We start from the raw sequence: 115343 nt of genomic DNA on the forward strand, positions 1-115343 counted from the left end.
CTTTTTTGTATATGGCGGACCGGACGGGACTCGAACCCGCGACCTCCGGCGTGACAGGCCGGCATTCTAACCAACTGAACTACCGGTCCGCATTCTTCCTCACTTCCAGCTAACCTGCCGGGCAGGTAGGGGAGTGGTGGGTGGTACAGGGGTCGAACCTGTGACCTACGGCTTGTAAGGCCGTCGCTCTCCCAACTGAGCTAACCACCCTGTGAAGGGCTGCGTATATTACTGGCAAAATTTCCCGAGTCAATGGCCCGGGAAAAATTTGTGGGTACGGGTCCTAACGGGTCCTACATGTGGCGTACTGGCAGGGTCAGCAACAAATAATGCATCCGGCTGATCTTCATGAACCTGTTGCGATAGGAAGCAGGAAACCTGTCACTTACGATCCGGGCCGGCTGAGGTAGTATCGTGTGATTTGCGCTCAAGGAGAATCAGTATGAGGCAACGATGGGTGTCGCTAGCACTGGTGGGGTTGCTGGCGTTGGCCGGCTGCCAGAGCATGGAAGCGGTGTCTCCGTGGATCGACGTGGGTAATCAGGTGGCCAGAAATGCTGGCTACGATACTGACTCCAAACTTGCCCGCGGTATCAAGGAGACACTGTATACCAGCACAGACCGTGCTAGTGCGGGCTTGTCGCAGGTGGGTGCATTTGATTTGCCGCTTCCATCCGCTGCCCGCCCTGTGGCTGACGGCTTGCGTCAATTCGGGCTGGGAAGCTACGTGGATGAGGTGCAGGATGCGATGAATCGAGGGGCAGAGCAGGCTGCAGCGGAGGCCGCTCCGGTATTCAAGCAGGCTATTCGCGGGATGAGCGTCAACGATGCACTGGGGATTATTCGCGGTAATGACACCGCAGCGACAGACTATTTCCGCAGCGAGACAGAGGGCGCGCTGCGTGTGCGCTACCAACCGGTTGTGCAGCAGAGTCTTCGTCGCACCGGTTTTTACGAGCAATATGAGAGTTTGCTGGCCGCCTATAGCAAGCTGCCAGTTGCCGGTAAGCCTGATATGGACCTGGAGCGTTACGTGATCGACCAGAGTATGGCGGCACTCTTCAACCGCATTGGCGAGGAGGAGGCCCTGATTCGCAAAGATCCGGTTGCGCGGGGAAGTTTGCTGATCGGGCAGGTGTTTGGTGCGGGGGAGGGGTAGCGTCTTTTCCCCCGGACTTGCTTTTGTGCGGTCTGAGGGGCATCTGCGGGACTGATAGAGATGGGCGGCTTCGCTATGCTGACGCGCCCAGAATTGCTTCAGGCCATTTTGTCGAACCAGTGGCCCGACTCGGGTCGTCCTGGCCCTTACCCTGCGGGCGCCGACGCACTGCTCTGGTGTCCAAAGCTGTTCAAGGCAGTTTTGTCGTGCGCCGATCCAACAGATGCAAGAAAGGCCCACACTTTCGTGTGAGCGAGTCTGGTGAAGCAGTGGGGTCGGGACGGGACTGATGGGTGCTGTGCCGGCTGCGCGACGGGACTGACTCGGGCCATCCATGCCCCGAGCCCTTCGGGCGCCTTCGGCGTCCAAAATTGCTCCTGGCAAGTTTGTCGAACGGGGTTCTTGTACGCCGATCCAACAGATACAAAAAGGCCCACACTTTCGTGTGAGCGAGTCTGGTGTAGCAGTGGGGTCGGGACGGGACTTCGGGACGGGACTGATGGGTGCTGTGCCGGCTGCGCGACGGGACTGACTCGGGCCATCCATGGCCCGAGCCCTTCGGGCGCCTTCGCTTCGCTGCGGCGTCCAAAATTACTCCTGGCAATTTTGTCGAACGGGGGTTCTCGTACGCCGATCCAACAGATACAAAAAAGGCCCACACTTTCTTGTGAGCGAGTCTGGTGTAGCAGTGGGTTCGGGACGGGATTGATGGGTGCTGTGCCGGCTGCGCGACGGGACTGATGGGCGCCATCCTTGGCGCCCACCCTTCGGGCGCCTTCGGCGTCCAAAATTGCTCCTGGCAATTTTGTCGAACGGGGGTTCTCGTACGCCGATCCAACATATACAAAAAAGGCCCACACTTTCGTGTGGGCCTTTTTTGTATATGGCGGACCGGACGGGACTCGAACCCGCGACCTCCGGCGTGACAGGCCGGCATTCTAACCAACTGAACTACCGGTCCGCATTCCTTGCTTCCCCTGTTTTGACCCGCCAGGCAGGTAGGGGGAAGTGGTGGGTGGTACAGGGGTCGAACCTGTGACCTACGGCTTGTAAGGCCGTCGCTCTCCCAACTGAGCTAACCACCCCGCGTCAGGAGCTGCGTATAGTAATGATATTTTTCGGCGCGTCAACGCTTTGGGTGAAAAAATTTTTGTCTTTCAATGGCTTGCGCGGATCCCGGGTTTGCACGCAGGCATGGGACGGTCGCGGCCGCACTGCTATAATCGCGCAAATTTCCACCGCAACCCTGTGAGGGAGGCTCCCTTGAGACCGATCCGCTGGTCAGCCCTGTTCTTCGCTGCGCTCTGTGCGCTGTGCCTGTCCCTGCCTGCGGCTGCCGCCGTGGACGCGGAACCCCTGTCCACGCCGGAACTCGAGGCCCGCTACAAGGTGTTGATCGAGGAGATGCGCTGCCCCAAGTGCCAGAACCAGAACCTGGCCGGCTCGGACTCCCCGGTAGCCAACGATTTGCGGCGGGAGATCCGTCGCCTGCTGGAGGAGGGCTTCAGCGATGCGGAGATCACGGAGTACATGGTGGCCCGCTACGGTGATTTCGTGCTCTATCGCCCCCCGTTGCAGCGCAACACCGTCGCCCTGTGGTTGGCGCCGGGCGTCTTTGCCGCCCTGGGCCTGCTGGCGCTGGTGGTGATTGTCGTGCGCTCCCGCAGTGGCCGGGGAGCGGCCCAGGAGAATGCGGACCCGGGGCTGACCGATGATGAGCGCCGGCGCCTGCAGCAGCTGCTTGGCGCGGATGCGGAAGAGATTAACGTAAGTGGAAAAGATCGAGATGACTGAACTCTGGCTCGGACTGGCCCTGTTGGCGTTGCCACTGGCATTTGTGATTTTGTGGCCCGCGCTTCGCGGGGCGGGTGTCGCCCGGGCCGGCAACAAGCGCCAGGCGCTGGCAACGCTCTACCGGGAGCAGCGGGCAGAGCTGCAGGCCTCACTTGAGGCTGGTGCCATTGACAGCGACCAGTTCGCGGAGCTCGAAGCGGAGATGGCCCGCAATCTGTTGTCTGCGGAGGCCGGCGTGGATAAAGGTGTCGGTGGACGCAGTGGCCGCGCACTGTTGATCGGCCTTGCGGTCATACTGCCGCTGGCGGCTGCCTTGCTGTACCTGCAATCCGGTCACTACCAGGGCCTGCAGCTGCACCGCAGTCTGCTGGCCAGCCAGCAGGGGGCGGCGGATCCTGCCCGGGAGCGGGAATTGACCGAACAGCTGAAAGCCTGGACCAGCGCCAATCCGGATGACCTGACCAGCCGCTTTGTGCTGGCCCAGCGCCTGATGGCGGCGGGGGATCTGCCCGGCGCGGTTGCCGCCTACCGCTATGTGGCGGAGCGGGAGCCGCAGGCCGGGGACGTGAAGGCTGAGTTGGCGCAGGCCCTGTTTTTTGCTGCGGGGTCGAAGGTCACCGACGAGGTGCGGCGCTTGGTGGATGAGTCCCTGGCGTTACAGCCGCGCAATGGCACGGCGCTGGGCCTGGCAGGGATTGCCGCATTCGAAGACCGTGACTACGCTGCCGCCCGTGTGCACTGGCAGCGCGCGCTGGCGCAGCTGAGTCCGGATTCCATGGCGGCCCAAGCCCTCGCGGCCGGAGTCGCCCGTGCGGAGCGCGCCCTGGCGCAGGCTGGAGAGGAAGGTGATACAGAGGTCGCCGCTGCCAGCGCCATCGGGGAAGCTCCGAACGGCGCGGCGATCACGGTGAACGTCAGCCTTGCCGAGGGAGTAGCGGCTGCGCCGGACACGCCGGTGTTCGTATACGCCCGCGGTGCAGACAGCCCGATGCCTCTGGCTATCGTGCGTCTGCAGGCGGGGCAGTTGCCGGCAGAGGTGGTGCTGGACGAGTCCCGGGCCATGATGCCCGGTCGCTCGCTGGGCACGGTGGAGTCCGTGCAGCTGGTGGCTCGCCTGGCGGTGCACGGGGATGCGCGACCGGCGCCCGGCGACTGGCAGGGTATGATCGAGTCGCTGCCAGAGGCGCGCTGGGGAGAGCCTCAGGCCATTCGTATCGATCGCGAGCTCTGACGTTCGGGCGGCGGTAAATTAGCGCTGAAACCGCCGGCGCCCCCATGTACAATCAGCCTTTGGTGTGGCCACAGCTCGCCGGCATAAAACAAATACCGAGTTACAGAATACATGCGTCTGAAGTGCATCAAGCTTGCGGGTTTCAAATCCTTCGTTGACCCGACTACCGTCTATTTCCCTTCGAACCTGAGTGCCGTCGTGGGCCCGAACGGCTGTGGCAAGTCGAATACCATCGATGCTGTGCGCTGGGTGATGGGTGAGTCCTCGGCAAAGAACCTGCGCGGCGACTCAATGACCGACGTAATCTTCAATGGCTCCAGCGGCCGCAAACCCGTCGGTCAGGCATCCATCGAGCTGGTGTTTGACAACTCCGAAGGCAAGCTGACCGGTTCCTACGCGAGCTTCTCTGAGATTTCCGTCAAGCGGCGTGTGACCCGCGATGGCCAGAACAACTATTTTCTCAACGGCGAGAAGTGCCGTCGGCGTGACGTGACCGACCTGTTCCTGGGTACCGGTCTCGGTCCCCGCAGTTACGCCATTATCGAGCAGGGCATGATCTCCAAGCTGATCGAAGCCAAGCCCGAAGAGCTGCGTGTTTATATCGAAGAGGCCGCCGGTATCTCCAAGTACAAGGAGCGCCGCCGCGACACTGAAAACCGCATGCGCCGCACCAAGGAAAACCTGGAGCGCCTGACAGATATCCGCGACGAGCTCGATCGGCAGCTGGCGCGCCTGGAACGTCAGGCGGCCGCGGCAGAGAAGTACAGTCGGTTCAAAGAAGAAGAGCGTTCCCACAAGGCGCATTTGCAGGCCCTCAAGTACCGCGACCTCAACGAACAGGCCAAGTCTAAAGAGCAGCAGATCGGTGAGCTGGAGCTGACCGTGGAAGAACTGGTGACCCGCCAGGTGAGCTGCGATACCGACATCGAGCAGAAGCGCGTGGGCTACCACGAGCTGTCTGACAGCTTCAATGAAGTGCAGGGTCGCTTCTATGCGGTCGGTGCAGATATCGCCCGCATCGAGCAGAGCATCGCCCATGCCCGCGAACGCAACAGCCGCCTGCAGTCTGACCTGCAGCAGACAGAGCAGGAGTTCCGCGAGGCCGAGACGGGCCTGGAATCGGATCGTGAGAAGGCCGAGCAGTTCGATGCAGAGCTTGAGGTGATCCTGCCGGACCTGGAGATGGTCCAGGCCGCGGAGGAGGAGTCCGCCGAGAGCCTGCTGGCTGCCGAAGAGCAGATGCGCGAGTGGCAGAACGAGTGGGACCAGTTCAACCAGGGCGCGTCCGGTTCCCGCCAGAAGGCGGAGGTGCAGCAGTCCCGGATCCAGCACCTTGAGACCTCGCGCCAGCGCCTCCAGGAGCGCATTAACAAGCTGCAGGCGGAACAGTCCGGCCTGCAGGACAGTGGCGACGACAGTGAGTCCGAGCAGCTCAGCGAGCAGCTCGCGGAGCTGGAACTGCAGGCGCTGGAGTGCCGCGAGTCCGTTGCCGAGAAGAATGACAAGCTGGGTGAGCTGCGCTCTCGCGACCGTGAGCTGGGTGGCGAGCTGGACCAGTTGCGGCTGCAGCTGCAGACCTCCCGCGGTCGCCAAGCGTCCCTTGAGGCGCTGCAGCAGGCAGCGCTGGGGCAGGGCAAAGCCGTTGAGAACTGGCTGCAGGAGCAGGCGATGGCGGACAAGCCACGCCTGGCGGACCAGATCAGTGCCCGCGCGGGCTGGGAAAAGGCGGTGGAAACCGTACTCGGTGCCCAGCTGCAGGCCATCTGTGTCGACCAGCTCGAGAGCCTCTCGCAAAGTCTCGCCGACCTCGAAAGCGGTCAGGCGGTATTTATCGACAATGCCGCCGTCAACCGGTCAGAAACCGGTGCCTTGCCGAAGCTGGCAGAGGTGGTTGATGGACCGGAATCCCTGGCAGGCCTGCTCTCCGGCATCTACACCGCGGACGACCTGAATGCGGCGCTGTCTGTGCGCAGCCAGCTGAAGGCCCACGAATCCATCGTGACCCGCGACGGGCTGTGGCTCGGCCCCAACTGGTTGCGGGTCAGCCGTGCCAGCGATGCGGAGTCCGGGGTACTGGCCCGCAAACAGGAGCTCGAGGAGCTGGAGCAGTCCATCGCCGGCTGTGAAGAGCAGATCGAGAAGCTCGCTGCCGAGCGTGAAGAAGTTCGCGGCAAGCTGGCGGAGCTGGATGAGGCCATCGAGCAGGCGCGCAATGAAGTGGAGCAGTTCAGCCGTCGCGAGACAGAACTGCGCAGCCAGCTGTCTGCCCGACGCGCCCGCGCCGAGCAGATGAGTGAGCGCCGCTCCCGCGTCGAGCAGGAACTCTCGGAGGTGCGGGAGCAGCTCGAACTGGAAGCGGAATCCCTGTCTGAAGCGCGCCTGATGCTGCAGGAAGCGGTCGAGGCCATGAGTGAGGATACGGATCGCCGCGAGACCCTGCTGGCTCGCCGCGACGAGTTGCGCGAGGCACTGGACGCGGCCCGTCAGCGCGCCCGCGAGGACAAGGATCGCGCCCATGAACTGGCGATGCGCGAACAGTCAGTCCGTACCCAGAAAATTTCCCTGGAGCGCACCCTGCAGGTGATGCGCGAGCAGGTCGAGCGTCTGCGCAGCCGCCGCGAGCTGCTGCAGGAGCAGATGGCCGAGGCCCAGGATCCCTCCCAGGATTACCAGGCCGAGCTGGAGGAAAAACTGGCCAGCCGCCTCGATGTCGAGACAGAACTGGCCGACGCGCGCAAGAAACTGGAAGAAGTGGAGAGCGGCCTGCGCGAGCAGGAGCAGGAGCGCCACAAGGTGGAGTCTGCGCTACAGGGGGTTCGCGCCCAGCTGGAGCAGGAGCGACTGTCCGCCCAGACACTCGAGGTGCAGCGCAATGGCCTGGTGGAACAGCTGCAGGAGAGTGACCACGACGTGGTTCGTGTGCTCGAGGAGCTGCCCGAGGACCTGACAATCGCCCAGGTGCAGGAAAGCCTGGAGCTGGTGGCGGCCCGTATCTCTCGCCTGGGTGCCATCAACCTGGCTGCTATCGACGAGTACAAGCAGGAGTCCGAACGCAAGCACTACCTGGACCGCCAGTACGACGACCTGATCGACGCGCTGGAAACCCTGGAGAATGCGATCAAGCGCATCGACCGCGAGACCCGCACCCGCTTCAAGGAGACTTTCGATCAGGTGAATACCGGCCTGCAGGAGCTGTTCCCGAAGGTCTTCGGGGGTGGTCACGCCTACCTGGAGCTGACCGGCGAGGACCTGCTGGATACCGGTATCGCCATCATGGCGCGCCCGCCCGGCAAACGGAACAGCACCATCCACCTGCTGTCCGGTGGTGAAAAGGCGCTGACAGCGATTGCACTGGTATTTTCCATTTTCCGCCTGAATCCGGCGCCGTTCTGTATGCTGGACGAAGTGGATGCACCACTGGATGATGCCAACGTGGGCCGCTATGCCCGCATGGTGCAGGAGATGTCCCAGCACGTTCAGTTTATTTACATCACTCACAACAAGATCGCCATGGAGATGGCGGATCAGCTGTTGGGTGTCACCATGCATGAGCCGGGCGTATCCCGACTGGTATCTGTGAATGTGGAAGAGGCCGCCGAGCTGGCTTCGGCTTGAGGACGCGTAAGGGAGAGGCGCGATCATGGGCAACTGGCTGATCACTATTCTGGCTCTGATTCTGCTGCTGGCTGTGCTGGACGGCGTGCGCAGGGCCTTTTTGCGCCACCGGGCGTCGCTGCGGGAATCCGAGAATCTGTCCCGGGCCATGCGCCGCGATACTTACCGCGATGAAGTTAAGGAGTCTTCAACCCCTGACATTTTGTCTCCAGCCCCGGATGTGGTGTCTTCACCGCGGGATGTCCTGCCTGCGGCGCGAAAAGTCGAGGTGGACGAGGATGATTTCATCGACCCGGAAGAAGAGGCGAAGCGTCGACAGATTGCGGCGGAGCTGCCCGGCAGTGTACGAGTGGTTCAGCGTCGCGCCCTGGAAGAGGCGTTCAATGTGAATCGCCAGGTGCAGGAGAGCTTCCAGTCCTCCCGCAAGCCTCTCGCAGGCAGCCGCCCGCAACGGGAGGCGCCGGAACAGGGGTCTCTCAACCTGGATGACCAGGTGCCGACCCTGATGGACTCGGTGCCTGTCGAAGACAGCCGCCGGGAGCCACAGCTGGACGAGTCCGCCAGCCTGGGCGCCCTGGAGGAAAAGCCGCTGGCCGCAGAGCCGGAGGCGAATGCAGAGATTACAGCCGGGGAGGCGCCTTTATCGGAGGAGCCGGAAGAAGTGCTCCACACCCGCCGCGAGCCCGAGCCGGCGGCTGTCGAAGCGCCGGCTTCACCGGAACGGCGTGCCCCGGCCAAGCCGCGAGCCAAACCGAAAACCACCCGTCGCGAGCGCAGTCACGTGGAAGAAGTGCTGATCATCAACATCATGGCCCCCGAGGGAGATTACTTCGAGGGCAATGACCTGCTCCGGGTGCTGCTTTCTTCCGGCTTGCGCTTCGGTGAAATGAATATTTTCCATTACCACGAAAATGGCGGCGACGATGGCCCGGTGGTTTTCAGTCTCGCCAATATGGTGGTCCCGGGCGTATTCGATCTGGGCCAGATGGAAGAGTTTACGACCCCGGGTATCAGCCTGTTCCTGGCCCTGCCAGTGGAAATGGAGGCAATCCAGGCCTTTGAGTTGATGCTGTCGGTATCCCGCGAAATCGCCACCCAGCTCGGTGGCGAACTCAAGGATGAAAATCGCAGTGTCTTTACTGCCCAGACTGCCGAGCATTACCGCCAGCGCGTGGTGGAGTTCCGCCGTCGCAAGGCCCTCGCCCGGGCGCTTGCCTGAAGCGCTGATTGCACGCTGTTACGATCGGCCCCGCATCCTCGCAGGGCGGGCATCCCCCGCCCGAGAATATCCTTTTCGCTGAGACACGATGACCAGTAATAAAGTCCCCGTAGAGAAACGTCAGCGCGCGCAGGAACTGCATGAAATCCTGCAGCGGGCCAACTACCAGTATTACGTTCTCGATGCACCGGAGCTTCCGGATGCGGAGTATGACCGCCGGATGCGCGAGTTACAGGATCTTGAGGCGGAGTACCCGGAGCTTGTCTCTGCGGACTCACCTACCCAGCGTGTCGGTGCGGCGCCATTGACGGAGTTTGCCGAGGTACGTCACCAGATTCCCATGCTCTCGCTGGACAATGCCTTCGATGACGATGAGCTGCGGGAGTTCGACCGGCGAGTGCGAGACCGGCTCAACAACCCGGATGCGGTTGAATACGCTTGCGAGCCCAAACTCGACGGGATCGCCATCAGCCTGCTGTACCGCGATGGCGTGCTGGAGCGGGCTGCAACGCGGGGCGACGGTACCACGGGTGAGGATATCACCCAGAATGTGCGCACGATTGGGTCTGTGCCCTTGCGACTGCGTGAGCAGAATGTGCCGGCGGTGCTGGAAGTGCGTGGCGAGATCTACATGCCCAAGGCGGGCTTCGCCGAATTGAATGAAAAGGCCCGTGAGGCTGGCGAGAAGATATTCGTCAATCCACGCAATGCTGCGGCCGGCAGTCTGCGTCAGCTGGACTCCCGCGTTACCGCCCGGCGCCCCCTGGAGCTTTGTGCTTACGGTGTGGGGCAGGTAGAGGGGGCGGAGCTGCCGGAACAACACACTGCAATTCTCGAGCAGTTGAATCGCTGGGGCTTTCGGATCAATAAGGAAATGCTGGTCGCAAATGATATCGATGCGTGCATCGAGTATCACCAGCGGTTAGGCGAAAAGCGTGAAGGCCTGCCCTACGATATCGACGGTATCGTGTTCAAGGTAAACAGTATTCCGCTGCAGCGGCGACTCGGCTTCGTCGCTCGTGCGCCGCGCTGGGCAATGGCCTATAAGTTCCCCGCCCAGGAAGAGATGACGGAACTGCTGGATGTGGAGTTCCAGGTGGGGCGCACTGGTGCGGTGACGCCGGTTGCGCGACTGAAGCCAGTGTTTGTCGGTGGCGTCACCGTCTCCAATGCAACGCTACACAACCGTGACGAAATCAACCGCCTTGGGGTCAAGATCGGCGATAGCGTCGTGGTCCGCAGGGCGGGCGACGTGATTCCCCAGGTGGTTTCGGTGGTGGAAAGCAAGCGGCCGCAAAATGCCCGCGAGATTGTCTTTCCGGATCACTGTCCCGTCTGTGGTTCTCCGGTCGAGTCAACACCGGGTGAGGCGGTCGCGCGCTGCTCCGGAGGCCTGATCTGTAGCGCTCAGCGCAAACAGGCCATCAAGCACTTCGCCTCCCGCAAGGCCATGGATATCGATGGGCTCGGAGACAAACTGGTGGACCAACTGGTGGATGAGGGGCTGCTGCACTCGGTTTCCGGGCTCTACCATCTGACCAGGGAAGAGGTGGCCGGGCTCGAGCGGATGGGGGAGAAGTCCGCGCAGAACCTGCTGGATGCGCTGCAGCGCAGCAAGGACACTACCCTGCCAAAATTTCTCTATGCGCTGGGCATACGTGAGGTAGGGGAGGCCACGGCCCGTAATCTGGCGCGTCACTTCGGTGACCTGGAGCCGCTGATGCAGGCCAGTGAAGAGGCTCTGCAGGAAGTAGAAGATGTGGGTCCGGTGGTGGCACACTTCGTGGCCGAGTTTTTCCAGCAGACCCACGCCCAGGAGGAAATCGAGGCGCTGTGCCAGGCCGGCGTCCACTGGGAGCCGGAAGAGACCGGGGGGGAGTCGCAGCCACTGGCCGGCCAGACCTGGGTGCTGACCGGCAAGCTGGAGACCCTGTCGCGCAGTGAGGGCAAGGAATATCTACAGCGACTCGGGGCCAAAGTGGCGGGCAGTGTTTCCGCAAAGACGGATGCGGTTGTCGCGGGACCCGGAGCCGGTTCAAAGCTGAACAAGGCGCGGGACCTGGAGATCCCGGTGATCGATGAGGAGCAATTCCTGGAACAGCTGCGCGATCACGGTATCGAAATCTGATCGCTGCCGAGCGGCAGGGGCTGCCAATTGCGGCGGCTTCGGCCGGTGTTTTTTACACCGTGCGAAACCGGTTGTGGCTTTATTGGCGCGTCGCCGTTAAAGTGGATGATCCTGAGAATTTTGGCTGGGCACTTTTTGTCCGGCCGTGCGGTGCTGAGGAAGGAACAGGTGGGCGATCAGGAATCCATTGTCTACGGCTGTATCAAAGACAGTAACAGCCTCGCTGGCGGTGCCGACCGCCGGCGCGTCAACCGTGAGGCCGTGCTTTCACTGCCCGGTGCCGATGAGTGGCCCTTTCTGTGCCGCGATATGTTTTCCATTCCCACGATTAAAGTGAAGCAGTCCCAGTACCAGACTGATGTGATTCATTTTGGTGCTTCCTACCGTGCGGTTGAGTACGAGTGGCGCCACTGGATCGAGAAGTTCGAGGAGCTGCTACACAAAATGTACTGGGTGTCGGCCACGGTGCACCTGGAGACAGAGCTCTCCGGTATCCATTCTTTTACCTGGGAGGCGCCGGGCCTCTATCATGAGCCGGGCAGTGGGGACATGCAGGTCCGCTGTGAATGGACCCAGGAAGGACGGGTAAGTATCTAACCCCCATCAATTTCTCATTTTACTGCCCAGTTCATCCCGCTGAGCCTTGTCGAGAGCTTCCGAGACGGGTACCGCCAGCACCCGATTGGCGCTTTTTTCCACCTGCTATGCTTTAGCTATCTCCGGCTGCCAGCCGTCCTCTCCCTCTTCCGGTAGCTTGAGGAGCAGAATCGCTTGGACTCAGCCTCCGCTTTAGACGCCAGCGCCGACACTTACGTCGCGCTCTATACCCATATCCGGGTGATCCTCGGGATCGTGGTGGGCCTCAGCTTGACGCATCTGCTGCGCAACCTGGCGCGTATCGTTGAGGAGCCGAGAGATGACAGGGTCTACTGGCTCCATCTGGGCTGGGTCGGTTTTGTTCTTCTCTACCTGCTGCAGTTCTGGTGGTGGGAGTTCCGGTTTACGAAGACTGGTGAGATTGGCCTGGGCACCTATCTGTACCTGATCAGCTATGCCCTGTTGCTTTACCTGCTCTGTGCCTTTCTTTTCCCTGAGAAGAATTCGGACCCGAAAAACTACTATGAACTGTTTTACCTGCGGCGGCAGTGGTTCTTTGCAGTACTGGCACTGGTTTTTGTAATTGATTTCGGCGATACGTTACTCAAGGGTGGCCAGTACCTGATCGCTTTGGGAAGCTGGTACGTATGCCGTAATCTGTTCTTTATTGCCGGTAGCCTGATTGCAATCGCCAGCGAAAGCCGCGTGTACCACGCAGGCTATTTCGTGATTGGCTTTTGTTTTCAGCTCTTTTATTTCTTCTATCAATACGGTTCACTGGAGATATGAGCGAAAAATTTCGAACAGAAAAGGACAGCTTGGGCGAAATCCATGTGCCCGAGTCGGCCCTCTATGGCGCGCAGACTCAGCGGGCGGTGGACAATTTCCCGGTCAGCGGGCAGGGTCTGCCGGTGGAGTTTATTCGCGCAGTGGTGTTGATCAAGAAATCCGCCGCACAGGCCAACCGCGAGCTCGGGTTGCTGTCAGAGGAGATGGCGGCAGCCATCGTCGATGCCTGCGGGAGCCTCTCGGAAGAGGATTACCTGCGACAATTTCCGGTCGATATCTACCAGACCGGTTCCGGCACCAGCACCAATATGAATGTCAACGAAGTGCTGGCCCATATTGCCCGGCACGAAAGTGGCCTGGAAATCAGTCCCAATGACCACGTAAACATGGGGCAGAGCAGTAACGACGTGATTCCCACTGCAATTCACGTCTCGGCACTGCTGGCAGTGCGTGATGCGCTATTGCCCGCCCTGCGTCACTTGCAGGGCGCGCTGCATGAGAAGGCAAAATCGGTCGATGGCGTGGTCAAGACCGGGCGCACGCATCTGATGGATGCATTGCCTCTCACTCTGTCACAGGAAATAGAGGCATGGGCTGCGCAGGTGGAGCTGTGTCGGGAGCGTCTCCGCAGTGCGCTGCCCCGGCTCGCACAACTCGCCCAGGGGGGGACTGCGATTGGTACGGGGCTCAATGCTCACAGCAATTTTGCCGAGCTGTTCGCACAGAAACTCAGTGCCAACAGTACACATCAGTTCACCCCGGCCAGTAATCATTTTGCGGCTATCGCGAGTCAGGACACGGCGGTAGAGCTCTCCGGTCAGTTGAGGGTTCTAGCGGTCACATTGATGAAAATCGCCAATGACCTGCGCTGGATGAATAGTGGGCCCCTGGCCGGACTCGGAGAGATCGAACTGCAGGCGTTGCAACCGGGCAGCAGTATCATGCCGGGCAAGGTTAACCCGGTGATTGCCGAAGCCGTGGCCATGGTTTCGGCGCGGGTGATGGGTAACGACACCACGATTGGCGTTGCGGGGCAGAGCGGCAATTTCCAGCTCAATGTGATGCTGCCGGTGATTGCCCACACCCTTCTTGAAAGCATCCAGTTACTGACCAACAGCGCCGGATTGCTGGCTGACAAAGCGATCACCAGCTTTACCGTCAACAAAGACAATATCGAGCAGGCGCTGGCCCGGAATCCGATCCTGGTGACATCCCTGAATCCGGTGATTGGTTACGCCAGGGCGGCTGAGATTGCCAAGGAGGCTTATCGCAGTGGCAGGCCCGTGTATGAGGTGGCCAGGGAAATGACAGATCTTGATGATGAGCAGCTTAAAAGCTTGTTGGACCCCGCCCGTCTGGCATCGGGCGGACTGGTCGGGGATGATGGTTAGGGCAGGTGTGGCGGGGACCTGGACTGTGTACCGCCCTCAGGTCAGCAACAGCAGGCCGACGATAATAGTGCCGATGACAGCAGCGAGCACCTCAAGGACACGAAAGAGCCGACGCAGGGCGACCCGGTCTTCGCTTCGGTACAGGAGCCGCTTGGCCATGGTGACCTCCTTCGGCGTTGACAGTGATTGTCCGATGCATCACGATGCCGCGCCGCACGGGTATCTTCCTCGATACCTCAAGCCTAGTGTCGCGACCAATTTGCGACCAAATGTTCATAGTTAATCCAGTTTGAGGCGAGGCCATGGGAAAGAAAATCCGACGTTCGTTTGTGACCAGCGTGCTCGCCTGTGTTGCTTTTGTAGCCGCGGCGATCTGGAGTTGGGATCTGCCAGTGAGCGATGTGCTCTCCTATCTCGTGCTCTTGCTGGTGTTTCTCGCGGTCATTATTGCCGCGGCATTTGGCTTTGGTGCACTCCTGAATTGGCTGCGCGGACGCAAGAAGTAAATGACCGAGCCGGATAAGGATATTCGCATTCCAATCGCCTATCTCGAGCGTCTGCTCGACGAGGCGGCACGACACGGCTGTCGGCGGGAGGAGTTACTCGCGGCGGTGGACATCAGCGAAGATGAGCTGGTGGGTACGGCAGCCTTTTCCGCCCTGAAGTACGGGCGGCTTTACCAGCGTGTGATGTGGCAGGTGCAGGACGAGTGGTTCGGCATGCTCAGTGGCGGCCGGGTACGGTCCGGCTCTTTCCGCCTGCTCTGCCTGACGGTGGTCAACTGTGCGACGGTTCGCCAGGCGATAACCCTCAGTGCGGAATTCATGGAAATCTGCCGCGGCTTCAAGGTGAAACCGGCACTGGAGCCCGCGGGCGAAGGGCGGGAGCGGGTGGCGATTCGAGGCATCAGTTCCCTGCAGGACGGTGAGTACGAGCGCCTGATTGCCGAGACCAGCCCGGGGGTGATCCGCACCACACTGGCAGTCTGGCATCGCTTTTACTGCTGGCTGGTCGGTCGGGAAATCCCCCTCGCGCGCCTGCACTTTTCCTTTCCCTGCCCGGAAGAGTTCCAGACCCTCGCCCAGAGCGAAGCCGGTGAGCTGTTGTTCGAGCAGCCCTGTAATGCGCTCGAGTATGACAGCCGCTACCTGGATTATCCGGTGGTACAGAACCCGCAGACGGTCGAGGACTTTATTCGCACGGCGCCCTATCACCTGGTGATCAGTGACGGCAGCGCCAACAGCATCAAGACCAAGGTCAAGACGATCCTCAATCGCGATGTGAGCGAGTCCATGCCGGCGGCGGAGGTGGTGGCAGAGCGGCTCAACATGTCGGTCACGACCCTGCGCCGTCGCCTGCAGCAGGAGGGTACTTCGTACCAGAAATTGAAGGACGAGTGCCGGATGGAAGCGGCCTTTCACTACCTGAGCTGTCCGGACCTCTCCAATGCCCAGATCGCGGAAATGCTCGGCTTTGATGAAGCCAGTGCCTTTTTTCGTGCGTTCAAGAAATGGACCGGGATCACCCCCGGGGAGTACCGCAGTCGCAAGGCGGGCTGAACGTCTTGGTTGGCGGCGCTGTCTACAGAATTGGCGCCCACTAAACCGCTATTGATCAGGGGTTGTTCAACCCCGCCCACACGCCCTCATTTGTCATCGCTTTGGACGGATTTCGCCATAGAGCGAATTTGGCCGTTCCTACTATGATGAACAAAACCTAGATACTAGTCACGAAACTGACCGGGCGGTTTTGGCCGGGTTGGTAAGAAACAGCGAACTGAGGGTAGCAGGATGACCGATATCAAGATTCCACTGCGCGACATGCGTTTTGCCATGCGCGAGCTGTTGGACTGGGACCAGCATTACGCCTCCCTGGGATACGACGAAGCCTCTCCGGACCTGGTGGACGCCATTCTGGAAGAGGGCGCCAAGTTCTGTGAAAACGTCCTGGCGCCGCTCAATGCCGTTGGCGACCAGCAGGGCTGTACCTGGAAAGATGGCGAAGTGACCACGCCGGAAGGCTTCAAAGCGGCTTACCAGCAATTCGTCGAGGCGGGCTGGCCGTCTCTCGCCCACGACCCGCAGCACGGTGGCCAGGGCCTGCCGCCGTCCCTCGGCACCATCATGAGCGAGATGGTGGGCACTGCCAACTGGTCCTGGGGCATGTACCCGGGCCTGTCCCACGGTGCCATGAACACCCTGGAGGAACACGGCACTGACGAGCAGAAGGCCACCTACCTGACCAAGCTGGTAGAGGGTACCTGGACCGGCACCATGTGTCTGACCGAGCCGCACTGTGGTACCGATCTGGGCATTCTGCGCACCAAGGCCGAGCCCAACGCGGACGGTTCCTATTCCCTGACCGGCACCAAGATCTTTATCTCCGCCGGTGAGCACGATATGGCGGAAAACATCGTCCATATCGTTCTGGCGCGCCTGCCGGACGCCCCGGCCGGCACCAAGGGTATCTCCCTGTTTATCGTGCCCAAGTTCCTGCCGAACGAGGACGGCTCCGTCGGTGAGCGCAACGGTGTGGTCTGTGGCTCTCTCGAGCACAAGATGGGCATTCACGGCAACGCCACCGCGGTGCTGAACTTTGATGGTGCCAAGGGCTACCTGATCGGCCCGCCCAACAAGGGCCTGAACTGCATGTTCACCTTTATGAACACCGCGCGCCTGGGTACTGCCCTGCAGGGTCTGGCGCACGCGGAAGCGGGTTTCCAGAAGTCCCTGGCTTACGCCAAGGATCGTCTGCAGATGCGTTCCCTGTCCGGCCCCAAGAATCCGGAAGGCAGTGCCGACCCGATCATCGTGCACCCGGATGTGCGCCGTATGCTGCTGAGCCAGAAAGCGTTCGCCGAGGGCGGCCGTATGCTGGTCATGCTGTGTGCACAGCAGGTGGACCGCACCCACAAGGGCTCCGATGAGGAAAAGAAGGAGGCCGAGGACCTGCTGGCGTTCCTGACCCCGATTGCCAAGGCATTCCTCACTGAGACCGGTTTTGAGTCTGCCAACCTGGGTCTGCAGTGTTTCGGTGGACACGGTTACATCGCCGAGTGGGGTATGGAGCAGAATGTACGTGACGCCCGTATTGCCACCATTTACGAAGGCACCACCGGTATTCAGGCACTGGACCTGCTGGGCCGCAAAGTATTGATGAGCCAGGGTGAACTGCTGCGTAAATTCACCAAGCAGGTGCACAAGTTCTGTCAGGCGGAGATCGACACAGAGGCGCTGGCGCCGTTCGTGACCAAGCTTCAGGAGCTCAACAAAGAGTGGGGCGACGTCACCATGCATGTTGGCGCCAAGGCGATGGAAAATCCGGATGAAGTGGGTGCGGCCTCTGTCGACTACCTGATGTATTCCGGCTACGTCACCCTGGGCTTCCTGTGGGCTCGTGCTGCCAAGGTTGCCAATGAGAAACTGGCGGCGGGCGAGGGCGACGTGGAGTTCTACCGCGCCAAGCTGGCCACCGCACGCTTCTACTTCGACCGTATTCTGCCGCGCACAGCGACTCACGCTGCAGCCATGAAGAGCGGTGCGGAGAACCTGATGGAGCTGGACGCAGAGCACTTTGCCTTCTGAGCCTGAGCTCTACCGAGAACCGCCGGCAGTGCCGGCGGTTTTTTTATGCCGGGCCCCGCGCTTTCCAGGGTGGTGCCCCTCAGCCCTCGCCATGGTAGTAGGACCGCAGTATGCAGTTGCCGGCCCCCATCATAGAGCGCCTGCTTAGGCTCTCTTGTTTGCACCCACTCACTCGGGTACAGTTCCGGCTGCCGGATGCCAGCGATTTCTACGTGATATTGCCGCCTTCCGGGCAAGACGAAATGGTGATTTCGCGATTTGGGCAGGCAGAGGATCCTCGTCTGGTTCTGGAAATGTCCGAGCGCACCCTTGATGCCATATTGAGCGGTACCCTGAGCGCACGGCATGCGTTTCTGCTCGGGGATCTGCGCTATACCGGGGACCGGGATCTGGCCGCAGCGCTGGCAGACCTGTTTCCGGCGGCCTGACGGGCCAAACCTTGCCGCAAAGGCGGTACACAGGCTTCAAATGCCTCGGGTAATCCATAATCAGTTAAACGCCCGGGCACGTATCAACAATAATTAACGGATCCGTATAGCCGGGATTCGGCTATAAACAAACGGACTGAGAGAAAACAACAACAGGATTGGGAGAAGAAAGTTGGACCTCGACCGCAGCATCATCGACGTATTTTCAGAGGCCTGCGCCAAATTCGGTGACAGGCCAGCATTCACTTGTCTCGGGCACACGCTGTCCATCTCCGATATCGACAAGCTGAGTGGGCAATTTGCCTCCTACCTACAAAATCACACTGATCTGAAGCCCGGTGACCGGATCGCGGTGCAGCTGCCTAATGTACTGCAGTACCCGGTGGTGGTTTTCGGGGCGATGCGCGCCGGTCTGGTTGTGGTGAACACCAACCCGCTGTACACCCGTCGCGAACTGAAGCACCAGCTGAACGATTCCGGTGCAAAGGCGCTGGTGGTGCTGGCGAATATTGCCGATACCGCCTCCCAGGTGATTGAAGAAACCAGCGTGGGGAAGGTGATTGTCAGTGAGATTGCCGACCTGCACAGCCCGCTGAAGCGCACGCTGATCAACAGCGTCGCCAAGTACGTGAAGAAGATGGTGCCGGAGTTTTCTTTCCGCAACCAGGTCAGCTTCCGCGACGCCATGAGCCAGGGTGCCAAGCAGCCCTATAAGGAAGTGAAGCGCGCCCCGGAAGATGTCGCCGTATTGCAGTACACCGGCGGTACCACCGGTGTTGCCAAAGGGGCGATGCTGACCAATCGCAACCTGGTTGCCAATATGGATCAGGTGCGTGAAGCCCTGGGGGATTCCATCAAGGAAGGCGAAGAGATCTATATCGCGCCCTTGCCGCTCTACCATATCTATGCCTTTACCATTCACTGCATGTCGCTGTTTGCCACCGGCAATCATTCGATCCTGATCCCGAACCCGCGGGATATTCCGGCGTTTGTGAAGACGCTCAAGGGGCTCCGTTTCACTGGTTTCGTTGGCCTGAACACCCTGTTCAATGGTCTGATGCGCAACCCCGATTTCGCCGAGCTGGATTTCAGCAAGTTGCACACCACTGCTTCCGGCGGCATGGCTTTGACTCGCGATACCGCCAAGCGCTGGGAAGAGATGACCGGCTGTGTGGTGACCGAGGGCTACGGGCTGACCGAGACCTCGCCTGTGGTGTCCTTCAACCCGGCGGACGCCGTGCAGTTGGGCACTGTGGGCAAGCCGGTGCCGGCCACTGAGGTCAAGGTCACCGACGAGAACGGCAATGACCTGCCGAACAACACCCCCGGCGAGCTGTGCGTGCGCGGCCCGCAGGTGATGAAGGGGTACTGGCAGCGTGAAGAAGCCACGGCCGAGAGCATTGACAGTGACGGCTGGTTTCGCACCGGGGATATGGCGGTGATTCAGGATGACGGTTATATCAAGATTGTCGACCGCAAGAAAGACATGATCATTGTGTCCGGTTTCAACGTCTACCCGAACGAGATCGAGGACGTGGTGAGCGCCCACGACAAGGTGACCGAAGCTGCGGCCATCGGTATACCGGACGAAAAGAGCGGCGAGATCGTGAAGCTGTTCGTAGTGAAAGCCGACGAATCCCTGACCGAAGAAGAGGTGATCGCGCACTGCCGTGACAACATGACCGCTTACAAGGTGCCGAAGCAAGTGGAGTTCCGCGAAGAGCTTCCGAAGACCAATGTCGGCAAGATTCTGCGCCGTGAACTGCGTGATGAGGAAATGAAAAAAATCGAGGCGCTGGAAAACGCCTGATCCTCAAACGCGCAAGCTTCAATAGCTCCGACGTGAATAAAAAGCCCCGCTGGAAACAGCGGGGCTTTTTTGTGCTTGTCTGTGTCTGGTTGCCAGTTCGCAAGGCGCCCGTGAAAATCGGGCCCGTCGCAGGATAGCTATCCCTGTGGCAGCGTTCGCGGTGCCCGTTGGTCTATAACTGTCTGGCACGATGACGGACCTGGAGAACCGCATGGGAGACGCCGACGAACAGAGTCAGCTGGTGCATGAGGAGCTGCCAAAAGAGCATGAGGATCCGCTGATCCGCATCCTGCACGGCGTGATTCGCAATTCCGTCAGGTTGCTGGCGGTGCTGATGGTACTGGTGATCCTGTGGTCGGTAGCGGACGTGGTGTATGTGATCTACGAGCGGCTTGCGGTGGAGCCGCTGTGGTTGCTGGACCCCAATGACCTATTCGATGTGTTCGGCGCTTTTATGCTGGTGCTGATCGCCATCGAAATCTTTATCAATATCCGCCTTTATCTTGGCTCCAATGTGATACCGATACAGCTGGTGCTTGCCACTGCATTGATGGCTATTGCGCGGAAAGTCATCGTGCTCGATCTCGCAGATACCGAAGCGCTGTACATATTCGCGATTGCCGCTGCGGTGCTTGCACTGGGGGTGGCTTACTGGATGGTGGCCAAGAGAGTCTGATGAGACGGGACACCAGAGAGGAAAAAAAGCCCGGCAATGCCGGGCTTTTTCGTGCTTGATGTCACCGCTTACTGGCGGGCGTCGGCACTGGCGTCGCGGGCAGCGCGGAACTCGTTGCCCTCATACCAGTTGGGCCAGTCGCGGCTGTTGGCCAGTTTCAGGCCCAGCTCCAGACCCAGCTGCAGATCCATGGCTGTGCCTTCGAGGTTCCAGTTCGGATCGTACTCATCGGCCGGCTTGTGGTAGGCGTGGGTGAGGTATTCCTGACCCTGTGCCTGGGCCCACTCGCGGCCGTGCTCGATGGAGTCTGTGCCGGACTTGAAGTAGAGCATCGGCACACCCTTCTTCGCCAGACTGAAGTGATCTGAGCGGTAGAAGTAACCGCGCTCAGGGTGTTCTTCCGGCGCCAGATAGCGCTCCTGCCCCTTGGCGGCCGTCTCCAGCAGCTCTTCCAGCTCACTGTTGCCGTAGCCCACGACAACCACGTCGCGCATCGGTCCCAGCACGCCCAGTGCGTCGAAGTTGATCCCGGCCACAGTCTTCTCCAGCGGAACCACCGGATTGGCGGCATAGTACTTGGAGCCCAGCAGGCCGGATTCCTCAGCGGTGACGGCCACGAACACGAGGGAACGGTCGGGGCGCTCTCCCATTGCCACAGCCTGGCGCGCCATGGCGATCAGGCCGGCGGTGCCGGTGGCATTGTCGATGGCGCCGTTAAAGATGTGGTCTTCCCCCTGGCCGTTCTCATTGACGCCCAGATGGTCCCAGTGCGCGGTGTAGATGATGGCCTCTTCCGGGAACTTCTTGCCGGGCAGCTTGGCGACCACGTTGCGGGAGTTGGAGGTGCGCAGGCTGTTTTCCAGTGCCACGCTGGCAGTGAGCCCCAGGGGCTTGGCCTTGAAGCCGCGCTGGTGGGCCGCGGTGACCTCGCTGTCCAGATCCAGGCCGGCCGCTTCAAACAGGGTGCGGGCTGCGTCCTGGGTGATCCAGGATTCGATCGCTACCCGGTCGGCATTGTTGTCTTCTGCGGCCAGGCTGATTTGAGCACCGGACCAGCTGCCGCTGACCACTTCCCACGGATAGCCGGCAGCACCGGTTTCGTGGATGATGATGGCGCCGTCCGCGCCCTGGCGGGCAGCCTCTTCGAACTTGTAGCTCCAGCGGCCGTAGTAGGTCATGGCATTGCCGTTGAACAGGGTCTCGTCCTGGGTGGCGTAGCCGGGGTCGTTGACCAGGATTACGGCGGTCTTGCCGGTCATGTCGAGGCCGGCGTAGTCGTTCCAGTCGTTTTCCGGGGCCACGATACCGTAGCCCACGAAGACCAGCTCGCTGTCCTCGATGGCGGAGGACTCGGTCTGGCGCTGGGTGAAGGCCACCATATCGTTGATCGGCTGCAGCTCCTGCTCAAAGCCCTCACCGGAAATACTCATCGGCGTGGATTGAATCTGCATCTCAACCACCGGCACCTGCTGGAACCAGCTGGGCTCACCGTGATCATCCCTGGCTCCCGGCTCCAGCCCGACGGCTGCGAACTGTTCTGCCAGATAGTTGACGGTCAGCTCCTCACCGGCTGTGGCGGGAGCCCGGCCCTGGAATTTGTCAGAGGCCAGAATGGCGACGTGCTGGTGCAGCTCTTCGGCCATGACTTTGATCGGGCTTTCGCTTTGGGTGGTGTCGGCGGGCGCAGAGGCGTCCTTTCCGCAGGCGGTAACACCTGCGATGGCGGCAGTCAGGCCGAGACCGCGCCAGAAGGTGGAAATTTGCATGGATTGCTACCTGTCATGTTCTTATCGGCGCCTAAGTTAACAAAAACGGCGCCGCTGGCCGAATGATTCTGTGCTGAATATCCGGCCGCGGGCAGAGAATTTTGTGTTTTGCGCGGCAGCGGTGGTTTCTGCCGCGCACAGGATCACAGGATCTTGAGGGTTTCCCGGATCGGGAAGAGGATGTCCCGGGCGAGTTGCTGGCTGCGGGCCGGCGACCAGCCCTCGATGGGATCGGGCAGGTTTTCGTTGTCCTTGAAGGGCATTTCCAGGGTAAGGGCCAGGGTGCGGAACTGGTGGCCGCACCAGTTGGTGCCCACAGTCATATTCGCCTCGCCTGGCTTGTCGAGCTCGTAGCCGCGCTCGATCTGGAAGTCAGGGTTGGCGGCGACAAACGCCTGCTTGAAGGTGTCCTCGAGCTTGGCGTGGCGCTCATCGTAACCCGGGATGCCTTCGCAGCCCGCCACGAAGTTGAAGGGCAGGGCCTCGTCGCCGTGGATATCCAGGAACATATCGCCACCCAGCTCCAGCATCTTCTGCCGCACCAGGTACACCTCGGGACTGCGCTCCATGCTGGGTTCTAGCCACTCCCGGTTCAGGTTGGCGCCGACGGCGTTGGTGCGCAGGTGGCCGCGCACGCTGCCGTCCGGGTTCATGTTCGGCACAACGTGGAAGACGGTGTCCTCCAGCAGGGTGCGGGCAGTGGGGTTGGCCTCGTCCAGCAGCGCGTCGAGAAAGCCCTCGACGAACCATTCCGCCATGGTCTCGCCCGGGTGCTGTCGAGCGATCATCCACACGCGGCGCTTGGCTGTGTCGGCGTCGCCGATGGTTAGCAGGGACATGTCGCGTCCGTCGAGGGTCTGTCCCAGGGTTTCTACTTGCACGAGATCGCTGCCCTGCGCCCAGGCGACCAAGTCCAGATGACGCTCCCAGGAGAAGGGGGCGAAATAGGCGAGATAGATGCTCGGCTGATCCAGCTCAACGGTGAAATCCAGCACCTTGCCATCGTATTCAGCGCCGATGCGGAACCAGTTGTGTCGGTCGTAAGAAGCGCAGACACGGTAGTTTTCCCAGCCTTCCGGATACGCTGCCTTGCCTGCATTGGTGATGCGCATTGGGTACTGTTTGCCGGGGTCGCCTTCAAGGCGGAAATGGAACCACTGGTAGAAGTCGGAATTATTGTCGCGCCGGATGGCGAGTTCCATGGGGTTGCTGTCGGCGTTGACGACCTCGATGTTACCGCTGTCAAAAGCGCAAGTGATATGCATTGAGAGGACTCCCGTTCGATGAATCGGGCAAGCATACAGGCAAGTGCGGGTTTTTTGCAGGTGGGTTGTCTGCGGCCAATACGGTGCGGGGGGCAGGGGGCAAATAAAAAGCACGGTACCGCGGACGATACCGTGCCTTAGCCATTCCCTGGCGGCACCTGCCACGACTACTGCTCCATCGAATTTCCGCTGTAGATACCCTGGCGACTGCTGACTGCCTTGGTCAGACCACAAGTGCGCGATCCCGCACTTTCAGAAATCGGTTACTGCTCCCTGACATTCCGCAGCAGGTGCTGTTTAAAGTTTAGGCAGTGTGAGCGATGTGCGCGCCGCAGGTTCCGGGATTGGCGCTGGATTGGTTGAGTTTTGTTCGATTGCGTCGCGCAGCCGCCCGCTGTACTGGAATTGCGTGCGGGGGCTGCCGGCGCTCGGCTGTGCCCCCGGTCGACTTCAGTTTAGCTCGTTGTCCTTCCAGAACTTGGTGCCTTTCAGGGTCGCCTGGAGGGCGATGCCGCTCTCGGTTAGTTGGTAGACCCGCATGCCGTCCGCCACGACTTCGCCACCGATTGCCGCGCCCTTGTCCTGGGCCTTGGCCGCCGCATCGGCATGACCACCAAAGGACCAGCCGCGGTTCACGAAGCGATCCATGACTTCCGGGGAGTCGAACAGGAACAGTGCGCGGAAATCCTTGACGCCAAAGCCCAGGCCAACCCCCAGCTCGCCCATCTTCATGTAGGTACGCTGGCGGGTCTGGTTGTCCACGGCCACGCCATAACCGGTAGACGCGCTGGCCAGCAGCAGGTTGACGTTCACATTACTGAATACGGCATAGCCCGGGGCCCGGGCCAGGTCGTTACGCAGATCGGGCTTGAGTTGGAACAGCTCGGTCAATACCGCCTGCTCGGTGCGGTCGATATGCTGGCGCTGGTCCTGGCGGGTCTGACCGGGTGCGGCGCAGGCAGTGACGAATATCGCGGTGATCAGTAGCGCGGCCAGGGTGGCCACAGTGGATTTTGGGCTTGCGAATGCCTGCATGGCGTTCTCCTTTTTTCGTTATGGTCTGATTTAACCAGAGGCGCGCGCTTCCCTCGACTGTTTCGTCACTGCTTTGCGACCTGTGCCTCACGCCATGTGCCTGGCGCTACTTTCCGCCTGGCCGACCTTTCGGTAAGCTTGGCGACTTTCACCCGGGACGGGGGCAGAGAGAAAGTCGCGCAATCGCGGTTGCCGCCCGCCCCATATCCCCAGAACAATCGAGAGAAGAGAGATGCAAAAGACTGTGAAACGCGGCATTGCCGCCAGCTGCCTGCTCGCATTCGCTGTCAACCTGACAGCTTGTGGATACTTCCTGTATCCCGAGCGCAAGGGCCAGACCGGGGGGCGTGTGGATCCCGTGGTGGTGGTTCTCGATGGTGCGGCACTGCTGTTCGGTATTCTGCCGGGCATCGTGGCGTTTGCGGTCGACTTCACCAATGGCACTATCTACCTGCCGGCCGGTGGTACCTCTGCCATTGATCGCCACCTGAGCGCGACCGACGAGGAGGATGTGCGCACCGTAGTCGACCAGGAAGGTCAGGTATGGGTTGAAATGCCTCTCGAGGAAGGCATTGCCAAGGCTGAACAGCTGCGTCAGCTGAGCAATACCCTGTCCGGAGCGACCGGCCAGCGAGTGGCACCGGCCGATATCGTCTGGGTCGAGGATCTTGCCGCCCTGCGCGCTGCCTCTGCCCGGGCCACTGCTGCACTCTGATTCGGTTATGAACCCCCGCGGTGCGGCTCTGCCGCACCCAGCTGGTGACACAGACAGGCGCTTTGCACAGCCCGAACCTCTCCTGCTGCCCTTTATGCGGCATCGGGAGATGGTGCACATGGGGTTGCAGCGCCTGGCTCCCGCCTCCTGGATACAGCCCTGTTATGGTCTGCACCACTATCACCACAACAAATTGACAGCCCGGCGTCGCCTTGGCGAGCGCGTGTTCGCGGCTCTGCCCCGGTCTTTGGAGGCGCAGGAGGAGTTGCGGGCATTATTGCTCCGCCATCTTTGTCGGGATCACTACCCGCACTACAGCCTTGCCGGGAATCTGCTGAAATGGCGACGGGGCGGTGCGGCACTCCACTGGCCCCTGGCCGACAGCGCGGCACCGCTGTGGGCAGCCAGTCTGTGGGTGGCGGATGACCTCTGCATCCTGCAGCCCGGTGCCCACGGCTACGAACTGACCGCTGCTTCTCTGGCGGCCCCCAGTTACTGGCGCCTCGAGGACAAGATTGGCCGCCCCCTGGACCTGATTCACAAACCGGTGCCCGGTTTTGCCGACAGGCTCTCTGCCCAGGTTGCACGCTTCTTCGATCACCTTCTGGCGGACTACCCCGTCTGGCGCAGTAACTGGTCGGTGGTGAGCTCTCCGGAGCTCCTGCAGCGCGGCGGCTCTGCGGGTGAGGGGGGGCAGTTGTATCTGCGGGTGGAGCGCCAGTCCCTGCGCCGGCTGCCGCAGTCAGGTGCGGTGGTCTTTACCATTCGTGTGACGCTGAACCCTCTCCAGGACCTGTGCCGCGTGCCGGGGGCAGTGGCGAGCCTGGCCGAAGCGGTGGCCTGCCTGTCTCCGGATGAATCCCGCTACAAGTCCCTTGCGCCCCTGTTGCCGCGGCTGGAGGCGTTCCTCGCAGCGGCTCAGTCCGAAGTGTTCTGACTGCGGTAGCCCTTGGGTGAGAGGCCTGTCCAGCGTCGGAACGCCTTGCCAAAAGCGCTCTCGTCGCAATAGCCCAGGGCTGCCGCAATTTCCGCGTTGTTGCGGTCTTTCTGGCGCAGCCACTGGCACGCGTAGTGGCTCCTGACTTCATCCTGTATCGAGCGAAAGCTGGCATTTTCCTCCTGCAGCTTGCGGCCCAGGTGCCGCGGGCTGATGCACAGCCGGCTGGCTACCTGTTCACGGGTCAGCTGTGGTTCCTGCTGTAGCAGGTGGGCCACGCGCAGCTGCAGGCTCTTGTGGGTGAGGGACTTGAGCAGGGCATCTGCCTCGGGTTTGAGGCGCGCCATTACCTGCTGGTCCGCCGCCACGAGCGGGATTTCCAGGTCCTGCGGCCGCAACCGTATGGCGGACACCGGGGCATTGAACTGCACCGGCGTCTGCAGCAGGTTCTGGTACTGTTGCTGTATTGCCAGGGACGGGGCGGGATAGGCCAGAAGCAGGCCCTGGGCTTTGAACTGATTGCCGGTCATGCTCCGGGTCTGGGCCAGGCAGGCAGAGAGCACGGTTTCGACCCGCAGCCGGGCGCAGCGGAGATAGTTGGGCTGGTAGCAGAGATCTGCGTGGTGAGCGCCGCGACGGAGCTCAAACTGGCCGCCTTCGCCCACTAGGGGGTGGTAAGTCAGCAGCTGATTGATGGCCTCCCCGAGAGTGCGCTGGGTCATCAACAGGTAGCCCACCAGTCCCATCTGGGTAGTCTGCATGGCCTGGCCGATCCTGATGCCCAGCAACGGGTCGGGGTGGGTGTCGGCAAGGGCGGTCCAGAACTGTTCCTGAACCTCCATGGGGACCCTGTCATTTTCGTCTATCCCGGACAAAAGAGGCTCGGCAGCTCTGGGGGAGTCCAGTCCCAGACTACCTAATGCCGCCAGAATGGCCCGGGAATAACTGAGGGTGACGGTTCTACTGTCTACCGGTTTCACAACTGCTGTCCGGAATTAACCAATGGTTGCCCGATTATGACGACATGCAGTGGGGTTGTCACGGTATATTGCCGGGCACTAAAGCAGTGCCAGTGGGAGAATAACAATGAAACCTTATGCGGTGATTGGCGCGGGCCCCATGGGCCTCTGCACAGTGCGCAACCTGAATAAACACGGTATCCCCTGCGTGGGATTCGAGATTCACAGTGACGTGGGCGGGCTATGGGATATCGACAGTCCCACCAGCACCATGTACGAATCGGCTCACCTGATCTCTTCCAAGAAGATGACAGAGTTTGCCGAGTTCCCGATGAAGGACTCGGTGGCCCAGTTTCCTCACCACGAGGAGCTGAAGGAATATTTCCATGATTACGCTCGGGAGTTTGGCCTTTACGACCTGTACGAGTTCAATACCGAAGTCGTCCGCTGTGAGCGCGACGGCACCGATTGGAAAATCACCACCCGTTGTAATGGTGAGGAGCAGACCCGCATCTTCGGTGGCCTGCTGATCGCCAACGGCACCCTCCACCACCCGAATATGCCCCAGCTGCCCGGTGAATTTGCCGGTGAGTTGCTGCACTCGAAGGACTACCGCGATCCCGCCATGTTCGAGGGCAAGCGGGTGCTGCTGGTGGGCTGTGGCAACAGTGGCGCCGACATTGCCGTGGACGCCGTGCACCGGGCCAAGAGCGTGGATATCAGCCTCCGCCGGGGATATTACTTCCTGCCCAAGTTTATCGGTGGCAAGCCGACCGATGCCGTCGGCGGCAAGATCAAGCTGCCCCGCTGGCTGCAGCAGCGCATCAGTGCGGCCCTGAGCAAGCTGATGCTGGGCCGCCCCAGCCAGTACGGACTGCCGGAGCCGGACTACAAGATGTTCGAGTCCCACCCGGTGATCAACTCGCTGATCCTGCACCATATCGGCCACGGGGATATCCAACCGCGCAAGGACATCGCCGCGATTGAGGGTCACACCGTTACCTTCAAGGATGGCTCCAGCGCAGACTACGACATGATCCTGCTGGCCACCGGCTACAAGCTCCACTACCCATTCATCGATGCCGAGCACCTGAACTGGCAGGGTTTCGCCCCGCGACTCTACCTGAATGTCTTCCACCCGGAGTACGACAACCTGTTCCTCATGGGCATGGTGGAAGCCGCCGGCCTCGGCTGGGAAGGGCGCAACGAGCAGGCTGAACTGGTGGCTCTCTACATCCGCCAGCTGTCCTACGGCGCCAGCTCTGCCGAAGCGCTACGCAAGGTTAAGCACGAGAAAGCCCTGATGCGCGAGGACGGGGGTATGAACTACCTGGATCTGGAGCGCATGGCCTATTACGTGCACAAAGACAGCTACCTCAAGGCACTGCGTAGTCACACCGCAGACTTGAAGAAGGATCTGCCGGCGCGGGATACTGAGCAATTGGTAACCAGCGCGGGAGCGGCATAGTGGACGATACCCTGTCGGCGGTCAGCAGTTTCCAGATGTCGCCGGCGGCACTGTTGCTGCTGAACGCGGTTCTGGCTTTCATGATGTTTGGCGTGTCCCTCGGGCTGCGCCCGGCGGACTTTGCCGCTGTGTTGCGTCGTCCGGTGGCACCGGTGACCGGCCTGATTGCCCAGTTTCTGCTGTTGCCGGCACTGACCTGCCTGGCCACCTACCTGCTGGATGTGAGGCCGGGCCTGGCGCTGGGCATGATTCTGGTGTCCTGCTGCCCCGGCGGCACCTTCTCCAATGTGATGACCTGGATCGGTCGGGCCAATGTGGCCACTTCCGTCAGCATGACGGCCGTGTCCAGCGTTGCGGCGGTGGTGATGACACCGCTCAACTTTGCCCTCTACGGCAGCCTGAACCCCGATACCCGCGCACTGTTGCAGGAGATCGCCCTGCCGGCAGAGAGCATGATTACTCTGGTGCTGCTGGTGCTGGCCCTGCCGATGGTGGTGGGTATGGTGGTCGGCGCGCGCTTCCCGAAATTCGTGCAGGCCAGTGAACGCTATTTCCGCTCGGCGTCCCTGCTGGTGTTCCTGCTGTTCGTGGTGATTTCCTTCTCCAAACACTGGCAGACCGCTCTTGAGGTGGCTGGCGCAGTGCTGCTGCTGGTGGTGGCGCATAACGCCTTTGCGTTCTGGATTGGCGATTGCAGTGGCCGTGTCATGCGCCTGCCAGTAGCAGACCGTCGCGCGGTGACGATGGAGGTGGGTATCCAGAACTCCGGCCTCGCCCTGGCCATCCTCTTCACCTTTTACCCGGCTGCCGGTGAAATGCTGGTGGTGGCCGGTTTCTGGGGTGTGTGGCACCTGGTCGCGGGACTGGCGCTGGCAGGTATCTGGAAACACGGGGACAGGAACAAAAGCGGCCCGCAGTCCGTCGCCGCCCCGGCCGGAGCACCGGAATTTCAAAACCGATAAGAAAAAGAAGTTTTTATGAGTGAGAAGAAAGTGCTGATTACCGGCGCAGCCGGTTACGTTGGCCTGCAGCTTGGTGAGTTGCTGGCAAAGGAAATGTCTGTAGTGGGGGTGGATATCCGTTCACGCCCGGCCAAATTCCCCATTTTCACCCTCGATATCTGCGACCCCGCTCTCGGGGAGTTGATGCGAGCGGAGTCCATTACCCATGTGGTGCACCTGGCATCAGTGATGTCGGCAGGTCGCGATCGGGAAAAGGAATACCGGATCGATGTGGAGGGCACCGAGAATGTGCTCAAGGCCTGCGTCTACGCCGGTGTACAGCACATCACCGTGACCAGTAGCGGCGCGGCTTATGGTTACTACGCGGACAACCCCGAGTGGCTCGAGGAACACCATCGCCTGCGAGGTAATCGCGAGTTCGGTTACTCCGATCACAAGCGGCTGGTGGAGGAAATGCTGGCTGCCTACCGGGAGCGCTTCCCCAAGCTGAAGCAGCTGGTGTTCCGGCCCTGCTCGATCGTTGGATCCGGCACGAGCAACAAAATTGCCAAGCTGTTCTCCGGCAGCGCGATCGTCGATCCGGGTGGTCACAACTCTCCTTTCGTTTTCATCTGGGATCAGGACGTCATCCGCGCCATCGAATTTGGTGTCAGCCGCGATGCAGCGGGGGCCTATAACCTGGCGGGTGACGGGGCCCTGACGCCGGAAGAGATCGCCCGACAGCTGGGCAAGCCGCTGCGCCGTCCGCCAGTTTGGCTGGTCAAGTTTTTGCTGGGGATTGGTTATGCCCTGCATCTCACCGATAACCAACCGGGGCAGGTGGTGTTCCTGCAGTACCGCCCGGTGCTGTTGAACCGCAAGCTCAAAGAGGAGCTGGGTTTCGTCCCGCAGAAGACGTCTGCGGAGGCGTTTGCGTATTTCGCCCGGGAAGCGCTTGGTATTGAAGTGTCCGAGACGGCCGGCCAGGTGGCGGAGGGCGCTGCGTGAGCGAAGAAAAAGTCTTTGTGGTCACCGGTGCTGCCGGTGGACTGGGGTGGGCCACGGTGAACGCCCTGGCGGAGCGTCATCGCGCCCGCTTTGCCCTGATTGATATCGAGCAGGAGTCACTGGACCAGCGCGTGCAGGAGTTGCGCCAGCGGGGAATCGAGGGCCAGGCCTTTGTCGCCGACCTCTCCGATGAGTCTGCGGTTGCCAGACTGGTTGAAGAGCTGCGAAGACAGTTTGAGCGGGTGGATCTACTGGTCAACAACGCCGGTATCACCCATCGCAGCCTGTCCACAGTCACCAGCAACCGGGTGATTCGCCGGGTGATGGCGGTGGACTACCACGCTCCGGTGGAGCTGGCCCAGGGATTGCTGGATCCGCTCCGTCGTGCAGGAGGCTGTGTGGTGAATATCAGCTCGATGGCCGGCTGGATGCCGGTGCTGGGACGCGCGGGTTACTGTGCGGCCAAGGGAGCTTTGCACCAGTATTTCGAGACCTTCCGCGAAGAGGTGCGGGAAGAGGGCGTTCGGGTGCTGATGGTCTACCCGAGCTTCGTCGCCACCAACATCGAGAACAACGCCCTCTCCGGAGACGGCGGCCGCGCAAAGCACAAACAGAGCACCATAGGGCAGGTGCGGACGCCGCAATGGATGGCCAAGCGTATTGTCGCCGCTCTGGAGCAGGGTAAAGAGCGTCTCTTCCCGTTCGACAAATCACTGCTGGGGGCCTACCTGTATAAACTGGCCCCGCGCCTGTTCCTCAAGCAAATGGTCAAGAACTTTCGCGTGGAACTGGAAGTGGGCCGGGCCGAGCGGGCCGCTCAGTCAAAAAATCAGCCCTCGGCTCTGGAGGGCTGAACGGGCTTTGGTCTAGCAGGGCTTTTCCTCTTCCGGGTCACTGGGCCCAGGAGAGCGTCAGCGGTTTGATTCCCTCGCTCTCATCGACTTTGACCCAGGCGCCCTGTTTGTGACCGTGATGCTCGGCCTCTATGCGATAGCGGCCCGTGGGCAGGTCCAGAAGAAGCAGGGGGCCGCGGGTGCGCGTGGCGAGCAACTGCTGGCCACTCTGGTCGAAGACCCGCACGGTCGTGTTGGCTAGAAAGGCCCCGGAAGCCGATGCGAGCTGGACCTTCAGGTCGAAAGCCCCGGCCGCGCTCTCAAGCTCGCGACGCTCTGCCTCGCCAACGCCCCCGGACACATAGCGGACGTTGCCTGTCGCCTTCACTCCGTCAATCGCTGCGGAGCCGGGGGTACTGAACATGGCAAGGGTGAATGCCGCGGCGAGCGTTTTCCAGAACTGCATGAATACCTCCTGTTTTTGTCGGCGTTCACTGGGTTGGCGTAAGGCGGCAACCCGGCCCGGGTAGCCGCAGTGGAGAAAGTCACTCTGTTCCATCGCAGGGTGTCATCAGGCTGGTGTGGCAATATCAATCCTCTTGCCTTTCTGTTTCTCCTCGAGAATTCTGGGCAGGCGAACCTCCAGCAAGCCGTTGCTAAAGTTCGCTTCGATCCCTTCCAGGTCCGCGTCAGCCGGCACCGACAGGATGCGCTGGAATGTGCCAAAACTCCGCTCTACCCGATAAAAATGGGCCTCGTCACCTTCCTGATGTGATCGTCTTTTCTCGCCGCTGATCGTCAGGGTGGAGCCCAGCAATTCCAGCTGGATATCTTTTTCCTGCACTCCCGGGGCCTCGACAGAGATGGTATAGGCGTGCTCGGTTGCCGCGATATCGACCTTCGGCTTCAGTAGCAGGGTTTCGGCCCGGATACCGGAGGGGTTGTCATGTTTCCCGGCCGCGCCGTGGAACAGCTCATCAAACATCTGGTCGAGACGGTCGTACATTCTGGCCATGGCCGAGGCATGTCGCTGCGGCTCAGAAGTGCCGTCGAGGCCAGCGGGTGAAGACACCTGCTCTTCCTTCAGCCAGTTCCATGGTGCGAGTTTTTTCATATCCATATCAGCCTCCTCAATGTGAGTGAATGGCTTGAGTGGGGCATCTTGCCCCGCCTGCACCAACAACCCTTGGGATGGGGTGGAGAGGATTCAAGGGTGGGTAGGGCAGGATGCGTGGAAACACCTGCCCCGGGCGGGGGCCAGACAGAGTCGCGACAACAGTCGGTGAAGCAGCTAGTCGAGCGCCATGGGGATCACGCTGCCAACCAGCAGTAGGCCCATGGCGATGTTGAAACGCCGGAGGTGGGCTGGCTCGCGCAGGAGACGCTGCATACCCACACCGAACAGCATCCAGATGGTGATGCACGGGCCGCCGACGAAAATGAAGGCCAGGGCAATCTGGCCCGCATCCAGCCAGGCGCTGCCCCCGGGGGTGGAAAAAGCAGCCAGCGCGCCCACCGCCATGACCCACCCCTTGGGGTTGACCCACTGGAAGGCTGCCGCCTGCCAGAAAGTGAATGGCGAATGGCTTTCCTTGCGGTCCACCGAACGGGTGCCTGCGATGACCCAGGCCAGGTAGAGCAGGTAGGTAATACCCGCCCAGCGAACGATCTGGTGCAGCAGCGGGTATTGCTCGAACAGTGTACCCAGCCCCAGGCCGATGGCCATGATCATGGCCGGGAAACCCAGGCAAATGCCCAGAAAGTGCGGCAGCGATCGCAGCACGCCGTGGTTCAGGCCAGAGGCCATAATCATCATATTATTGGGGCCGGGGGTGATACTGGTGGAAAACACAAACAGAATCAGTGGCAATAAAGCTTCAATCAAAATGGCACTCCGCTAAACCAGGGCGGCATTCTACCGTGACTGATGTCGCGGGTCTGCCGGGCAGTGCCAGGTGTTAAACTGCGGGGAACAACCGGACCGAAAGCGGGTTTGATTTGGAACTGATCGATAGCCACTGCCATTTTGATTTTGATGCCTTCGCTGATGACCGGGATGCCGTCTGGGCAAGCTGCCGCGCCCGTGGGGTGGCCGGGTTGGTGATTCCGGGAGTGAGTGTGGCGCAGTGGGAAACCCTGTTTGCACTGGTTGAAGGGCAGCCCGGCTGGTATGGCGCAGCGGGGCTGCACCCCTGGTGGGTTGAAGAGCTGGCACTGGAGCCAGATGAGCTGAAAAGGCGGCTGCTGTCCCGGGGCGCACTTTCAAGCTGCATTGCGGTTGGAGAGTGCGGACTCGACAAGGAAATCAGCGTGCCCCTGGACAGGCAGGAGCTGATTTTCCGGCTTCAGTTGTCTGCCGCCTGTGACCTGGATCTGCCAGTAATCGTGCACGTGCACAAATATCATGCGGAGGCGCTGCGCATTCTCAAGGATTTGCGGCCGCCGAGAGGGGGTGTGATTCACGCATTCAGTGGCAGCGAGGAAATTGCCAGGGAATACTGGCAGCTTGGGTTTCACCTCGGAGTTGGCGGCACCATTACCTACGAGCGGGCGGCCAAGACCCGTCGCGCTGTTGCCGCCGCGCCAATGGAATCCCTGCTGCTGGAAAGTGACGCTCCCGATATGCCACTGTGCGGACGCCAGGGGCAACGCAACAGTCCCGAGTTTCTTCCGGATATCGCCGCTGTACTGGCGGAACTGCGCTCGATCTCTGTTGAGGAGGTTGCACTGCAGACCCGGCAGAATACCGAACGGTTGTTTTCCATCTAACGGTTTTCTCTATGAGTCGATCCACTTACTCCCCGGAAGAATTCCGCCGCTGCTTCCCCCTTTTCCAGCAGGCGGAAAACCGCGGTCTGGTGTACCTGGATAACGCCGCCACCACGCAGCGACCAGCTGCGGTCATCGATGCCATTGCCGACTTTTATCGTCGCAACAACGCCAACACCCATCGCTCCAGTCATCGTCTTGCACGACGGGCGACGGAAATGGTGGAGCAAACCCGGGCGCAGGCGGCAGCGTTTCTCAATGCGCATTCCAGCCGGGAGTTGGTTTTCTGTCGCGGAGCCACAGAAGCGCTCAACCTGCTTGCCAACAGCCTCTGCGTCGGCCTGCGCCCCGGTGACGAAATCGTGCTATCGACCATCGAGCACCATGCGAACCTTGTGCCGTGGCAGATGATGGCAGAGCGATACCGTCTCAAGCTGCGCTATGTGCCGCACACCGCCGGCGTGCCCCAGTTTGACCGGCTCGGCGAGGTCTTGAATGAGCGCACCCGCATCGTTTCGCTCACCGGAGGTTCCAATGCTCTGGGCCTGCGCCCGGATCTCTCTGCGGTGGCCGCGCAGCTTCGCGACAGGTCGCTTCACTGGATTGTGGACGGGTCCCAGCTCGCAGCGCACGAGGTGGTGGATGTGCAGGCGATCGGTTGCGATTTTTTCGTCTGCTCTGCGCACAAGTTTTACGGCCCCACAGGCGTGGGCCTGCTGTACGGTCGTGAGGCCTTGCTCGCTGAAATGCCACCCTGGCAGGGCGGTGGCGAGATGATCGCGGAGGTTGGGCTTTACCACAGCGAGTACGCGGACCTGCCGCACAAGTTCGAGGCCGGCACCTCACCCCTGGGAGCCCTGGCGGGGCTCAATGCGGCATTTGCCTTTTTACAGGGGCAGGACAGGAACGCGATGGCGGCCCATGAACAGGAGCTGGTGCAGAGACTGCACCGGGAGCTGACCCAGCTCCCGCATCTGCGCTTGCTGAGCCAGCCCCAGCACAATCTTGGCATTGTCGCTTTCGCACCGGTCGACGCGGCACCGGCGGATCTGGCGCACTGGCTCGATGGCCGGGATATTGCGGTAAGGGTGGGGCATCACTGCGCCCAGCCCCTGATCCAGGCCGCGGGCGAGGGCGCCACCGTGCGCGCATCGGTGGCCGGGTACACCACCTGGCAGGACTGTGAGGCGTTTCTGGATGCCGTGCGGGAATTCCAGCGCATCGATGCAAGCAAGCAACCAGTCGGTTCGGATTCAGGCGACTGGCAGGGTGATGACCTCTCCGCGTTGCGTGTGGAGCGGCTGGCTGCGCAGCGAGGCTGGCAGGACCGCTACCGGGAATTGATGCGCTGGAGCAAGTCGATCGCGCCGAAGGCCGCGATCCGGCAGCCGCAGAATCTGGTGCGGGGCTGTGAGTCGGAGGCCTGGTTGGTGCATCGGCGGGAGGACGGCAACCACTTCTTTGCCGTGGATAGTGACAGCCGGGTGGTCAAGGGGCTGGCGGCGCTGCTGCTGTCGCAGGTCGATGGTCGCAGCACTGCAGAGATCGCCAGTCTCGATCTCGAGGGGCTATTCGCCGATCTCGGCCTTCGCCAGCATTTGAGTCAGTCGCGCAGCAACGGCTTTTACGCATTGCTGGCCCAGGTGCTTCGTTTTGTAGAGACGGAACAGTGAGTACCAGCCAGCGGGAAAGGAAGGGGTTTTCCGCTTATTCCGCCGGCAGCCCTGTTGTTTTTCTCTTTACCTTTTCTGGAGCAGTCGCTCGATGCCGCGGCTTGCGGCGGCAAAGCCAAAGCTTCCGGTCACCATGGTCGCCGCGCCAAACCCTCCGCTGCAGTCCAGCTTGACGCCGTTCTGCATGGTCGATTTTTGTTGGCAGACCTGGCCGTCGGGCTGGGGATAGACCATGGGTTCGGTGGAATAAATGGCGTCGACGCCGAACTGGCGCTTGCGGGATTTCTGAAAGTTGTGGAACCGGTACAGGTGCTGGCGCACCTTCGCCAGCATCGGGTCATTGGTCGTCCGCCCCAGGTCCGCACTGGTGATCTGGCCCGGGTCTCTCTTGCCGCCAGCGGAACCGACCGTGATCAGGCGCATCTTGCGGGCTTTGCAGTAGGCCACCAGCGCCGCCTTGACGCGGGCGGCATCGATGGCATCGATGACGATATCGATGGGTCGTGCAGTGGGGTCCAGCAGTTCTGCCAGATTGTCCGAGCCGGCAAAATCCTCAATGGTCTCGATGTGGATCTCCGGGTTGATCTGACGCATGCGGTCGGCGGTCACATCGACCTTGATCTGGCCGATAGTGTTTTGCAGTGCGTGGCTCTGGCGGTTGGTATTGGTAATACAGACATCGTCCAGGTCGATCAGTGTGAGGTTGCCCACACCGGAGCGGGCGAGAGCCTCGGCAGTCCAGCTGCCAACGCCACCGATGCCGATGACTACGAAATGCGCCGCATTCAGTATTTCCAGTGCGGTTTCACCGTATAGCCGGGCGATACCGCCGAACCGTTGTCGATATTGCTCAGTCAGCTTCATTCTCATCAAGTTCTTCAAGAAATCTTGGCTTTTCTGCCGCTGTGGGGAGGCGGCATTCCTCCAGGCGTCCAAACAGCCGGTAGCGATTGCGCGCTACTTTGTCATACAGCCAGTCGCGGACGCTCCGGGGCACGATACGAAAGAGTGCCAGCGCACCCCATGGTGCAGGCAGTTGCCCGATCACCCTGAGGGCGGCAGTGCTCTTTTCGTGCACCCGCAGACGGCCAGCGTCGTCCTGCTCCAGATAGAGCACTGTGTCAAAGGTGTCCAGGGGGCGACCCAATTCCGCCAGTAGCTGCTGGCCGGCGGGGGATTGTACACGGCACAGGGTAAAGAGTGCGTGCCGGTCATGCTTGAGCACGAGGCGAGCCCAGCCATTGCACAGGTTACAGACGCTATCAAACAGGATGATTTTCCGGGGCCGGGAGCGAGGCATTCAGGATCCGTGGCGGTATGACCTGTGAATGGTAGCGATGCAACGCAGTGGCGGCAAAGTCAGGGACTATATGGGGAGGGGGATAGCGTGGGCAGGAAGGGGGTTGCGGCGGCCGTGGCCGCCGCTGGGAGATCAGTGCACGTGGCCGTGGTCGATCTCTTCCGGAGTGGCTTCACGTACAGCGACGACTTCAATTTCGAAGTGCAGCTCGACACCAGCCAGCGGGTGGTTGCCGTTGATGGTGACGTTGTCGCCGTCGATGTCGATGATTTCGACTTCGATCGGTTGGCCCTCAGTGCTCTGGGCGCGGAAAGCCATGCCCACTTTCAATTCCTCAACGCCGCCGAAAGCGCTGCGGGGCAGGGTCTGGATCAGCTCGGGGTTTTGCGGGCCGTAGGCCTCTTCCGGCTGGATCACAGCAGTAAACTTGTCGCCGGCGCTCTTGTCGAGCATCTCGCGCTCCAGTCCGGGGATGATGTTGCCGACACCCTGCAGGTACTTGAGCGGCTCTCCGCCGGAGGAGGAGTCGATGACAGTGCCTTCAGCATCTTTCAGGGTGTAGTGCATCTCCACTACGGAGTGGTTGGCAATCTTCATGGGGAAATCTCTGAGAATGAAGTGTGAATGGAGTAGCGCTTACCGAATGCAGGAAGGCAGACGGGGAATAAAGGCTGCGAAGCGCCATTGTATTGAGCGCTCCGCCATGTCGCAACCGCGCGGGTCAGCAGGCGATCGCCATCTCCGGATCACAGTCGCTGTAAAGGGTGCTGGCGCTTTCCACCAGGGCGCTGCTCAGTTGGCAGGAGAAACCCAGTTCGGTGAGGCGGGCCTCAAGGAACTCCAGCAGGGCTTCGAACAGTGTCGGATTGACGCCCCGGGCGAGAAAGCTGGCGCGGCTTGAGCGCACCGGTTCCGGCGTCTCGGACAGGGCGTGACTGAGAAACTGAGCCTGCCGGCTCTGCTGTTTGCGATGGTCGGCTGTATCCACATCGCAGAAGTGTTGGGCGACGGCGCCGTAAAATTCCGCCACCGTGTCGTTTACAAATCGGCTGCCGCCGACCTGGTCCAAAAGCGTAGCCATCTATTGAATCCCCCAGTAGGTTCGAGAGCGGATTCTTGTCGAAATCGTCCCAGCCATCTTTCCCTGTGGCCTCGCGATCCAACCCGCTGCTGATACGTAACCTGTCCCTGAATGCAATCGATTACCGCGAAATCATCAAATACCGCATCTGGCGCTTTGCTGCCGCCTGTGGGTCCCCTCCGCTATCCCTTCCGCTGTCACTTCCAGCTTCCGCTGCTCTGGGCCCGAGAGTGATCTGGCGACTGCGCTCTCTCGATTGGCAGGCAGACTAGGACAACCGCCGGTAGCTGCCAATGGCTTGTCAGAAAATTGTCACTTGCTTCCTCGGGTTGGCGCTCCACAGGGCGTGTCTGGACGGTCAGTGATCAGTTGCCGTGGCAATTTCCTCGCAGGCATGGAAAGTGCCGGTTAGCGGAGTCAAACAGCAGCTGCGTAAGCCGGGGAAGCTGGTAGACTCTGTGGTCTGATTAATACCGGTGCGCGGCTCTGGCAGCGCCGGGATCACTTTGCACACGGATTCGAGGAGAACCAATCACCATGGCGAGCGTGTTTACCCAGATCATGAATGGCGACCTGCCAGGACACTTTATCTGGCGGGATGACAAGGTGGTGGCGATCATGACCATTTCCCCCATCAAGCCCGGCCACTGTCTGGTGATCCCCGTGGAGGAGATCAATCACTGGGATGAGGTGCCTGAGGATCTGTCCGCGCACCTGATGCACGTCGCCCAGCGAGTGGCCAAAGGCCTGAAGACGGTGTACAACCCGAAGCGGGTGGGGGTGATGGTGGCTGGCCTGGAGGTGCCGCACACCCACATTCACCTGATTCCGGTCGAGGAGCTGAGTGATTTCGATTTCTCCAAGCAGCGGCCTGCCGAGGCCGAGGAGCTTGCCAGAGAGGCCGCCAGGGTCCGTGCGGCTCTGGTGGATGCGGGCTACCGCGAGGCCGATTGCGGCTGATTTTAAAGAATCCGGCTCCGCCTGCATCCAAATCGGCCACTGGCTGCGTCTTGTGTGTATCTAGGAACTGTAATGAGAGATAAACCCATGGCCCTTCTGACCCGTTTCAATGCCGCCCTGGCGGCCCTGACCCTAGTGCTGTGCGCCCTGGGGTCCTCCGCCCTGGCGCAGGACAAGATAGAGCAGGTGTTTGAGCTGTCCGGCTTTACCCGTATTGACCTGCAGGGGAGTTCTTCACTGGAGATCGTGCAGGGAGACAGCTTCTCTGTGGTCGCTTCTGGCGCCCCTGAAGCGGTGGCCCTGGCACGGGCGGAAGTGAGAGGCGACACCCTCAAGCTGTGGGTGGAGCCCACTCACAAGCGCTTTTTTGGCGTGGTCACGGTCAGCGACGGACAGTCGGTAGATTACCGGGTGTCGCTGCCGGAGATTGAGGCGGTCGAGGTTACCGGTTCCGGTGAGGCCACTGCGGAAACCCTGGAGAGTGAGAACCTGGTGCTGAAAGTCACCGGATCCGGTGATCTGGTGGTGAAAAAGGTCGCGGCGGAGTCCCTGGTTGCCGCGGTAACCGGTTCCGGTGACCTAGCCCTGGGCACGGTACTCGCCGTACGCTCGGAGGCCTCCATCCGTGGGTCCGGCGACCTGGCATTTGACAGTTTTGCCGGGGAGGACCTGGAGACCGACATCAAAGGTTCCGGCGACATGGTCATCAATGGTCGGGTGGGTACTGTTCGCATCAACATCATGGGCTCGGGAGACTTCGTCGGCCGCAACCTGCAGGCTGACCGGGCTGAGGGCGCAGTGATGGGTTCCGGTGATGTCGTTCTGCGTCGCCCCGGTTCCGACTCCTTTTCGGTGATGGGGTCCGGGGATATCGCGCTGGTGGATTGACCTGGACCTGGCGCGCTTCTGCGCCAGATGAGTGCGGCGGCCGTGTGGCCGCCGCACTGCGTTTCAAACGCTGCGGCCTGAGGCGTAAAGGGTGTGGGCAAGATGATTGTGGCGGGATGCTGGGATGCTGGGATGCCCCTTTAGCTGTTATTCTCAGTTCCTGCAGGCGGTGACAGGCACCGCCAGATCCAGATGGAATGGCCTATGGCAGAGAGTGCGCCGGGAGCCGGCAAGACCGGCTCCGACGGAGGAGGCAAACTCAAGGAAAAATGGCGGCGTTTACGTCGTGGTGCCCGGGAGAAATCCCACTGGGCCGCTGAGCGGTTACTGGACCGACGTGTCTGTATCGGCATCACCGGCCTCAGTGGGGCGGGCAAGTCCACTCTTCTCACCAGTCTTATCTACCAGCTGAGCCATCCGCAGAAAGCCCAGCTGCCGGGGTTCGGTCCGGCGCTGAACGGTGATCTGCTGGGAGCCGAACTGAAGCCTGCGCTGGATACCGACCTGCCAATGTTTGACTATCAGGAGTGTCTGCAGGCCCTCCTCGATCAGCCGCCTCGCTGGCCCCAGAGCACCCGGGATGTCTCCGCAATGGAGCTCCATATTCATTTGCGCACCCGCCGCTTCGGTCGCTCGGGTCGCCGGACCGTCGTAATAGAGTTGCGGGACTATCCCGGTGAATGGCTCATGGACCTGCCGCTACTGGGCATGAGCTATGCCGACTGGTGCCGTCACCAGCACCATATTATCGATGGTGATGCCCGGGCGGGGCTGGCGCCCCGGCTGATGTCCGAGTTGGCGGCATTGTCTCCGTCGGCCACGGCAGAACCCGAGCGGCTGGAATCCCTCTGGGGGGAGTACCGGGACTTTCTTGTCCAGTGCCGCTCGGACCGTCGGCTCAGCTACCTGCAGCCGGGGCGCGCATTGCTCGACCGGGAAAACTACCTTGTTCTGCCACTACTGGACTTGCGCGGTCATAGCAACGAAGCCCTGCAAGCGCTGCCGGAAGATAGCACTTACCAATACCTCTGCCGCCGTTACCGCCGCTATGTGGACGACCTGGTGGCACCCTTTGTCGAAAGTCATTTCCGTCACCTGGATCGCCAGCTCGTTTTGGTGGATATGATCGGCACACTCTACGCAGGAGAGCAGGCCCTCGACGATATGCGGCTGGCCTTCGGGCACATTGCCGATACCTTCCGTTACGGGGGATCGAACCTTCTGCGCAAGTTGTGGCGGCCGCGTATTGACCGCCTGATATTTGCCGCCACCAAGGTGGACCAGGTACTGGCAGCCGATCACGATGCGCTGCGCCAGCTGCTGGGTAGCCAGCTGCAGCAGGCCTTTACCGGTGCCCGCCATCAGGGGCTGCCTCTGTTCTGTGAGGCTATTTCCGCAGTGCGCTGCTCCAATGAGACCCTGCGCGATGGGCGGCGCATGTTAGTGGGGCATGGCCTTGATGGACGCTACCTGGGGTTTGAAAACGCCGAGATCTTTTCCCAGCTCCCGGGCGAGGGGGACGGCTGGCAGCATTACGATGGCGCCGCACCACCGCAATTGCGACCTCCCGCGGGTATGGCGGCCGGTGAATGCATTCCCCATATTCGCGTGGATGCGTTACTCAACCTCCTGCTCGGAGACAAAGTTTGATGAATAGCGAAAACCGGGCCGACCGTCGCCAGACCCGGATCGAGAGCCTCGATGAGCCCGAAGTGAAGCGCGGCGAGCGGGGTGCGACCCGGGTGGAAACACTGGCGGACGAACCCGAGAACCTTCCCCGCTCGATCACCACCGGGGAATCTCTGCCGGACCGGGTGGCGTTTTCTGAACTCCGTTTGCCTGCTTTCCGCCTGCGATTGTGGAAGCCGGCATTTTTTGCCGCCCTCGGCCTCGCCGGTGGCGCAGTGGCCTGGGAGCTTCACCAGTTTTTTACCTGGGCTATGGATCGACACTGGACCCTCGGGGTGTTGGCCGGCACCGTCATTGGTGCCCTGGTGATCACCATTGTCAGTGCCGTGTGGGAATACTTCCGGGCCGGACGCCCGCTGCGCAAGCTCGAGGACACTAGGCAGTTGGCCGAGGAATTGCGTGACTGCCGTTCGATGGAATCGGTGGCGCCGTTTCGACGGGAACTCGCCGAGCATTTCCAAGGCAAGCCCCAGGGCGCACTGCTCAGCCGTGTGCTGGATGAAGCCCCGGACTACTACGACGGCAGCGAATTGCTGAATCATGTCGAGCTCACTTTCCTCGAGGCTCTCGACCAGGAGGCTCTGCGCCGGGTCGTGCGGCAGGCCAGTGCCACCGGTGCGCTGGTGGGGCTCAGTCCGTTTGCCACCCTGGATATTCTGGTGGCCCTGAGGCAATCCATGCGCATGATTGATGATGTTGCGCAGATCTATGGCGTGCGTCCATCCGTTGTCGTGCGCTGGCGGCTGTTCAAAAAAGTCCTCACCCTTGTCGCCTACAGTGGCGCCAGTGAGTACGCGGTGAGCGAGCTCTGGCCAGAATTGGTTGGAGACAGCATGCTCAGCACTGTCTCGGCCAGACTCGGACAGGGGATGGGGGCCAGCCTGTTTATGGCCCGGATCGGGCTCGCCACGATGCATAGCTGTCGCCCGGTACCTTTTTCGGAGAAGCAGCGTCCCCGCCTGAGTGCCGTGACCAAACGGGTTGCCAGTAGCCTCAAGGAGCGGTTATTGGGGCGTGACCCGAATCGTGCTGCGGAATTGCGGATGGCGATGAAGCAGGGCGAGGAAATGGGTGCGAGCCAGGACAAGCGCTGAGCGTTTCAGCGCGACAAAGGAGATGGTTATGGGGTTCTCTCAAGGATGCCGCGCTCTCGCGACCGCCGGGGCGCTGGCGCTCACGTCCCCCGGCGAAGGCTATGCCGAGGTCATACAGCAGGCCGACTCCTCTTTCACTATCCGTTTTGAGGAGAGCGTGGCGGCGGATAATGCGGCAGTTTACCGGGCCCTGGGGCAGCTCCCCGAGTGGTGGAGTGCGGACCACACCTATTCGGGTGCGGCTGAGAACCTGAGCATGGAGTTACGGGCCGGGGGTTGCTTCTGCGAGCGCTGGGAGGATTCCTCGGTGGAGCACTTGCGGGTGATTTTTGCGCGCGAGGATCGGGAGGTGCGACTGGCCGGGGGCTTGGGGCCGCTGCAGAGCCTGCCGGTGAACGGCCTGATGCACTGGCGTATTACGCCGGCGGAATCCGGGGCTGTACTGACGTGGGAATATCAGGTCTGGGGGGCTCCGGGGCTCAATCTGGCACCGCTGGCTGGCCCCGTGGAGCAGGTTCTCGGTCAGCAGCTACAGGGTCTGAAAGCGTTCCTGGACAAACAGTGAGCGCCGGGGCGATACGGCGGGCCTGCGCCAGCCGTATCGGGGACCCACTCACTGAAACTGCTTTTTCATCAACATCCGGGTGTGGTGCTGATCCACCAGTTCCGCCAGCTCGACGTAACGCTCCTTGATGAATGGAGCCGGATTATTGGCCCCAGTGTCATCGGGATATTCCACTCCCTGACGTACGTGCTGCAACTCCCGCGAGAGGGCCTGGATAGCCGCAAAGATATCCCGGGTGAGCTTTTCGCTATAAAAGACCGTACTCTTGTTTGTGTCGAGCAGATAGTCGTTGCATTCATTCAACCATTCGATGCGCTGATCCAGGAAATGGATCGTGTTGCGAATGCCACCCCGGTACTCCGGGTTGAAATGCTCGTTTACATAGGTGCCGAGACTGCGCATCCCCGAGTCTACAAACTGCTCCACAAGGCCATCGCAATAGGCTGGCGTGAGGTAGGAGGGGTGAGTCTTGGCGTTGCTGTTACCGCAGATAAACAGCAGGCAGAGGAAACACAGGGCTCGCTGAAGAGGGAGAGAATGAGAGTTCATTGCTATGTGCCTATGTTTGTTGTTGTCGCTAGCAGGCAACTTTTTGTGATAAACATCACATGAATAACGAAACGCCAAAAGAGTGTCAATCGGGTTTTTGTGATGAAAGTCACATATGTGCCAATTGCCTGATATGGGTACTCTTTTTTTACGCTTTTTGATGAATTCTCGACTTTATGAGTGAGTTTTTTACACTGTCCATCAGCCCATCACGGGAATTGACCGAAGGATTTAGGAGTGAGCCTTGGCAGATTTTGAGTACGATTTATTTGTGATTGGCGCCGGTTCCGGCGGCGTGCGGGCTTCGCGGATGGCCGCTGCCTCGGGCATGCGGGTGGCAGTGGCCGAGGACCGCTATATGGGCGGTACCTGCGTCAACGTCGGCTGTGTGCCGAAGAAGCTTTTCGTCTATGCCAGTGGCTACGGTGAGACATTCGAAGATGCCAGGGCCTATGGCTGGCAGAATGAGGGCGCGACCTTTGACTGGCCCACTCTGAGAGACAACAACGCTGCTGAAATCACGCGGCTCAATGGTATTTACCGCAACTTGCTGGCGAATGCTGGTGTCACTGTCTTCGATGGCCGGGCGCGAATCGAAGATCGCCACACTGTCGTGATCGGCGATCTGCGAATTACCACCGAGCGGATACTGGTCGCAACCGGAAGCTGGCCCTTTATACCGGATATTCCCGGCCGCGAGCATGTCCTGAGTTCCAACGAGATCTTCTCCATTGATGATTTCCCGAGTCGGGTGCTCGTGGTTGGCGGGGGCTACATTGCGGTAGAGTTTGCCGGTATTTTTGCTGGGCTGGGGGCAGAAACCCATCTCTCTTATCGGCGCGATCTTTTCCTGCGTGGCTTCGACCGTGACATCCGCACCTTTGTGCGGGATGAAATGGGCAAGAAGGGAGTCCACCTGCATTTCAATCAGCAGGTTGAGGCCATTGAGAAGCAGGATGACGGCTCCCTGCTGGTCCACTCCGCGGAGGGATCACCGTTGGCGGTGGATGCGGTGCTGTACGCGACCGGGCGTGTCGCCAATACCCGCGGCCTGGGGCTGGAACACCTGGGTGTCGTCATGCACCGGGATGGCACTATCTCTGTCGATGATAATTTCCGCACCAACGTTCACTCGATCTATGCCCTCGGGGATGTGACGGGCGAGCCCCAGCTGACACCAGTGGCGCTCGCGGAGGCAATGGCCCTTGTGAAGCACTGGCAGACAGGGGAGACGGCCGAGATCGATTACAACAACATCCCCACAGCGGTTTTCTGCCAGCCGAATATCGGCACCGTGGGGCTCTCGGAAGAAGAGGCGCGGGATTCGGGTGTCCCCGTGACGATATACAAATCCGAGTTTCGTCCCATGCGCAACACAGTGAGCGGTCGCGAGGAGCGCACCCTGATGAAGCTGGTGGTGGATACGCGCAGCGACAAGGTGATCGGTGCACATATGGTGGGCTCGGAGGCCGGCGAGATCATCCAGGGCATTGCAATTGCGATCAAGGCAGGTGCCACCAAGGAGACTTTTGATCAGACCATCGGTATCCACCCGACAGCTGCAGAGGAGTTTGTCACAATGCGTACTCCCGCCAGTTAGGCAAAACACTAGCTGCCCAAAAAACAGAAGAGGGCGATGCAGTTGCATCGCCCTCGCTGGTATTTGTTGGGCATTATCTGCTCACCACGTGAACGGCAACCCGGCGTTGCACAATGATCGAGCAGCTTGGAATTTATTCGGTTTCGGGGACAGCCACGCTCTGGTAGCGCATCGCCTTGCGGCGATCGCCGCGCTCTTTCAGGCAGCGCTCGGCGGAGGCAAAGGCGGCATTGACCGCGCGATGAATGGACTCATCCTCGTTGCTGATGGTCAGGGGACTGCCGCTAAGCGCCAGCTCTACAGAGGCCTTGAACTGTTTGCCTTTGTGTTTGTGTTGGTGCGGGGCCTCGAGAACCACCCGACTACTGATGATGTCGCCACAATAACGTTCCAGCTTGTCGAGTTTTTTTGAGACGGTATCAGCCAGGGCAGCTGATTTGTCGATGTCGCGGAACACGATGTTATCGTAAGGCGCAGATTTCATGGGCATTACCTCCGGTTAATAGAAACCTTGCAGGCCGCTATCGCGGTTTGCTGTAAAAGGTAGGGCGCCCTTTAGGGAAGATGCCAACTGCTTGTAAAGCCCGGAACACTGAGGTCGCAACGAATACTGGCTGACTGAACAGCAATGGGTGTTTTACGCCCGGTCCGGTCTTCTACCGAGTTCGGCAGATCTATCCCTGTTACCCATAATGCTTTCGCGCAAGAAAAAATCAAGCGTTGCGATCGCAAAAATGTCACAATTTTTTCGGTCGATTGACTGCAGCCCGCGACCGCGGACCAACTGGCGACTATGGGCACATAAATCTGTGAACTTCGTTGTCCTTTTGGGTCATTGCCCGCCTGTCGGTGTCTGCGTAAAATCGCATGCACAATACGGATGAGGCCATCAGCGCTTAAAAAACAGGCTGGGCACTTCTGTTCTATGGAACTCAATGAATCCAGGTAATAGGTTCTTTCATATGGCGGTATCGCGGTACTGCTCGCTGATTCTGGCGGGCCTTTTGGTGGCGGGAGCGCAGTCGGTAGTGGGGCAATCCCAGGCTTCACTGACGGCGGAGAAAAACAGGCTGGCCCGCATGGAGCAGTCTCAGGAGAACCGTCAGGTTGAAATCGAGGACATCGAGAACGAACTCCTGTCTTACGATTACAAGCTGGAGCGTGCCCAGGAATCCCTGGAGAAGGCCCGTCGCAAGTACGAGGTCAGTCGACGCGAACTTCAGCAGGCCAAGCGCGATCATCAGCTCAATACGAGTAGCGATACCGAGCGCCAGCTGCGCAAAGCCGAGCACGGCTTCGCCATGGCTGAACGGGGGGTAGACAGTCGCACTCGTCGAGTGGAGTTTATCCAGTCCAATTACGATGAACTCAATGGCCAGCTGCAGGAGATTCGCGAGGCCATTACTGCCAGCAATCGTCTCATCGAGCAGCAGAAAGAGAAAATCGAAAACCTGGTCGCCGCTCTGCTGGCGAAGGCGGAGAAAGAGCGGCGTGAGGCCGCAGTGGCCAGGGCAGCACCGCCTGTCAGCAAACCAGAGGTCCCGGCCCCCTCGGTGGCCCAAGCCGGCGCAGGTGAGGCGGGTGTCGACAGTGAGAGCGAGGCGCTGGCCGAGCCGAAGCGAGAGGTGGATCCTGAGCTTCTCGACTATGTCCGCCGGGAGCGGCAGCGACTGCAGAAACTGCTGGCGGATGGCGACGAGGGCAAGCATACCTTCCGCTATCTGGAGCTGGAGCCCACTCGCGGTGAGTCCGTGCCGTTTGAATTCCTGGGCCATAACCAGTACCGCCTGGTGGCGCCGGTGGAGGCCGGTCGTCAGACCTACGAGATCAATACCTGGAAGTTCCGTCGCACGATCCCGGCAGATGATGCCGGCGTGCCCTATGTCTTTATCTTCGATGCGCGGCGCCTGTCCCGGCCGCGCCTGGTCATGTACCCACAGTACGCCCTGGAGGCGCTGGAGAGCACCGAGCCCTGATTACCAATATTCTCGTGGTCAGGTGCAATCAAGGCCCGCTCCGGCGGGCTTTTTTGTGTGCGGCTTTTGGGGTGGAGTTGGCTGGCTAGGGTGTGTTGGTGTTGTGATCCGATGCAGTGCCTGACAGCTCGGCCTCGAGCAGGGGGTGGTACTGGCTGCCGCCCGGCGCCAGGCGGCTCTCGTAGAGCGCGATGTTGTTCAGTTCCACGACCCGGTCGAGCACCAGCGGCTCGAATCGCGAGAAGCCCCGGCGGTTTCGCCCCAGGGTAAAGTGCGGGCGATAGGCTGCGCCTTCCGGCTCCAGGCCGAGGCGGAACATCAGCTCCCGACACAGCTGGTGCAGTCGGTCCAGCTGGGGATTCGGAAGCAGTTCCGCGGCCAGCAATTTTGATCGGCTGCGGGGGAAGGGCTGAAGAGCGACAGCCCGAGCCTGGCAGGGGCGGGCCCGGTCTGCGATCTCCAGGATTCCGGCCTCGATGGCTGGCACCAGCTGGAGCGGGGTTTCGCCGAGGAACGCCAGGGTCAAATGTCGGTTGGCCTCACTGGTCCAGCGCACCCCGCGCTCGGCGCTCTGTCCCAGCTGCTGTCGGCAGTGGCTGACAAGGCTGTCAAGAAAGACCTGGGTGTCGGCAGTGGGGCGGATACCGATAAACAGTCGCGGCCCCGCATCTGCTTCACCCTGCCAGTGCTTCGCCATATGTAATCCTTTTTCTTTCCCCAAGGCCCTTGAAAACCTCCCCGCGACCCCTATCTAGATTGTACGGGAGGCAGGCTCTGAAGAGGTGCCTCCCCATCGGGCCCGGTCTTCGGACGGGCAAATTATGAATATTGCTCTGAATTGAGGATATGACAATGCGTAACTTTGATTTTTCTCCCCTGTACCGTTCCGCCATCGGCTTTGACCGTATGGCCAGCTTGCTGGATACCATGACCAGCAGTGAACAGAATCAACCGGCGTATCCGCCCTACAATATTGAGCTGACCGGTGAGGACAGCTACCGCATCACCATGGCAGTGGCAGGGTTCGAACAGTCTGAACTCGATATTCAGGTTGAGCAAAACCGCTTGACCGTCGCGGGTAAAAAGCCTGAGGAAACCGAGCAGCGCAATTTCCTCCACCGTGGAATTGCTGCCCGCAATTTCGAGCGGCGTTTCCAGCTGGCAGATCACGTAAAAGTAACGGATGCCCAGCTCGCGAACGGCCTGCTACACATTGAGCTGGTCCGCGAAATCCCGGAAGCGATGAAGCCGCGCAAAATCGAAATCAGCGAGGGCAACCTGCTGCAACACGGTAAGTCGGAGGAGGCAAAATCCGCGGCTGGTTCCGAATCTGAAGCAGCCTGATTTGTCTGTGCTCTGTCCGCTGTGCCGCCACCCGGCGGCACAGCCCTATCACCACGACCAATCCCGTGATTATCTCCAGTGCGCTCACTGCGCGCTGGTTTTCGTTCCTGCACAGTTTCACCTCTCTGCCGAGCAGGAGCGGGCTTTTTACGACCTGCACGAGAACGATCTTGCCGATAGTGGTTATCGCCGCTTCCTGAATCGCTGTGCCGAGCCGCTGTTGCAACGGCTGCCAGCGGTCTCCGAGGGGCTCGACTTTGGCTGTGGCCCCGCGCCACTTCTGGCGCAGATGCTGGAAGATGCTGGCCACAGGGTGTGGCTTTACGACCCATTTTACGCGGCAGAAAAATCGGCCCTGCGGCGCGACTACGACTTTATCGTGACAACGGAAGTGGTGGAGCACCTGGCCGCGCCAGGAGTTGAGCTGGAGGCTCTCTGGGCGTTACTGCGTCCGGGCGGGCTGCTGGCGGTGATGACCAAGCGGGTGATGTCTCCGGAGCGCTTTGCCGGCTGGCACTATATTCGCGATCCCACGCATATCTGCTTTTTCAGTGATGATACTTTTCGCTGGCTCGCGAAACACCTCGGGGCCAGGCTGGAACTGGCCGGGCCCGATTTGGTATTTCTGCAAAAGTCAGGTGTTGACGCGAAATAACTTGGCGCGCACGGTCGTGCGATACTCGCTAGGCGTTGTTGAGAGAAACTTTTTAAACAGGGCTGTGAAGTGGCCCATATCCTGGTAACCCACCTTTTCAGCAATCTCGTTCACGGACAGGTTACTGGACTGCAACAGCTCCCGCGCCATATCCACTCGCACATTCTGCAGGTACTGCAGGGGTGTCTGGCCGGTGGCCAGCTTGAAGCGCCGATTGAACGAGCGCACGCTCATCTCAAATTGTTTGGCCACTTCGCTCAGGCGCACTTCCTCGGCACAGTGCTCCCGCAGCCAAGTCTGTGCCTCGACGATTTCTTCGTCGGGGTGCAGGTGCACGGCGCCCTCTGAATAGGCGATTTCCTCGAAGGGACGGCGGATTTCGTGGGAAAAGTTACGCTCGACAAGGCTGGCCACTGAGGCGCCGTAGAGCTGGCGGATCAGGTAAACAGTGACGTCTGCCAGTGAATTGACGCTGGCGGCACAGAACAGCTTGTCCGCCTGGGTGATAAAGTACTGCCGCTTCAGCTTCACCTGGGGATAGTCGCGACTGAATCGCTCGAAATAGTGCCAGTGGGTGGTGGCAGGCTTGCCGTCCAGCAGGCCGGCCTCCGCCAGAAAGCAGACGCCGGTCCCCACGGCGCTGATGGCCGCTCCCTTTTCCGCCTGCTGCCGCAGCCATTGCAGCAGTGCACCGCTCTTCCGCAGGGCGGGGCGCGGGTTTCGCCATAAAGCGGGCAGGTAGATGATGTCGCTGTCCGGTGCCTCGCTGAGGGGCACGTCCGGCTGCAGGGGAAAGCCGGAGCGGGTCGAAACGGCCTTGCCATCCAGGCTCGCGGTCACGAGCCGCAGGGGCTCTTTTTGTCCCTCTACCCGCGCGCGGCTCTCGGCGCCGCGCAGCATCTCCAGGGGAAGCACAGTGCCCGTGGTCAGCATCTCGTCGATCAGGAAAAAGGTGACTGTGCGCATGACTTCTCCACACCTCGGGGCCCGAATGGCCAGAAAATCAATTTTGCTGGCCAGTATGTCCATAACCCGGCCGAATCGCCACCCCCTAAACTGACTTCTGCTCAAATTTGGTCGATTTTTTATCAGCTTATGCTGGAGGACAGGATGCAGCGCCTTCCCGTTATCACCGCTTTTGGCGGCTTCAATCCCGCCGGACGCAGCTCTTTTCACCGCGGATACAAGCGCCTGGTGCTGGACAAGCTCGGCAGTGCGGAGCGGGGCGATGTCCTGGCGGATCTGGCATCCCTCATGGGGCTGCGCGGCGCTGCCGAAGTGGATGCGCCAATGGATGAAGCGATGGAGCGCAAGGTGCTGGACTCCACTCTGGTGCGGGAGCTCGAAAAGCGTTTCTACGATTACCGCAAATGTCACTTCCACCAGCCCGCTGATCTGAGCAATACCGGCGGCATGACCTTTGAAATGGCCGTGCGTCAGCTGCCCGATCCTCTGCCCGAGGGTTGGGATGTGGAGTCGCTGGGAGAAGGGCGTGTGCGGGTGCGTTGCACCGAGCTGTCGGTGATGCTCGATAGTTATCGGGAGATTGCCGTCGCGTCCGCCGCCCAGCTGCCCACCGGATTTGAGCCCGGTGATCATTACAACTCCCGCTTCCATCCCCGCGGCCTGCAGCTGGCCATTCTCGGCGCCTCGGACGCAGTGCAGTCACTGGGGCTGGATTGGGATGCGGTCGTCTCGGCCGCGGGGCCGGACAATATTTCTGTTTACGCCAGTTCGGCCATGAGCCAGCTCGACCCCTATGGCAACGGTGGCTTACTGCAGTCGCGCTTGCGGGGAAACCGGGTCAGCTCCAAGCAGCTCGCCCTGGGCCTGACCAGCATGCCGGCGGACTTCGTCAACGCCTATGTGCTCGGCAGTGTGGGCACTACCGGTGCAGTGGCGGGTGCCTGCGCCACCTATCTGTATAACCTGCGCGCGGCGGTCGAGGATATCCGCTGCGGCCGCGCTCGGGTTGCGGTCGTGGGCGCAGCCGAGGCCCCGCTCGTTCCCGAAGTGGTGGACGGCTACACCACGATGGGTGCGCTGGCCAACATTGACGGGCTGCGCAAACTGTTCCCGGGAGAAATTGACTTCCGGCGGGCCAGTCGGCCCTTTGGGGAAAACTGCGGATTTACCCTCGGTGAGGGTACCCAGTGGGCGATCCTGATGGACGATGCGCTGGCGCTGGAGCTGGGTGCCAGCATTCACGGCGCTGTTGCCAATGTTTTCGTGAATGCGGACGGCACCAAGAAATCAATTTCCGCACCGGGTCCGGGCAATTACCTTACGGTTGCCCGGGCGATGTCGGAGACCCGGGCGATCCTGGGTGAAGAGAGCCTGCGCCAGAGAAGTTTTGTGCAGGCGCACGGGTCCAGTACACCACAGAACCGGGTGACAGAATCCGCGATTTTCGATCGGCTAGCCGGTGCCTTCGGCATCGAAAACTGGCCGATTTGTGCGGTGAAGGCATATCTGGGCCACACCGTAGCTGCGGCCAGTGGCGATCAGCTGATCACCAGCCTGGGAATTTTCGATCGCGGTATTCTGCCGGGCATTACCACCGTTGATCGCATTGCTGAGGATGTGCGTCACGAGTACCTGGATATTGCCCTGGAGCATCGCGAGCGGGATCCGGAATCCCTGGATGTAGCATTCCTCAATTCCAAGGGCTTTGGTGGCAACAACGCCACCGCCAGCGTGTTCTCCCCTCATGTCGTGCGCCGCATGCTGGCCAAGCGTCACGGTGAGCGCGCTCTGAGTGCCCATGCTTCGCTGAACGAAAAAGTTCGCGAGCGTGCCCTCGGCTACGATGCCCAGGTCAAGCGCGGTGACCTAAATGCCATCTACCGCTTCGGCGAGGGCCTGGTCAACGAGGAAGAGATTGAGCTGTCGGATCAGCAGGTAGCGCTGCCCGGATACCCCCAGGTAAATCTGCCCTCGGACAACCCCTTCGACGATATGGTCTGATCGCAGCGCCCGGGCACGTTCCCTGGCCCGGGCGCTTCGCGTAGACTGTACGCTTCTCAGGATTGGGGAGGCACAATGGCAGGCAAGGATTCGGTGCCGCGGCCACCAGAGCAAAACTCCGACGACCGGAAGGTTGGCAACGACGTCGGCGAGCGGCTCAGAGCTTTGCGCAAATGGCATGGCTGGTCCCAGCGTCAGCTCGCCCAGCGGGCGGATGTCACCCATGCCACTATCTCCCTGATCGAGCAGGGGCGAGTCAGCCCCTCCGTCGGTTCGCTGAAAAAAGTGCTCGACGGCATCCCCATGTCTCTCGCCGAATTCTTCAACCTGAAATTCGATACCAGTCCGCAGGTGTTCTTCCGCGCAGATGAGCTGCCCGAGGCGGGCTGTGGCAATGTTGAATGTCGGCTACTGGGCGCACCGGAAGCCAGCCAGGGGTTGTCGATTCGGTACACGGTATATCCCCCCGGAGAATGCAGCGGTCCCGAGCTCCAGTCCGGTGACGGGGAGGAGGGCGGCATCATAGTCTCCGGCCACCTGGAGGTCACAGTTGGTGGTGAAGTGTCGCTTCTTGGCCCCGGGGACGCTTATTTTTTCAGCAGTCGTCGGCCCCACCGTTTCCGCAATCCCGGAGAGGTGGACTGCGTGCTCGTGAGCGCCAGTGCGCCAGTGACGGTTTGATCGTTGGCCTACCTCCGGGCAATTAAGGCAATGGGCGCGCCAGGCCTGTGATGCCTGCTGCCGTCAGCGTATAGACTGTTGCGGTCGCGTGCCCCTTCCTATCCCATTGCGATCAATAATTGAGCGCTGGTGCGCGCGCCGCCATCCGATTTGTAAGAAATGGTATTCAAACAGACGTTTGAATCTGGCTATACTAGGGAATTGCTGACCGCCTGAGGTGGTTTCGTCACCCCGAAACCGGGTGGTGGGGCCCGGCGGGCCGAAGCGGTTTATTCGCCGGGAGCGAATGGGGCCGGTGATGCCGGCCAGAAGCAGCACCACCAGGCGGGGCCTGCCAAGGCAGCATCCGCATCTTCGCCGGGATCAGGTGAGGTCAGTGGTGAAAACAACTCCGACCCCGGGCATTTCTGCCCAGAGAAAAAGAGGTCATTCAATGTTATTTAGTGGCAAAGCGCTAACGGTGCAGATGCTGGACAACGGCATCGCCGAACTCAATTTCGACCTGAAGGATGAGTCCGTTAACAAGTTTAACCGACTTACCGTTTCCGAATTTTCCGAGGCGCTGGATGCGATCGAGGCCGCGGACGGTGTCAAGGGTGTGCTGCTCACCAGTGGCAAGGACGTCTTCATTGTCGGCGCCGACATCACCGAATTCGGCGACGCTTTCTCCGCCGGTGCCGAGGGTGTGGCGGACCTGATGAACAAAAACAACGAAAATATCAATCGCCTCGAGGACCTTCCTGTCCCCAGTGTCGTCGCCATCAATGGTTATGCACTCGGCGGTGGCTTTGAAGTCTGCCTCGGTTGTGATTACCGGGTGATGGGCGAAAAGGCCAAGGTCGGTCTGCCGGAAGTGAAGCTCGGCCTGATTCCGGGTTGGGGCGGCACCGTGCGACTGCCGCGCATCGTTGGTGTTGATGTGGCGGCGGAGTGGATCGCCGCGGGCAAAGAGCAGAAAGCTGACAGCGCCCTCACCAATCACGCCGTGGACGCGGTTGTACCCAATGACAACCTGAAGGATGCGGCACTGAGCCTGCTGCAGCGCGCCATCGACGGCGAGCTGGATTACAAGGCACGTCGCGACATCAAGAAGTCCCCGATTCCGCTCAACGATACCGAAGCGCTGATGGCCTTCTTTACCACCAAGGCGTTTGTCGGTGCACAGGCGGGTAAACACTACCCATCACCGATTGCCGCTGTTACCTCCATGGAGCAAGGGTATAAGGTCGGGCGCGATGAGGCGCTGAAAATCGAACAGCAGCAGTTTATCGAGTGCGCGCAGACTGACACAGCCAAGTCACTGGTTGGCCTGTTCCTGAACGACCAGAAGATTGGCAAGGTAGCCAAGTCCTGGGAAAAGAAAGCGGACAAGAAGATCGAGCGAGCCGCGGTGCTTGGTGCCGGCATTATGGGTGGCGGTATCGCCTACCAGTCGGCCTATAAGGGCACGCCGATCAAGATGAAGGATATCGACCAGAAGGGCATCGACCTGGGCCTGAAGGAAGCGAACAAGCTGCTGGCCAAACTGGTGAATCGTGGCCGTATGACGCCGGAGAAAATGGGGGAAACCCTGAACCGGATCGATCCGACGCTGAGCTATGAAGGTTTCGGTGATATCGACGTCGTCGTCGAAGCCGTGGTCGAGAACAAGAAGGTCAAGCACTCTGTGCTGACCGAAGTGGAAGACAAGGTGAGCGAGGATACGATAATCGCCTCCAACACCTCGACCATTTCCATTGACACCCTGGCGGAGCCACTCAAGCGCCCGGAAAACTTCCTCGGCATGCACTTCTTCAACCCGGTGCACAAGATGCCGCTGGTGGAGGTGATTCGAGGCGAGAAGACTTCCGATAACGCGGTAGCCCGTGTAGTCGCTTACGCAAACAAAATGGGCAAGAAGCCCATCGTCGTGCGCGACTGCCCCGGGTTCCTGGTGAACCGTGTATTGTTCCCGTATTTCGCCGGCTTTTCCATGCTGGTCCGCGACGGTGCGGACTTCCAGGAAGTGGACAAGGTCATGGAGCGCTGGGGCTGGCCAATGGGTCCGGCTTACCTGATGGATGTGGTCGGTATCGATACCGGTGTGCACGCTGAGAAAGTGATGGCCGAAGGTTTCCCGGAGCGAATGGGTAAATCCTTCAAGGCGGCTTCCGATGTGATGTACGAGGCAGAGCGCTACGGCCAGAAAAACGGCAAGGGCTTCTACAACTACGAGGAAGACAAGAAGGGGCGGCCGAAAAAAGCTGCCACTGAGGAAGCTTACGAGCTGCTCAAGCCTCACGTGGCCGAGCGCCGCGAGTTTGAGAAGGACGAGATTATCGAGCGCATGATGGTGCCGATGGCGACCGAGCTGGCCCGCTGCCTTGAAGAGGGGATCGTCGACTCGCCGGCTGAGGCGGACATGGCTCTGGTCTACGGTATCGGCTTCCCGCCGTTCCGCGGCGGTATCTTCGCCTGGCTGGACAAGGTCGGTATGGACCAGTTTGTGAAGATGGCAGACAAGTACGCGGAACTGGGTGAGCTGTACAAGCCCACCGAGCAGATGCGCAAGATGGCTGCCGAGGGCAAAACCTACTATTAACCGAGTCCTCGCCTCCGACCGGCCCGCTGGTGGGTCACCGGGGGCGAAAATATGCGGGGAGGGCGGTGCCTGACCCGCTCCCGCGGCTGCGGCCGCGCTGACACATTCTGTGTCGGGCCAGCCTGATAAGCAGAGGGCTGGCGGCGACTATCAAGGAGAATTTCGATGAGTTTGAATCCCAGAGACGCCGTAATTGTCGACTACGCCCGCACGGCCATGGGGCGCTCCAAAAATGGTGTTTACCGCCACGTGCGCGCTGATGACATGTCGGCAGAGCTGCTGAAAAAATTCCTTCAGCGCAACGATAAGCTTGATCCGGCCGAGATCGACGACCTGATTTGGGGCTGTGTGATGCAGCGTGATGAGCAAGGCTTCAATGTGGCTCGCTTTATCGTGTTGCGCGCAGGCCTGCCCCACACCATTCCCGCCCAGACCGTGAACCGCCTGTGCGGCTCCTCCATGTCCTCCCTGCACACTGCAGCGGCGAATATTCGTGCCGGTGTCGGTGATGTGTACGTGGTGGGTGGCGTTGAGCACATGGGCCATCTCAACATGATGGAGCATGTGAGCCCCAACCCGATGCTGGGTCGCCATATGGCCAAGGCTGCGGGTTCCATGGGTATGACTGCTGAATACCTCGCGATGATGCACGGTATCCAGCGCCAGCAAATGGATGAGTTCGGTGCTCGCTCGCACCAGCATGCGGCCGCAGCGACCAAGGAGGGCAAGTTCAACAAGGAAATCATCGCCATCGAGGGGCACGACGACAAGGGTGTGCCTTTCCTGGTTGAGACTGACCAGACCATCCGTCCCGACACCACTGTCGAGGGCCTGGCGCAGTTGAAGCCGGCTTTCGATCCGAAGCATGGCCAGGTGACAGCTGGTACTTCCTCCCAGATTACCGATGGCGCCTCTGTGATGCTGGTAATGTCAGCAGAGCGGGCCAAGGCCCTGGGCCTGGAGCCGATTGCCAAGGTGCGTGAGATGGCATTGGCGGGCGTGGATCCGTCGATCATGGGATACGGCCCGGTGCCCTCTACCCAGAAGGCGCTCAAGAATGCGGGTCTCACCATCGAAGATATCGATAAGGTTGAGCTCAATGAGGCCTTTGCTGCACAGGCCCTGCCGGTGCTCAAGGACCTGAACCTGCTGGATGCCATGGACCAGAAGGTGAACCTGTACGGCGGCGCCATTGCGCTTGGCCATCCGTTCGGCTGCTCCGGCGTGCGCATCACCGGCACCCTGTTGTCGGTGATGCAGAACGAGGGCGGGGACCTGGGTGTGTCCACGATGTGCATCGGCCTGGGCCAGGGCATTACCACCATCGTCGAGCGCGTCTGACCGGTCTGACCGGGGCGGGAAGCTTCCCCGGTCGGATTCGGGCACGACCAATATTGGAGAGGACACCTGCGGGTGTCCTCTTTGCTTTAGGCCGGCGCGCCGACGCACCCCGCTCCAGGCACCGAGTACCCGGCAACTTGTTGAAGCACCCCGGCGGCTGTGGCACAATCTGCTGCCCTCGTCGCCGGGACCGGGTGTTTTTGCATTAAAGTGCATAAATATCAAGGAGTTAGCGTCGGGGTACAGGTTCGGGGACGTGGTGGAATTGGTAGACACGCCAGATTTAGGTTCTGGTGCCGCAAGGTGTGGGAGTTCAAGTCTCCCCGTCCCCACCAAATTAAGGAATTGAGCAGCCCGTAAAACCCGCCGCAATCGGTGAGGTACGGGCTGTTTGTATTTGGTGTCAGCCGGTTTGTTTGCGAATGGTTGGAGCTGCCCCGTACCGGGTGTGGTTCTTCCCCGCAACGGGCGACCGGATACAGGCGTTGGCGCTCCGGCGCAGTCAGAGCGGCGCGGCAGATAGCGCCGCGGCGTGAATAAGAGAAAGTCTCACGAGGATTAACATGCAGGTTTCCATCGAAACAACTTCCGGCCTGGAGCGTCGCCTAACGGTTAACTTGCCGGCGGAGGTCGTCGATCAAGAAGTAGACAAGCGTCTCCAGCAGGCGGCCAAGAACGTTCGCCTGAACGGTTTCCGTAAGGGCAAGGTCCCGATGAAGGTTGTTCGCCAGCGTTTCGGCGCCGGTGTTCGCCAGGAAGTCCTGGGTGAGGTGATGAGCCGCTCCTTCTACGAAGCCGTGCAGAAAGAGCAGGTGAAGCCAGCTGGCCAGCCGAGCATCGAGGCCAAAGAAACCGCTCCGGGTAAGAACCTGGAGTACGTTGCCACTTTCGAGGTCTACCCGGAAGTTGAGCTGAGCGATCTCGCTGAGATCGAAGTCGAGCGCCCGGTGGCAGAAGTGACTGATAAAGACGTCGACAACATGATCGATGTGCTGCGCAAGCAGCAGTCCACCTGGAAAGACACCAAGCGCAAGGCGCAGAAAGGTGACCGCGTTACCATCGACTTCGTCGGCCGTGTCGACGGCGAGGAGTTCGAGGGCGGCAAGGCCGAGGACCAGCAGCTGGTACTGGGTTCCGGCCAGATGATCCCGGGCTTCGAAGACGGCATTCTGGGTATGAAGCCGGGTGAGGAGCAGGACATTCAGGTGACTTTCCCTGAGGATTACCAGGCAGAAAACCTGAAGGGCAAAGAAGCGACTTTTACCATCAAGGTGAAATCCTCCGAAAAGCCCGAGCTGCCGGCCCTGGACGAAGAGTTCTTCAAAGCCTATGGCGTTGAAGAGGGCGGTGAAGAGAAGTTCCGCGAAGAAGTGCGGAACAACATGGGGCGCGAGCTGAAGAATGCCGCTCTGAACAAGGTCAAGACCCAGGTCATGGACCAGCTGTTCGAGAAGCATGAGGTTGAGATTCCCGCTGCGCTGGTCGCCGGTGAGGTCAGCACCCTCCGCGGCCAGATGGTTCAGCAGTTCGGTGGCCAGATCAAACCGGAAGACGCCGAGAAAATGCTGCCTGACGCAATGTTCGAAGACCAGGCCAAGCGCCGGGTCGTACTCGGTCTGGTGGTTGGCGAAATCGTCAAGCAAAACAAACTCGACGTCGACGCTGACCGCGTCAAGGCCAAGGTTGAGGAGCTGGCTTCCACCTACCAGCAGCCGGAAGAGGTTGTAGAGTACTACTACAGTAACCGTGAGCTGCTCTCAGGTGTTGAGTCCGTCGTTCTGGAAGACCAGGTTGTCGACTTTGTTCTCGACAGTGCCAAGGTCAAGGAAGTTGAGAGCTCCTACGACGATGTGATCAAGCCGCAGCAGCAAGGCTGACGCTCTGAAAATCGGCGGCTGCACCCCGCAGTCGCCGATCCCTTTCCCTCCTTCCTGTACCGGCTGGCTTTCTCGCCTTCGACCGGTTAAGCTCAGAAAGTCCCAAATTTCAGTCCCGATCTGCTCGATCCGGGCGCCTCGCCTGGTACGCCACAACCTGATACGCCACAAAAAGGAATCTACGGTATTTATGGCACGTTTTGATAATTCCCTGCACTCGATCGATCCGCAAGCCACCGGCCTGGTGCCAATGGTGGTAGAACAGACTGCGCGCGGTGAGCGCTCATTCGATATTTACTCGCGCCTGCTCAAGGAGCGCGTAATTTTTCTGGTTGGGCCGGTAGAGGATCACATGGCCAACCTGGTGGTTGCCCAATTGCTGTTCCTCGAAGCAGAGAATCCTGACAAGGACATTCACCTGTATATCAACTCTCCGGGTGGTTCGGTGACCGCAGGGATGTCCATCTACGACACCATGCAGTTCATCAAACCGAACGTCAGCACCATGTGTATTGGCCAGGCCGCCAGCATGGGGGCCTTCCTGTTGGCCGCCGGTGCCGAGGGCAAGCGTTACGCAACCCCGAACTCCCGGGTCATGATCCATCAGCCCAGCGGTGGCGCCCAGGGCCAGGCCAGCGACATCCATATTCACGCTCAGGAGATCCTCAAGATCCGCAAGCGCCTGAACGAGTTGATGGCCCATCACACCGGTCGCGATATCAGTGATATCGAGCGGGACACCGAGCGTGATCACTTTTTGAATGCCGATGAGGCGAAAGAGTATGGTCTGGTGGATGACGTGCTTTCCCGTCGTCAGGTACTAGACCGATAGAGAATATGAGACCGATTGACCGGTCAGGCCCGTCATTGAGGATGACTTTCCTCGGTTTTGGCGTACACGTTGCGGCCCGGGCAAATGGCCGCAACAAAGGGCTTGAAAAAGCCGCCAAAAGGCAGCATCTTGCTAGAGAAGACTAAAGGGCAGCCGGTTGACGGCGGGCCGCAGACCACGGAGTAGATTGATGACCGACCAGAACAGCGGAGAAGACAACGGCAAGCTGCTGTACTGTTCCTTCTGTGGCAAAAGCCAGCAGGAAGTACGCAAGCTGATCGCCGGCCCGTCCGTGTTCATCTGCGACGAGTGTGTCGAGCTTTGCACCGATATTATCCGCGAGGAAGTTCAGGAGTCGTCCGAGGGTCAGGAGGGTCGCCTCCCGACGCCAAAGGAGATCACCGAGATTCTCGACCAGTACGTGATTGGTCAAGAGCGCGCCAAGCGTGTGCTGGCAGTGGCGGTATACAACCACTACAAGCGCCTGCGCACCAAAAGCGGAGTCAAGAGCAAGGACGAAGTAGAGCTGAGCAAGTCCAATATCCTGCTGGTGGGCCCCACCGGTAGCGGTAAGACGTTGCTGGCTGAGACTCTGGCGCGTCTGCTCAATGTACCTTTCACCATCGCCGACGCAACCACCCTGACCGAGGCGGGGTACGTGGGTGAGGATGTTGAGAACATCATCCAGAAACTGCTGCAGAAGTGCGATTACGATGTGGAAAAAGCCCAGCAGGGCATCGTCTACATCGATGAGATCGACAAGATTTCCCGCAAGTCTGACAACCCGTCCATCACCCGCGATGTTTCCGGTGAGGGTGTGCAGCAGGCGCTGTTGAAGCTGATTGAGGGCACCGTCGCTTCCGTGCCGCCGCAGGGCGGGCGCAAGCATCCGCAGCAGGAGTTCCTGCAGGTGGATACCGGCAATATCCTGTTTATCTGTGGCGGCGCCTTTGCCGGCCTGGATAAGGTTATCCGTGACCGCTCCGAGAAGGGCGGCATCGGGTTCAGTGCCGAGGTGAAGTCCAAGGACAGCAACAGCAACTTCGGTGAAATTTTGCTCGATCTCGAGCCGGAGGACCTGGTGCGCTATGGCCTGATTCCCGAGTTCGTCGGACGCCTGCCGGTGACGGCAACCCTGGAAGAGCTGGACCGGGAAGCACTGGTGCAGATCCTGACCGAGCCGAAGAACGCCCTGACCAAGCAGTACGGCAAGTTGTTCGAGATGGAGGGCGTGGAGCTGGACTTCCGCCCGGACGCCCTGGATGCTGTCGCAGCCAAGGCTATGGAGCGCAAGACCGGCGCCCGCGGCCTGCGATCTATTATGGAATCAGTGCTGCTGGAAACCATGTACGACATTCCATCCATGGACAACGTGTCCAAGGTGGTGATCGACGAAGCGGTCATCAAAGGCGAGTCAGCGCCATTACTGGTCTATGCCAGCAATGAGTCCCCTCAGCAGAAGGCGGCGCCGGAAGAATAAGCCGGCGACAGGCCCAAGCGTCGAAAAGCCCCGAAAGGGGCTTTTTTGTGTCCGCAATCCGATCCGATCCAGGCTGATAGCGGTAACATCTGGTGTAAGCAAAGTGGATTGCGCTGGCGCTTGAAGAGGAAATTTCTTAGTCGGCAGCCAATCGCGCTTAGATTAGACTTGTATTCCAGCAGCCACCCCCCATCTTTGCTTTTGAAGAGGTGGTGTCCCCGACGGTGGGATTGAATATCCGTCGTCACAATGTCGCGCCACAGTACCCCAGTGATCGGGCCGAGAGGAATTCTATGGATCAGCAATCCGACACCAAACAAGAGTATCCGCTGCTGCCGCTGCGAGATGTGGTCGTCTACCCGCATATGGTTATCCCGCTGTTTGTCGGCAGGGAAAAGTCCATTGATGCACTCGAGGAGGCGATGCGTGACGACAAGCAGGTGTTGCTGGTCGCACAACGGCAAGCCTCGGAAGATGACCCGGGTAAGGACGATATCTATCGCGTGGGCACGGTTGCCAGTGTGCTTCAGCTCCTGAAGCTTCCCGATGGCACTGTCAAAGTGCTCGTGGAGGGCAGCCGGCGAGTAAAAGTGCTCGACGTTATTGAAGGCGAGGGACATTACCGCGCCACTGTGGAAGAGATGGAGAGCGAAGAATTACCCGAGGCTGAAGCGGAGGCACTGGTACGCTCTGCCATGTCGCAGTTTGAGCAGTATGTCTCTGTCAGCAAGAAGGTGCCCAACGAGGTGATCACCTCGCTGTCGGGCATCGATGAGCCGGGTCGGCTGGCAGATACCATTGCTGCCCATATGTCGCTGGAGCTTCCGCAAAAGCAGGAACTTCTCGAAACCGTGAGCGTGAAAGAGCGCCTCGAGCAGTTGCTAGGCCTGATGGATTCGGAGATTGACCTGATTCAGGTGGAAAAGCGTATTCGCGGCCGCGTGAAGAAGCAGATGGAGAAAAGCCAGCGGGAGTACTACCTGAATGAGCAGATGAAGGCCATTCAGAAAGAGCTGGGTGATATTACCGAAGAGCCCAATGAGGTCGAGGAACTCGAGAAAAAGATTGCCGAATCCGGCATGAGCGCCGAGGCAGAAAAGAAAACCCGCGCTGAGCTGGCCAAGCTGAAGATGATGTCGCCGATGTCGGCGGAAGCCTCTGTACTGCGTAGTTATATTGACTGGATGCTGAGTGTGCCGTGGAAAAAAGCTAGCCGCGTGCGCCATGACCTGAAGAAGGCAGAGGAGATTCTCGAGAAAGATCACTACGGTCTTGAGGAAGTGAAGGAGCGCATTCTCGAATATCTCGCCGTGCAGAAGCGGGTCAAGAAAGTGAAAGGCCCGATTCTTTGCCTGGTGGGTCCGCCGGGGGTGGGTAAAACGTCTTTGGGGCAGTCCATTGCCCGGGCGACCAACCGCAAGTACGTGCGCATGGCACTTGGCGGTGTGCGCGATGAGGCAGAAATTCGCGGCCACCGTCGCACCTATATCGGTTCACTGCCCGGTAAGCTGATTCAGAAAATTTCCAAAGTCGGGGTGAAAAACCCGCTCTTCCTCCTCGACGAGGTGGACAAGATGGGTATGGATCACCGCGGTGATCCGGCATCGGCGCTGCTGGAAGTGCTGGACCCGGAGCAGAACAAGAGCTTCAACGATCATTACCTGGAAGTGGATTACGACCTTTCGGATGTTATGTTCGTTTGTACTTCAAACTCCATGAACATCCCTGGCCCGCTGCTGGACCGCATGGAAGTTATTCGCATCCCCGGCTACACCGAGGACGAGAAGGTGAATATCGCCCAGCGCTACCTGATACCGAAGCAGCGCAAGGCCAATGGCCTCAAGGACAATGAGCTGGTTCTCAAGGACGAAACCGTACGCGACATCGTGCGCTTTTACACCCGTGAGGCGGGTGTCCGCGGACTGGATCGTGAAATCGCCAAGATCTGTCGTAAAGTGGTGACCGAGCACGTGCGGGATGCCAGCAGTAAAAAGGCAGTGATTGAACCCAAACAGCTGGAAGACCTGCTCGGGGTGCGCAAATTCGACTACGGCCGTGCCGAGGAAGACAACAAGATCGGTCAGGTTACCGGTCTCGCCTGGACCGAGGTCGGCGGTGAGCTGCTCACCATCGAAGCTTCTGCGGTGCCGGGTAAAGGCCGGGTCATCAAGACCGGTTCCCTCGGTGACGTGATGCAGGAGTCCATTCAGGCTGCCCTGACGGTGGTGCGCGCCCGTTCCCAGATACTGGGCATCGGGCCCGATTTCAATGAAAGTCGGGACATTCACATTCACGTTCCGGAAGGGGCGACACCGAAAGATGGTCCGTCCGCGGGTATTGCCATGTGCACCGCGCTCGCCTCGGTACTGACCAATATCCCGGTCAGGGCGGATGTGGCCATGACTGGGGAAATCACACTTCGTGGCGAGGTGCTGCGAATCGGTGGCCTCAAGGAGAAGCTGCTGGCAGCACATCGCGGTGGTATCAAGACTGTCTTGATTCCAGCGGACAACGAGCGGGACCTGCGTGATATTCCCGAGAATATTCAGCAGGATCTCGTCATCAAGCCGGTCAAGTGGATCGACCAGGTGCTGGAGTACGCCCTGGAGCACAAACCAGAGTCACTCTCAGACGAGGAGTACTCGGCGTTGCAAAAGCAGGCTGAAGAGCGATCCCAGCGATCGGTGCACACCCACTGACCAGTCCCAAGGGCCACCTCAGGGTGGCCCTTTTCTTGCAAAGATCAAAAAGTAGTCTGCGGTTGCCAAAAGGTTGCTGCAAAAACGTCCAACTGCCCTGAAACCCGCGTCGTTCCTTGACCCGCTATCGGGCAGTTGGTATAAAACGTGGCTTATTGGCCGGCGCGAAAATTGCCGGTGACTCAAGACTCGAACGCACAGGTGTCCAAGGCGGGCGCCAAAACATACCTAGAAAAGAACAGAGGGATTAAGCGTGAATAAGTCCGAACTGATTGAAGCGATTGCCGAATCTGCAGATATTCCGAAAGCAGCTGCCGGCCGCGCTCTGGACGCAATGGTAGACAGCATCACTGACGCCCTGAAAAAAGGCGATCAGGTTGCTCTGGTGGGCTTCGGCACTTTTGCCGTTAAAGAGCGCGCTGCCCGTACTGGCCGCAACCCGCGCACCGGCGACCCGATCGAAATCGCTGCCGCCAAGATTCCGAATTTCAAGGCCGGCAAAGCCCTGAAAGACGCGGTAAATTAAGAAGCATTTAACTGTTTGCAGTTAAAGCTTCAAGGAGGCGTATCGATTGGATGCGCCTTTTTTGTTTCTGATTAGAGTTAAATTTCGGAGCTGAGCATGCTTCAGTCCATGCGAGACAACCTCAAGGGCACGGCGGCCATTATCGTTGCGGCCTTTTTTGGTTTCATTATGGTGATTGGCGGTATCGATTTCTTCACCGGGGCCAGCGGCGGCTCTGCTGACGCGGTGGCGGAAGTCAACGGAGAAAAGATTACCAACCTGGATCTGCAACGCGCGATCCAGAACCGCCGCGCCATGATCATGAATCAATACGGGGAAAATGTACCCGCTGATCTGCTGAGCGATGAGCAGCTTCGCGGCCCGGTATTACAGCAACTGGTCAACAGTGCAGTGATGCGGCAGGCGGCTGAGGACGGCGGTATGGCAATGAGTACTGCCGCAGTCGATCGAGAGATTGTGCAGATCCCCGGTTTTCAGGTGAATGGCCAGTTTGATCCACAGACCTTTCGCATGTGGCTGGCGCAGAATCGTTTCACTCCGGCTGGTTTCCGCCAGATCATGGAGCGTGACCTGATCTTGCAGCAGTACGCTGATGCCGTCACGGATAGCGCCTTCACCACCCGTGCCACTGCAGAAGATGTGGTTGCGATCTCCATGGAGGAGCGTGACTTTGATTACGTTGTTCTGCCGGTAGAGCCCCTGCTTGCCGACGTGCAGGTCTCCGACGAGGAAATCCAGCAGTACTACGACGAAAACCAGAATGCATTCGCGCGTCCGGAGCAGGTGGCGATCGAGTATATCGAGCTGAAGCCGGAAATGTTCGCGGCAAATATCGATGTTGCCGACCAGGATGTCCGTGCCCAGTACGAGCAGGAAGTGAAGAACTTCGCGGCGAGTGAGCGTCGTCGAGCCGCGCATATTCTCCTCGAAGAGCCAACATCTGCACAGATTGAGGAAATTCAGTCCAAGCTGGCTGCCGGTGAAGATTTTGCCGAGCTGGCAAAAAGCTATTCCGATGATTTCGGTTCCCGTGAAGATGGCGGGGACCTGGGATTCACCTCCGGAGATGTGTTCCCGGAAGCGTTTGAGGAAGCCCTCTCGGCGCTGGAGGTAGGGCAGGTATCAGAGCCGGTTGAGACTGAGAGTGGGACGCACTTTATCAAGCTTCTCGAGGTTTCCGGGGCCGAGCCGCCGACTTTTGAAGAGCGCGCAGGGGCAATTCGTCAGCAGCTGCAAAGTGCAGAGGCTGAGCGTGAATTTGTCGGCGCCCTGTCGCGGCTGGCGGATCTGGCGTACAACGCCGAGACTCTCGCTGACCCCGCCGAGGAGCTGGGTGTAACGGTGCAGACCTCAGAGCTTTTCGATCGCAATGGTGGCGAAGGTATCGCGTCCAACAACTCGGTTATCGAGGCGGCTTTTGCGCCGGAGGTGATGCTGGATGGTAATACCTCCGATGTCCTGAACCTGAGCAATGAGCACTCGGTGGTGCTGCGTGTCATTGAACACAAGTCCGAGGGTACTTATCCGCTGGCAGAGGTTCGCGAGCAGATCGCAGAGCGTCTCAAGCGCGACAAGGCCAGTGCGCAGTTGGCAGAAGCGGCGCAGTCTCTGCAGGGCGAATTAAAAGCCGGCACTGACTTTGACACATTGGCGGAGCAGAGAGACCTGACACTTGAGAAAAGCGACGCTACCCGTCGGGGTGGCTTCGGTCAGCGTGGCGAGGTTGTTGAGCAAGCCTTTGAGCTGCCGGCGCCTGAAGGCCGCGACAGTCGGATAACCACCTTCGCCACTGAGGCGGGTGATCAGGTGGTGCTGGCGCTGCGGGAGGTCCGTCCGGGCCAGCTCGACCGCCAGAGCAAGGAGCAGCGTGAGGCCCTCATGCAGCAGCTTGCTTCCATGGCCGGCACTTCTGAACTGGCAGCGGTGCAGCAGCTGCTGAAAAGCCAGGCGGATGTAGAAGAAGTCAGCCAATAACCGGACCGGCATGGCCCGCGAGAGCGGGCCACAAAGAAGTTCGCAGCCCTGAAGGCAATGCCTCACTGCGACTCTCCAGGATTTCCGGAAACAAAAAAGCCCGCATATGCGGGCTTTTTTGTTATGGGGTGGGCAGCAGGATCAGCCGCTTGCGGCAGTATCCACAAACAGGGTGAGGCGCTGGCCCGGCTGCAGGTAGGTGGATTTGCTGATCTTGTTCCAGCGCAGGATGTCGTTGATCTCGAGGCTGAATTTCCGCGCAATACGGTAAAGGGAGTCGCCACTACGAACCCGATAGGAGAGCTTGCGGGTGGTGCGGCTATCGCTTTGTCCCGCATTGTAGGCGACCAGTTTGCGGCCGGGGCGCAGGGTGTCACCTGGCGCCATGCTGTTCCATTTGGCCAGATCCCGGACGCCCACGTCCATGGAGCGCGCAATGCCCCACAGGGTGTCGCCGGGACGCACTGTGTAGCTGGTCTTGCTGCCACTGCCGGAGGACTGCTGACGCTGCACGCGCTCGTCCAGAGCGTAGGCGTATTGTCCGGCTGGCCCCGAAGCACTGGGAATCAGGAGGGTTTGCCCCGCGCGAATGGTGTTCCCGCGCAGTTTGTTGGCCTGGCGAATCGCTGCCACTGTCGTTTCGTAACGGCGGGCGATGGTTGACAGGGTGTCCCCGCGGGAGATCTTGTAGCGCTGCCAGCTGACACGCTGTTCTACAGGCAGTTTGTTTAGCGCCAGCTGGAAGGTTTGCTGGCGGTCTGCCGGTATCAACAGCTCATGTTTTCCGTTCGGATCGGTGGCCCAGCGGTTGAAGCCGGGGTTGAGGAGGTAGAGTTCCTCGATCTCGATTTTTGCCAGATTGGCCGCCTGGGCCAGATCGATCTGGCTGCCCACGTTCACCTTGGTGTAGTAGGGCTCGTTGGCCACATCGTGGAGGGGAACTCGATAGTAGTCTGACCGCGATACGACCTCGGCCAGTGCCAGCAGCTGGGGCACGTACCGTTGGGTCTCCCGTGGCAATTTCAGGTCCCAGTATGTTGTGCCGAGGCCGCGGCGCTTATTGCGCTTCACTGCGCGGCGCACGGTGCCTTCGCCGGCATTGTAGGCGGCAAGAACCAGCTCCCAGTCGCCGTCGAAGCGCTCGGAGAGATAGGAGAAGTAGGCGATGGCGGCGTCTGTCGAGGCGTCCACATCCCGGCGGCCGTCATACCACCAATTCTGGTGCAGGCCGAAAGCGCGCCCGGTGGCGGGAATGAACTGCCACATGCCGGAGGCGCGCGCGTGAGAGTATGCGAAGGGGTCGTAGGCACTTTCCACGATCGGAAGGAGGGCCAGCTCTAGTGGCAGGTTGGCCTCTTCGAGTTTCTCTACCACGTGGAATATATAACGTCGGGACCGTTCGGTTACCCGAGACATGTACCCCTCGTTGCGGGAGAAATAGGCAACGTAGTCTCTGACTTTCGGGTCATCCAAACGGCGCTCGAGACTGAAGCCTCGCCGTAGTCGATCCCAGACGTCAACCGGAGGCAGCGCCGCTTCAGGCGCGGCGGAATTTGCTTTCTCCGCTGGCGGAGAGACTGCAACTTTACTGTCGTGGTACAGCTTGTCCTGCGGCGCTGTGGCTTGTTTGTCCACCTGCGCACAGGCCCCCACGGCCGCTGCCAATACTGCAACGGCAAATTTCTTTTGAACCATGCTGGTGCCCGCGATGCGTTATAGCTTGGATTTTTCTACTGCTACTTCAGCGCCAGGTTTGTAATTCTTGGCGTCAAACCTGAGCTTTTATCTGTAATTCCTTGATTCTAAAGAGGGACCTTGGGACTGGTCAACGGTAAATGCCTATTTATTGCTCAAATTGTTGCTCAAATCAACATAAGCGGCGGACATCCCTTTCCCTCTTGACTGTTCAAAAATTGTCCTTCCATTTCCTCAAAGTGGCGAAAACTTCGACCTCGTCGCAATTGTCTGCGGCGCCGTGGCTTGCGGCCCGCCGAGCGACAGCGGGAATGTGACAGCGCAAAAACGGGTTGGTTGCCAGCTCCTCACCGATGGTGGAGGGCAGGCTGGGCTGATCTCCTGCACGCAGGTTGTCCACCTGGCTGATCCGGTTTTGCAGCACCGCATTACCGGGTTCCGCCGCCTCGGCGAAGCGCAGGTTGGCGCGGGTGTACTCGTGGGCGCAGTAGACCTGTGTCTCTGGTGGCAGATCAGAGAGCCGGCGCAGGGAGTCATACATCTGCGCCGGGCTACCTTCGAAGAGGCGGCCACAGCCGCCGGCAAACAGCGTGTCGCCACAAAACAGATGGGGTGTTGCCTCTGCGCCGGGTTCCTCCATCAGGAGCGCCAGGTGGTCCAGAGTGTGCCCGGGTACAGCCATGACCCTGACCGGAGCGCCGAGCAGCCGGAATTGGTCGCCATCTTTGAGCGGGTGGGTGACGCCATCGACAGACTCGGGTCCGTAAACGGGGCACTGGTAGCGCTTCACCAGCTCCGCGATCCCCCCGGTGTGATCCAGGTGATGGTGCGTGATAAGAATGCCGTTGAGTGCTGCGTCTCCCAGGGCTTTGATTACCGGTGCGGCATCGCCGGGGTCTACGACCCAGTGTTCTCCATCCTGTGCAAGGTGCCAGATATAGTTGTCGCTAAATGCCGGTATTGGCGAGATTGTGAGCATTTTTATCACCCGCTACCCTAGATGGTGAAACCATACCACATGGCATTGAAGCACAAGCGCCGGGGGTATGATGAAAATACGGCGGCTGGTTACTCAGCCGTTGCGGTGGTGCCGATAGTGTGTCGCCGCTCGTCGTGTTAAAAACAGCACAGCTGCGGGCGCTTGAAGCCGTTGCGACCGTTACGCGATGACGCCAGTCCATAGGAAGCTCTTATGACCAAGCAGTCAAACTCAAAGGGGGAGCAACCCAGTCTCGAGGAGTCCTGTGAAGAGCTGGCGCCCTGGTTTTCATCAGGTTTGGGGGAGGAAATACTGACCCAGGAGTTGGCACTGGCGCAGCCCCTGATCGAGAGGTTGTTTGGTTACCACCTCATGCAGGCCGGCGTCACTGACAAGGTCGACTTCGCCGCGTGCAGCCGCATCAATCACTGCTTTCGCATGAGCCCCTGTGCCTTTCAGGGCGGAGCGGCGATGGTTGAGTTTGAGCAGTTGCCGCTGCCGGCAGAATCGATTGATGTCGCGGTGTTGCACCATTTGCTCGATTTCTCCCGTCAGCCTCACCAGGTACTGCGGGAGGCGGCAAGGGTGCTTATCCCCGGCGGTCATTTAGTGTTGATTGGTTTCAATCCCTTTTCACTGTTGGGAATTTCGCGGTTTCTGTTCGACCGCGCTCCGCACCAGCGCGGGAACCAGTTGCGGGCGGCTCGCGTCGAGGACTGGATGAACCTGCTGGATCTGCAGGCAAGCAACGTAGAGCGCGGCTTCTTTCGGTTGCCGCTACAGCACCGGGATCTGCTGGCAAAGACCATGTGGATGGAGCGCCGCGGGGCTCGCTGGCGCTTGCCTTGGGGAGGGTTTTACATCATAGTCGCGCGCAAAGAAGTGGCGCGTATGCGCACGATCAAGATCGACTGGCGCAGCAATCGCAAACCGGCTCTGGGAGCAGTGCCCTCCAGTCCCCGGGTTGCGGCCCGCCATCGTCACAAGAAGCCCTGACTGGGTAACCAGGGGGGCCTTCACCCCCTTATTTAATTCAAGCAACGAAAATAACCAGACCATTGAAGCAAGTAACCATCTATACCGACGGCGCCTGCCGGGGGAATCCAGGTCCTGGCGGGTGGGGGGCTCTCCTGATTCACGGCGACTCCGAGAAAGAACTGTTTGGTGGGGAAGCCCATACCACCAATAACCGTATGGAGCTGCTGGCTGCAATTCGGGCGCTCGAGGCGCTAAACCAGCATTGTCATGTCGACCTGCACACAGACTCTCAATATCTCCGCCAGGGGATAACCAGCTGGATCAACAACTGGAAGCGTAACGGCTGGAAAACCTCGGCCAAAAAGCCGGTAAAAAATGCCGACCTGTGGCGCGCCCTGGACGAGAGCATCGGTCACCATGAGGTGCACTGGCACTGGGTCAAGGGCCACGCCGGCGATCCCGGTAATGAGCGAGCGGACCAGCTGGCCAACCGCGGCATCGACGAATTGGAGAGTTAACTATGCGACAGGTTGTTCTGGATACGGAAACTACCGGCCTGGACCCGAAAACCGGCCACCGCATTATTGAAATTGGCTGTGTCGAGCTGGTCAATCGAAAGCTGACCGGACGCCACTACCACCAGTACATCAATCCCGAACGTGAGGTCGACGACGGCGCGATTGAAGTACACGGCATCACCAACGAGTTCCTTCAGGACAAGCCTGTATTTGCCCAGATCGCCGATGAGTTCATGGCGTTTTGCGAGGGCGCAGAGCTGGTTATCCATAATGCGCCGTTCGATGTGGGTTTCATTGACTGGGAGCTGAAGCTCCTGCGCAGCCCGCGCTGGAAGAATGTGGCTGCACATTGCAGTGTGCTCGATACCCTGACACTGGCCCGGGAAAAGCACCCCGGGCAGAAGAACAACCTGGATGCGCTGTGTAAGCGCTACTTCGTTGACAATTCCCAGCGCGACCTGCACGGCGCACTGCTGGACGCCGAGATCCTGGCCGACGTCTACCTGATGATGACCGGCGGACAGACGGATTTGGCACTGGCGCTGGGGGGAGACAGTCGCTCAGAGGAGGGTGCCGAGGGAGAACAGAGGGATTCGGCTCCCGGCGCTATTTACCGACTGTCTGCTGACCGGGCACCCCTACCGGTTCGCCAGGCGACCGCAGAGGAGCTGGAAGCCCACCAGGAGATGCTCGGCTTGCTCGAGAAGTCTGCAGGTAAGCACTTCTGGTAAAGCCGCGGGCTGTTCCACGCGTGCGCTGAACCGCGGTGGCAGTCGGCGGCACTGCTTGTGGCCATGGCCAGTTTTGCAAAATGCTCGCGACTGATTTCCCCGGCGTTGGGCATCCCCTTGAGTCGCTGATATAGACCGTGGCGACGAACATGTCGCTGCTGATCACCCACAGCAGTCCGCTGGCTGTTGTCCCAGTTCCTGGTTCAATACGAAATCTGTCACCGGCGTGAATAGCTGCGGTCAGTGGATCCCCGCTGTAATGGCGAGGTAAATACTTAGCGGCTTTGCCCGGGGCAGGGGTTTGGCCCGGCGCACTTGTGGCGTCTACGAGCCTGCTCCGCAGCAAAAGTTCCAGTCGCTCGCACCGGTGCCACTGTCGGACCCGCAACCGAATAAGCCGGGGGATGACTCCGGCATCGTCACCGACCTCGTGAAGCGCCGCCCTGTCGCTGGTCATGCCCGGCAGTATTGACTCAATGCCGCTAAGGGCACCGGGCGCAGCAGGGCACTGCGGTGCGCTGGCAGATTCCGCTCCGGCAGAGTTTGGGGCCCACCGCTAGCGCTTTCTTGTGGTGTTTATGCGTCCGATTTGCCTGTAACGGGAGGGCCAGTAGATCGCTATTCCGTCGGTAGAAAAATCCAGCTGATTTTGATTGGCCCGGGGATTTGTCGATTGATCGATGGAATTGTCCGCGGAAACCGTGGATTCTCATCCGGTTTGGTATACATTGGCCCGTGGCAGGCCGCACCTGGTTGTGGCTGCCCAATATTTGAACAGTTAATAATGAATAACAGTGTGCGGTGGTGTTGGCGGTGACTGAATTACGCGAAATCAACATTACTTCGGTGAACTTGATCAAGGCCGAACTGACGACGTCCGTGGATTCTGCGGCGGCGCAACTTGATCAGTACGCGGCAGACCGTAACAACATGCAGGCCCTCGAGCAGTGCCTGGCGCTCCTTCGTCAGGGCACCGGCGTACTGCAGATGGTGCAGTTGCATGCGGCCGAACTCCTGAGTCAGGAGATGTGCAGCGCGCTTGCGGATATCCAGGAGGGCCGTCAGGAGCCCGTCACGGAGGTAATGGAAAGTCTCAGTACAGCTTTCTATGTATTAACCCGCTATCTGGACTTTGTGCAGAACCGCGGTTTCGCTCGCCCGGAGCTGCTGATCCCGTACATCAATAACCTGCGCTCGGCCCGGGGCCTGGCGCCGGTACCCGAGAGTCATTTCTTCCGCTGCCGCCTGGATGCCACTGTTCCCGGGGGCGTTTCCTCCGCGGTTATGTCCGAAGATCTGTGCCACTTTGTACGCCGCTTCCGTCATATGTATCAGGTGGGCCTGCTGGCATTGTTGCAGGGCAAGCCGGCCGGGCCGGCGTTCACCATGATGTCCCGCGCTCTGCAGCGCGTGGCGAGTATTTCCGCCGGGCGACCCTCGGGAAAATTGTGGGCAGTGGCGGGCGCCGCCCTTGGAGGAATGGCCGCGCGGGAGATGCATACCAATCGCTCGCGGGTAATGGTCTTCAGTATGCTGGATCGGCGCCTGCGCACGCTTCAGAAGCAGGGTGATGCCGCCCTGGATCAGCCGGCCCCCCCGGTCCTGGTAAAGGAGTGTCTCTACTGGCTGGCGTTGTCGGGACCCTCCGGACAGGCGGCACAGATACTGGAAGCTTTCTCGGCCAAGCCGCTGGAATACAGTGAGGCGGAGCTCGAGCGCGAGCGTGCAAGTCTTGGTGGTCCCGGTGCTACGGCCATCAGTGCGGTGGCAACTGCCCTGGATGAGGAGCTGACCGGTGTCCGGCGGATGCTCGACGACGCCGAGCTTATCGGCGCTTCGGGACTGGATGAAGAAGATGGCCTGCTGGGGACGCTGAAACGTATTGCCAGCACCCTTGCCATGCTGAACTTCCGCCGCGTGGCCGATGGGCTCAGAAGTGCCGTGGAGGGATACCGGTCCAGCGTCGGTGCGGGGAATAATACCGCCCGCGATGCTTTGCAGAATCTGACCAGCCAGGTTTTGATGGTCGACAGTGTTATCCGAGCGCTGCGCCAGTCATCCAGTATCGACGTGGACGAGCAGGGCCAGGCGGACATGGCTCTGGAGCGGAGCCAGCTGGCGGAGGCAGAGCTTGCCGTATTGAAGGAAACGGAAGCGGGCCTGTCGCTGATCAAGCGCGCACTGGGCTCTTACGCCGAGTCGGAATTCGATCATGGGCACATTCGCAATGTATCCACCACCCTTAATTCGGTCCGTGGCGGACTCGTGGTGCTGGGTCTCAGCCGGGCGGCCGCAGTTGTCGAGCGGCTGGTTGCCTTCGTGGAATCTGTGATGGACCAGCGGGACACTGCTCCGGCGATCGAGCAGACTCTGGATACGTTTGCGGATGCGATCATCAGCCTCGAGTACTACCTCGGTGAGGTAAAGTTGAACCGCAGGGCAAACATGCAGTCGCTGGATCTGGCGGTAGAAAGTCTCCAGGTCCTCGGTTATCCGGTGGAACCGGCCTGAGCGGGGAAGGGTTTTGAGCCAACGCTTCGTGCCGGCTGCAGGGGTGCGTCCGGTTCCTGTCATCCGTCGCCACCTGTTCGTATCCAGCGGCATGCTGCTCTGCCACAGCGAGGGGCTGCTGCATTCGCGTCTGCCATTCACTGAGCGGGAGATCGTGGCCAGCCACTATCTCGGCGAACTCGGAGGCGCCTCCTGCGGGGTGCATTTCCTGGCGAATCAACTCGATGTGCCGGGCTGTGGCTGGCGCGGCCTGCGAGGCCTGCTGGGCGAGGTCAGCGAGTTGGAGTTCTCCCTGGCCGGACGCGCCGTGCAGGTGGTCAACTGGGATCTGGATCATCGGTTTTGCGGCCGTTGCGGCGGCGCGACCGAAGACTACGGTCAAGAGCGGGCCCGAACCTGTAATCGCTGCCATCTCACGGTGTATCCGCGAATCTCCCCCTGTGTCATCATGCTCGTTACCCGCGGTGAAGAGTGCCTCCTTGCCCGGCACACCCGCCACAAGCACGGTTTGTTTACCGCGCTGGCAGGATTTATTGAAGCGGGAGAGAGTGCTGAGGAGGCCCTGGCGCGGGAGGTGCACGAGGAGGTCGGCCTGCAAGTGGCGGCGATGCGATATGTGGGCAGCCAGCCCTGGCCCTTCCCCGGTCAACTGATGCTGGGGTACCTGGCGGACTGGGCTGGTGGAGAGGTTTCACCGGATCCGGAGGAGATCGCCGAGGCCGGCTGGTTCCGATTTGACCAATTGCCGGACATTCCTCCCCCGGAGACGCTCTCCGGCCAGCTGATCCGCACTTTTGTGGCACAGTGCGAGAGCCGTAAACCGAAACAATAAAGCGGAGATTTGCATGTACATCGCCATAACTTTTCTGATTGCCGTGCTGGCGCTGCTACTGGTTTTCTGGGGTGGACGGGTGCTTGTCGGTGGCAGCTGGGTGCTGGGCTTTATCCGCGGCAGTGTCGGCCTGATTCTGCTGGGCGCGGCGCTTTTGATCGTGCTTGTGGCGGCGGACGTATACAGCTACCGCAACCTGGCTGAAGAACACAGTGTCGGTACGCTCTCATTTCGAAAGCTCGAAGACCAGCACTATGAAGCCAAGTTTGCCGATGAAGACGGCGTTGCCCAGACTTTTGTGCTGCGCGGAGATCAGTGGCAACTGGACGCGCGCCTGTTGAAGTGGAAGGGCCCGCTGGCGCGCTGGGGCATCCAGCCGGCCTATCGGTTGGATCGGGTCAGTGGCCGCTACCTGACCCTCCAGGATGAGCGTACCCTCGAACGCACGGTGCACGAGCTGTACGGCAGTAATTACGGTGTCGATGTCTGGGAGTCACTACGTGGCATCAGCCAGAGGCTGCCTTTTGTCGATGCGGTCTACGGCAGTGCCACTTTCCTGCCCATGGAGGATGGGGCCGTGTACGAGGTTCGTATCAGTCACAGTGGCCTGGTGGCGCGGCCGCTCAACCAGCAGGCGACCACGGCACTCGAGGAGTGGCGCTGAGGGCGCTGCAGAGTTTTACCTCTCCGAAATCTGACAGGGAGTTTAAGTGGAATTTCTTACTGAATACGGTTTGTTTCTGGCCAAAGTGGTTACTGTCGTCGTTGCACTCCTGGTAATCGTGGGATTCATCGTGGCGAACCGGGAGCAACTCAAGGACCGCATCCAGGGCCACATCGTCGTTACCAGCCTCAATGATCGCTACGAGCAAATGAAGGAAACCCTGCTCGAAGCGGTGATGGAGAAACATGAGTTTGCCCATCGTCACAAACAGATGGCGAAAGAGAAAAAAGCCAGGGAAAAGGCTCTGCTGAAAAAGCACAAGGCGGAGAAAAAACAGAAACCCGCGGAGAAGGTGCAGCGCAAGGATCTGGAACCCACGGACACACCGTTGCCAGAGCAGGGCGAGGCCGACGCAGAGGCGGGTGACACCCAGTCACGTGCGATCATCAAGGCGAAACCCGAGGGCGAGCGCGTGCGGCTGTTCGTGTTGCATTTCGATGGCGACATCAAGGCCAGTGCGCTGGCGCAGCTGCGGGAGGAGGTCACTGCCATCCTGCAAGTGGCCGAGCCGGGCGACGAAGTGGTGGTGTGCCTGGAAAGCCCCGGTGGCGTGGTGGCGAATTATGGCCTGGCTGCAAGCCAGCTGGCCCGTGTCCGCAGTGCAGGGATCCAGCTCACCATTGCTGTCGACAAGGTGGCCGCTAGCGGCGGCTACATGATGGCCTGCGTGGCCGACCGCATTCTCGCTGCGCCCTTTGCAATGCTGGGTTCGATTGGTGTCCTGGCGCAGTTACCCAATTTCAACCGCTTCCTGAAGCGGTACGACGTGGACTTCGAGCTGTTTACCGCCGGCGAATACAAGCGCACAGTCACCATGTTTGGCGAAAATACGGAGCAGGGTAAGGAAAAGTTCCAGAGTGACCTGGAGGAAATCCACGCTCTTTTCCAGCATTTCGTCTCCGAGTACCGCCCGCAATTGGATGTCGCCAAAGTCTCCACCGGCGAGGTGTGGTTCGGTCAGCGCGCTGTGGAACTTGGCCTGGTCGATGAGCTGAAGACTTCCGATGAATACCTGACCAGCCGTGCCAGCGACGCAGACTTATATCAGGTGGAATACAAGGAGCGTAAAAATATTGCCAAGAAAATGGGCCTGGCCGCGCAGTCCGGCGTGGAGTCGGCTTTGATGCGCCTCTTCTCACGGCTCGAGGCGTGGCGCCACCAGGCACAATAGTTTATTCCTCATCGAACGGAAGCGAACGGAGGGCACCATGGAGAAGACCTTTCGCGCAGTCTGGGTAGAGGAGGTCGCGGCGGGCAAATTTGATCAGCAGATCGTGCAGCGGTCCGTCGGCGATCTGCCGGATCACCCCTTGCAACTGGCGGTGTCCCACTCCTCTCTCAATTACAAAGATGCGCTGTCCGCCTTTGGCAATCGGGCGATCACCCGCCAGTATCCCCACACCCCGGGCATCGACGCCGTCGGGACCGTGGTGGAGGATCGCAGTGATACTTTCAAGGCCGGCGAGGCCCTGCTCATTACCGGTTACGACCTGGGCATGAACACCCCGGGAGGGCTGGCTGAGCGTATTGCCGTGCCTGCGGAGTGGGCCCTGCCATTGCCGGAGGGGCTGACACCCCGGGAGGCAATGATCCTAGGCACCGCCGGACTCACGGCGGGTTTATGTGTAGAGAAGTTGCTCGAGGCCGGGGCCAGGCCCGCCGATGGCGAGGTGCTGGTCACCGGTGCCACCGGTGGTGTGGGCTCGATCGCCGTGGCGCTCCTCGCGCAGCTGGGCTTCCGGGTGGCGGCGGTGACTGGCAAGCTGGAATCGGCTGATTTCCTCACCGCGCTCGGTGCCTGGAAGGTGCTGGACCGGGAGACGCTGGCGCCTTTCGCCAGCAAGGCCATGGCCAAGCCCCTCTGGGCCTGGGCGGTGGATACCGTCGGCGGCGACACCCTGTTCAACGTGATCAAGTCACTGGCTTACGGAGGCGGGGTGGCCGCCTGCGGCATGGCCGCTGGTGCCCAATTTCAGGCCAATGTGTTTCCATTCATTCTGCGCGGCATCAGTCTGCTGGGCGTGGATAGTGTGGAGCTGCCGCTGGAGCGCAAGGCGGCGGTCTGGCAGAAGCTGGGTGGCGACTGGTATATCGGTCAGCAACTCGATCGCATCGCCGAGGATATCGCTCTGGAGCAGGCGCCGGAATTTCTGGCGCGCCTGCACCGGGGGCACGGTATCGGTCGCTACGTGGTAGATATGTCCCGTTGAAGAGAGCGTGCCAGTAAGTGACTTTTCCGTGCGACCGGTCACTTTCTTGCGGTAGGGGACTGCTATTCTTGATTTCCCCCGAGCACATTGTTGCCGCGCGGGGAGAAGATTACATTGGAGGGCAGGGTCCGGCCCCTCCGGTGCCATTTGCTGGTAAGAGACATTGGCCGCAGAGCAAGAAATACCCAAGCTGACTCATCAGTCCAGTGCCCTGGTCCTGTCCGGGGGCGGTGCGCGCGCCGCCTATCAGGCCGGTGTACTCAAAGCGTTGGCGGAGCTGACTCCGGAGAGCAACCCCAACCCCTTCCAGATCATCTGCGGCACCTCGGCCGGAGCGGTGAATGCGTTACTGCTCGCCTCACATCCGGGGAACTTCCGCGAGGCAGTGGAGCGCATGTGCGACCTGTGGCTGGGCCTGACGGTGGACAGCATCTACCGCAGCAGCTGGCGCAGTTTGCTGGGCAATATGTTCTCCATCAGCCGCTCGCTATTTCACCACGGTGTGAGCCGCCAGCGCCCGCTGGCCCTGCTCGACAACTCCCCTTTGCGGGATTTGATCGACGAGGTCATCCAATTCCCCAACGTGCAGCGCAATATCGATGAGGGGCGGCTGCGTGCCGTGTGTGTCAATGCCATGTCCTACCGCAAGGGGGAGTCGGTCAGTTTTTTCCAGGGTGCGCAGGAGCTGACCGAGTGGCGGCGCTTCCGGCGTTATGGCACTCGTGCAGAAATCACCACGGATCACCTGATGGCCTCTTCGGCCATTCCCGCACTGTTCGCCACCGTCAAAATCGACGATGACTATTACGGCGACGGTGCGGTGCGCCAGCTGGCGCCCATCAGCCCGGCACTGCACCTGGGGGCTAACCGGGTGTTCGTGGTCGGGGTTTCGGATAATCGATCGCCGGTACACTGGGGTAAAAAGCGCAGCAAGGCGCCCCGACACTCGCCGTCCATGGCGCAAATTGCCGGGCAGCTGTTCAATGCCGCATTTATCGATAGTCTCGAGGGGGATCTGGAGCACATGGATCGGGTCAACCTGTTACTGGACTCGGTGCATGAGAAGGAGCTGATGGGGCTCTCCCCGTTGCGCTCGGTGGAATCTGCGGTGATCGAGCCATCCCAGAGTCTCGATCGACTGGCCGGTCGAAAGGTGCGCTACCTGCCGCCGGCAGTGCGCTGGCTGTTCAGGTCTACCGGGGCAACCACCGCCGGTGGCGGCGCTTCGGCGGCCAGTTATCTTCTTTTTGAGAAACCTTTCCTGGGCGAGCTGATCGAACTGGGGTACCAGGACGCAATGTGGGAGCAGAACAAGCTGCGTGACTTCCTGCGTCCCCAGATAGAAGTGCAGGAGTCCGAGCGCAGGGGCCTGTTCGGCATCCGAAAAAAACCGGTAACGGAGATAAGCACCCATGACCCTAATAATTAAGTCTGTCTCGATTATCGCGCTGGCCGCGCTGCTTGGCGCCTGTGCCGGGGCACCGGTCCCGGGGGCCGGAGGTGAGACAGCGGCACAGCGGCAGCCAGCGGTGCCGGAGACCGAGTACCGTCGCCTGCTGGCAGAGGCGCAGCGCCTCTCCTTCACGCTGGATTTTGACGCCCTGCGTAACGCTTACAGTGAGTCTGAGGAGTACAACCCGCACGGCGGGGTGCGCCTGACGGGTTTACCGGAGGCCTACCAGTCGGTGGAGCAGGCCAATTACGAGCGCTGCCTGAGTTACGTGGACGAGGTGCTGGCGAGCAACTATATGAGCCTGGAGGCGCACATGATCGGTGTGGTCTGCAGTGGCAGAAGTTCTGAACACGAGCGCGAGGATCGGCATCGCTACATGGTCGAGGGGCTGATGGACTCGATCGAGCGGAGCGGTGACGGTCGTACCCAGCAGAGCGCCTACCACACCATCACCACCTCGGAGCTCCGCGCTTTTGTCCGCCTGAAGGGGCTCGAGGTGCTGGACCAGTCCATCGTTTACGATCAACAGGGCGTCTACGACAAAATGCAGGTGCGTGATCCCGAGTCTGGCGTCGAATATCCCCTGTTTTTCAACGTGAGCCAGCAGTTTGCCCATTCGATAGAGAACGAAAGCGCCTCGCTGGAGTGATTCCGCGGATAGGCAACTGCGGGCGCTACCATCAAAGGATGCTGCAGGCGGTCATATCAAAAACGGCTGCAGGCGCTCCCAGTCAAAGCGCCTGGTGACGCTGTCGCTGAACAGAATCACCAGCCGTTCGCCCTCCCATTTCACCACGCGGCCGTGGCCCAGTTTGCGGTGCCGGATACTCTCACCGGCATCCGGGCGGCGTGCCGGTGCCACCGGTGCCTCCACTTCCGGTGAATATCCCAGGGCTTCCAGATAGCGGAGCCCCAGCCGGGTGACCGGAACTTCGCTTTGTAATGTCTGGGGCCGCTGCTCCAGTGCCGACTTCAGCGTCCGGCACAGGGGGAGTTGCATCTCCTCGATAAACAGCGACGGCCGCTGGGCCTCTTCCGCTTCTCCCGGTTTTGCGGGAATGCCGGGGGTCAATAGCAGCAGCTCCCGGCGCGCCCTGGTCATGGCGACGTACAGGAGGCGGCGCTCGCTCTCCAGTGAGGCCGGGGTAGAGAAGTCTCGCTGCGGCTGGTAGGGCATGTTGTGCTGGTTCAGCGCCGGGATGATCACCTGGTCCCATTCGAGCCCCTTGGCCTGGTGCATGGTGGTGATCAATACGGCGTCCGCATCTCCCTGTTCACCTTCCTGATGCTGGCGCTGCAGCTCCTGCAGGTGTGTCAGTACCTCCGCCGGTGATTGCCGCAGCCGATCCAGGTACTGGCAGAAGGCGAGTACCGTCTGCTGGCGCTCCTCCCCCTGTTGGCGGGTGAAGCTGTCGTCGGCGATGCCACTGAGATAATCCAGTTCGCCCAGCTGCCGGCGCAGTAGCTCCCCCCCGGTGCCCCGCCAACGCTCGCACTCCTGTAATAATGCTGCCCTCTGCTTGAGACGCTTCGCCTGGGGCTGGCTGAGATCAGCAGGCACCAGCTCGTACAGGCGCTGCCCCCAGTTGCCATCTTGCCGGGACAGGCTCGCACACAGCGGTTCCAGCACCCTGCGGGGAATGCGGATGTGGGGCGCCGTCAGCCACTCATACAGGCCGCGCCTGCGGCGCTCAGCGGGCAGTTCAGCGAAGCGGCCGGAGGCGATATTCAGGCTCCAGAACAGCGGACGCAATTCCCGGCGCGACAGTACTGTCTTGCGGTTGGCGGAGCGGTAGGGAATGTTTGCCGCCAGGAGAGCCAGCTCGATCGGCGCCGCCACGGACCAGAGGCGCACCAGGATTGCCACCTCGGACAGCGGCCCCCCCTGTTTCTGGCGACGCCGCAGGTGGTTCACCAACCAGCGTGACTCGTTGTCGCCAGCGTGCAGGTTGACGGTGGTTTCCGGCCCGCTTTCCGGGGAGATGCAGAGAATATCCGCACGCTCCCGGTTGTGCTGGATAAAGTGGTTTGCCGCCAGGGAGAGTTCGTGGCCATAGCGGAAAGTGCGGCTCAGTTGATACACATTGGACGGCGGAAAATCTCCGTCAAAGTAGCGCAGCAAATAGCCGGGCTTGGAGCCGCGCCACTCGTAAATTGTCTGGTCCGGATCGCCAATGGCGATCACATTGCCGGACTTCCCGTAGACCACTTGCAGCAGGAAATGTTGCACTGCGTTAATGTCCTGGTACTCGTCCACCAGGATATCCTCGAAATGGCTGCCGTATTGTTCGGCGATTTCGGGGCACAGGCTCAACAGGATAGCGGGGTCGTAAATCAGGTCGGCGTAGGTCACGGCCTGCTGGCTGCGTCGCCACTCCTCGAAGCTGCGAAAGACCTTGAGGAAATACAGGTATTCATCGCCGAGTTTCAGTTCCTGGAAGGCGCTCAGGTCTCCGCTCAGAATCGTTTTGGTGTAATCGATAAAAAACTCTGCCGCTTCCACCTCTGACTGCTTGCGTGCACGGATCTCTTCCAGTTCTTCCGGGGGCGCGCACTGCTCAATCGCTCGCCAGATCTGAAGTTGCACTGTGGACTGGGGCAGGGGCGTCAGGTTAGCCGGCGCGATATGACCATTGCCGATCATGCGCTGGTACAACCGGTAGCCGAGGCTGTGGAAGGTCTGCACTGTAGGTGTTTTGCCCTCTACAAGCGCAGTCAGCCGCCGCGCAAAATCCTCCCGCGCGCTGCGGTTGTACATCAGCACCAGCATGCGTTGTGGTGCCACGCCACCGGCGAGCCGGTTTTTTACGTAGTGCAACAGCGCGGTGGTTTTCCCGGAACCGGCCACCGCGATAATCTTCGCGTGGCCACCGGGATGCTCAGCGATCGCCCGTTGTTCTTCGGTCAATGTGGGGCTGGGTTTGGCCATGATACTGGAGTCGCCACCAAATACTGGATATTTTGCCAGTATCGTTGCCCCGGGTACAGGGGTGCTTCAACAGGTGATCGGCTTGATCGGGCGGGGAGCTGAAAACAGGGAGAGAGCTGAAAAAGCCGGGCGACTCAGGCCGGCCCCGGATCCGGGCTTTTGTGTTCCTCGTGGCGCAGGGCCAGTTCGGCGATGTAGGAGGAGAGGAACACCCGTCCGGTCAGTTCGCCGAGGAACTTCGAGCGGCTCAAGCGATCCAGCACAGGTCCTTTTACCTCCGCCAGATGCAGGCGGATATCGCGCTCGGACAGGTCCCGATTCACTTGCTGTAGCCTTTCCAGGGCGGTGCCGTCGATGCGGCTGACGGACGAGAGGATCAACACCATTTCGCGGGTATCCGGGTGCCGTTTCAGCTCGCTCAGCAGCCGGTCTTCCACTGCGCTGATATTACTGAAAAACAGGCTCTCATCGATGCGCATAAACAGCAGCCGCGGTTGGGTCTTGACCGTGTGCCGGAGCACGTTACGGAATTGCTCGGTACCCGGTAGACGGCCGACCACGGCAATATGTGGTCGGCTGCTGCGCCAGATCAGAGTGGCGAATGACAGGCCTATGCCGATACCAATGCCAGCCTCTACGCCGAAGAGCAGCACACCGAGGAAGGTCCCGGCCATGGCGAGACCATCGGTGCGGTCGTAACGCCAGTTGAGAATGAATCCCCGCACATCGATCAGGCTGGTGGAGGCGACGATGATGGTGGCGGCCAGCACCGCCAGTGGCAATTGCTGGAAAATACCGGTGAGAAATAGCAGCACCAGCGTCATCAGTCCGGCGGCAATGATTCCGCTCATGGGGGACTTCGCGCCGGCCTCCTCATTGATCGCGGTTCGGGCAAAGCTGCCGGTAACGGCGAAGCCGCCGGATACTGCACTCAGCATGTTGGCCGCTCCCAGGCCGCGCAACTCGGCATTGGCATTGAGGCGTTCACCGCGGCGCAGGGCGATGGCATGGGCGATGGAGAGGCTCTCCACAAAACCCAGGAGGGCGATAATCAGTGCCGGCAGCAGCAGGGGGTAGGTGAGCTGCCACTCGAATGTGGGCAGGCCGAATTCCGGCAGTCCCGAGGGGATAGCCCCCACCACGTCTATCTTGCGGTCCCACTCGAGGAAGTAGGTCAGGGCGATTGCGACCAGCACCAGCAACATGGGTGCCAGCCGCGCCAGCAGGCGGGCGGCTCCAGCAGCTACACCCAGCTTCCTGAGTAGTGGCGCAAGCCCCAGCCGCGCACCCAGCAGCAGTACTACGGACACGAGTCCGATGCCAGTGGTCAGCGGCTTTACCTCGGGCAGGTCCTCGACGGAGTGCAGCAGGATCTCGAATGCCGTGCCGCCGTCCGTCGGTACACCCAGGAGGGGGCCGAGCTGACCGATGATGATCAGGGTGGCGGCACCGGAAACAAAGCCACTGATCACGGGGTGGCTCAGCAGGTTAGAAAGCGCGCCAAGCCGCAGTAATCCCATGGTGAAGGAAAAGACCCCGGCGAGGGCTGCCAGGATCACTGCGCCGGTGACGTAATCTGCCGTTCCGGGCGAGGCAATGGGCGATAGCGCTGACGCCGTCATCAGGGCCAGCACCGCCACCGGTCCCACAGATAGCGCGGTGCTGGAGCCGAGCAGCGCATAGCCCACCAGAGGCAGCAGACTGGCGTAGAGCCCCAGGTGCGGTGGCAGGCCCGCCAGCGCGGCGTAGGCCAGTGCCTGAGGCACCAGCATCATGGTGGCCACCAGTGCGGCCACCGCGTCCCTGCCCAGCCACTGGGCCCGGTAGCGCTTCAGCCAATTGGGTAAAAGATTGCTCGCGCGCATCCTTGCCATCTTTCCGCTACAGGTTTGCTGGTCTCATGGTATCAGCAGACCGGGTCACCTCCTCGATGGAGGGCTAGGAATGAAGATAGTCCCGGCTGGCGGCAGATGTCGGTCGTGGTGAAAGAGAGCGCCGGAGGGCCCGGTGACTGGGGAGGGTACCGCTCAGGGGAGGGAAAAGGGGGCCGGTGAGCCCGGCCCCAGAAAACGCGGCTCAGGGGGCGCGTGTCAGGAGGTTGCCCCGGCGGTGCTCGGGCGATTGAAGAGGGCGAAGAGGCCCATGCCAGCCAGCATGGCGGCGGTGAACACAATTGCCTTGATCTCACCGGCACCGGTGGCCACCACGGCGGGACCCGGGCAGAAGCCGGCCAGTCCCCAACCGATACCGAACAACAGGCTGCCCACTACCAGCGGGCGGTCAATATCGCGGCGGCTGGGCATCTGGATCTGCTTGCCGAGCACGGTCACATCCCGGCCCTTGGCAAAATAGAAAAATGGCAGTCCCACGCCGATGGCGCCCACCATCACCAGTGCCAGCGAAGGATCCCAGTTACCGAACAGATCCAGGAACGCCAGTACCTTTTCCGGGTTTGCCATCCCGGAAACCAGAAGGCCCAGGCCAAAGATCAGGCCGGCAGCAAAGGCAGACAGCAAAGACTTGTTCATGTTCATACTCCCAGAAGGTGGCGCACAACGAAGACGGTGGCGAAACCGCCGGCCATGAAAATCAGGGTCGCAGCCAGCGAGCGTGGCGACAGGCGCGAGAGGCCGCAGACGCCATGGCCACTGGTGCAGCCGGAGCCGTAGCGGGTACCGATGCCCACCAGCAGGCCCGCAGCGATCAGCACGGGGTAGCCGGCCTCGATACGAATGGGGGGCAGTGCCTGGAACAGAGCCCAGAGGGTGGGTCCGATCAGCAGGCCGATGGCGAAGGCCGCCCGCCACCCGGTCTCGCCCGGGGTGCGGCTGATCAGCCCGCCGAGGATGCCGGAAATGCCGGCGATACGGCCATTCAGAACCAGCAGCAGGGCCGAGGCCAGTCCAATCATTGCCCCGCCGGCGAGCGCCGACCAGGGGGTAAAGGCAGTCCAGTCAATGGTCATGATTCACATTTACTCCGCACAGTAGAGTTCATACAGGGTTTGTAGCAGCGCCAGCACTCGCTGGTCAGCAACGCGGTAATAGACATGCTTGCCCTCGCGCCGGGTGGCGACAAGCCCCTCACGGCGCAATACACCCAGCTGCTGTGACAGGCTCGGCTGGCGAATATCCAGACGTTCCTCCAGATCGCCGACACAGAGCTCCTCCTGACTCAGCTGGCAGAGCAGCAGCAGGCGGTCCTGATTGCCGAGTGAACGCAACATCGCCGAGGCGGTGTCCGCGGAGGCACGCATTTTGTCCAGGCTTATTTCCGAAGTGTCGGGCATGGAACTGTCCATCATCACGATAATTTACAAGAAAACAGTATATTGATTTATATAATATTGGCAAGTATATTGTTGCCAAGCATTTCAAGCGGAGGACAAACAATGTCAGTCAGCAAGCAAAAGCCCCTGGTCCAGCCGTTCCTGGACGCGGATACCGAGACCTGGAGCTATGTGGTCTACGACCGCTCCGGTGGCAGCGCAGCGGTGGTCGACCCGGTACTGGACTACGACGCCGCTTCAGGGCGCACCAGCACAGGTGGTGCAGAAAAGATCGTTGCGTTCGTAAAAGCCGAGAAGCTGACGGTCGAGTGGATTCTGGAGACTCACGCCCATGCTGATCACCTCTCTGCGGCACCGTTCATCCGCGACCAGCTGGGTGGCAAGATCGCGATCGGGGATCATATCCGCCAGGTTCAGGCCATCTTCCGCGATGTCTTTAACCTGGAAAAGCAGTTTCTCGTCGATGGCAGCCAGTTTGATCACCTGTTCCACGATGGAGACACCTTTACCATTGGCGACCTCGAGGGGCGCGTGATCTACTCCCCGGGACATACTCCCGCGGACATGGCCTGGCTGATTGGCGATGCGCTGTTTGTCGGCGATACGCTGTTTCTGCCAGACGTGGGCAGTGCCCGCTGTGACTTCCCCGGCGGTGATGCCAAGACACTCTATCGCTCCGTAAAGAACCTGCTGTCTCTGCCGGACGAGACCCGTATGTTCATGTGCCATGACTATCCACCCAACGGACAGCGTGAGCACCAGTGTGAAACCACGGTCGGCGAGCAGAAGCGCAGCAACATCCATCTGCATGATGGAGTGAGCGAGGAAGAGTTCGTGACCATGCGCACCGAGCGTGATGCCACCCTGTCGATGCCGCGACTGATTCTGCCGTCCATCCAGGTCAACATCCGCGCGGGACAGATGCCCCCGGCGGAGGACAACGGCACCGTCTATCTGAAGGTGCCGATTAACGCGCTCTGATCCGGCAGTTTTCGAAATCTCACAGGAACCTGAGAGGGCAAGGGATTGCCCTGGTTTTTCTTCGACCCGTTTTTTAGAGGGGAAAGCATGAATATCCAGCAACTGGACAAGCAGGTCAGTGTTTCCGAACAGATGGAAACCGATACTTTCGGCAGTCTGGCGGAGTCCGGAGTCGAGATCGTTGTGTGTAACCGTCCGGAGACTGAATGCACTGCGCCGACTTATGAAGCCATGAAGGCGGCGGCGGATGAGGCCGGCATGGAGTTTGTCTCCATACCCTTCGCACGCGGGCAGATGACCCGCGAGCATTGTGAGCAATTCGCCAGGTTGCTCGCATCGGGCAAGCGTATCCATGCTTTCTGTCGCACTGGCAATCGCTCCTGCAACATGTGGGCCGGCGCGCGCTGCCTGCAGGGTGCGGAGCCGGTTGAGGTAGTGTCCGGCGCCCGTAGTGCGGGTTTCGATGTCAGTGGTGTCGTGGTTGCCTTTGCGGATTAACGGGCATGGCAACACCAACACGAACACGAACACGAGAAGTCTTTTTTGACCACGGCTTTTGCGGGGCGTGAGGTAACGGATCGGCGCGATGCAATCTCTGGCTAAATTCCTACCCATTAGCGGCTGGCTGCGGGACTACGACCGCACGGTCCTGAGCCGTGACCTGATGGCGGCTGTTATCGTCACTATCATGCTGATTCCCCAGTCCCTGGCTTATGGCCTGCTGGCCGGGGTACCGGCAGAGGTGGGGCTGTACGCCAGTATCGTGCCGCTGCTGGCCTACGCGGTGTTCGGTACCAGCCGGACGCTGTCTGTGGGTCCGGTAGCCGTGGCGTCATTGATGAGCGCCGCGGCCCTGAGCGAGGTGGCCATTCAGGGCACCGCAGATTACCTGGTGGCGGCGGCAGTGCTGGCACTGCTCTCCGGTTTGTTCCTCACCCTGATGGGCCTGCTGCGCCTGGGCTTTCTCGCCAATTTTCTCTCGCATCCGGTGATTTCCGGGTTTATCACCGCATCGGGAATCCTGATTGCCCTCAGCCAGGTACGGCACATCCTCGGCATTGGTTCTGATGGTGATACGTTGTTGGAGCTGCTGTCCGGTTTGTTAAAAAATGCCGCGCAGTTGAATGTTTACACCCTCATTACCGGGCTCGCGGTGATCGCTTTTCTCTACTGGTCCCGCAGCGGGGCCGCCAGGTTACTGCGCGGCTTGAACCTGTCTGCGCATACTGCCGGCCTGGTGACCAAGGCAGCGCCGGTACTGGGGGTGGTGGCCACCATTGCCGCTGCGGTGCTGCTGGACTTCGAGGGCCGCAACGTGGCGCTGGTGGGGACAGTCCCCGCTGGCCTGCCCAGTCTGCATCTGCCCACCATCGATCTGGCTCTGATCGAGACACTGCTGCCAGCAGCGATCATGATTTCTATTATCGGCTACGTGGAGTCGGTGTCCGTGGGTAAAACCCTCGCGGCCAAGCGACGCCAGCGTATCGATATGAATCAGGAGCTCGTTGGCCTGGGGGTGGCGAATATCGGTTCCGGCTTTTCCGGTGCTTTCCCGGTGACCGGAGGCTTTTCCCGCTCGGTGGTCAACTTCGATGCAGGTGCGGAAACCCAGATGGCCAGTGTTTTCACTGCGGTGGGGATCGCACTGGCTTCTATTTTCCTGACCCCATTCCTCTACTACCTGCCCAAGGCCACACTGGCGGCCACGATCATCGTAGCCGTGTTATCACTGGTAGACTTTTCCATCCTGAGAAAAACCTGGCGCTTTTCCCGCAGTGATTTCTTCGCGGTACTGATCACCATCGTGGTGACCCTGCTATTCGGTGTGGAGGCCGGGGTGACCTGTGGCGTGGCAGCGTCGATTGGACTGTTCCTGTTTCGCACTTCCAAGCCCCATATTGCCGAGGTGGGGCTGGTCGAGGGCACGGAGCATTTTCGCAATATCAAGCGGCATAAAGTGCTGACGGTGCCGGAGGTGCTCACTATCCGTGTGGACGAGAGCCTGATGTTCTCCAATGCGGCGTTCCTGGAAGAGCGCGTCTACAGTGACCTGGCCAATAATGACCGGGTGCGCCAGGTGATCCTGATGTGCAGTGCGATTAACGAAATCGACTGGAGCGCACTGGAAGTGCTCGAGGCGCTCAACGATCGGCTGGGTGAGCTGGGTATTACCCTGCATCTATCCGAAGTGAAGGGGCCGGTGATGGATTCACTGCAGCGTACCGGTTTCCTGCAGCATCTTACGGGCAGGGTCTACCTGACCCAGTATCAGGCCTTCAATGAGGCGCGGGAGGCAGTGGCGGCAGATTCCTAGGCTGTTGAAACCGTTGTTTTCAGGGTCTGCTACGTGGCCACGGCTTTGCTTCGTGGGCTGGACTGAAGCTCGCCCAGGAAAGTGAGCATCGCCCCGGTGACGGCCTCCGGTTGTTCCAGTGCGGAGAGGTGCCCGGAGCGGGGAATTTCAATCAGTGATGCCCGGGGCAAAAGCTTCGCAAGCTCCCGCGAGTAGGCCGGTGGTAGCGCCTGGTCCTCTTTCCCAACGATAACCAGAGCGGGCTGTTTTATGTCGCCGAGCCGGGATTGCAGGGCTTCCCGGCGAGAGAGCGCTGAGACACCCCGGGCAATAGTGGGGAAGGGCACAGTGGCCAGCCGATTTCTCCACTCCTCTACCAAGCGCTCGTTGTGAGTCAGCGTATAGCGACCAAACATCAGCTTCAGAACCTGTGGTAGAAAGGGCCGGATACCAAAAATTCGGGCTGCCAGCACCATGGCGTGGTAGCGCAGTTTTTTCAGCGGCCGCTCGGCGCCGGCGTGGGTGTCCAGTAGCAGCAGCCCTGTCACACGTTCCGGTGCTTTCAATGCGGCCCGCAGGCTGATCATGCCCCCGATGGAGAGCCCGGCCCAGGCCGCGCGCTCAATTCCCTCCGCATCCAGGACCGCCAGTACATCGTCCACCAGGTCATAGATGCTGATCTCTCGTTCAATGGGACCGGAGGCCCCGTGACCGCGAAGGTCCACGGTGATCACCTTGTGTTCGCGGCTCAACGCTGCGATTTGTGCCTCCCACATGGCGCTGGAGGCGAGGAAGCTGTGCACCAGTACGATGGCAGGTCCACTACCGGTCACCGTGTAATGGAGCTGTACCCCCTCGCGTTCAATGCTCGCCATGGTTGTTGTTCCTTGCTCTGGGAATTTCCTGCTGTCTGGCTGATCACGGCATGACATGGCCGCAGCTTGGTCGACGCGCCATTATTTTGCAGCGGATGGTTCAGGGTTTTTCGCAGTGTCTGCGAGCGCGTCCAGCCTGGGGTGCATAACCCGATACCACAGCGGTGGTATACAGGCCAGCAGCATCATGCCGGGGTAGCCGGTAGGCATCTGCGGACTGTGTTCGTGATGGCGCAAGACAGGGTATTTGCGGCTGGCGCGAAAGTGATGATCGGAGTGGCGGGATAGCTCGAACAGGGTCATCCGCCCGATCGTATGGTTGGAATTCCAGGAGTGGACCGGCATGACCCTTTCGTAGCGGCCGCTCTCCACCAGGCGACGTTGCAATCCGTAGTGCTCGATGTAATTGATCGTCTCCAGCAGCAGAATGCCGAGCACTGCCGCGGCAATAAAGCAAAGTGCGGCCTTGAGTCCGAAGGCGAGTGCGATCAGTAAAACGAAGGCAATCTGTACCAGCTGGAAAACCAGCATCTGGTTGTGCGGGCTGAGCCAGCGTTGCCCCCGCTTATTCAGTCGTCGCATTTCCAGCTGCCAGGCGGAGTGGTAGCCGTCGCGGATAGAGCGCAACCAGAAAGGGTAGAGGCCCTCTCCGAGCCGGGCACTGGCGGGGTCCTCCCCGGTTGCGACCCGGCGGTGATGGCCGCGGTTGTGCTCGATAAAGAAATGCATGTTGAGTGAGGTGAGCAGCAACAACTTGGCCATCAGCTGCTCGTGTCGGGAGGTGCGATGCCCCAGTTCGTGACCGATATTGATACCGAAGCTGCCGCACATCAGCCCCATGGAGGCCACCGCGCCGATGAGCTCTACGCCCTGCAGGGAGGGGACAACGAGCAGGAAGCAGAGCAGCACCCCGAACTGGATCGGCAGCGCCAGGTAGAGCACCCAGTCAAACAGTGGGTTTTGCGCAGCTTGTTGCTCCTGGTCCGCGGTCAGGTTGTCGGTGGAGGCAGGAAGTACCAGTTCCAGCAGGGGTAACAGTCCGTACAGGTACAGCAGGGGTATGAAGAGCCAGAATCCCTGCAACCAGAAGCCTGCCAGCACCAGGGCAGGCAGGATGAAGGCCATAAGGTATCGGAGTGGACGGGTGCGCATCACTGAGTCTCCCGGCTGCTATGCAGCAGCTCGCCTTTTTTCTATATTTTTATAGCCAGAAAATCTGGTGGAACACAGTGTCCATTAAGGCGGATAGTGATCCGGCAAGCAATCGCTGATGCCGAGGTTGCGATGCATTTGGCGCCAAGTTACCTGAAAGCGCCACCATCCGATGCGGGTGGACTTATTTCTCGTCAAAGACCAGTTTGACGGTCACCGGAACCACAGGACTGATGGCATCCAGTCCGGCAACTTCCCGCAGTTTGTCGACGCCCTCGAGGAGCTGGTAGTCACCGGCATTGATCACCACCGGTTCCACAGTGTTCACAAGCATCTGATCCCCACTCAGGGCAGTGACCTGCAAGCGTGCGGGTTCCTGATGGGTCACGTCCCGCAGGGCCAGGGTAATGTTGGTCTCGATAACGGTCGTCTGCCCAGGCTGCAGTTGCCGCAATTTCTCGATATCAATCTGTGCCGTAACACGTGCTTCGGCAAACTTGGTAGTCTCGAACAGCAGCTTGCGCATGCGTTCATCCCGAATCGGTATCTTGGTATCTACCTTGGCAAGCGGAATGGTAATGCTGGCTTTGCCCTTGGTGTCGAGTGCGCCTTGCAGTTCTCTGAAGTTGTTAATTTCTGCGACAGATTGCTTTTTCACGGTCAGAAACGTGATTTCTGAGGCGTCGCTGTCGAGTATCCATTCCGCATGGGAGGGAGCGGAAGTCAACAGCAGCAGGCCGAGCAGGAAGTATCTGGTGAGCATGAACATGTGTCCTGGGACTGAATGAGCAGTTTTGCCTTGAGCTTGAACCTTAAGCTGGAATAAGTGTAGATCGGCTAGCCAAGCCCCTATAAGCCCAGTTGGGTCCAGTCGGGTTAACAGTGAAGGTGGCGGCCAGTGTCGACTGCGCCAGTCACATTATCATGAGCGACCGGCTTGGATAAACGTGCCCTTGGCCGATTCCTGCGGGCAGGTTGCCGGTGATCACTCAGGTACTGCAGTGTGCGTTGCTTCAGGCTAGTGCCAGTGACTTTATTTTTCCAAGTCAGGATCGCAAGCCTGTATTACAGCTTCTGGATCGAAAGCTTCTCAACTAAGGGATCGCCCGTGGTGGATATGGTCGGCGCTGGACATCTGAGTTCCAGACCGGGTTGGACTGATTTTTCCATCAACCTGCGGGCGGCTTTTTCATCTACTGGTCAGAGTGGCATCGGGCCAGCCGGACGCAGGCGATCTTGTAGCGACAGAACGACGGGTCGGGCCGATCTCAGCTGGCGGCCTGCTTGATGGGGCGGGAAGGGTTCACAGGGAGGCGGTGGGTGGGTGAAAGCAGTATCAGGCAATTTGGGGGAGCAGTGGCCATAAAAAAAGCAAAGCGGCTGCTTTGCTTTCTTCTGCGCCTCGTGAGTGGGCGCTGATGCAGACTGCACAGCTCCAATGGGAGTGTGCAGTCGATCGTCACTTAGACGATGGTAATGTTCTCGGCCTGCAGACCTTTCGGGCCTTTTGCAACGCTGAACTCTACCTTTTGACCTTCTACCAGGGTCTTGAAGCCCGGCTGGGAGATCGCGCTGTAGTGCGCAAATACATCTGGGCCAGACTGCTGCTCAATGAAGCCGAAGCCTTTGGATTCGTCAAACCACTTTACGGTACCGGTAACTGCGTTAGACATAAAATAAGTCCTCTAGGGATAAATAATAAACGGTGTCCCGAGAATCGGGGGGTAGCCGGAAAACTGGCTGATATTGCGGTGCTACAGAACGAGGATTATGACTAATGCTTCGAAACCGGAGTGGTCAACAGGAGCTGATTTTCTAGCTGCAGTCAGTGTATAGAGGTTGGTTAATAAGTCAACAACTCTTTTCGCGCCATCTCCGGGGAGCAGGTGTTCCCCCCGGGGGCAGGCATAGGGGATGAACAAGGACAAAAGGGGCCGCCAGAGAAAAGAGAAGCTGCATCCTATTGGTGATTTGCCGGCACTACGGGATCCCGGTAGGGGCCGGGATCCGTGCAGTCCACAGGCGGCGCAAGCCGTTTCTCGAGGGATTATTGATTCCGGTGCGGATAAAAGTCCCCTGCCGGCCCGGGGAATACCACCGGACTTTCGAAGCCCTCCTTGCTGACCGCGGCCACACCGAAGAAATAATTGTCGATCACGATATTCTCCAGCGTGTACTCGTCCACCTTGCCGACGAAGCGGCTGTTGGTCCAGGTTGGTTCGCTGGTCAGGCGCCAGTAAATTTTATAGCCGGCCAGGATCTCGTCATTCCGGTCCCCAACCGCTTTCCATTTCAGGGTGGTATCGGGGGACACTGCGCCCTCGATGGTGACATCCGCGGGCGGCGCCGGGGCCTTTGACAGCGCCGCCATGGTGAGTGCATTGAGGCCGGTCAGCTTGGCCGCGTACTGGAAGTTCACCCCATCGATCACATCCCCGTAGCGAATGCCATTCTCGGTGCGGAGGTCCTGGTGTTGGCGGTTATAGTTTTCGTTGGTTTCCATAATTCGCACACCGGGGTAGCCCAGGTCATTGAAAGGGCGGTGGTGGCCGCCGCGACCGAAGCGGTCAAGGCGGTAAATCATCATCACATCCAGGTTGGGGATATGCTCTTCGGCGATGCGATGCACGTAGCGCCCCAGGTTGCGCGACGGGGAGTCCACCTCGCCACCGTAGAAGCGCCGCGCGCGGGCCTCTGTTTCCGTCTCGTCCATACGGGTACCCTCCATGAATACCCGCGCGGTAGTGTTGTTGATGACACCGTTGATGCCCTCGATATTTCCGATCATGTCGTTGTTCAGAACACCGGTAATACGCCAGCCATCCGCCTTGGCCTGCGCCGCCATGATCTTTCCACCGAAGAGACCCTGCTCCTCGCCGGAAAGCCCGGCATAGACCACGGAACCGGCAAATTTGTGTTTGCTCAGGACCCGCGCGGCTTCCAGCACACCGGCCAGGCCGGAGGCATTGTCATTGGCGCCGGGGGCGTCAGAGGTATGGTCCATGACGTCGGACACCCGGGAGTCGATGTCCCCGGACATAATCACGTAGCGGCCGGGATCTTTCTCGCCGCGCTGGATCGCGATCACATTGACCACCTCGGTGCGCTCGGGGATGCGCTTTTCACCCTCGATAAAGTCAGACTGGTAGGAAACCTCCAGGCAGTCTCCACAGGCGGCGCTGATGCGCTGGAACTCCTCGTACACCCAGCGCCGCGCGGCGCCGATGCCGCGGGTTTCGGAATCTGTCTCCGAGAGCGTGTGGCGCGTGCCAAAGCCCACCAGGGTGCGGATATCGTCCTCGATCCTGTCTGCGGACACGTCTTGCCGGATCTGCTCCAGCAGGGACGTATCGGTGCCCGGTTGGGACATTACCGGCGCACTGAACAAAACACTCAGGACAAGTGCAGGGGTTAGGGAATGGGGACGCACGATTGACCTCCGCTCGGGCATTGTTATGACTGTTCTGGTGTCATGCTAACGCAGATCGACACCGTCGTCTTTGCTGGCGGCCAGACCTGCTCCTGATGAGATCGTCTCGATCCGGGTACGGGGTTGGGACACGCTCCCCGGCAAAGTGATGCGAATTTCCAGACGCTGCCGGAGCGCTATATGAACGCCGTGACAGCTGGAAAATACAAAAAGGCCGGAACGAGTCCGGCCCAGGGGGGATCAGGCGCTTACGGCAAGCGCCTGTTGGGGGGCGGGTTCACTGCCTTCACCGTCCACCGAGGCGCGAATCAGATAGTCGAAGGCACCGAGCGCAGCGGTTGCACCGGCACCCATGGAGATGACGATCTGCTTGTACGGCACTGTGGTCGCATCGCCAGCGGCAAATACACCGGGAATGGAAGTGGCCCCGCGCTCATCGATCTGGATTTCGCCCATGGGGTTCAGCGCTATGTCACTTTCACGCAGGAATTCGGTATTGGGCACCAGGCCGATTTGCACGAAGACACCGGCCAGTTCCACGTCCCTGCTGTCACCGCTCACCCGGTCGGTGTAGCGCAGGCCATTCACTCTGCTGCCGTCACCGAGGATCTCGGTGGTCTGGGCATTGGTGATGATGTCCACGTTCTCCATCGAGCGGGCCTTGCGCACAAGCACGTCGTCTGCGCGCAGCGTGTCGGCGAATTCCAGTACGGTGACATGCTTTACGATGCCCGCCAGATCAATGGCCGCCTCGATACCGGAGTTACCACCGCCGATCACCGCCACATGCTTGCCCTTGAAGAAGGGGCCGTCGCAGTGGGGGCAGTAAGCCACACCCTTGTTGCGGTACTGCGCTTCGCCAGGGACACCCAGTTCGCGCCAGCGGGCGCCGGTGGCCAGCACCACGGAGCGGCTGGCAAGTGTGGCACCACTCTGCAGTTCCAGTTCAAGCAGTTTGTTGCGCTGGATTGCTGCAGCGCGCTGCTCGGTAATGATATCCACACCGTATTCCTTTACGTGCTGCTCGAGACCCGCGGAAAGCTTCGGCCCCTCGGTGTAGGGCACGGAGATGAAGTTCTCGATTCCCACGGTATCCATTACCTGACCACCAAATCGCTCGGCGACGAGGCCTGTGCGGATGCCCTTGCGCGCAGCGTAGATGGCGGCAGCGGCACCGGCGGGGCCACCGCCGACGACCAGTACATCGTAAGGTTCGCGCTCGTTCAGCTCGGCGGCCTTGCGTTCGGCGGCGCCGGTGTCGATTTTGTCGACGATTTCCTGCAGAGTCATACGGCCCTGGCCAAAATGCTCGCCGTTCAGGTAAACCGATGGCACCGCCATGATGTTGCGTTGTTCCACCTCATCCTGGAACAGGGCACCATCGATCATTTCATGGGTGATGTTCGGATTCAGGGTCGCCATCAGGTTCAGCGCCTGCACCACGTCCGGGCAGTTCTGGCATGACAGCGAAATATAAGTTTCAAAATGGTATTTCCCCCCCAGCTGGCGGATCTGCTCCAGCAATTGCGGCTCGGCCTTGGATGGGTGGCCGCCGGCCTGCAGCAGGGCCAGTACCAGGGAAGTGAATTCATGGCCCAGAGGGATGCCGGCGAAGCTGACCCGGGGTTGCTCGCCGGCCGGCGCAATGGCCATGCTCGGCGTGCGCGCGGCACTGCCCTGGCGGGTTTCAATTCTTTGCGAGAGCCCGGCGATCTCGTCCGCCAGGGCTTCCAGCTCCATTGATTTGGGGCTGTTGTCGCTGGACACACGGATCTCGATCGGATTGACGATATTCTGCAGATAGGTGTCCAGCTGTTTCTTGAGGTTTGCATCCAACATCGGTGTGTCCTGCCTGTATTCGGGGTAAAAAGGGCCCACCCGAAGGCGGGCCGGAAGGATGGTCTGTCAGGAGACGCGTTTCGGCTTTAAATCTTGCCGACCAGGTCCAGGGAAGGCGCCAGGGTTTCCTCGCCTTCTTTCCACTTGGCCGGGCAGACTTCGCCGGGGTGCGCTGCCACATACTGGGCGGCCTTGATCTTGCGCAGCAGGTCTTCAGCGTCGCGGCCGATCCCGCCGGCATTGATCTCGACGATCTGGATGCGGCCTTCCGGGTCGATCACGAAGGTACCGCGGTCAGCGATGCCTTCTTCTTCGATCATCACACCGAAGTTGCGGGTGATGGTGCCGGTGGGGTCGCCGATCATCGGGAACTGAATCTTGCCGATGGTTTCAGAGGTGTCGTGCCACGCCTTGTGGGTGAAGTGGGTATCGGTGGATACGGAGTAGATCTCCACACCCAGCTTCTTGAACTCGTCGTAATTGTCGGCCAGGTCACCCAGTTCGGTGGGGCAGACGAAAGTGAAGTCTGCCGGGTAGAAGAACACCACGGACCACTTGCCCTTGAGGTCGGCATCGCTGACGTCGAAGAAGTCCCCGGACTGGTAGGCTTTGGCCTGGAAGGGTTTGATTTCGCTGCCGATATAACGAGACATAAAAGGCTCCTTGTTGAGAATGCGTTGTGTTGATGTCTGGTACGGGGAAAATACTATTGGCTGCTTTTTATTAATTAAAATAATCAATTTTAATGACTTTGATTGATACGGGTTATCAAACCACTGCTGGGCCGGCAGCGCACGCGGCGGCCTCTGGCGTTGCGGACCGGGGACTCAGTGCGGATACTGCTCTGCAGCGGTCCCGATACGCCGGAATCGTGAATCTGCAGGGATGTCGAGCATGCGATTGATTCGCTTACTGAAAGGAGAGCTGGCACGGGAGGCCGCCGAGTGGGTCGAGGAGGGCCTGATCAGCGACGCCCAGGCGGAGGGCATCTGTCGCCGCTACGGGGCTGATTACCACGCCATTAACAGCCGTGCGCAGGGGTATGCCGTTCTGGTAGGGCTCGCTTACCTGTTCCTGGGGCTGGCATTGATCACTGTGTTGGGCGCCAACTGGGAGGAGATTCCCCGCGCCCTGCGCATGGGTGGGCTGGTGCTGCTCACCGTGTCTACGCACCTCGCCGCCATCCTCCGCTACGTTCATGGTGACCGGCGCGCTGGTATCGGGCTGATGCTCCTCGGTAACCTCTTCTACGGGGCTTCGATCATTCTGATCGCCCAGATCTATCACCTGGGCGAGCATATGCCGGACGGGCTCTTCTGGTGGGCGCTGGGTTGCCTGCCATTCGCCCTGATCACCCGTAATCCCTGGCTGTGTTTACAGGCCAACCTCCTGGCACTGGTCTGGTTTCTGCTGGAGGTCTTTAACGGCTACCTGCCGGGCCTTTTCCCGCTGTTCTTTCTCTCATCGGCCTATGTGCTCTGGCGGGGGCCGCAGAGTGCACTGCTGATGCTGGTGGCAGTGGCGAGTGCGGGTTTGTGGGTTGAGTACGGGCTGTCGTGGCTGTGGGGAGATGGCGCTTCCGGGCTGTTGTTTGATATACACCCGGAAAACCTGTTCGTCGCTGCCGGCCTCTTCCTGCTGTTGTTCGCGTTCAGTCACTGGTTGTCGCAGCGACAGGATTCCAAGCCACGGGATTATGCCGCGCTGCTCTCCATCTGGAGTTTGCGTTTTGCGTTGCTGTTTATGCTGGTAATGAGTTTTGCCCGACCGTGGCGGGCGCTGCTCGAGTACGACTGGCAACATCAGCTGGGGCTGTGGACTGTCCAGTTGTTGCTCGGCGCGGCTACGCTGTGGTTGGCCTATCGGGCGGGGCGCCTGTTGTCAGTGGCATTACTGTTTGCCGCATTGCTGATCGTGCAAATTGCCCTCATCTTCGATGGCAACCCGGATCACGCAGTTGCCTTCCAGTTGGTGGCCAACTTTGCCCTGCTGGGCACCGGTATCTGGCTCATCGTGCGTGGCATCACTAACGGTATTTCCCATTATTTCTTTCTCGGGGTAACCGCCATACTGGCTACGGCCTTCCTGCGCTATGTCGATCTCATCGGGGACTACCTGGGCGGTGCTGCGCTGTTTACCCTGTTCGCTCTGCTGCTGATGCTGGCCGCCCGCTTCTGGAGGCGGGTGCGTGAGGGGGAGGGCAGCCTGTGAAGCAGCTCAATGGTCGACAACAGCTTGCACTGGCCGCCGCGTTACTGTTCCAGTTTCTGGTACTGATCGGTATGGTCGTCACCGCACAGGTGCCACTGTGGACCGGGCAGGAGATCCGTATCGAGACCATACCCGTGGACCCGCGCTCTCTGTTTCGTGGCAATTACGCACGTCTCCAGTATGCCTTTTCGGAGCTGGATACCGGGGTATTCGGGCAAGACAGGCCACTACGTAATGGCGAGGTGGTTTATGTCTCTCTCACGCCGGACAAACAGGGGCTATATCGATTCGCAGGGGCAAGCCTGCAGGAGCCCGAAGACGGCGTTTTCCTGCGCGGGCGGGTCTCCGGTCAGTGGTGGCGCCGGGAGGGTAATGTTTACCGTATTCGCTACGGCATTGAAGCCTTCTTTGCGCCCAAGGAAAGAGCCCTGGCCCTGGAGAGCGAGCTTCGCGAGGGTGGGGTGGCCGTCCTGCGGGTGTCTGCCTCCGGGCGGGCGCGGCTCGAGCGGGTTATAGGCGGTGTGGATTGACGCTTCAGAACGGGCATCATCGTGCACTGGCACTGACTGGCACTGCTAGCCGCAAATAAAAACAATCAGGGACTAACCATGCAGAACAGCCATCTATCGGCGGCGCGGGTATTCCGCATTGCGCTGCTTTCCCAGGCCGCACTGTTGTTGCTGGCGCTCGGCGGGCTCTGGCTGACCGAAGTGGAGCGGCCGGCTGCCCGGGGCAGCGAGGTCAGCTGGATACTGACGGGTGCGCTGGCAGCACTGGCGACTTACGCCCTGGCCGTTTTCCTGACCAGGCTGCCCGGTTCCCTGGGCTCGGCGTTGCGGCGTCTGTGTGCGTTGCTGCATCCTCTTTTTGCCGGCTGTTCCTGGGGGCAGATTGCTGTGCTGGCTACTGCAGCGGGCATCTGCGAAGAATTGTTTTTCCGGGTTTTCCTGCAGAACTGGCTGGCGGGATTGGTGAGTCCTTGGTGGGGACTGTTCGCCGCGTCGGTGGTTTTCGCCCTGTTGCACTTCGCCTCTGTACTGTACTTCACCGTGACACTGGTTATGGGATTACTGCTGGGCTGGTTTTACTGGTCCACCGGCAGTGCACTGGGGGTGATGGTCTGGCATGGCCTGTATGACCTGCTGGCAATCGGGATGCTGGCCAGGTACCCACACCTGTTGGGCATCAAGCCGCAAAATACCCTGAGAGCAGGCTAAACAGAATCAGGGCCGCAGTGAGGCCGGTCAGGACGAAGGCAATGATAGCCAGCAGCCCGTCCTGGGCCACCAGCGCCAGCCCAAAGGTGGTGAGCGCTACCCCCGCCAGGGACGCAGAGAAGGGCACCACCTCCATCACCGGCAGCGCCAGGGCAATCACGACACAGATGGTGGCGATCACGTAGGTCCCGGTACGGTGCACCAGGAAGCGAAATCGGGGCCGCAGCCAGCGGTCGCTCACTTCAGCAGGGCGCTGCAGGAAATGCAGAGCCCGCTGCAGGCTTTTCTCCGAGATGGAACGTCTCAACAGCCATTGGGGTAACCAGAAATAGTGGCGCCCCAGCAGCAGCTGCACGGCCACCAGTAAAACCAGGATGGCCATGATAGTGGGTACACCGGGGATTCCGCTCAGGGGCGAGAAGAGGATCAGCCCTACGAGCAATAGCAGGGGGGCAAACGAGCGTCGTCCCACCGCGCGGATAACCAAACTGAGAGTGACCCGCTTCTGTGACGCGGCTTCCCGGCCAATGTGCTCCAGCATTTGTTGCAGGCTGGTGAATTCCTGGGGCATGAGTGCATCTGGTTACAAAATGGAGCCGCCATTCTACTGCGCGTAGGGGCACCGGGGGCAAATCTGTTTTGTTGCACTCATGGAAAGCGCCGCCGGCGTTTCCGGGAGTGCACCGGGGTCTATTCCCCGGAAATCACCCTTTCCAGTGTGAAGGCTCCCCGCAGCTCGCCCAGCTGATAGCCCCGGGCTTGGTCATTGGGGTACAGGCTATCCAGTTTCTGTGCCACTGCGGGCGCCAGCTCGGTGCCATGGCAGACAAGGCAGGGTCCCTGTACCGGGATCGCCTTCATAAAACGCTGTACGCTCTTGCCGTCGCGCTGTTCAGTGGTGGCGGCTTCGAGGGATGCCATGGATTCGCCGGCGTCCAGGCGAGCCTGGAATTGTTGCAGTTGATGGCGTTCCCAATCGTCCGGGCTATTGGCCGGGTTCCGCACTTTCAGGCTGGTTCTGGCTACCTGCCAACCGGTCTCAGTGGAAATCTGCTCTGTCAGGGGCATGGCCTTCAGGTTACAGACCGAGATTGCCTCAACCGGCCCGCCGCGCTTCATCGCAGAGACCAGCTCCTGTTTCAGGGTTTTCCCCAGTGCCAGTGAGGCCTGGCGGGCCTGGCCAATCGCGATCCCTGACTCGTCGGCCCACGCGTTTCCAATGACGCCCAGTAACAAAACAGTAATCGTTAGAGGAAATTTCATGGGGGAGTCTCCTTTACAACCCGGTGGGGGGCGAATGCAGTAAGAATACCAGCGTCACGTCGAAAGAAAACGCTGCCCGGCGCGCACCCCGGGCGCGAGTATTCCAGCGGGGCTCAGGCCCACAAGGTGAGTCACGGCGAGGCGTGCTGTGGGCTGTCTTTAACGGGGTGACGCACGGTTTTTCAGTGCCGAAGCGCGCCACTCCAGCACACTCCGCCGACAGGTCGTTTACTCGATTACGGAATTCCCCGAGGCCTTCCAGGCCCCCATGGAGCCGAGAAATACATCCACATTCTCAAATCCGGAACGCTGCAGGATAGAAGCGCCGATGGTTGCGCGGGCGCCGCTGGCGCACATGACGGTATAGTGGCCGCCCTTGGGGAGTCTTTGCAGTTGCTCTGGCAGGTGGCCGAGGTAAATCGTTGTTGCACCCGGAACCGTACCCTGCTCGACCTCCTTCTTACCGCGCACATCCAGCAGCTGCCAATCACGGTCTTCACCTTGCACGCGCGCCTTTACCGTGTCCGCATCGACCACGGCGGTACTGCTAAACGGTCGTGCAGCCGCCGCCCAGCCGGGCAGGGCAGTGTTGAGAAAACCGGGCACCCGGTCAAAGCCGATTCGCGCCAGGTGGCGGGCAGCCGCCTGCGCCTGACTGCTGCTGTCGGCGACCAGCACGATCTCATCCTCCGGGTCTAGAAACCAGCCGGCGAAGGCGGGGATCATGTCACAGGGGATAGCGAGGCTGCCGGGTATATGCGCGCCGAGGTAGGCGGTAACACCGCGGACATCGATCACCTCGGCCTTCTCGATCAGGCGATAAAAGTCATCCGCATCCAGGACCGGTGGTGTCACGACCCGGGCCGCGGGCGCGCTGCCATCCAGGTTGAGCTGCTCCATATTGCGGAAATAGGGCGGCTGCTCGTGATGTTCCGCCACCTTTTTCTCGATGAATTTCTTGCGGTCGCCGATTTGCAGCATCGGGTTGTATTTGCGCTCGTAACCGAGGGTGGAAAAATCCCGATCGGCCATGTTGTCGCCACAGACGGACCCGGCGCCGTGGGCAGGGTAGAGAATGGCCTGGTTTCCCAGAGACAGGATCTTTTGCAGACTGTCGTACAGGAGGCCCGCCACTTCTTCCTTGCGATCCGGATAAAAGTCTGTGCGCCCTACATCACCGACAAAAAGTGCATCGCCGGTAAAGACGCCGATGGCCTGATCGCCAAAATCCTGGTCGTAAATGGCAAAGGAAAGACTGTCGTCAGTGTGGCCGGGGGTCTCCAGCACCTTCAGGCGCATCGACCCGAAGGTGAAATCATCTCCCTCACGCACTGTGTCCGCATAAGTGACGTCGCCAGCGGGGTTGGGGCCGTGATGGACTGCGGCGCCTGTCAGCTGGGCGAGGATGGGGGCGCCGGAGATCAGGTCCTCGTTGCGGTGGGTTTCGAAGATATGGGTGATACGGCAGCCTTTCTCCCGTGCCTTCTCGGCATAGATCTCACAATCACGGCGCGGGTCGATGACAGCCGCTTCGCCGCCATCGCCGATCAGATAAGAGAGTTGAGCGAGACCGGGGGACTTGATGGATTCGACAAACATCGCATCTCCTTCTTGTGGGACAGGGTGATCGGGGAGAGGGCGCTTTCATCCTCTCAATCCTCTTACCTTAGTCCTTGATGGCGCCAACAGGGAATTCAACCCCCTTGGCGGGGTCGATCCTGCCGGGGGAATTGCCGCGTCAGTGGTGGCGACTGCACCGCTTTACTCGTCGCTGGCCGATACCGCTTCCTCACCCTGCAACCGCTGATGCCAGTTGAGGGCGATCACAGTGAGTGCAGGCAGCATGGTGAGCGTGACCAGAGTGGCACCGATAATGCCACTCATCACAATGACGCCGACGCCGCGATAGAGCTCGGTACCAGCGCCGGGCAGGAAGACCAGCGGAGCCAGTCCGCAGATGGTGGTGATACTGGAGATAGCGATGGGCCGCAGTCGTGAACTGACCGCTTCCCGCACCGCCTCGACGGGAGATTGCCCCTCCTCCTTAACGTTGCCGATGGCCCGGTGCACGATCAGGATCGGGTTGTTTACCACTGTGCCCATCAGGATCAGGAAGCCCAGCATGGAGATCATGTCGAACGGCTGATGGAAGCCTTCGAAACCCATGCCGCGCAGCACCGCACCGATCAGGTTCATCAAGGCCAGTCCGGCAATGCCGCCGGCGATGCCCAGCGGAATCGTGGTCATGATGAGCAGCGGGTAGCCCCAGTGGGAAAAGATGGCCACCATCAACAGGTAGACAATCAGCAACGCCACCACGTAGTTGCTGCTCAGGGACTCGCGGGTGGCGTCAAGCTGGTCGGCCGCGCCGGAAATGGTCAGGCTCACGCCTGCCGGCACCTGGCCGGTGTCTTTCAGGTGTTGCACCAGTTGGCTGCGCACCCGCTCGACACCGGTTTCCAGGGCCACCGAGCGGGGTGGGATGATATTGAGCGTGACAGTGCGGCGGCCGTCCACCCGGCGAACCGTGCTGGTGTCTACCGTCTCGATGGTCTGTGCCAGTTCGGACAGTGGTAATACCGTGCCCACCGGTGTGTAGATAAAAATATTCTGTAGCGTATCGACCGTAGCCGCGGGTCCCTCGCGGTTGTACAGATACATATCGATCTTGTCGTCGTCGAGGAAAAACTCGTTGACGAAAGCTCCGTCGGTCAGGGCGGCGACGGTAAAACCGATATCCTCTGCGGTCATTCCCACCTCGGCGGCCCGGTCCCAGCGCGGTCGTACCTGCAGCAGGGGCTGGGCCAGGGCCAAGCTGGAGGGCCGGGTCTGGATGCTGGGATTGTCGAAGATTTCCTCGGCGCGCCCATAGGCCGCCCTGGCGACCTTGTACAGATCGGCGAGGTTAGGTCCGGAAATGTCCAGGTTGACACTGCGGGTGCCGCCATCGTTGCTGCTGATGATCGAGCCCCGGGCGGCAAAGGCGCGCATGCCGGGGTAGCTCTCGTATTTGTCGACGATGGCTTGCATCAATTCGTCGATATGGCGTGGGTCTTTGCTCTCGGAAATGATGCGGATACTCTGGGGCGAGACCCGCATATTGATGTACTTCATCGCCGGCACCGTGGCCTCGCCTCGGTCAAAGGCCCGGGGCTCGTCTTCCACAAACGGCAGAAAGTATTCCTGCAGCTCTGCGGCAATGGCTTCCATGGTGTCCAGGTTGTATCCCGGGGGCGCATTCATGGTGGCAAAGGTTTTGGCTTCCTCGCCCTCCGGGAGGTATTCCGCCGGTGGTGTCAGTAAAAACACAATGGCGAGGCTGGCCACAACCGTAATACCGATGCAGTAGAGCCGGCGGGCGGGGGTGGCAATGAGCCAGTCGATTTTGTCCAGCACCGAGTTCCGCAAAACACTGTCGGGATGCTTGAGTACGTCCTCGCCACCAAAACCCAGTCGTGCCGCCGCGGTGGGGATCACGGTAATGGCCACCAGCATGGAGGTGAGAATGGCAGCAGAAATGGCGATGGCGATATCCGAGTAAAGCTGTCCCGCTTCCTCGGCGATGAAAACCACCGGCAGAAACACCATGACGGTGGTGAGCGTCGAGGCCAGTACCGCCGGCCACACTTTCTGTACGCCGGCGATGGCCGCCCTGACCCGGTCGAGCCCCCGGCGCCGCTCCAGCTCGATGCTCTCCAGCACCACGATGCTGTTATCCAGCGTCATGCCGATAGCGAAGGCGACACCGGCGAGGGAAATGACATTGATGGTGCGGCCGGTGATCAGCAAGCCGATAAACGCCGCAATGGTACAGATGGGGATGCCCACCACACCCAGCGCCGTGGCCCGCGGGGAGCGCAGGAACAGATACATGATGGCGGTGGCCAGCAGGGCACCGATCAGCAGGTTCTTCCACACATTGAATACCGAATCCTGCACATAGCCCACGTCATCGGCAGTCAGGTCCAGGTCCATCCCCTCCGGGTGCAGCAGCTCGGTGTTGATCCGCTCCACTTCCTTCATCATGGCGCGCTTGATGGCGATCACGTTGGAACCGCTCTCCCGCCTGACGGAAAGGCCGATCACCGGCAGGCCGTCCACATAGGAGTTACTGCGGATCTTGAAGTGATCCAGGCTCACTTCCGCCACGTCACCCAGCCGCACGATACCGTCGCCGGTGCGCTCCAACACCATCTGCCGCAAGTCGTCCAGGTCCTGGAAGCGGCCCAGGGTCCGCAACAGGTAGCGTCGTTTGCCGCTCTCCACTTCACCGCCGGAGACGTCGCGGTTGCGCAGGGCGATGGCCAGGCGCACGTCGTTGAGGGTCAGGTTTCGCTCCGCCAACCGCTCCGGAATCAGGCGGATCTGGATCTGCCGCTCGGCGCCACCCCAGACACCGATTTGCGAAACGCCGGGTACACCGGACATGCGCGGGCGCACATTGTCCTCGACAAAGTCCCGCATCATGTCCATGTCCAGGTTGCGGGGGTTGCCCGGCAGCGGCGAGATGCGGAAGTACATGAAGGCATTGGCCGAGAACGAGGTGGCGTAAACCCGCGGCTCATCCACATTGAGCGGGTAGCGGGGCACCTGGGTGAGAGCGTTGTTGACGCGGATCAGGGTCTCGGTAATGTCCACGCCGAAGGGAAATTCCAGCTCGATCTCTGCCCTGCCCAGGTCCGCGGTGGACTGCATCTCCTGCAGGTAGGGAATATTGCGCAGGTACTCTTCCTGCTCGATCAGGATTTCCTTCTCGATATCCTGGGGCGTGGTGCCGGCCCAGTTGGTCTGGATGGTAACGGTGCGCACCTCCAGATCGGGAATCATCTGCACGGGAATCCGCAGGGCCGCCACCACACCCAGGATCACGATGATCAGCGCGGTGACCGTTACCAGGATGCCATTGCGGATAATCTGTTCGAACATGGGGTTAGCGGTTCTCTCCCGGAAGGTCAGCCCTTTGGTTCTGCGCCCGGTTGGGGGGACGCCTGCTCGAGGGTCACCTGCTGGCCATCGCGCAGGCTTTCGTTACCACGGGTGACCACAATTGTGTCGGCTTCAAGGCCCTGCTTGATTTCCACCAGGCCATCGAAGCCGAGTCCGGTAGTGACGCTTTGCTCGCGCACGGTGGTGGTCTTACCCCAGGCGGCGGATTGGGCCACCCAGACGGTGACCCGGCCATCCGGGTAGCGCATCACGGCGTCCCGAGGCACCACAACCGCACTGCGCTCGGTACCCAGGCGCAGGGTGGCGGATACCGACATGCCGGCAATCAGCTCCGGCGTGCGCTCGCCGGTGATTTCGGTGCGCAACAGGAATGTGCGTGCACCACTGCGGCTCAGGGGAACCTTGTGCAGGACGCGGGCGGGAAAACGCTGCTCACCGCTGGCGTCGAATTGCAACTCCAGGGGCGTCTCTGTGCCAATGCGGCCATAGAAACGCTGCGGTACCTCGAAGTCGGCGCGCAGGCGGCGGGCGTCCACCAGCTCGAACAGAGCGACCCCGGGCTCAACCCATTCCCCCAGTTCGGCCATGCGTTGCGCAATGGCACCGTCAAAGGGCGCGCTGACCTGGTGGCGGCGCAACAGGGCGGACTGGCGCTCGGCCTCGATCCGCGCTGCCCGCAACTCGGCTTCGCGGATACGCACTTCCGAGGTGAGCGCCAGAACCTCGGTTTCGGAAATGTAATTGTCGCCAACCAGGGCCTGGGCCTCACCCAGACGGCGGCGACTGTCCGCCAGGGCCTCCCGGGCCTGCTCCACTTCGGCGAGCGCGGCTTCCCGTGCGATACCGTTGAGCTCCGGATCCAGCTCCAGCAGCGGCGCGCCCGTCTCGACACGGTCTCCGACATCCACATGCAGCTTGTTGACCAGCCCGGGTACCTCCACGGAGAGCATGGCCTGGCGGGGTGGTGTGAGCGTGCCGTTCACGGGGATGGTTTCGATGACGGGGCGTTGTGTTGCCGCGACTGCCTGTACCGTCACGGCGCGCTGATCTTCCTGCGCGCGGGCCTGGGGCAGCGCAAGGCCCGCAGCCACCAGTATCACGGTGATCGCGCACAGCGGTTGTGCAAGCAACAGGATGCAGAGGCGCAGCATCGGTTCCCGTTATGATTCGTTATCACGGTATGGCTGCCACTGGGCGGCAGCGCGGCCAGCGTAAGTCTAGCTCTCGTGAATCACTGTACCGGATTGCTGCAGGACCGGATCATCGGGCGGCGCGCTTTCCCTCAGTCAGGGAACACCTCATCGAGGATGAACACCTGCTTTGCCGGCCCCTTCTCAGTGCTTACCTGCAACATTTTTTCCGCCACCTGGGCACCCCGAATGGGGCGGTAACGGCGCAGGCCGGGCAGGGCGCAGATCGCCGGCAGGATCCAGCTGCCGAGCTTCTCGCCCACCCGCACATGGTCACGGTCGCCGAGCAGCAGGGACGGGCGAAAGACGCTGATACGCGGGAAGGGCAGCCGGGAAACCGCGTCTTCCAGCTCTCCTTTCATTTTCAGGTAGGCGTTGCGGCTACTTGCATTGGCACCACTGGATGAGACCAGCAGGTAGTGTTCTACCCCTGCCCGTGCAGCCAGTCGCGCGGCCTCAAGCTGGTAGTCCACATCCACTCTGCGTTGCGCCGCCAGTGAGCCGGCCTGTCGCCGCGTAGTGCCCAGGCAGGAGAACAGCATGTCCGCATGGAAAAGCGCGGCATGGTCCTGCAGTCGCTCGAAATCCACCACTGTGTTTTCGACCTTGGGGGAGGGGTGGGGCATTGGTCGCCGTGTCAGCGTCACCACTTTGCTGAAATGGGCCGACCCGGCGAGCTGGTTGGTCAGGTGGGTGCCAATGAGTCCAGTGGCCCCGATGATGAGTGCTTCGCTTGCCATGATCGAGTGGATACTTCCTGTCTATGCCGGGTGGACTTGGAACAAGCAAGTCAATGCCCCCGGTGTCTATCTTTTTAATCGGTTGATGATTTTCTCAAACCCCGGCGGGCAGGAATAGCCTTGGTCGAGTCATTGTTACTCAGCTTGCCTGCGCATTTCCTCCCTGCGCATTGGCATGCTGTCAATGAGGGAGAAGATGGCCTCCAGATCCAGTGACCTTGCGCGGGCCTTGACGCCACCATCCTTGCCGATCAGGACGACATTGGTCCCCTGATCCGCAAAATAGCGCTCGAGTATGTTGGGGGTGAACTGCTTCGAGACTGTCCCCGCATGATTCGTTCTGATCCCCTCTGCGGTGATCAGAAACCAGAGCAGGTGACGTTCGGAGATTGCGGTTTCGGCTGCGCGCAGTTGATGCTCGGCATCAGGTGCGGCCTTCGGGCTGCGTACAAGCAGAATGCGATTCTGCCATTGCAGGGGGGAGAGGTTTTCCATTCCTTCGTCTTCAGCGTTGCCCGCCTGGGCCAGCAATAAGCATAGGGTGGTAAAGACCAGTGACTTCACTGAACAGCTCCCGTATTGCATCGACAGGGAAGAGAGAGAAGACCTTGCGGCGACCGCAGGTGCCGAGGATTCGGGGCATCAGGGACGAGACCATTACGGCTCGACAGACCGGTCTTCTTTGGTGGTCTGGTTAAGATAGCGTCGAATATATGGTTTGTGGGGGTAGAGGATATCCTCCGGCAGGGCGTCCCGGTCAAAGAAGCGGAAATCTGCAATTTCTGCGTCGCGGATGCTGATCTCGCCGCCCTGCAGGCGGCCGCGAATCGCGATATTGATAATCTCAGACCTGGGTACCTTGGTGACCTCGAGCACCTCGAAATCCTCGAGTTCAATGCCCATCTCCTCGCGCAGCTCCCGCTGCGCTGATTCCTCAAAAGACTCGTGCCGATCCATCCAGCCCCCGGGAAGCGACCACTTGTCCTGGTAGGAATGTTTCACCAGCAGCAACTGATTATCCCGTTCGACGAAATAGATCATGCCCACCACGAACTTGTCGGCCACGGTATAAGAGATATCCCAGCGGACGCTGGGGGAGAGACGACGATAGATTTCGTACTTGAGACCCGGAAAGAGGAAAAAGACCAGGGCGGTGAGTAATCCCAGCAGGAACAGGGCGAGGGCCGCTTTTTTTAGGAGAGAACGCATCTGTCCAGACTTTCCCGCTGTAAGGGTGGTCGATCAGAGTCCAATGGTAGCAGGATCGCGTTGTAAGCGCTGCCAGCAATGAACTACCCCCGAGCGTGAACCCCATTGCCACCAGGGCCGCAGAAGTGAAAAGCGCCGCGCTCCCGAGTTGGCCGACGGACAGATATAGCGATTCGCTCAATTGTTATTCATTTTTTGCCGGCAAACGCAGATTGGCGGCTGAGCCCTCCCGCGCGGCGCCTGTCTCTACCCCTGCAACCGCCAGCGCAAAATATCTCGTATATCTTAGTGCTTACCCTGCTTTCATTCCGTTCGGGAGACGACCCCATGAGGATAAAAACTATTCTCCTCTGTGCCGCACTGGCGCTGTCCGCATCGATACCGCTCACGGTGGGCCTGGCCCAGGCTCAGGAACAGCCTCCACTTGAAGCCACCGGCAACCCGGAAGGGCCTGACAAGGGCCGCATGGAGGGACAACCCAAATCCAACCAGTTCTGGTGGCCGGACCAGCTGGATCTCTCCCCGCTGCGCGATCACGGTCCTGAGTCAAACCCCCTGGGTGAAGACTTCAACTATGCCAAGGCCTTCAACAGCCTCGACCTCAAGGCGGTCAAGAAGGATATCGAGACCACTCTGAAGACGTCCCAGGACTGGTGGCCGGCAGATTACGGTCACTACGGACCGTTGATGATCCGTATGGCCTGGCACAGCGCGGGTACCTATCGTATCGGTGATGGCCGTGGGGGTGCTGGCGGCGGCCAGCAGCGTTTTGATCCCCTCAACAGCTGGCCCGACAACGCCAATCTCGACAAGGCCCGTCGGCTGCTCTGGCCAATCAAACAGAAGTACGGCGATGCGCTTTCCTGGGCGGACCTGATGGTACTGACCGGTAACGTGGCGCTGGAGTCCATGGGCTTCAAAACCTTCGGGTTTGGTGGTGGTCGCGAGGATGACTGGGAACCGGACCTGGTCTACTGGGGCCCGGAGACCGAAATGCTGGGAGACAAGGGCCGCTTCAAAGGCAAAAACAAGCTGCAAAACCCCCTGGCCGCCACTGTGATGGGGTTGATTTATGTGAACCCAGAGGGGCCCAACGCCAGTGGTGACCCAAAAGCCGCGGCTGAGCGTATCCGCCTGTCTTTTGGCCGCATGGCTATGAACGATGAAGAAACGGTGGCCCTGATTGCCGGTGGTCACGCCTTCGGTAAGAACCACGGCGCGGTCAAGGCGGACTGTATCGGCCCCGAGCCTGCGGCGGCACCTATCGAAGAGCAGGGCTTCGGCTGGAAAAACAAATGTGGCGAGGGCAAGGGCGCGGACGCGTTTACCAGCGGCCTTGAAGGCGCCTGGACCGTAACCCCGATCCAGTGGAGCAACAACTACCTGCAGAACCTCTTCAATTTTGAGTGGAAGCAGGTCAAGAGCCCGGCCGGCGCGATACAGTGGATTCCCAAGGATGCCAGCGCGGCTAACCTGGTTCCCGACGCCCACGATCCCAACAAGCGCCATGCGCCAGTAATGCTGACCACGGATCTGTCTCTCAAGGAGGATCCCGCCTACCGCAAGATTTCCGAGCGCTTCAAGAACAACCCGAAGGAACTGGAAGAGGCATTCGCCAAGGCCTGGTTCAAGCTGACCCACCGGGATATGGGACCGAAGTCGCGCTATCTCGGCCCGGAGGTGCCCAAAGAGGATTTGATCTGGCAGGACCCCGTTCCGGCGGTGGATCACAAGCTGCTTGGAGACGGCGACGTGCAGCAGCTGAAGACCAGGATTCTCCGCTCCGGGCTGACAGTGCCGGAGCTGGTACGCACCGCCTGGGCCTCCGCGTCGACTTTCCGCGGAAGCGACCTGCGCGGTGGTGCCAACGGTGCCCGTATCCGTTTTGAGCCGCAAAAGAACTGGGCAGTGAATAATCCGCAGGAGTTGAGCAAGGTACTGACAAAACTGGAAGCCATCCAGCAGGACTTCAACAAGTCTCTCTCAGGCGGCAAGAAGGTATCCCTGGCCGATGTGATCGTTCTGGGTGGCTCCGCGGCCATCGAGGAGGCCGCGAGGAAAGCGGGGCACAATGTGAAGGTGCCGTTCAACCCGGGCCGCACCGACGCAACACTGGAAATGACCGATGTTGAGTCATTTAACTGGCTGAAAGTGAACGCTGACGGTTTCCGCAATTACTATGGCAAGGACAGCATGGCGTCCCCGGCAGAGGCACTGGTAGACCGGGCAGATCTGCTCACGCTGACTGTTCCGGAAATGACCGTACTGGTCGGCGGTATGCGTGCCCTGGGTGCGAACACGGGGGGGTCCCGGCACGGCGTGTTTACCGATAAACCCGGCACCCTGACCAACGACTTCTTCGTCAATCTGCTCGATATGTCGACCGAGTGGAAGAAGTCATCAAAAGATGGGGGTATCTACGAAGGGGTTGATCGCAAGTCCGGCAAGCAGAGGTGGACGGCCACACCGGTTGACCTGATCTTCGGCTCCAATTCCGAGCTGCGCGCCGTCTCTGAGGCCTACGCCAGCAAGGGCAGCGAGGGCCGGTTCGTCAATGACTTTGTCGATGCCTGGGTCAAGGTGATGAATCTGGACCGGTTTGATACACCGGAGAAGCAGGGCAGGCAGACGGCAAGCAGGTAGCTTCCGCTCGCAGTATGCGACGACTCGAAGGGCGACCATTGGTCGCCCTTTTCTGTTCTGGCACAGGAAATCATCACTCCTGCTGGCCTAATTGCCAGGGCGCGGCAAGGATGATCCGGCTCATTGTCCCTGGTTTTTACCTCGAATAAACGGTCGAGGGCGTACCCAGTACCAACTGACCAGTACAAGCGCTCCAAACGCGGTGTAGCAGAGTACAAATACCCAGTCGGGGAAGCGGTAGTAGAGCAGGGTACCTAGCCAGTGGGCGATGAAACTGCCCGCGTAAACGGTATCGCCCGCGCGCTCCCGCAGCGCCATTTCCCAGATGGTCAGTGGACAGATGGCACCAAGCCATGCCTGCAGCACCACCACGCCAATCGCGGCCAGGTGCGCCAGCCTGAACCAGGGATTGCGTACCCAGCGCCAATTGCGTGTGTTTCCCACAAGAATCAACACAAGCCCGCATACCACGAATACAACGAACAGGAAGTGGGTAACGAGAATGAGGTCGGCCGCCAGTAGATAGAGCGCTTGCTGAGCCATTGATCAGTCTATTGCGTGTCCGTTTCTGTCAGAGGAGAGCTGCACCTCGCCACTACCGGTGGCGGATTTGCAACCCAGTGCAATGAGTATCATTGCGGTCAGGAATAGTAATGGTATTGCCCAGGGCAGCTGCAGGGCGAGAAGAGTGAGGCCGGACACAACGAGCCATAACAGTGGAATCATGGCAGCGAGCCACAGGGCGATACCTCTCAGTGAGTGAAGGAGCAGGCCCAGTGTGAACAATGCGGTAGGGTCCGGGTGAATGCCGAATACTTCCCCCTGCCACCGGGAATAGCCTGCCAGCGGTGCGATGAGCGGGTAGGCGATCAGGCCGAGCGCAGCAATCAATAACCCGAAAAGCCACCACTGCCGTTCGCCGGCAGCTTCCCCATCCAAACCAGGGCCGGTAACACCGATAAGCGCCAGAATGCCCGCCTCAATCCAGAAGGCCCAGCCGAGATAATGCCCTGCCCAGTTGAGTTCGGCATAGCGCTGTAGCAGGAATGCACTGCCTACAAAAATCCAGACTGGAGTAACCAGTAACAGAGCGAGCCGTTTCCGATGCAGTAGCGCCAGGACGAGGGCAGCAACTCCAGCAGCCAGTGCCAGAAGATGCAGGGGCCAGAGGGTCTCGCTGGTGCGCTCCAGCAGGCGCAGATAGATATCTGCTGTGAAGGGAATGAAGTCCTGCAGGCGATAGCTGGACCAGTCGTTCATAGGGACTCGATATAGCGTGCCATTCGCTGCCGGCAGTCCGCGGATGGCATCGGGGTATGGCCCGCGCGCATGTTCTCGTTGAGGTGCTCGACTTTTGTCGTGGCGGGAATCGCGCAGTGCACTGCCGGGTGACTGACAATGAATTTCAACAGGAAGTCCGCCCAGGTACGGCAACCGCATTCTTCCGTGGACCACTCGGGCACTTTTTCCCGCCGCTTGAGGCCCTTGATCAGGTTGCCGCCATCGTAGGGGCGGTTGGCGATCACGGCGATGCCGCGCTCGCGGGCCAGGGGCAGAAGCCGCGCTTCGACTTCCCGGTGGGTAATGTTATAGGTGAGCTGGGCAAAGTCGATGTCTTCGCTCGCCATGACCTGCTCGAACTCACGGTGGCGCCGCCCGTGGGAAGTGGTAATGCCGATGTAGCGGATCTTGCCGGCCGCCTTCATTTCCCGCAGGGCCGCCAGGTGCTCGCGCCAGTCATTCAGGTTGTGTATCTGCACCAGGTCGAATTCCTGTATGCCCCATCTTTCGGCCAGTTGGGCGACTTGCTCCCGGGCGGTGCCTCCCGCCGGGCTCCACACTTTCTCGGCGGAAAACAGGGAGTCGGGTTTGCCAAGTTTTTTCAGGGCATAGCCGATAACATCCGGCGCGGATCCATACATGGGGGAGGAGTCAATCAGCCCGCCACCGTGCTGAAAGAATGCCTCGACCACTTTGGTGCGTGCATCCAGCAGCTTTGGATCGTCGCCGACATTGAAGGTACGCCAGGTGCCCAGGCCGATCACCGGCAGCTGTTCGCCGCTGGCGGGAATGGACTTTTTGAAAAGGGGATTGCTGGCGGCCATCAGTGGGCTGCCGGGAAGCCAGAGTGAGGCAAGCCCGGCGCCAAGCAACTTCAGCGCCTGTCTGCGATTGCAGCGGTCTGTCATGGAACCTCCGGTTTGAGCGTGTCAGGGCGCCGGAGCGCAGTTCCCAGCAGCAGGACAAAGCATGCCAGCACAAACACTTTATTGACAAACCAGTTGGTGCGCCAGATTGTCCAGTCCGGATCTGACAGAAACCAGATGAAAAAGCCGACAATAATGGCGATCTCAATCACTGAAACAGCGATGGCCAGCCTGTAGGTGTAGCTGGGACGAGCCAGTAATGCCCAACCAAGCCAGATATGTATCAGGGGCCAGAAATCCCAGAAGACATGTGTGGCGATTGGTTCCGCAGTTGCCAGGGCAAAGCCGATCGGGAAGAGGTATTTAATGAAAATGGACCAGGCCGCGAGAATAAACAGGAAATGGGCGAGGAAACTGGTCCAGTGATTGGATGGGTTTTGACCGGGGGTTGAGTGGGGCATGTGAGAAGACTGCTCCATCAATAAATTCTGTCGGGTTGGAGCAGTGACGATAACCGGTTAGGCAGGGCGGCGAAAGGTTGCGCAACCGAGCGCGGGGAAAGCGTGGAAGATTCCGGTTACTGTTTTCCCCGGCCCGTGTATTTCGCTCAAACTGTATTCGGCCCGAAAGTCTTACTGGTTCGGTGCCTTGGTAAAGCGCAGGTAGGGCAGCTTGATATCCAGATCACCAAACTTTTCCTTCGCCTGCTCATCGTTGAGGCTGAGGGCAACAATCACATCCTGGCCCGGTGCCCAGTTGGCGGGTGTCGCAATCGGCGCTCCATCCGTGGCCTGTACCGCATCCAGTGCGCGCAGAATCTCCGCAAAGTTGCGGCCTACAGACATCGGGTAAGACATGGTCAGGCGAATTTTTTTGTCCGGCCCAATAATGAAAACGGTGCGGACAGTGGCACTGTCTGCCGGGGTGCGGCCATCGGGAAGGTAGGCATCGGCAGGCAGCATGTTGTAAAGCTTGGAGACTTTCAGTGATGTGTCATCAATGATCGGGAAGTTGGCGGGCGCACTGGCAAAGGCTTCAATGTCTTTCTGCCACTTTTTGTGATCCTCGACGCTGTCTACTGAGACTCCCATTACTTTCGTGTTGCGTTTCTCGAACTCTGCCGCGAGTTTTGCCACAGCGCCAAACTCGGTGGTGCAGACTGGCGTAAAATCCTTCGGATGAGAAAACAGGATCGCATAGCTGTCCCCGATCCAGTCGTGGAGGGAAAGCTTGCCGGCAGTGGAATCTGCCGTGAAGTCCGGGGCGGTATCATTGATGCGTAGTGACATAGATTGAAATCCTCCATTGATTATCATTGCACTTGTGAGTCCACTGCGTCTGGCTGCAAAGCCCGCACAAGTGGACTTGAGGGTATGTAGGTGGGGGCAAAAGATCAATGATCAACGCAGTGAATGAGCACGGAAGGTCTCCGCAGCGCCGCTGCATCTGGGTCCACGGCGGCTCGTGCGCCGCAGCCTCGATGCCGTCAAAAAAGCAACTTCACCGCAGATAAGCTCCCAGCTTTCCCGGTTAAGTTTTGAACACATCTCCTCTCTGGTGCTCGTCCTGTCGATGGCCGGACGGTCGCGCTGGCGGTTTGTCCGCGACCAGCGACTTCTGTATAAATATGCAGTATTCCCCTGATGAGAAGCGTGACCTTTGGTCGTGATTCAGTCCGCCCCTTTCGGGCGCTTTCAGGTTGCAAACTCAGCACATCCCGTAATCAGCCACGAACGATAAGCAGTAGAGTATGGCCGCCCCTGTTGAACTGGCCCCGGATTATTACCTGAGGAACTTCCAGGCCCTGGTGGACTTTGTGGTAAACCGCTACGAGCCGCTGCTATCCGCTCCGGAGCGGGAGTTCTATCGCACTTTCAAGGGGCTGGAGATCAACAGCCAACGGCTCTA

103 protein-coding genes and 5 tRNA genes (1 of these 108 running past the window's edge) are annotated in these 115343 nt (G+C 60.2%); 61 read left to right on the plus strand and 47 right to left on the minus strand.

Annotated elements, in window-relative coordinates:
* Positions 1–12 precede the first annotated feature (12 nt).
* Positions 13–89, minus strand: a tRNA-Asp gene (locus AWR36_RS14290).
* A gap of 45 nt (positions 90–134) precedes the next feature.
* Positions 135–210 (minus strand) — tRNA-Val (locus AWR36_RS14295).
* 232 nt (positions 211–442) lie between these two features.
* Between AWR36_RS14295 and AWR36_RS14300 the strand changes: the two genes are divergently transcribed.
* Positions 443–1159: a DUF4197 domain-containing protein gene (locus AWR36_RS14300; RefSeq protein ID WP_067086411.1), complete on the plus strand. Its 717-nt coding sequence runs from the start codon at positions 443–445 to the stop codon at positions 1157–1159.
* A gap of 884 nt (positions 1160–2043) precedes the next feature.
* Here the strand turns inward: AWR36_RS14300 and AWR36_RS14305 are convergent.
* Positions 2044–2120, minus strand: a tRNA-Asp gene (locus AWR36_RS14305).
* A gap of 48 nt (positions 2121–2168) precedes the next feature.
* A tRNA-Val gene (locus tag AWR36_RS14310) sits at positions 2169–2244 on the minus strand.
* 178 nt (positions 2245–2422) lie between these two features.
* Between AWR36_RS14310 and AWR36_RS14315 the strand changes: the two genes are divergently transcribed.
* The 8 genes from AWR36_RS14315 to AWR36_RS14350 all read left to right on the plus strand — a co-directional run bounded on the left by AWR36_RS14315 (position 2423) and on the right by AWR36_RS14350 (position 13923).
* Positions 2423–2953: a cytochrome c-type biogenesis protein gene (locus AWR36_RS14315; RefSeq protein WP_231745353.1), complete on the plus strand. Its 531-nt coding sequence runs from the start codon at positions 2423–2425 to the stop codon at positions 2951–2953.
* Positions 2946–4184: a c-type cytochrome biogenesis protein CcmI gene (gene ccmI / locus AWR36_RS14320; RefSeq protein ID WP_067086750.1), complete on the plus strand. Its 1239-nt coding sequence runs from the start codon at positions 2946–2948 to the stop codon at positions 4182–4184. Before AWR36_RS14315 ends, ccmI begins: the two co-directional genes overlap by 8 nt.
* Before the next feature lie 111 nt (positions 4185–4295).
* Positions 4296–7799 carry a chromosome segregation protein SMC gene (smc, locus tag AWR36_RS14325; RefSeq protein WP_067086416.1) on the plus strand — a complete coding sequence of 1168 codons (3504 nt, stop codon included), beginning with the start codon at positions 4296–4298 and terminating at the stop codon, positions 7797–7799.
* A gap of 25 nt (positions 7800–7824) precedes the next feature.
* Positions 7825–9018 carry a cell division protein ZipA gene (zipA, locus tag AWR36_RS14330; RefSeq protein WP_067086419.1) on the plus strand — a complete coding sequence of 398 codons (1194 nt, stop codon included), beginning with the start codon at positions 7825–7827 and terminating at the stop codon, positions 9016–9018.
* Between the two features lie 88 nt (positions 9019–9106).
* A complete protein-coding gene (gene ligA / locus AWR36_RS14335) occupies positions 9107–11146 on the plus strand; it encodes an NAD-dependent DNA ligase LigA (protein WP_067086422.1) in 2040 nt (679 codons plus the stop codon).
* A 168-nt stretch (positions 11147–11314) separates the two neighbouring features.
* Positions 11315–11743 carry a hypothetical protein gene (locus AWR36_RS14340; protein WP_067086754.1) on the plus strand — a complete coding sequence of 143 codons (429 nt, stop codon included), beginning with the start codon at positions 11315–11317 and terminating at the stop codon, positions 11741–11743.
* Between the two features lie 174 nt (positions 11744–11917).
* Positions 11918–12532: a hypothetical protein gene (locus AWR36_RS14345; protein WP_067086426.1), complete on the plus strand. Its 615-nt coding sequence runs from the start codon at positions 11918–11920 to the stop codon at positions 12530–12532.
* Positions 12529–13923 (plus strand): class II fumarate hydratase, encoded by a 1395-nt coding sequence (locus AWR36_RS14350; protein WP_067086430.1) that lies wholly within the window; start codon positions 12529–12531, stop codon positions 13921–13923. Before AWR36_RS14345 ends, AWR36_RS14350 begins: the two co-directional genes overlap by 4 nt.
* 36 nt (positions 13924–13959) lie before the next feature.
* Here AWR36_RS14350 and AWR36_RS16445 read toward each other — a convergent pair whose 3' ends face one another.
* Entirely contained in the window at positions 13960–14082 is a 123-nt protein-coding gene (locus tag AWR36_RS16445) for a hypothetical protein (RefSeq protein ID WP_255353986.1), read from the minus strand.
* 143 nt (positions 14083–14225) lie between these two features.
* On the opposite strand from AWR36_RS16445, the gene AWR36_RS14355 reads away from it, so the two are divergent.
* From AWR36_RS14355 to AWR36_RS14380, 6 genes are all read left to right on the plus strand, one after another.
* Positions 14226–14429 carry a hypothetical protein gene (locus AWR36_RS14355; protein WP_067086433.1) on the plus strand — a complete coding sequence of 68 codons (204 nt, stop codon included), beginning with the start codon at positions 14226–14228 and terminating at the stop codon, positions 14427–14429.
* Positions 14430–15482, plus strand: a complete 1053-nt coding sequence (locus AWR36_RS14360; RefSeq protein ID WP_067086437.1) for an AraC family transcriptional regulator — start codon at positions 14430–14432, stop codon at positions 15480–15482.
* 231 nt (positions 15483–15713) lie between these two features.
* Positions 15714–17507, plus strand: coding sequence for an acyl-CoA dehydrogenase C-terminal domain-containing protein (locus AWR36_RS14365; RefSeq protein WP_067086441.1), 1794 nt, complete (start codon positions 15714–15716; stop codon positions 17505–17507).
* A gap of 158 nt (positions 17508–17665) precedes the next feature.
* The gene (locus tag AWR36_RS14370; RefSeq protein ID WP_176491150.1) at positions 17666–17935 is read left to right on the plus strand and encodes an SCP2 sterol-binding domain-containing protein; all 270 of its coding nucleotides are present in this window, start codon (positions 17666–17668) and stop codon (positions 17933–17935) included.
* Between the two features lie 172 nt (positions 17936–18107).
* Positions 18108–19745 (plus strand): AMP-binding protein, encoded by a 1638-nt coding sequence (locus tag AWR36_RS14375; RefSeq protein ID WP_067086447.1) that lies wholly within the window; start codon positions 18108–18110, stop codon positions 19743–19745.
* A gap of 211 nt (positions 19746–19956) precedes the next feature.
* On the plus strand, positions 19957–20421 hold the full coding sequence (locus tag AWR36_RS14380; protein WP_176491151.1) for a phosphate-starvation-inducible PsiE family protein: 465 nt from the start codon (positions 19957–19959) through the stop codon (positions 20419–20421).
* 68 nt (positions 20422–20489) lie between these two features.
* Here the strand turns inward: AWR36_RS14380 and AWR36_RS14385 are convergent, their stop codons facing one another.
* The 3 genes from AWR36_RS14385 to AWR36_RS14395 form a co-directional block, all read right to left on the minus strand.
* Entirely contained in the window at positions 20490–22187 is a 1698-nt protein-coding gene (locus AWR36_RS14385; RefSeq protein WP_067086451.1) for a M28 family metallopeptidase, read from the minus strand.
* Between the two features lie 143 nt (positions 22188–22330).
* On the minus strand, positions 22331–23452 hold the full coding sequence (locus AWR36_RS14390; protein WP_067086454.1) for a M14 family metallopeptidase: 1122 nt from the start codon (positions 23450–23452) through the stop codon (positions 22331–22333).
* A 450-nt stretch (positions 23453–23902) separates the two neighbouring features.
* The gene (locus AWR36_RS14395; RefSeq protein WP_067086457.1) at positions 23903–24487 is read right to left on the minus strand and encodes a lipid-binding SYLF domain-containing protein; all 585 of its coding nucleotides are present in this window, start codon (positions 24485–24487) and stop codon (positions 23903–23905) included.
* 232 nt (positions 24488–24719) lie between these two features.
* Here AWR36_RS14395 and AWR36_RS14400 point away from each other — a divergent pair, with 232 nt between their 5' ends.
* Together AWR36_RS14400 and AWR36_RS14405 are read left to right on the plus strand one after the other, a co-directional pair.
* Positions 24720–25202 carry a hypothetical protein gene (locus tag AWR36_RS14400; RefSeq protein WP_067086462.1) on the plus strand — a complete coding sequence of 161 codons (483 nt, stop codon included), beginning with the start codon at positions 24720–24722 and terminating at the stop codon, positions 25200–25202.
* 118 nt (positions 25203–25320) lie between these two features.
* Positions 25321–26139 (plus strand): heme-dependent oxidative N-demethylase family protein, encoded by an 819-nt coding sequence (locus tag AWR36_RS14405; protein WP_067086465.1) that lies wholly within the window; start codon positions 25321–25323, stop codon positions 26137–26139.
* On the opposite strand, the gene AWR36_RS14410 is transcribed toward AWR36_RS14405, so the two are convergent.
* A complete protein-coding gene (locus AWR36_RS14410; RefSeq protein ID WP_082679635.1) occupies positions 26121–27119 on the minus strand; it encodes an AraC family transcriptional regulator in 999 nt (332 codons plus the stop codon). The two genes, AWR36_RS14405 and AWR36_RS14410, sit on opposite strands and share 19 nt — an antisense overlap.
* Positions 27120–27225: 106 nt before the next feature.
* Between AWR36_RS14410 and AWR36_RS14415 the strand changes: the two genes are divergently transcribed.
* The 4 genes from AWR36_RS14415 to AWR36_RS14430 are packed head-to-tail and all read left to right on the plus strand — an operon-like array spanning position 27226 to position 31369.
* Positions 27226–28566: a flavin-containing monooxygenase gene (locus AWR36_RS14415; protein WP_067086473.1), complete on the plus strand. Its 1341-nt coding sequence runs from the start codon at positions 27226–27228 to the stop codon at positions 28564–28566.
* On the plus strand, positions 28566–29528 hold the full coding sequence (locus AWR36_RS14420; RefSeq protein ID WP_231745354.1) for a bile acid:sodium symporter family protein: 963 nt from the start codon (positions 28566–28568) through the stop codon (positions 29526–29528). The genes AWR36_RS14415 and AWR36_RS14420 overlap by 1 nt, the downstream gene beginning before the upstream one ends.
* A gap of 15 nt (positions 29529–29543) precedes the next feature.
* Complete coding sequence (locus tag AWR36_RS14425; protein ID WP_067086476.1) at positions 29544–30515, plus strand: SDR family oxidoreductase; 972 nt, start codon at positions 29544–29546, stop codon at positions 30513–30515.
* Positions 30512–31369 (plus strand): SDR family NAD(P)-dependent oxidoreductase, encoded by an 858-nt coding sequence (locus tag AWR36_RS14430; RefSeq protein WP_067086479.1) that lies wholly within the window; start codon positions 30512–30514, stop codon positions 31367–31369. Before AWR36_RS14425 ends, AWR36_RS14430 begins: the two co-directional genes overlap by 4 nt.
* A 37-nt stretch (positions 31370–31406) precedes the next feature.
* On the opposite strand, the gene AWR36_RS14435 is transcribed toward AWR36_RS14430, so the two are convergent.
* The 3 genes from AWR36_RS14435 to AWR36_RS14445 form a co-directional block, all read right to left on the minus strand.
* Positions 31407–31814, minus strand: a complete 408-nt coding sequence (locus tag AWR36_RS14435; protein WP_067086482.1) for a hypothetical protein — start codon at positions 31812–31814, stop codon at positions 31407–31409.
* A 105-nt stretch (positions 31815–31919) separates the two neighbouring features.
* Positions 31920–32468, minus strand: a complete 549-nt coding sequence (locus tag AWR36_RS14440) for an Hsp20/alpha crystallin family protein (RefSeq protein ID WP_067104734.1) — start codon at positions 32466–32468, stop codon at positions 31920–31922.
* A 171-nt stretch (positions 32469–32639) separates the two neighbouring features.
* Positions 32640–33233, minus strand: coding sequence for a LysE family translocator (locus tag AWR36_RS14445; protein WP_231745355.1), 594 nt, complete (start codon positions 33231–33233; stop codon positions 32640–32642).
* A 113-nt stretch (positions 33234–33346) separates the two neighbouring features.
* On the opposite strand from AWR36_RS14445, the gene AWR36_RS14450 reads away from it, so the two are divergent.
* The gene (locus tag AWR36_RS14450; protein ID WP_067086489.1) at positions 33347–34117 is read left to right on the plus strand and encodes a TatD family hydrolase; all 771 of its coding nucleotides are present in this window, start codon (positions 33347–33349) and stop codon (positions 34115–34117) included.
* An 11-nt stretch (positions 34118–34128) separates the two neighbouring features.
* Positions 34129–35790: an aminotransferase class V-fold PLP-dependent enzyme gene (locus tag AWR36_RS14455; protein WP_067086493.1), complete on the plus strand. Its 1662-nt coding sequence runs from the start codon at positions 34129–34131 to the stop codon at positions 35788–35790.
* 66 nt (positions 35791–35856) lie between these two features.
* Here the strand turns inward: AWR36_RS14455 and tcdA are convergent, their stop codons facing one another.
* The 4 genes from tcdA to AWR36_RS14475 form a co-directional block, all read right to left on the minus strand.
* Positions 35857–36654, minus strand: coding sequence for a tRNA cyclic N6-threonylcarbamoyladenosine(37) synthase TcdA (gene tcdA / locus AWR36_RS14460; RefSeq protein WP_067086496.1), 798 nt, complete (start codon positions 36652–36654; stop codon positions 35857–35859).
* Positions 36641–37090, minus strand: coding sequence for a thiol-disulfide oxidoreductase DCC family protein (locus AWR36_RS14465; RefSeq protein WP_067086500.1), 450 nt, complete (start codon positions 37088–37090; stop codon positions 36641–36643). Before AWR36_RS14465 ends, tcdA begins: the two co-directional genes overlap by 14 nt.
* A 132-nt stretch (positions 37091–37222) precedes the next feature.
* Positions 37223–37687 carry an FKBP-type peptidyl-prolyl cis-trans isomerase gene (locus tag AWR36_RS14470; RefSeq protein WP_067086504.1) on the minus strand — a complete coding sequence of 155 codons (465 nt, stop codon included), beginning with the start codon at positions 37685–37687 and terminating at the stop codon, positions 37223–37225.
* A 124-nt stretch (positions 37688–37811) separates the two neighbouring features.
* Entirely contained in the window at positions 37812–38171 is a 360-nt protein-coding gene (locus tag AWR36_RS14475) for a hypothetical protein (RefSeq protein ID WP_067086509.1), read from the minus strand.
* 537 nt (positions 38172–38708) lie between these two features.
* On the opposite strand from AWR36_RS14475, the gene AWR36_RS14480 reads away from it, so the two are divergent.
* From AWR36_RS14480 to AWR36_RS14500, 5 genes are all read left to right on the plus strand, one after another.
* Complete coding sequence (locus AWR36_RS14480; RefSeq protein ID WP_067086513.1) at positions 38709–39131, plus strand: HIT family protein; 423 nt, start codon at positions 38709–38711, stop codon at positions 39129–39131.
* A gap of 72 nt (positions 39132–39203) precedes the next feature.
* Positions 39204–40019, plus strand: a complete 816-nt coding sequence (locus tag AWR36_RS14485; protein ID WP_067086516.1) for a GIN domain-containing protein — start codon at positions 39204–39206, stop codon at positions 40017–40019.
* Positions 40020–40223: 204 nt separating this feature from the next.
* On the plus strand, positions 40224–41669 hold the full coding sequence (locus AWR36_RS14490; RefSeq protein ID WP_067086519.1) for a YcjX family protein: 1446 nt from the start codon (positions 40224–40226) through the stop codon (positions 41667–41669).
* Entirely contained in the window at positions 41669–42802 is a 1134-nt protein-coding gene (locus tag AWR36_RS14495) for a TIGR01620 family protein (protein WP_082679637.1), read from the plus strand. The genes AWR36_RS14490 and AWR36_RS14495 overlap by 1 nt, the downstream gene beginning before the upstream one ends.
* A 28-nt stretch (positions 42803–42830) precedes the next feature.
* On the plus strand, positions 42831–43367 hold the full coding sequence (locus AWR36_RS14500) for an SRPBCC family protein (protein WP_067086522.1): 537 nt from the start codon (positions 42831–42833) through the stop codon (positions 43365–43367).
* Positions 43368–43415: 48 nt separating this feature from the next.
* Here the strand turns inward: AWR36_RS14500 and AWR36_RS14505 are convergent, their stop codons facing one another.
* Positions 43416–43916 carry a hypothetical protein gene (locus AWR36_RS14505; protein WP_067086525.1) on the minus strand — a complete coding sequence of 167 codons (501 nt, stop codon included), beginning with the start codon at positions 43914–43916 and terminating at the stop codon, positions 43416–43418.
* Positions 43917–44160: 244 nt separating this feature from the next.
* Here AWR36_RS14505 and gorA point away from each other — a divergent pair, with 244 nt between their 5' ends.
* Positions 44161–45516 (plus strand): glutathione-disulfide reductase, encoded by a 1356-nt coding sequence (gorA, locus tag AWR36_RS14510; RefSeq protein ID WP_067086530.1) that lies wholly within the window; start codon positions 44161–44163, stop codon positions 45514–45516.
* Positions 45517–45649: 133 nt separating this feature from the next.
* Here the strand turns inward: gorA and AWR36_RS14515 are convergent, their stop codons facing one another.
* A complete protein-coding gene (locus AWR36_RS14515; protein WP_067086534.1) occupies positions 45650–46000 on the minus strand; it encodes an HPF/RaiA family ribosome-associated protein in 351 nt (116 codons plus the stop codon).
* A gap of 478 nt (positions 46001–46478) precedes the next feature.
* On the opposite strand from AWR36_RS14515, the gene AWR36_RS14520 reads away from it, so the two are divergent.
* On the plus strand, positions 46479–47492 hold the full coding sequence (locus AWR36_RS14520) for a hypothetical protein (RefSeq protein ID WP_067086538.1): 1014 nt from the start codon (positions 46479–46481) through the stop codon (positions 47490–47492).
* An 85-nt stretch (positions 47493–47577) separates the two neighbouring features.
* Here the strand turns inward: AWR36_RS14520 and thpR are convergent, their stop codons facing one another.
* A complete protein-coding gene (gene thpR, locus AWR36_RS14525; RefSeq protein WP_067086541.1) occupies positions 47578–48189 on the minus strand; it encodes an RNA 2',3'-cyclic phosphodiesterase in 612 nt (203 codons plus the stop codon).
* 155 nt (positions 48190–48344) lie between these two features.
* Between thpR and AWR36_RS14530 the strand changes: the two genes are divergently transcribed.
* Both AWR36_RS14530 and AWR36_RS14535 read left to right on the plus strand, forming a co-directional pair.
* The gene (locus AWR36_RS14530; protein ID WP_067086544.1) at positions 48345–48836 is read left to right on the plus strand and encodes an Hsp20 family protein; all 492 of its coding nucleotides are present in this window, start codon (positions 48345–48347) and stop codon (positions 48834–48836) included.
* A 7-nt stretch (positions 48837–48843) separates the two neighbouring features.
* Entirely contained in the window at positions 48844–49491 is a 648-nt protein-coding gene (locus AWR36_RS14535) for a class I SAM-dependent methyltransferase (protein WP_332835517.1), read from the plus strand.
* Here AWR36_RS14535 and AWR36_RS14540 read toward each other — a convergent pair.
* On the minus strand, positions 49471–50457 hold the full coding sequence (locus AWR36_RS14540; protein ID WP_067086769.1) for a GlxA family transcriptional regulator: 987 nt from the start codon (positions 50455–50457) through the stop codon (positions 49471–49473). The genes AWR36_RS14535 and AWR36_RS14540 overlap by 21 nt on opposite strands.
* 144 nt (positions 50458–50601) lie before the next feature.
* Here AWR36_RS14540 and AWR36_RS14545 point away from each other — a divergent pair, with 144 nt between their 5' ends.
* The 11 genes from AWR36_RS14545 (at position 50602) to AWR36_RS14595 (ending at position 66449) form a co-directional block, all read left to right on the plus strand.
* Positions 50602–52458, plus strand: a complete 1857-nt coding sequence (locus AWR36_RS14545) for a beta-ketoacyl synthase (protein WP_067086773.1) — start codon at positions 50602–50604, stop codon at positions 52456–52458.
* A 75-nt stretch (positions 52459–52533) separates the two neighbouring features.
* Complete coding sequence (locus AWR36_RS14550; RefSeq protein WP_067086553.1) at positions 52534–53139, plus strand: cupin domain-containing protein; 606 nt, start codon at positions 52534–52536, stop codon at positions 53137–53139.
* Between the two features lie 433 nt (positions 53140–53572).
* Positions 53573–55720: a fatty acid oxidation complex subunit alpha FadB gene (gene fadB, locus AWR36_RS14555; RefSeq protein WP_067086557.1), complete on the plus strand. Its 2148-nt coding sequence runs from the start codon at positions 53573–53575 to the stop codon at positions 55718–55720.
* A 165-nt stretch (positions 55721–55885) separates the two neighbouring features.
* Positions 55886–57061 (plus strand): acetyl-CoA C-acyltransferase FadA, encoded by a 1176-nt coding sequence (fadA, locus tag AWR36_RS14560; protein ID WP_067086560.1) that lies wholly within the window; start codon positions 55886–55888, stop codon positions 57059–57061.
* A 250-nt stretch (positions 57062–57311) separates the two neighbouring features.
* Positions 57312–57396 (plus strand) — tRNA-Leu (locus AWR36_RS14565).
* 228 nt (positions 57397–57624) lie between these two features.
* Positions 57625–58938: a trigger factor gene (gene tig, locus AWR36_RS14570; RefSeq protein ID WP_067086564.1), complete on the plus strand. Its 1314-nt coding sequence runs from the start codon at positions 57625–57627 to the stop codon at positions 58936–58938.
* 190 nt (positions 58939–59128) lie between these two features.
* The gene (clpP, locus tag AWR36_RS14575; protein WP_067086568.1) at positions 59129–59770 is read left to right on the plus strand and encodes an ATP-dependent Clp endopeptidase proteolytic subunit ClpP; all 642 of its coding nucleotides are present in this window, start codon (positions 59129–59131) and stop codon (positions 59768–59770) included.
* 190 nt (positions 59771–59960) lie between these two features.
* Positions 59961–61250, plus strand: a complete 1290-nt coding sequence (gene clpX, locus AWR36_RS14580) for an ATP-dependent Clp protease ATP-binding subunit ClpX (protein WP_067086572.1) — start codon at positions 59961–59963, stop codon at positions 61248–61250.
* A 293-nt stretch (positions 61251–61543) separates the two neighbouring features.
* A complete protein-coding gene (lon, locus tag AWR36_RS14585; RefSeq protein WP_067086575.1) occupies positions 61544–63949 on the plus strand; it encodes an endopeptidase La in 2406 nt (801 codons plus the stop codon).
* Between the two features lie 253 nt (positions 63950–64202).
* The gene (locus tag AWR36_RS14590) at positions 64203–64475 is read left to right on the plus strand and encodes an HU family DNA-binding protein (protein WP_067086576.1); all 273 of its coding nucleotides are present in this window, start codon (positions 64203–64205) and stop codon (positions 64473–64475) included.
* 96 nt (positions 64476–64571) lie between these two features.
* Positions 64572–66449: a SurA N-terminal domain-containing protein gene (locus AWR36_RS14595; RefSeq protein WP_067086579.1), complete on the plus strand. Its 1878-nt coding sequence runs from the start codon at positions 64572–64574 to the stop codon at positions 66447–66449.
* A 141-nt stretch (positions 66450–66590) separates the two neighbouring features.
* On the opposite strand, the gene AWR36_RS14600 is transcribed toward AWR36_RS14595, so the two are convergent.
* Positions 66591–68144, minus strand: coding sequence for a LysM peptidoglycan-binding domain-containing protein (locus AWR36_RS14600; RefSeq protein ID WP_067086583.1), 1554 nt, complete (start codon positions 68142–68144; stop codon positions 66591–66593).
* 211 nt (positions 68145–68355) lie between these two features.
* Complete coding sequence (gene gloB / locus AWR36_RS14605) at positions 68356–69123, minus strand: hydroxyacylglutathione hydrolase (RefSeq protein ID WP_067086587.1); 768 nt, start codon at positions 69121–69123, stop codon at positions 68356–68358.
* Positions 69124–69336: 213 nt separating this feature from the next.
* Here gloB and AWR36_RS14610 point away from each other — a divergent pair, with 213 nt between their 5' ends.
* From AWR36_RS14610 to AWR36_RS14655, 10 genes are all read left to right on the plus strand, one after another.
* Positions 69337–70119 (plus strand): class I SAM-dependent methyltransferase, encoded by a 783-nt coding sequence (locus tag AWR36_RS14610; protein WP_067086590.1) that lies wholly within the window; start codon positions 69337–69339, stop codon positions 70117–70119.
* 62 nt (positions 70120–70181) lie between these two features.
* Positions 70182–70619: a ribonuclease HI gene (gene rnhA, locus AWR36_RS14615; RefSeq protein ID WP_067086593.1), complete on the plus strand. Its 438-nt coding sequence runs from the start codon at positions 70182–70184 to the stop codon at positions 70617–70619.
* 2 nt (positions 70620–70621) lie between these two features.
* Positions 70622–71350 (plus strand): DNA polymerase III subunit epsilon, encoded by a 729-nt coding sequence (gene dnaQ / locus AWR36_RS14620; RefSeq protein WP_067086596.1) that lies wholly within the window; start codon positions 70622–70624, stop codon positions 71348–71350.
* Positions 71351–72163: 813 nt separating this feature from the next.
* A complete protein-coding gene (locus AWR36_RS14625) occupies positions 72164–73861 on the plus strand; it encodes a hypothetical protein (protein ID WP_231745356.1) in 1698 nt (565 codons plus the stop codon).
* Positions 73862–73874: 13 nt separating this feature from the next.
* Positions 73875–74693 carry an NAD(+) diphosphatase gene (nudC, locus tag AWR36_RS14630; RefSeq protein WP_067086599.1) on the plus strand — a complete coding sequence of 273 codons (819 nt, stop codon included), beginning with the start codon at positions 73875–73877 and terminating at the stop codon, positions 74691–74693.
* Positions 74694–74706: 13 nt separating this feature from the next.
* Positions 74707–75357, plus strand: coding sequence for a cation/multidrug efflux pump (locus AWR36_RS14635; RefSeq protein ID WP_067086602.1), 651 nt, complete (start codon positions 74707–74709; stop codon positions 75355–75357).
* 46 nt (positions 75358–75403) lie between these two features.
* On the plus strand, positions 75404–76588 hold the full coding sequence (gene sohB / locus AWR36_RS14640) for a protease SohB (protein ID WP_067086606.1): 1185 nt from the start codon (positions 75404–75406) through the stop codon (positions 76586–76588).
* A gap of 37 nt (positions 76589–76625) precedes the next feature.
* Positions 76626–77627: a YhdH/YhfP family quinone oxidoreductase gene (locus tag AWR36_RS14645; protein WP_067086609.1), complete on the plus strand. Its 1002-nt coding sequence runs from the start codon at positions 76626–76628 to the stop codon at positions 77625–77627.
* A 163-nt stretch (positions 77628–77790) separates the two neighbouring features.
* Positions 77791–79056 (plus strand): patatin-like phospholipase family protein, encoded by a 1266-nt coding sequence (locus AWR36_RS14650; protein ID WP_231745357.1) that lies wholly within the window; start codon positions 77791–77793, stop codon positions 79054–79056.
* Positions 79040–79729: a DUF4919 domain-containing protein gene (locus AWR36_RS14655; protein WP_067086614.1), complete on the plus strand. Its 690-nt coding sequence runs from the start codon at positions 79040–79042 to the stop codon at positions 79727–79729. The genes AWR36_RS14650 and AWR36_RS14655 overlap by 17 nt, the downstream gene beginning before the upstream one ends.
* 51 nt (positions 79730–79780) lie before the next feature.
* Here the strand turns inward: AWR36_RS14655 and AWR36_RS14660 are convergent, their stop codons facing one another.
* The 5 genes from AWR36_RS14660 to AWR36_RS14680 form a co-directional block, all read right to left on the minus strand.
* A complete protein-coding gene (locus tag AWR36_RS14660; RefSeq protein WP_067086619.1) occupies positions 79781–82009 on the minus strand; it encodes an ATP-dependent helicase in 2229 nt (742 codons plus the stop codon).
* 134 nt (positions 82010–82143) lie between these two features.
* A complete protein-coding gene (locus AWR36_RS14665; protein ID WP_067086623.1) occupies positions 82144–83874 on the minus strand; it encodes a SulP family inorganic anion transporter in 1731 nt (576 codons plus the stop codon).
* Positions 83875–84099: 225 nt separating this feature from the next.
* Complete coding sequence (locus AWR36_RS14670; RefSeq protein WP_067086626.1) at positions 84100–84537, minus strand: DUF6691 family protein; 438 nt, start codon at positions 84535–84537, stop codon at positions 84100–84102.
* Positions 84538–84539: 2 nt separating this feature from the next.
* Positions 84540–84974: a YeeE/YedE family protein gene (locus tag AWR36_RS14675; RefSeq protein ID WP_176491152.1), complete on the minus strand. Its 435-nt coding sequence runs from the start codon at positions 84972–84974 to the stop codon at positions 84540–84542.
* Positions 84975–84983: 9 nt separating this feature from the next.
* Positions 84984–85298 carry an ArsR/SmtB family transcription factor gene (locus AWR36_RS14680; protein WP_067086785.1) on the minus strand — a complete coding sequence of 105 codons (315 nt, stop codon included), beginning with the start codon at positions 85296–85298 and terminating at the stop codon, positions 84984–84986.
* Between the two features lie 102 nt (positions 85299–85400).
* Here AWR36_RS14680 and AWR36_RS14685 point away from each other — a divergent pair, with 102 nt between their 5' ends.
* The 3 genes from AWR36_RS14685 (at position 85401) to AWR36_RS14695 (ending at position 88593) form a co-directional block, all read left to right on the plus strand.
* Positions 85401–86279, plus strand: coding sequence for an MBL fold metallo-hydrolase (locus AWR36_RS14685; protein ID WP_067086633.1), 879 nt, complete (start codon positions 85401–85403; stop codon positions 86277–86279).
* An 87-nt stretch (positions 86280–86366) separates the two neighbouring features.
* Positions 86367–86777, plus strand: coding sequence for a TIGR01244 family sulfur transferase (locus AWR36_RS14690; RefSeq protein WP_067086638.1), 411 nt, complete (start codon positions 86367–86369; stop codon positions 86775–86777).
* 88 nt (positions 86778–86865) lie between these two features.
* Positions 86866–88593, plus strand: a complete 1728-nt coding sequence (locus tag AWR36_RS14695) for a SulP family inorganic anion transporter (RefSeq protein ID WP_067086641.1) — start codon at positions 86866–86868, stop codon at positions 88591–88593.
* 29 nt (positions 88594–88622) lie between these two features.
* Here AWR36_RS14695 and AWR36_RS14700 read toward each other — a convergent pair whose 3' ends face one another.
* The 7 genes from AWR36_RS14700 to ahpC all read right to left on the minus strand — a co-directional run bounded on the left by AWR36_RS14700 (position 88623) and on the right by ahpC (position 96521).
* Positions 88623–89447 carry an alpha/beta fold hydrolase gene (locus AWR36_RS14700; protein ID WP_067086646.1) on the minus strand — a complete coding sequence of 275 codons (825 nt, stop codon included), beginning with the start codon at positions 89445–89447 and terminating at the stop codon, positions 88623–88625.
* Positions 89448–89528: 81 nt separating this feature from the next.
* A complete protein-coding gene (locus AWR36_RS14705) occupies positions 89529–90572 on the minus strand; it encodes an alkane 1-monooxygenase (protein WP_231745358.1) in 1044 nt (347 codons plus the stop codon).
* A gap of 211 nt (positions 90573–90783) precedes the next feature.
* Positions 90784–91362, minus strand: coding sequence for a YceI family protein (locus AWR36_RS14710; RefSeq protein WP_067104738.1), 579 nt, complete (start codon positions 91360–91362; stop codon positions 90784–90786).
* A gap of 700 nt (positions 91363–92062) precedes the next feature.
* The gene (locus AWR36_RS14715) at positions 92063–92272 is read right to left on the minus strand and encodes a cold-shock protein (protein ID WP_067086658.1); all 210 of its coding nucleotides are present in this window, start codon (positions 92270–92272) and stop codon (positions 92063–92065) included.
* Between the two features lie 374 nt (positions 92273–92646).
* Entirely contained in the window at positions 92647–93969 is a 1323-nt protein-coding gene (locus tag AWR36_RS14720) for a M28 family metallopeptidase (protein ID WP_096866676.1), read from the minus strand.
* 300 nt (positions 93970–94269) lie between these two features.
* The gene (ahpF, locus tag AWR36_RS14725) at positions 94270–95868 is read right to left on the minus strand and encodes an alkyl hydroperoxide reductase subunit F (RefSeq protein ID WP_067086665.1); all 1599 of its coding nucleotides are present in this window, start codon (positions 95866–95868) and stop codon (positions 94270–94272) included.
* 86 nt (positions 95869–95954) lie between these two features.
* Positions 95955–96521, minus strand: coding sequence for an alkyl hydroperoxide reductase subunit C (gene ahpC / locus AWR36_RS14730; RefSeq protein ID WP_067086670.1), 567 nt, complete (start codon positions 96519–96521; stop codon positions 95955–95957).
* A 241-nt stretch (positions 96522–96762) separates the two neighbouring features.
* Between ahpC and AWR36_RS14735 the strand changes: the two genes are divergently transcribed.
* The 3 genes from AWR36_RS14735 (at position 96763) to AWR36_RS14745 (ending at position 99296) form a co-directional block, all read left to right on the plus strand.
* A complete protein-coding gene (locus tag AWR36_RS14735) occupies positions 96763–98079 on the plus strand; it encodes a DUF2157 domain-containing protein (protein ID WP_067086674.1) in 1317 nt (438 codons plus the stop codon).
* The gene (locus tag AWR36_RS14740; RefSeq protein ID WP_067086677.1) at positions 98076–98609 is read left to right on the plus strand and encodes a GDYXXLXY domain-containing protein; all 534 of its coding nucleotides are present in this window, start codon (positions 98076–98078) and stop codon (positions 98607–98609) included. The genes AWR36_RS14735 and AWR36_RS14740 overlap by 4 nt, the downstream gene beginning before the upstream one ends.
* 78 nt (positions 98610–98687) lie before the next feature.
* The gene (locus AWR36_RS14745) at positions 98688–99296 is read left to right on the plus strand and encodes a CPBP family intramembrane glutamic endopeptidase (RefSeq protein WP_067086680.1); all 609 of its coding nucleotides are present in this window, start codon (positions 98688–98690) and stop codon (positions 99294–99296) included.
* Here the strand turns inward: AWR36_RS14745 and AWR36_RS14750 are convergent.
* From AWR36_RS14750 to AWR36_RS14785, 8 genes are all read right to left on the minus strand, one after another.
* Entirely contained in the window at positions 99265–99867 is a 603-nt protein-coding gene (locus tag AWR36_RS14750) for an exopolysaccharide biosynthesis protein (protein WP_067086683.1), read from the minus strand. The genes AWR36_RS14745 and AWR36_RS14750 overlap by 32 nt on opposite strands.
* Positions 99868–99986: 119 nt before the next feature.
* Positions 99987–100559 (minus strand): Tll0287-like domain-containing protein, encoded by a 573-nt coding sequence (locus AWR36_RS14755; RefSeq protein WP_067104730.1) that lies wholly within the window; start codon positions 100557–100559, stop codon positions 99987–99989.
* A gap of 228 nt (positions 100560–100787) precedes the next feature.
* Positions 100788–102158, minus strand: coding sequence for an MBL fold metallo-hydrolase (locus AWR36_RS14760; RefSeq protein ID WP_067086690.1), 1371 nt, complete (start codon positions 102156–102158; stop codon positions 100788–100790).
* A 162-nt stretch (positions 102159–102320) separates the two neighbouring features.
* A complete protein-coding gene (locus tag AWR36_RS14765; protein ID WP_067086695.1) occupies positions 102321–105485 on the minus strand; it encodes an efflux RND transporter permease subunit in 3165 nt (1054 codons plus the stop codon).
* A 26-nt stretch (positions 105486–105511) separates the two neighbouring features.
* Positions 105512–106657: an efflux RND transporter periplasmic adaptor subunit gene (locus AWR36_RS14770; RefSeq protein ID WP_067086699.1), complete on the minus strand. Its 1146-nt coding sequence runs from the start codon at positions 106655–106657 to the stop codon at positions 105512–105514.
* 131 nt (positions 106658–106788) lie between these two features.
* Positions 106789–107436, minus strand: coding sequence for an NAD(P)H-binding protein (locus AWR36_RS14775; RefSeq protein ID WP_067086702.1), 648 nt, complete (start codon positions 107434–107436; stop codon positions 106789–106791).
* Positions 107437–107571: 135 nt separating this feature from the next.
* Positions 107572–108000 carry a DUF4174 domain-containing protein gene (locus tag AWR36_RS14780; RefSeq protein ID WP_067086705.1) on the minus strand — a complete coding sequence of 143 codons (429 nt, stop codon included), beginning with the start codon at positions 107998–108000 and terminating at the stop codon, positions 107572–107574.
* A 93-nt stretch (positions 108001–108093) separates the two neighbouring features.
* Entirely contained in the window at positions 108094–108645 is a 552-nt protein-coding gene (locus AWR36_RS14785) for an NUDIX hydrolase (RefSeq protein WP_067086707.1), read from the minus strand.
* A gap of 465 nt (positions 108646–109110) precedes the next feature.
* On the opposite strand from AWR36_RS14785, the gene katG reads away from it, so the two are divergent.
* On the plus strand, positions 109111–111288 hold the full coding sequence (gene katG / locus AWR36_RS14790; protein ID WP_231745362.1) for a catalase/peroxidase HPI: 2178 nt from the start codon (positions 109111–109113) through the stop codon (positions 111286–111288).
* A gap of 120 nt (positions 111289–111408) precedes the next feature.
* On the opposite strand, the gene AWR36_RS14795 is transcribed toward katG, so the two are convergent.
* The 5 genes from AWR36_RS14795 to AWR36_RS14815 form a co-directional block, all read right to left on the minus strand.
* Positions 111409–111831 carry a DUF2784 domain-containing protein gene (locus AWR36_RS14795; protein WP_067086716.1) on the minus strand — a complete coding sequence of 141 codons (423 nt, stop codon included), beginning with the start codon at positions 111829–111831 and terminating at the stop codon, positions 111409–111411.
* Between the two features lie 3 nt (positions 111832–111834).
* Positions 111835–112548, minus strand: coding sequence for a DUF6064 family protein (locus AWR36_RS14800; protein ID WP_067086719.1), 714 nt, complete (start codon positions 112546–112548; stop codon positions 111835–111837).
* The gene (locus tag AWR36_RS14805) at positions 112545–113477 is read right to left on the minus strand and encodes an aldo/keto reductase (RefSeq protein WP_067086722.1); all 933 of its coding nucleotides are present in this window, start codon (positions 113475–113477) and stop codon (positions 112545–112547) included. Before AWR36_RS14805 ends, AWR36_RS14800 begins: the two co-directional genes overlap by 4 nt.
* Positions 113474–113896, minus strand: coding sequence for a hypothetical protein (locus AWR36_RS14810; protein ID WP_067086788.1), 423 nt, complete (start codon positions 113894–113896; stop codon positions 113474–113476). Before AWR36_RS14810 ends, AWR36_RS14805 begins: the two co-directional genes overlap by 4 nt.
* A 171-nt stretch (positions 113897–114067) precedes the next feature.
* Entirely contained in the window at positions 114068–114724 is a 657-nt protein-coding gene (locus AWR36_RS14815; protein WP_067086725.1) for a peroxiredoxin, read from the minus strand.
* Between the two features lie 461 nt (positions 114725–115185).
* On the opposite strand from AWR36_RS14815, the gene AWR36_RS14820 reads away from it, so the two are divergent.
* Positions 115186–115343, plus strand: partial view of a VRR-NUC domain-containing protein gene (locus AWR36_RS14820; protein ID WP_067086729.1) — the 5' end (the start) only. It continues 1549 nt past the right edge of the window; the window shows 158 of its 1707 coding nt (coding positions 1–158); it begins with the start codon at positions 115186–115188; its stop codon lies off the right edge, out of view.

It is taken from the genome of Microbulbifer flavimaris, assembly GCF_001641755.2.
Taxonomy (GTDB): domain Bacteria; phylum Pseudomonadota; class Gammaproteobacteria; order Pseudomonadales; family Cellvibrionaceae; genus Microbulbifer; species Microbulbifer flavimaris.

Coding starts and splice junctions, on each gene's coding strand:
- AWR36_RS14795 (WP_067086716.1), bottom strand. CDS start 111,831: ATGGCTCAGCAAGCGCTCTATCTACTGGCGGCCGACCTCATTCTCGTT.
- AWR36_RS14810 (WP_067086788.1), bottom strand. CDS start 113,896: ATGCCCCACTCAACCCCCGGTCAAAACCCATCCAATCACTGGACCAGT.
- AWR36_RS14455 (WP_067086493.1), top strand. CDS start 34,129: ATGAGTCGATCCACTTACTCCCCGGAAGAATTCCGCCGCTGCTTCCCC.
- AWR36_RS14550 (WP_067086553.1), top strand. CDS start 52,534: ATGGCAGGCAAGGATTCGGTGCCGCGGCCACCAGAGCAAAACTCCGAC.
- AWR36_RS14670 (WP_067086626.1), bottom strand. CDS start 84,537: ATGAACAAGTCTTTGCTGTCTGCCTTTGCTGCCGGCCTGATCTTTGGC.
- AWR36_RS14720 (WP_096866676.1), bottom strand. CDS start 93,969: ATGTCCCAACCGGGCACCGATACGTCCCTGCTGGAGCAGATCCGGCAA.
- AWR36_RS14490 (WP_067086519.1), top strand. CDS start 40,224: ATGGCAGAGAGTGCGCCGGGAGCCGGCAAGACCGGCTCCGACGGAGGA.
- AWR36_RS14755 (WP_067104730.1), bottom strand. CDS start 100,559: ATGAAATTTCCTCTAACGATTACTGTTTTGTTACTGGGCGTCATTGGA.
- AWR36_RS14465 (WP_067086500.1), bottom strand. CDS start 37,090: ATGCCTCGCTCCCGGCCCCGGAAAATCATCCTGTTTGATAGCGTCTGT.
- AWR36_RS14360 (WP_067086437.1), top strand. CDS start 14,430: ATGACCGAGCCGGATAAGGATATTCGCATTCCAATCGCCTATCTCGAG.
- AWR36_RS14750 (WP_067086683.1), bottom strand. CDS start 99,867: ATGCCCCAGGAATTCACCAGCCTGCAACAAATGCTGGAGCACATTGGC.
- AWR36_RS14425 (WP_067086476.1), top strand. CDS start 29,544: ATGAGTGAGAAGAAAGTGCTGATTACCGGCGCAGCCGGTTACGTTGGC.
- AWR36_RS14710 (WP_067104738.1), bottom strand. CDS start 91,362: ATGCTCACCAGATACTTCCTGCTCGGCCTGCTGCTGTTGACTTCCGCT.
- AWR36_RS14405 (WP_067086465.1), top strand. CDS start 25,321: ATGGGGTTGCAGCGCCTGGCTCCCGCCTCCTGGATACAGCCCTGTTAT.
- AWR36_RS14390 (WP_067086454.1), bottom strand. CDS start 23,452: ATGCATATCACTTGCGCTTTTGACAGCGGTAACATCGAGGTCGTCAAC.
- AWR36_RS14540 (WP_067086769.1), bottom strand. CDS start 50,457: ATGCGCACAGTCACCTTTTTCCTGATCGACGAGATGCTGACCACGGGC.
- AWR36_RS14700 (WP_067086646.1), bottom strand. CDS start 89,447: ATGGCGAGCATTGAACGCGAGGGGGTACAGCTCCATTACACGGTGACC.
- AWR36_RS14695 (WP_067086641.1), top strand. CDS start 86,866: ATGCAATCTCTGGCTAAATTCCTACCCATTAGCGGCTGGCTGCGGGAC.
- lon (WP_067086575.1), top strand. CDS start 61,544: ATGGATCAGCAATCCGACACCAAACAAGAGTATCCGCTGCTGCCGCTG.
- AWR36_RS14690 (WP_067086638.1), top strand. CDS start 86,367: ATGAATATCCAGCAACTGGACAAGCAGGTCAGTGTTTCCGAACAGATG.
- dnaQ (WP_067086596.1), top strand. CDS start 70,622: ATGCGACAGGTTGTTCTGGATACGGAAACTACCGGCCTGGACCCGAAA.
- AWR36_RS14680 (WP_067086785.1), bottom strand. CDS start 85,298: ATGCCCGACACTTCGGAAATAAGCCTGGACAAAATGCGTGCCTCCGCG.
- AWR36_RS14400 (WP_067086462.1), top strand. CDS start 24,720: ATGCAAAAGACTGTGAAACGCGGCATTGCCGCCAGCTGCCTGCTCGCA.
- AWR36_RS14545 (WP_067086773.1), top strand. CDS start 50,602: ATGCAGCGCCTTCCCGTTATCACCGCTTTTGGCGGCTTCAATCCCGCC.
- AWR36_RS14530 (WP_067086544.1), top strand. CDS start 48,345: ATGCGTAACTTTGATTTTTCTCCCCTGTACCGTTCCGCCATCGGCTTT.
- ahpC (WP_067086670.1), bottom strand. CDS start 96,521: ATGTCTCGTTATATCGGCAGCGAAATCAAACCCTTCCAGGCCAAAGCC.
- gloB (WP_067086587.1), bottom strand. CDS start 69,123: ATGCTCACAATCTCGCCAATACCGGCATTTAGCGACAACTATATCTGG.
- AWR36_RS14480 (WP_067086513.1), top strand. CDS start 38,709: ATGGCGAGCGTGTTTACCCAGATCATGAATGGCGACCTGCCAGGACAC.
- AWR36_RS14660 (WP_067086619.1), bottom strand. CDS start 82,009: ATGGCCAAACCCAGCCCCACATTGACCGAAGAACAACGGGCGATCGCT.
- tig (WP_067086564.1), top strand. CDS start 57,625: ATGCAGGTTTCCATCGAAACAACTTCCGGCCTGGAGCGTCGCCTAACG.
- AWR36_RS14505 (WP_067086525.1), bottom strand. CDS start 43,916: ATGAACTCTCATTCTCTCCCTCTTCAGCGAGCCCTGTGTTTCCTCTGC.
- AWR36_RS14775 (WP_067086702.1), bottom strand. CDS start 107,436: ATGGCAAGCGAAGCACTCATCATCGGGGCCACTGGACTCATTGGCACC.
- AWR36_RS14495 (WP_082679637.1), top strand. CDS start 41,669: ATGAATAGCGAAAACCGGGCCGACCGTCGCCAGACCCGGATCGAGAGC.
- AWR36_RS16445 (WP_255353986.1), bottom strand. CDS start 14,082: ATGGCCAAGCGGCTCCTGTACCGAAGCGAAGACCGGGTCGCCCTGCGT.
- AWR36_RS14365 (WP_067086441.1), top strand. CDS start 15,714: ATGACCGATATCAAGATTCCACTGCGCGACATGCGTTTTGCCATGCGC.
- fadA (WP_067086560.1), top strand. CDS start 55,886: ATGAGTTTGAATCCCAGAGACGCCGTAATTGTCGACTACGCCCGCACG.
- katG (WP_231745362.1), top strand. CDS start 109,111: ATGGAGGGACAACCCAAATCCAACCAGTTCTGGTGGCCGGACCAGCTG.
- AWR36_RS14350 (WP_067086430.1), top strand. CDS start 12,529: ATGAGCGAAAAATTTCGAACAGAAAAGGACAGCTTGGGCGAAATCCAT.
- ligA (WP_067086422.1), top strand. CDS start 9,107: ATGACCAGTAATAAAGTCCCCGTAGAGAAACGTCAGCGCGCGCAGGAA.
- AWR36_RS14805 (WP_067086722.1), bottom strand. CDS start 113,477: ATGACAGACCGCTGCAATCGCAGACAGGCGCTGAAGTTGCTTGGCGCC.
- AWR36_RS14685 (WP_067086633.1), top strand. CDS start 85,401: ATGTCAGTCAGCAAGCAAAAGCCCCTGGTCCAGCCGTTCCTGGACGCG.
- AWR36_RS14475 (WP_067086509.1), bottom strand. CDS start 38,171: ATGGCTACGCTTTTGGACCAGGTCGGCGGCAGCCGATTTGTAAACGAC.
- AWR36_RS14770 (WP_067086699.1), bottom strand. CDS start 106,657: ATGCTGCGCCTCTGCATCCTGTTGCTTGCACAACCGCTGTGCGCGATC.
- AWR36_RS14435 (WP_067086482.1), bottom strand. CDS start 31,814: ATGCAGTTCTGGAAAACGCTCGCCGCGGCATTCACCCTTGCCATGTTC.
- ccmI (WP_067086750.1), top strand. CDS start 2,946: ATGACTGAACTCTGGCTCGGACTGGCCCTGTTGGCGTTGCCACTGGCA.
- AWR36_RS14520 (WP_067086538.1), top strand. CDS start 46,479: ATGGCGGTATCGCGGTACTGCTCGCTGATTCTGGCGGGCCTTTTGGTG.
- fadB (WP_067086557.1), top strand. CDS start 53,573: ATGTTATTTAGTGGCAAAGCGCTAACGGTGCAGATGCTGGACAACGGC.
- AWR36_RS14385 (WP_067086451.1), bottom strand. CDS start 22,187: ATGCAAATTTCCACCTTCTGGCGCGGTCTCGGCCTGACTGCCGCCATC.
- AWR36_RS14675 (WP_176491152.1), bottom strand. CDS start 84,974: ATGACCATTGACTGGACTGCCTTTACCCCCTGGTCGGCGCTCGCCGGC.
- AWR36_RS14440 (WP_067104734.1), bottom strand. CDS start 32,468: ATGGATATGAAAAAACTCGCACCATGGAACTGGCTGAAGGAAGAGCAG.
- AWR36_RS14815 (WP_067086725.1), bottom strand. CDS start 114,724: ATGTCACTACGCATCAATGATACCGCCCCGGACTTCACGGCAGATTCC.
- AWR36_RS14500 (WP_067086522.1), top strand. CDS start 42,831: ATGGGGTTCTCTCAAGGATGCCGCGCTCTCGCGACCGCCGGGGCGCTG.
- AWR36_RS14635 (WP_067086602.1), top strand. CDS start 74,707: ATGTACATCGCCATAACTTTTCTGATTGCCGTGCTGGCGCTGCTACTG.
- AWR36_RS14745 (WP_067086680.1), top strand. CDS start 98,688: ATGCAGAACAGCCATCTATCGGCGGCGCGGGTATTCCGCATTGCGCTG.
- AWR36_RS14470 (WP_067086504.1), bottom strand. CDS start 37,687: ATGAAGATTGCCAACCACTCCGTAGTGGAGATGCACTACACCCTGAAA.
- AWR36_RS14705 (WP_231745358.1), bottom strand. CDS start 90,572: ATGGCCTTCATCCTGCCTGCCCTGGTGCTGGCAGGCTTCTGGTTGCAG.
- AWR36_RS14800 (WP_067086719.1), bottom strand. CDS start 112,548: ATGAACGACTGGTCCAGCTATCGCCTGCAGGACTTCATTCCCTTCACA.
- AWR36_RS14415 (WP_067086473.1), top strand. CDS start 27,226: ATGAAACCTTATGCGGTGATTGGCGCGGGCCCCATGGGCCTCTGCACA.
- thpR (WP_067086541.1), bottom strand. CDS start 48,189: ATGGCGAAGCACTGGCAGGGTGAAGCAGATGCGGGGCCGCGACTGTTT.
- AWR36_RS14610 (WP_067086590.1), top strand. CDS start 69,337: ATGACCAAGCAGTCAAACTCAAAGGGGGAGCAACCCAGTCTCGAGGAG.
- AWR36_RS14600 (WP_067086583.1), bottom strand. CDS start 68,144: ATGGTTCAAAAGAAATTTGCCGTTGCAGTATTGGCAGCGGCCGTGGGG.
- ahpF (WP_067086665.1), bottom strand. CDS start 95,868: ATGTTGGATGCAAACCTCAAGAAACAGCTGGACACCTATCTGCAGAAT.
- AWR36_RS14485 (WP_067086516.1), top strand. CDS start 39,204: ATGAGAGATAAACCCATGGCCCTTCTGACCCGTTTCAATGCCGCCCTG.
- AWR36_RS14645 (WP_067086609.1), top strand. CDS start 76,626: ATGGAGAAGACCTTTCGCGCAGTCTGGGTAGAGGAGGTCGCGGCGGGC.
- smc (WP_067086416.1), top strand. CDS start 4,296: ATGCGTCTGAAGTGCATCAAGCTTGCGGGTTTCAAATCCTTCGTTGAC.
- tcdA (WP_067086496.1), bottom strand. CDS start 36,654: ATGAAGCTGACTGAGCAATATCGACAACGGTTCGGCGGTATCGCCCGG.
- clpP (WP_067086568.1), top strand. CDS start 59,129: ATGGCACGTTTTGATAATTCCCTGCACTCGATCGATCCGCAAGCCACC.
- clpX (WP_067086572.1), top strand. CDS start 59,961: ATGACCGACCAGAACAGCGGAGAAGACAACGGCAAGCTGCTGTACTGT.
- AWR36_RS14395 (WP_067086457.1), bottom strand. CDS start 24,487: ATGCAGGCATTCGCAAGCCCAAAATCCACTGTGGCCACCCTGGCCGCG.
- AWR36_RS14735 (WP_067086674.1), top strand. CDS start 96,763: ATGCGATTGATTCGCTTACTGAAAGGAGAGCTGGCACGGGAGGCCGCC.
- AWR36_RS14765 (WP_067086695.1), bottom strand. CDS start 105,485: ATGTTCGAACAGATTATCCGCAATGGCATCCTGGTAACGGTCACCGCG.
- AWR36_RS14665 (WP_067086623.1), bottom strand. CDS start 83,874: ATGCGCGCGAGCAATCTTTTACCCAATTGGCTGAAGCGCTACCGGGCC.
- AWR36_RS14380 (WP_176491151.1), top strand. CDS start 19,957: ATGGGAGACGCCGACGAACAGAGTCAGCTGGTGCATGAGGAGCTGCCA.
- AWR36_RS14300 (WP_067086411.1), top strand. CDS start 443: ATGAGGCAACGATGGGTGTCGCTAGCACTGGTGGGGTTGCTGGCGTTG.
- AWR36_RS14515 (WP_067086534.1), bottom strand. CDS start 46,000: ATGAAATCTGCGCCTTACGATAACATCGTGTTCCGCGACATCGACAAA.
- AWR36_RS14355 (WP_067086433.1), top strand. CDS start 14,226: ATGGGAAAGAAAATCCGACGTTCGTTTGTGACCAGCGTGCTCGCCTGT.
- AWR36_RS14760 (WP_067086690.1), bottom strand. CDS start 102,158: ATGTTTGTCGAATCCATCAAGTCCCCCGGTCTCGCTCAACTCTCTTAT.
- AWR36_RS14785 (WP_067086707.1), bottom strand. CDS start 108,645: ATGCGTTCTCTCCTAAAAAAAGCGGCCCTCGCCCTGTTCCTGCTGGGA.
- AWR36_RS14655 (WP_067086614.1), top strand. CDS start 79,040: ATGACCCTAATAATTAAGTCTGTCTCGATTATCGCGCTGGCCGCGCTG.
- AWR36_RS14595 (WP_067086579.1), top strand. CDS start 64,572: ATGCTTCAGTCCATGCGAGACAACCTCAAGGGCACGGCGGCCATTATC.
- AWR36_RS14715 (WP_067086658.1), bottom strand. CDS start 92,272: ATGTCTAACGCAGTTACCGGTACCGTAAAGTGGTTTGACGAATCCAAA.
- zipA (WP_067086419.1), top strand. CDS start 7,825: ATGGGCAACTGGCTGATCACTATTCTGGCTCTGATTCTGCTGCTGGCT.